General features: G+C 56.3%; 78 protein-coding genes (1 of these 78 only partly in view). 40 read left to right on the top strand and 38 right to left on the bottom strand.

Features of this window, described 5'->3' with window-relative positions:
• From ASD8599_RS19230 to ASD8599_RS19220, 3 genes are all read right to left on the bottom strand, one after another.
• Positions 1–810, bottom strand: an 810-nt coding sequence (locus tag ASD8599_RS19230) for a M20/M25/M40 family metallo-hydrolase (RefSeq protein WP_219928877.1), incomplete at its 3' end; no start/stop codon positions are given.
• A 36-nt stretch (positions 811–846) separates the two neighbouring features.
• Positions 847–3,270, bottom strand: coding sequence for a GcvT family protein (locus tag ASD8599_RS19225; RefSeq protein ID WP_108830393.1), 2,424 nt, complete (start codon positions 3,268–3,270; stop codon positions 847–849).
• The gene (locus ASD8599_RS19220; RefSeq protein WP_108830392.1) at positions 3,267–4,052 is read right to left on the bottom strand and encodes a maleate cis-trans isomerase family protein; all 786 of its coding nucleotides are present in this window, start codon (positions 4,050–4,052) and stop codon (positions 3,267–3,269) included. Before ASD8599_RS19220 ends, ASD8599_RS19225 begins: the two co-directional genes overlap by 4 nt.
• A 173-nt stretch (positions 4,053–4,225) precedes the next feature.
• On the opposite strand from ASD8599_RS19220, the gene ASD8599_RS19215 reads away from it, so the two are divergent.
• The 5 genes from ASD8599_RS19215 to ASD8599_RS19195 all read left to right on the top strand — a co-directional run bounded on the left by ASD8599_RS19215 (position 4,226) and on the right by ASD8599_RS19195 (position 9,493).
• On the top strand, positions 4,226–5,017 hold the full coding sequence (locus tag ASD8599_RS19215; protein WP_108830391.1) for a GntR family transcriptional regulator: 792 nt from the start codon (positions 4,226–4,228) through the stop codon (positions 5,015–5,017).
• Positions 5,014–6,186 carry a M24 family metallopeptidase gene (locus ASD8599_RS19210; RefSeq protein WP_108830390.1) on the top strand — a complete coding sequence of 391 codons (1,173 nt, stop codon included), beginning with the start codon at positions 5,014–5,016 and terminating at the stop codon, positions 6,184–6,186. Before ASD8599_RS19215 ends, ASD8599_RS19210 begins: the two co-directional genes overlap by 4 nt.
• Before the next feature lie 147 nt (positions 6,187–6,333).
• On the top strand, positions 6,334–7,305 hold the full coding sequence (locus ASD8599_RS19205; RefSeq protein ID WP_108830389.1) for a glycine betaine ABC transporter substrate-binding protein: 972 nt from the start codon (positions 6,334–6,336) through the stop codon (positions 7,303–7,305).
• Positions 7,306–7,393: 88 nt separating this feature from the next.
• Positions 7,394–8,422, top strand: a complete 1,029-nt coding sequence (locus tag ASD8599_RS19200; RefSeq protein ID WP_108830388.1) for an ABC transporter permease — start codon at positions 7,394–7,396, stop codon at positions 8,420–8,422.
• 12 nt (positions 8,423–8,434) lie between these two features.
• Positions 8,435–9,493 carry a quaternary amine ABC transporter ATP-binding protein gene (locus ASD8599_RS19195; protein WP_108830387.1) on the top strand — a complete coding sequence of 353 codons (1,059 nt, stop codon included), beginning with the start codon at positions 8,435–8,437 and terminating at the stop codon, positions 9,491–9,493.
• A 59-nt stretch (positions 9,494–9,552) separates the two neighbouring features.
• On the opposite strand, the gene ASD8599_RS19190 is transcribed toward ASD8599_RS19195, so the two are convergent.
• The 3 genes from ASD8599_RS19190 to ASD8599_RS19180 all read right to left on the bottom strand — a co-directional run bounded on the left by ASD8599_RS19190 (position 9,553) and on the right by ASD8599_RS19180 (position 11,950).
• Complete coding sequence (locus ASD8599_RS19190) at positions 9,553–10,434, bottom strand: sulfotransferase domain-containing protein (protein ID WP_108830386.1); 882 nt, start codon at positions 10,432–10,434, stop codon at positions 9,553–9,555.
• A gap of 1 nt (position 10,435) precedes the next feature.
• Positions 10,436–11,272 carry a 3-oxoadipate:acetyl-CoA acetyltransferase gene (locus ASD8599_RS19185; protein WP_108830385.1) on the bottom strand — a complete coding sequence of 279 codons (837 nt, stop codon included), beginning with the start codon at positions 11,270–11,272 and terminating at the stop codon, positions 10,436–10,438.
• 63 nt (positions 11,273–11,335) lie between these two features.
• Positions 11,336–11,950: a trimeric intracellular cation channel family protein gene (locus ASD8599_RS19180; protein WP_108830384.1), complete on the bottom strand. Its 615-nt coding sequence runs from the start codon at positions 11,948–11,950 to the stop codon at positions 11,336–11,338.
• Positions 11,951–12,180: 230 nt separating this feature from the next.
• Between ASD8599_RS19180 and pcaF the strand changes: the two genes are divergently transcribed.
• The 6 genes from pcaF to ASD8599_RS19150 are packed head-to-tail and all read left to right on the top strand — an operon-like array spanning position 12,181 to position 17,013.
• Complete coding sequence (pcaF, locus tag ASD8599_RS19175; RefSeq protein WP_108830383.1) at positions 12,181–13,383, top strand: 3-oxoadipyl-CoA thiolase; 1,203 nt, start codon at positions 12,181–12,183, stop codon at positions 13,381–13,383.
• Positions 13,384–13,405: 22 nt separating this feature from the next.
• On the top strand, positions 13,406–14,383 hold the full coding sequence (paaA, locus tag ASD8599_RS19170) for a 1,2-phenylacetyl-CoA epoxidase subunit PaaA (protein WP_108830382.1): 978 nt from the start codon (positions 13,406–13,408) through the stop codon (positions 14,381–14,383).
• Positions 14,380–14,709, top strand: coding sequence for a 1,2-phenylacetyl-CoA epoxidase subunit PaaB (gene paaB / locus ASD8599_RS19165; RefSeq protein WP_108830381.1), 330 nt, complete (start codon positions 14,380–14,382; stop codon positions 14,707–14,709). The genes paaA and paaB overlap by 4 nt, the downstream gene beginning before the upstream one ends.
• Positions 14,709–15,470, top strand: coding sequence for a 1,2-phenylacetyl-CoA epoxidase subunit PaaC (gene paaC, locus ASD8599_RS19160; RefSeq protein WP_108830380.1), 762 nt, complete (start codon positions 14,709–14,711; stop codon positions 15,468–15,470). Before paaB ends, paaC begins: the two co-directional genes overlap by 1 nt.
• A 1-nt stretch (position 15,471) precedes the next feature.
• Positions 15,472–15,930: a 1,2-phenylacetyl-CoA epoxidase subunit PaaD gene (gene paaD / locus ASD8599_RS19155; protein ID WP_108830379.1), complete on the top strand. Its 459-nt coding sequence runs from the start codon at positions 15,472–15,474 to the stop codon at positions 15,928–15,930.
• Positions 15,931–15,942: 12 nt separating this feature from the next.
• Positions 15,943–17,013, top strand: coding sequence for a 2Fe-2S iron-sulfur cluster-binding protein (locus ASD8599_RS19150; RefSeq protein WP_108830378.1), 1,071 nt, complete (start codon positions 15,943–15,945; stop codon positions 17,011–17,013).
• A gap of 22 nt (positions 17,014–17,035) precedes the next feature.
• Here the strand turns inward: ASD8599_RS19150 and ASD8599_RS19145 are convergent, their stop codons facing one another.
• The 3 genes from ASD8599_RS19145 to paaI are packed head-to-tail and all read right to left on the bottom strand — an operon-like array spanning position 17,036 to position 19,407.
• Positions 17,036–17,632, bottom strand: coding sequence for a TetR/AcrR family transcriptional regulator (locus ASD8599_RS19145; protein WP_108830377.1), 597 nt, complete (start codon positions 17,630–17,632; stop codon positions 17,036–17,038).
• A 3-nt stretch (positions 17,633–17,635) separates the two neighbouring features.
• Positions 17,636–18,946: a phenylacetate--CoA ligase PaaK gene (paaK, locus tag ASD8599_RS19140; RefSeq protein WP_108830376.1), complete on the bottom strand. Its 1,311-nt coding sequence runs from the start codon at positions 18,944–18,946 to the stop codon at positions 17,636–17,638.
• Between the two features lie 35 nt (positions 18,947–18,981).
• Positions 18,982–19,407, bottom strand: coding sequence for a hydroxyphenylacetyl-CoA thioesterase PaaI (paaI, locus tag ASD8599_RS19135; protein WP_108830375.1), 426 nt, complete (start codon positions 19,405–19,407; stop codon positions 18,982–18,984).
• Between the two features lie 132 nt (positions 19,408–19,539).
• Here paaI and paaZ point away from each other — a divergent pair, with 132 nt between their 5' ends.
• Together paaZ and ASD8599_RS19125 are read left to right on the top strand one after the other, a co-directional pair.
• A complete protein-coding gene (gene paaZ, locus ASD8599_RS19130) occupies positions 19,540–21,576 on the top strand; it encodes a phenylacetic acid degradation bifunctional protein PaaZ (protein ID WP_108830374.1) in 2,037 nt (678 codons plus the stop codon).
• Positions 21,577–21,650: 74 nt separating this feature from the next.
• The gene (locus ASD8599_RS19125) at positions 21,651–22,403 is read left to right on the top strand and encodes a PaaX family transcriptional regulator C-terminal domain-containing protein (protein ID WP_146188241.1); all 753 of its coding nucleotides are present in this window, start codon (positions 21,651–21,653) and stop codon (positions 22,401–22,403) included.
• A gap of 30 nt (positions 22,404–22,433) precedes the next feature.
• Here the strand turns inward: ASD8599_RS19125 and pcaC are convergent, their stop codons facing one another.
• Positions 22,434–22,814, bottom strand: coding sequence for a 4-carboxymuconolactone decarboxylase (gene pcaC, locus ASD8599_RS19120; protein ID WP_108830372.1), 381 nt, complete (start codon positions 22,812–22,814; stop codon positions 22,434–22,436).
• Between the two features lie 24 nt (positions 22,815–22,838).
• On the bottom strand, positions 22,839–24,008 hold the full coding sequence (pobA, locus tag ASD8599_RS19115; RefSeq protein WP_108830403.1) for a 4-hydroxybenzoate 3-monooxygenase: 1,170 nt from the start codon (positions 24,006–24,008) through the stop codon (positions 22,839–22,841).
• A gap of 92 nt (positions 24,009–24,100) precedes the next feature.
• Here pobA and pcaQ point away from each other — a divergent pair, with 92 nt between their 5' ends.
• The 3 genes from pcaQ to ASD8599_RS19100 all read left to right on the top strand — a co-directional run bounded on the left by pcaQ (position 24,101) and on the right by ASD8599_RS19100 (position 28,563).
• The gene (gene pcaQ, locus ASD8599_RS19110) at positions 24,101–25,015 is read left to right on the top strand and encodes a pca operon transcription factor PcaQ (RefSeq protein WP_108830371.1); all 915 of its coding nucleotides are present in this window, start codon (positions 24,101–24,103) and stop codon (positions 25,013–25,015) included.
• A gap of 111 nt (positions 25,016–25,126) precedes the next feature.
• A complete protein-coding gene (locus ASD8599_RS19105; RefSeq protein ID WP_108830370.1) occupies positions 25,127–27,292 on the top strand; it encodes a malate synthase G in 2,166 nt (721 codons plus the stop codon).
• Between the two features lie 227 nt (positions 27,293–27,519).
• On the top strand, positions 27,520–28,563 hold the full coding sequence (locus ASD8599_RS19100) for a GlxA family transcriptional regulator (RefSeq protein WP_245926165.1): 1,044 nt from the start codon (positions 27,520–27,522) through the stop codon (positions 28,561–28,563).
• 23 nt (positions 28,564–28,586) lie between these two features.
• Here the strand turns inward: ASD8599_RS19100 and ASD8599_RS19095 are convergent, their stop codons facing one another.
• From ASD8599_RS19095 to ASD8599_RS19070, 6 genes are all read right to left on the bottom strand, one after another.
• Positions 28,587–29,927, bottom strand: a complete 1,341-nt coding sequence (locus ASD8599_RS19095; RefSeq protein ID WP_181364568.1) for an NAD(P)/FAD-dependent oxidoreductase — start codon at positions 29,925–29,927, stop codon at positions 28,587–28,589.
• 1 nt (position 29,928) lies between these two features.
• Complete coding sequence (locus ASD8599_RS19090; protein WP_108830369.1) at positions 29,929–31,479, bottom strand: trimethylamine methyltransferase family protein; 1,551 nt, start codon at positions 31,477–31,479, stop codon at positions 29,929–29,931.
• A complete protein-coding gene (locus ASD8599_RS19085) occupies positions 31,476–32,954 on the bottom strand; it encodes an aldehyde dehydrogenase (protein WP_108830368.1) in 1,479 nt (492 codons plus the stop codon). The genes ASD8599_RS19090 and ASD8599_RS19085 overlap by 4 nt, the downstream gene beginning before the upstream one ends.
• Positions 32,951–33,859, bottom strand: coding sequence for a dihydrodipicolinate synthase family protein (locus ASD8599_RS19080; protein WP_108830367.1), 909 nt, complete (start codon positions 33,857–33,859; stop codon positions 32,951–32,953). The genes ASD8599_RS19085 and ASD8599_RS19080 overlap by 4 nt, the downstream gene beginning before the upstream one ends.
• Positions 33,849–34,553 (bottom strand): GntR family transcriptional regulator, encoded by a 705-nt coding sequence (locus ASD8599_RS19075; protein ID WP_108830366.1) that lies wholly within the window; start codon positions 34,551–34,553, stop codon positions 33,849–33,851. Before ASD8599_RS19075 ends, ASD8599_RS19080 begins: the two co-directional genes overlap by 11 nt.
• Before the next feature lie 93 nt (positions 34,554–34,646).
• Positions 34,647–35,228: a VOC family protein gene (locus tag ASD8599_RS19070; RefSeq protein ID WP_108830365.1), complete on the bottom strand. Its 582-nt coding sequence runs from the start codon at positions 35,226–35,228 to the stop codon at positions 34,647–34,649.
• A 192-nt stretch (positions 35,229–35,420) separates the two neighbouring features.
• Between ASD8599_RS19070 and ASD8599_RS19065 the strand changes: the two genes are divergently transcribed.
• From ASD8599_RS19065 to ASD8599_RS19040, 6 genes are all read left to right on the top strand, one after another.
• The gene (locus tag ASD8599_RS19065; RefSeq protein WP_108830364.1) at positions 35,421–36,467 is read left to right on the top strand and encodes a rod shape-determining protein; all 1,047 of its coding nucleotides are present in this window, start codon (positions 35,421–35,423) and stop codon (positions 36,465–36,467) included.
• A 61-nt stretch (positions 36,468–36,528) separates the two neighbouring features.
• On the top strand, positions 36,529–37,425 hold the full coding sequence (mreC, locus tag ASD8599_RS19060) for a rod shape-determining protein MreC (protein ID WP_108830363.1): 897 nt from the start codon (positions 36,529–36,531) through the stop codon (positions 37,423–37,425).
• Positions 37,418–37,957 (top strand): rod shape-determining protein MreD, encoded by a 540-nt coding sequence (locus ASD8599_RS19055; RefSeq protein WP_108830362.1) that lies wholly within the window; start codon positions 37,418–37,420, stop codon positions 37,955–37,957. The genes mreC and ASD8599_RS19055 overlap by 8 nt, the downstream gene beginning before the upstream one ends.
• A complete protein-coding gene (gene mrdA / locus ASD8599_RS19050) occupies positions 37,954–39,897 on the top strand; it encodes a penicillin-binding protein 2 (RefSeq protein WP_108830361.1) in 1,944 nt (647 codons plus the stop codon). The genes ASD8599_RS19055 and mrdA overlap by 4 nt, the downstream gene beginning before the upstream one ends.
• On the top strand, positions 39,894–41,045 hold the full coding sequence (rodA, locus tag ASD8599_RS19045; RefSeq protein WP_108830360.1) for a rod shape-determining protein RodA: 1,152 nt from the start codon (positions 39,894–39,896) through the stop codon (positions 41,043–41,045). Before mrdA ends, rodA begins: the two co-directional genes overlap by 4 nt.
• Positions 41,042–41,971 (top strand): 2-hydroxyacid dehydrogenase, encoded by a 930-nt coding sequence (locus tag ASD8599_RS19040; RefSeq protein ID WP_108830359.1) that lies wholly within the window; start codon positions 41,042–41,044, stop codon positions 41,969–41,971. The genes rodA and ASD8599_RS19040 overlap by 4 nt, the downstream gene beginning before the upstream one ends.
• A 51-nt stretch (positions 41,972–42,022) precedes the next feature.
• Here the strand turns inward: ASD8599_RS19040 and ASD8599_RS19035 are convergent, their stop codons facing one another.
• Positions 42,023–44,035 (bottom strand): M3 family metallopeptidase, encoded by a 2,013-nt coding sequence (locus tag ASD8599_RS19035; RefSeq protein WP_108830358.1) that lies wholly within the window; start codon positions 44,033–44,035, stop codon positions 42,023–42,025.
• Positions 44,036–44,089: 54 nt separating this feature from the next.
• Here ASD8599_RS19035 and ASD8599_RS19030 point away from each other — a divergent pair, with 54 nt between their 5' ends.
• The gene (locus tag ASD8599_RS19030) at positions 44,090–44,833 is read left to right on the top strand and encodes an SGNH/GDSL hydrolase family protein (RefSeq protein WP_108830357.1); all 744 of its coding nucleotides are present in this window, start codon (positions 44,090–44,092) and stop codon (positions 44,831–44,833) included.
• Here the strand turns inward: ASD8599_RS19030 and ASD8599_RS19025 are convergent.
• From ASD8599_RS19025 to ASD8599_RS19005, 5 genes are all read right to left on the bottom strand, one after another.
• Positions 44,784–45,839 (bottom strand): HesA/MoeB/ThiF family protein, encoded by a 1,056-nt coding sequence (locus ASD8599_RS19025; protein ID WP_108830356.1) that lies wholly within the window; start codon positions 45,837–45,839, stop codon positions 44,784–44,786. The genes ASD8599_RS19030 and ASD8599_RS19025 overlap by 50 nt on opposite strands.
• Positions 45,839–46,276, bottom strand: coding sequence for a dUTP diphosphatase (gene dut, locus ASD8599_RS19020; protein WP_108830400.1), 438 nt, complete (start codon positions 46,274–46,276; stop codon positions 45,839–45,841). Before dut ends, ASD8599_RS19025 begins: the two co-directional genes overlap by 1 nt.
• Positions 46,277–46,293: 17 nt before the next feature.
• Positions 46,294–47,490 carry a bifunctional phosphopantothenoylcysteine decarboxylase/phosphopantothenate--cysteine ligase CoaBC gene (gene coaBC, locus ASD8599_RS19015; protein ID WP_108830355.1) on the bottom strand — a complete coding sequence of 399 codons (1,197 nt, stop codon included), beginning with the start codon at positions 47,488–47,490 and terminating at the stop codon, positions 46,294–46,296.
• Between the two features lie 121 nt (positions 47,491–47,611).
• Positions 47,612–48,388 (bottom strand): ChaN family lipoprotein, encoded by a 777-nt coding sequence (locus ASD8599_RS19010; RefSeq protein ID WP_181364567.1) that lies wholly within the window; start codon positions 48,386–48,388, stop codon positions 47,612–47,614.
• Between the two features lie 8 nt (positions 48,389–48,396).
• Entirely contained in the window at positions 48,397–49,275 is an 879-nt protein-coding gene (locus ASD8599_RS19005; RefSeq protein WP_108830353.1) for an RNA polymerase factor sigma-32, read from the bottom strand.
• 91 nt (positions 49,276–49,366) lie between these two features.
• Between ASD8599_RS19005 and cobU the strand changes: the two genes are divergently transcribed.
• From cobU to ASD8599_RS18985, 4 genes are all read left to right on the top strand, one after another.
• A complete protein-coding gene (gene cobU, locus ASD8599_RS19000) occupies positions 49,367–49,888 on the top strand; it encodes a bifunctional adenosylcobinamide kinase/adenosylcobinamide-phosphate guanylyltransferase (RefSeq protein ID WP_108830352.1) in 522 nt (173 codons plus the stop codon).
• Positions 49,885–50,478 (top strand): histidine phosphatase family protein, encoded by a 594-nt coding sequence (locus ASD8599_RS18995; RefSeq protein WP_108830351.1) that lies wholly within the window; start codon positions 49,885–49,887, stop codon positions 50,476–50,478. Before cobU ends, ASD8599_RS18995 begins: the two co-directional genes overlap by 4 nt.
• A gap of 60 nt (positions 50,479–50,538) precedes the next feature.
• Positions 50,539–51,216 carry a glutathione S-transferase gene (locus ASD8599_RS18990; protein ID WP_108830350.1) on the top strand — a complete coding sequence of 226 codons (678 nt, stop codon included), beginning with the start codon at positions 50,539–50,541 and terminating at the stop codon, positions 51,214–51,216.
• Between the two features lie 92 nt (positions 51,217–51,308).
• A complete protein-coding gene (locus tag ASD8599_RS18985) occupies positions 51,309–52,823 on the top strand; it encodes a YifB family Mg chelatase-like AAA ATPase (RefSeq protein ID WP_108830349.1) in 1,515 nt (504 codons plus the stop codon).
• On the opposite strand, the gene ASD8599_RS18980 is transcribed toward ASD8599_RS18985, so the two are convergent.
• The 4 genes from ASD8599_RS18980 to rsmI are packed head-to-tail and all read right to left on the bottom strand — an operon-like array spanning position 52,789 to position 55,920.
• A complete protein-coding gene (locus ASD8599_RS18980) occupies positions 52,789–53,703 on the bottom strand; it encodes an alpha/beta hydrolase (protein ID WP_108830348.1) in 915 nt (304 codons plus the stop codon). The genes ASD8599_RS18985 and ASD8599_RS18980 overlap by 35 nt on opposite strands.
• Positions 53,700–54,635: a glutathione synthase gene (gene gshB / locus ASD8599_RS18975; RefSeq protein WP_108830347.1), complete on the bottom strand. Its 936-nt coding sequence runs from the start codon at positions 54,633–54,635 to the stop codon at positions 53,700–53,702. Before gshB ends, ASD8599_RS18980 begins: the two co-directional genes overlap by 4 nt.
• A gap of 59 nt (positions 54,636–54,694) precedes the next feature.
• The gene (locus tag ASD8599_RS18970) at positions 54,695–55,063 is read right to left on the bottom strand and encodes a YraN family protein (RefSeq protein WP_108830346.1); all 369 of its coding nucleotides are present in this window, start codon (positions 55,061–55,063) and stop codon (positions 54,695–54,697) included.
• The gene (gene rsmI / locus ASD8599_RS18965) at positions 55,060–55,920 is read right to left on the bottom strand and encodes a 16S rRNA (cytidine(1402)-2'-O)-methyltransferase (protein ID WP_108830345.1); all 861 of its coding nucleotides are present in this window, start codon (positions 55,918–55,920) and stop codon (positions 55,060–55,062) included. The genes ASD8599_RS18970 and rsmI overlap by 4 nt, the downstream gene beginning before the upstream one ends.
• Before the next feature lie 86 nt (positions 55,921–56,006).
• Here rsmI and ASD8599_RS18960 point away from each other — a divergent pair, with 86 nt between their 5' ends.
• The 5 genes from ASD8599_RS18960 to ASD8599_RS20510 all read left to right on the top strand — a co-directional run bounded on the left by ASD8599_RS18960 (position 56,007) and on the right by ASD8599_RS20510 (position 61,979).
• Complete coding sequence (locus tag ASD8599_RS18960; protein ID WP_108830344.1) at positions 56,007–57,203, top strand: penicillin-binding protein activator; 1,197 nt, start codon at positions 56,007–56,009, stop codon at positions 57,201–57,203.
• Positions 57,204–57,233: 30 nt separating this feature from the next.
• Complete coding sequence (locus tag ASD8599_RS18955; protein WP_108830343.1) at positions 57,234–59,972, top strand: [protein-PII] uridylyltransferase; 2,739 nt, start codon at positions 57,234–57,236, stop codon at positions 59,970–59,972.
• A gap of 77 nt (positions 59,973–60,049) precedes the next feature.
• Positions 60,050–60,439, top strand: a complete 390-nt coding sequence (locus ASD8599_RS18950) for a hypothetical protein (protein ID WP_108830342.1) — start codon at positions 60,050–60,052, stop codon at positions 60,437–60,439.
• Positions 60,402–61,673 carry an iron-containing alcohol dehydrogenase gene (locus ASD8599_RS18945; protein ID WP_245926164.1) on the top strand — a complete coding sequence of 424 codons (1,272 nt, stop codon included), beginning with the start codon at positions 60,402–60,404 and terminating at the stop codon, positions 61,671–61,673. The genes ASD8599_RS18950 and ASD8599_RS18945 overlap by 38 nt, the downstream gene beginning before the upstream one ends.
• A gap of 171 nt (positions 61,674–61,844) precedes the next feature.
• Positions 61,845–61,979, top strand: a complete 135-nt coding sequence (locus ASD8599_RS20510; RefSeq protein ID WP_281261567.1) for a macro domain-containing protein — start codon at positions 61,845–61,847, stop codon at positions 61,977–61,979.
• Positions 61,980–61,982: 3 nt separating this feature from the next.
• Here ASD8599_RS20510 and comE read toward each other — a convergent pair whose 3' ends face one another.
• From comE to ASD8599_RS18915, 5 genes are all read right to left on the bottom strand, one after another.
• Positions 61,983–62,537, bottom strand: a complete 555-nt coding sequence (gene comE / locus ASD8599_RS18935) for a sulfopyruvate decarboxylase subunit beta (RefSeq protein WP_108830341.1) — start codon at positions 62,535–62,537, stop codon at positions 61,983–61,985.
• Positions 62,534–63,040 (bottom strand): sulfopyruvate decarboxylase subunit alpha, encoded by a 507-nt coding sequence (gene comD / locus ASD8599_RS18930; RefSeq protein WP_108830340.1) that lies wholly within the window; start codon positions 63,038–63,040, stop codon positions 62,534–62,536. The genes comE and comD overlap by 4 nt, the downstream gene beginning before the upstream one ends.
• A gap of 50 nt (positions 63,041–63,090) precedes the next feature.
• The gene (gene hisD / locus ASD8599_RS18925) at positions 63,091–64,398 is read right to left on the bottom strand and encodes a histidinol dehydrogenase (RefSeq protein ID WP_108830339.1); all 1,308 of its coding nucleotides are present in this window, start codon (positions 64,396–64,398) and stop codon (positions 63,091–63,093) included.
• Between the two features lie 298 nt (positions 64,399–64,696).
• The gene (locus tag ASD8599_RS20330) at positions 64,697–65,086 is read right to left on the bottom strand and encodes a chemotaxis protein CheD (RefSeq protein ID WP_281261568.1); all 390 of its coding nucleotides are present in this window, start codon (positions 65,084–65,086) and stop codon (positions 64,697–64,699) included.
• A gap of 237 nt (positions 65,087–65,323) precedes the next feature.
• Entirely contained in the window at positions 65,324–66,181 is an 858-nt protein-coding gene (locus ASD8599_RS18915; RefSeq protein WP_245926163.1) for a CheR family methyltransferase, read from the bottom strand.
• 192 nt (positions 66,182–66,373) lie between these two features.
• Between ASD8599_RS18915 and ASD8599_RS18910 the strand changes: the two genes are divergently transcribed.
• Positions 66,374–67,060: a fumarylacetoacetate hydrolase family protein gene (locus ASD8599_RS18910; protein WP_108830336.1), complete on the top strand. Its 687-nt coding sequence runs from the start codon at positions 66,374–66,376 to the stop codon at positions 67,058–67,060.
• On the opposite strand, the gene idi is transcribed toward ASD8599_RS18910, so the two are convergent.
• From idi to ASD8599_RS18880, 6 genes are all read right to left on the bottom strand, one after another.
• Positions 67,057–67,584, bottom strand: a complete 528-nt coding sequence (idi, locus tag ASD8599_RS18905) for an isopentenyl-diphosphate Delta-isomerase (protein ID WP_108830335.1) — start codon at positions 67,582–67,584, stop codon at positions 67,057–67,059. The genes ASD8599_RS18910 and idi overlap by 4 nt on opposite strands.
• Entirely contained in the window at positions 67,581–68,759 is a 1,179-nt protein-coding gene (locus ASD8599_RS18900; protein ID WP_108830334.1) for a geranylgeranyl diphosphate reductase, read from the bottom strand. The genes idi and ASD8599_RS18900 overlap by 4 nt, the downstream gene beginning before the upstream one ends.
• A gap of 3 nt (positions 68,760–68,762) precedes the next feature.
• A complete protein-coding gene (locus ASD8599_RS18895; protein WP_108830333.1) occupies positions 68,763–70,019 on the bottom strand; it encodes a BCD family MFS transporter in 1,257 nt (418 codons plus the stop codon).
• Complete coding sequence (gene chlG, locus ASD8599_RS18890) at positions 70,016–70,915, bottom strand: chlorophyll synthase ChlG (protein WP_108830332.1); 900 nt, start codon at positions 70,913–70,915, stop codon at positions 70,016–70,018. The genes ASD8599_RS18895 and chlG overlap by 4 nt, the downstream gene beginning before the upstream one ends.
• Before the next feature lie 122 nt (positions 70,916–71,037).
• Entirely contained in the window at positions 71,038–72,447 is a 1,410-nt protein-coding gene (gene ppsR / locus ASD8599_RS18885) for a transcriptional regulator PpsR (RefSeq protein ID WP_108830331.1), read from the bottom strand.
• Complete coding sequence (locus tag ASD8599_RS18880) at positions 72,444–73,271, bottom strand: hypothetical protein (RefSeq protein WP_108830330.1); 828 nt, start codon at positions 73,269–73,271, stop codon at positions 72,444–72,446. Before ASD8599_RS18880 ends, ppsR begins: the two co-directional genes overlap by 4 nt.
• 305 nt (positions 73,272–73,576) lie before the next feature.
• Here ASD8599_RS18880 and bchF point away from each other — a divergent pair, with 305 nt between their 5' ends.
• The 7 genes from bchF to ASD8599_RS18845 all read left to right on the top strand — a co-directional run.
• Entirely contained in the window at positions 73,577–74,107 is a 531-nt protein-coding gene (gene bchF, locus ASD8599_RS18875) for a 2-vinyl bacteriochlorophyllide hydratase (protein WP_108830329.1), read from the top strand.
• Positions 74,104–75,444, top strand: a complete 1,341-nt coding sequence (locus tag ASD8599_RS18870; protein WP_108830328.1) for a ferredoxin:protochlorophyllide reductase (ATP-dependent) subunit N — start codon at positions 74,104–74,106, stop codon at positions 75,442–75,444. The genes bchF and ASD8599_RS18870 overlap by 4 nt, the downstream gene beginning before the upstream one ends.
• The gene (gene bchB / locus ASD8599_RS18865; protein WP_108830327.1) at positions 75,441–77,072 is read left to right on the top strand and encodes a ferredoxin:protochlorophyllide reductase (ATP-dependent) subunit B; all 1,632 of its coding nucleotides are present in this window, start codon (positions 75,441–75,443) and stop codon (positions 77,070–77,072) included. Before ASD8599_RS18870 ends, bchB begins: the two co-directional genes overlap by 4 nt.
• Positions 77,062–80,634, top strand: coding sequence for a magnesium chelatase subunit H (locus tag ASD8599_RS18860; protein WP_108830326.1), 3,573 nt, complete (start codon positions 77,062–77,064; stop codon positions 80,632–80,634). The genes bchB and ASD8599_RS18860 overlap by 11 nt, the downstream gene beginning before the upstream one ends.
• Positions 80,635–80,722: 88 nt before the next feature.
• Entirely contained in the window at positions 80,723–81,622 is a 900-nt protein-coding gene (gene bchL, locus ASD8599_RS18855; RefSeq protein ID WP_108830325.1) for a ferredoxin:protochlorophyllide reductase (ATP-dependent) iron-sulfur ATP-binding protein, read from the top strand.
• The gene (gene bchM, locus ASD8599_RS18850) at positions 81,623–82,303 is read left to right on the top strand and encodes a magnesium protoporphyrin IX methyltransferase (RefSeq protein WP_108830324.1); all 681 of its coding nucleotides are present in this window, start codon (positions 81,623–81,625) and stop codon (positions 82,301–82,303) included.
• Positions 82,300–82,811, top strand: partial view of a PucC family protein gene (locus ASD8599_RS18845; RefSeq protein WP_108830323.1) — the beginning only. It continues 916 nt past the right edge of the window; the window shows 512 of its 1,428 coding nt (coding positions 1–512); its start codon is at positions 82,300–82,302; its stop codon lies beyond the right edge, outside the window. Before bchM ends, ASD8599_RS18845 begins: the two co-directional genes overlap by 4 nt.

Genomic DNA, 82,811 nt, shown 5'->3' with positions numbered 1-82,811 from the left:
GTCCTGAGCCAGATTGCGGATTTCAAACAGGAATTCTGCATGATCCGGTACAATGTTCAGGGCGGTGCCGCCCACAACTGTTCCCACATGAACCGTGCTATATGGCACATCATAGTCGTCATCTCGTGTGCCGGACTGGCTGAGGTCTGCCTGCATGTCACGCAGGAAGCCAATCATATCACAGGCCATGTGGATCGCGTTCAAACCCGTTGGTGCAAGCGCTGAATGGGCCGCGACGCCGGTGGCTTGGACCTTGGCTGCTGTCTTGCCTTTGTGACCGGTCGCAACCCGCATTGATGTGGGTTCGCCAACAATACAAAGCTGCGGCACAAACGGTGCTGCGGCCAGCATATCAATCAAGGACCGCACACCAACACAGCCGATTTCTTCATCGTAGGACAGGGCAAGGTGCAAGGGCGTGCGCAGATCAAGCGTTGCCGCCTTAAGCGCACAAACCAAGCTTGAGGCAACAAACCCTTTCATGTCGCAGGTCCCGCGCCCGAACAATTTGCCGTCCCGTTCCGTCATTTCAAAAGGCGGTACGGTCCAGTTCTGGCCAGTAACGGGGACGACATCCGTGTGCCCCGACAATAAAACACCGGGGCGATCTTGCGGGCCGATGGTTGCGTAAAGATTGGCTTTTTTACCGGTCGCGTCCCGCAAGATGGTGGTTTTTGCACCAACCGTTTGCAACAGATCGGCGCAGAACGTGATCAGGTCGATGTTGGGGTCCGCGCTGACGGTTGGGTAAGCAATCAACTTACCCAGCAGCGTTTGCGTGTTCCAGTTCCCGGTCTCCATGTCGTTCATCTTTATACCATCCGCCTTTGGTTTCGCGGCTTACGCTTAGGACAGTGGTTTGGAAAAGGGTTTCAGCTGCACTGTAGCGGCAATCGCTTTCCCTTCGACAACAACTTCGTAAGCGCCGCTCGCGACTGAAGCACGATCCGCCGCATCAATAAAGCAGGTTCCGATTGCGGCGCCCTGCGCATAGGCATAGGCGCCGCTTGCTAAGTACCCGACGACAGCGCCGTCTTTCAAAACCGGCTCGTTGTGATGAAGAAGGGGTGTAGGGTCGTGCAACTTCACATGGCATAAAAACGGGCCCTTACCGTCGGCCTTGCGGCGCACAAACGCATCGCATCCGACAAACGGCACCGCCTTGTTTGGCTTGCAGATGAACCCCAAACCAACTTGATGCGGGGCTTCGGTGTAAGACATGTCATGACCCCAATGCAAAAACCCTTTTTCGACCCGCAGCGCATTTAGGGCTTCACCACCCACCAGCCGCAGCCCAAGCGGGACGCCGGCCTCCCACAAGACCTCAAACACATGTTCGGCAAAATCGGGGGTGATGAAAATCTCCCAGCCCATTTCGCCGGTGTAGGACAGCCGCTGTGCGAAGACAGGGGCGTGGCCGATGTGGAACTTTTGAAGGCTGTTGAAAGGGAAACTGTCGTTTGACAGGTCGACGTCGCAGACAGCGGCCAGCACGTCGCGGGCTTTGGGCCCTGCAACCGACAGCACCGCATGGTCTGTGGTGGCATCACGCAGCCGCACATCTTCATCCGCGGCAACATGGGCGCGCAAATGGTCTGCATCACGGCGGGTGTGCGAGATCGAGGACATCACCATAAAGCTGTCTGCCCCATGGCGCGCCACGGTCACGTCGCTTTCGATGCCGCCACGTTCGTTCAACATCAGTGTGTAGACCACGCGACCAACAGGCACGTCGATGTCGTTGGTGCAAACGCGTTGCAGGAAGGTCAGCGCATCCGCCCCCTCGACCATCAGTTTGCCCAGCATGGAATAGTCAATCATCGCCACATCTTCGCGGGCGGCCTTTTGTTCGGCTTGGGCGTGGTCGAACCAGCTTGGGCGATGGAAGGAGTAATCGTATTCCGACGCGACACCCTCGGGTGCAAACCAGCCGGGACGTTCCCAGCCCTGGGCCTCGGCATAGACAGCGCCTTTGGTTTTCATCGGGTGGTAGAATGGCGTGCGCCGCAAGCCACGGGCCGTGGTCCTTTGGCGACCGGGCCAATGCATCGCATAGGTCAGTACCAGCGTCTCGGGGCAGCGTTCTTGTAGGTAAGGATCACGGGCTTGCCAGTCTTCGATGCGGGCGGGGTCCATTTCGGCCAGATCCAGTGTCGGGTGACCCGCCATGATCCAGTCGGCCAGCGCTTTGCCCGCGCCGGGGCCGGATTGAATGCCCGTTGAATTCACACCTGCCAAGACGTAATAGCCTTTTAGATCAGGGGCTTCCCCCAAGGTGAACCGCCCATCGTGGGAGTAGCTTTCGGGCCCGTTAAAAAACGTTCGGATGCCCGTTTCCTGAAGGATTGGCACGCGGTTCATGCTCAGGTCCAATACCTCCATCACGTCGTCTTCGATGAAAGGCAGGCTGTCAAATTCAAAGCTTTCGGGGATGCCGCTTTTGGCCCAGGCTTTGGCATGGAAATGTGCGAAACCGAACAGCAATTTGCCCGCATCTTCCTTCCAGTAGGTGCCATCGCAATAGGATCGCAGGACTGGTAGATCGCTGGGCAAATCAGGGATCGGTTCTGTCACAAGATAGTAGTGTTCGCAGGCATGAAGCGGCACCCCTACCCCATTTTTCTGGCCCAATTCACGCGCCCACATGCCGCCGCAGTTCACCACAACATCGGCTGTGATCGTGCCTTCGTTTGTGCGCACGCCGGTGACTTTGCCCGCGTCTGTCAGCACCTCTTCGACCTTGATGCGTTCGCGGATCGTGGCGCCGTGCATGCGTGCACCTTTGGCCAAGGCTTGGGTCAGGTCAATCGGGTTTGCGGACCCGTCCGAGGGCATGTGAATGCCGCCCAATACACCATCGGCATTCATCAAAGGCCAGCGTTCGGCGATGGCGTCGGTTGGCATATAATGCGCTTCTATCCCAAAGAGCGACGCGAAATCCGCTTTGCGTTTCAATTCGGCCAAGCGTTCTTCGTTCACTGCAATCGAAATGGATCCTGATTGCCGAAAGCCGGGGTTCTGGCCTGTTTCGGCTTCGATTTCTTGCAACAATTCAACACCGTAGCTGGCAAACGCCGTTGTTGCGTGACTGCCTTGCAATTGACCAACGAGCCCTGCCGCGTGCCATGTTGTGCCGCTGGTCAGGGCTTTGCGTTCCAACAAAATGACGTCTTTCCAACCGGCTTTCGCCAGATGATACGCCACAGAACAGCCATGTATACCGCCGCCGATGATGACAACTTGTGCGTGACTGGGAAGGGATTGGGTCATGGGGCGTCCTGTTCGGAAAGAGGTCGGGAAAATAGGCGGCCTGCCTGTGGGACGGGATCGGTCAATCCCGCAAGGCGTATCATGTGCCAAGCCAAGGCCTGATTGCTTGAAATGACCGGTTTGCCGATGGTCTTTTCGGCCTGTTCAATGACCTGCAAGGCGCGCAGGCTTGTGCAAGACACAAAGACACCGTCGCATTCGTCACGCGCCCCGATGTGTGTGACTGCTTGCAGGATGCTGTCAGGACTGATCCTTGCCACGGTGAAATCGTCGGATTCCTGAAAAGTTGCAACAGCGGTTGTTTCAAACCCTGCAGCCTGCAGGTTGGCTTGCATTTCGACGGTCACATCAACCGGATAGGGCGTCACCAAACCTATTTTCTTCAACCCCAATGCTGCAAGCGCTGCTTTACACGCGGTGATAGGATTGGTGGTTGTCACATCCGGATGCACGTCCCTGATCATGGCCGCGACACGGTCTTCGCCGATCATCGTGGCCCCTGACGTACAGGCATACCCCATTACATCAAACCCGAACCGGGGCGGCAACAGACCCGCTGTTTGCGGCAGATCAATCGCCATTTGGCGCAGCGTATCCGGGGACACGTCCATCGCATTCGGGATGCGGGCGGCATACAGGGCAACATCCTGAAGTGTGCTAAAAAGCCGGGCAAATTCATGTTCGATGGTTTGATCTGTTTGCAACACGATCAATCCCAGACGTGCGCGCGCCCCAAGCCCCTGATCGGTTTCGAACATCAGCGTTTCGATTTGGTTGCTCATAGTCCGCTGCCACCCTTCATCATCATTTGGTATATACCAGTTTCCAGCGCCAATTTAACTGCACTGAAGTTGCTTGTGTCAATCGCAAAAAAGGCGCAAAAAAGGGGGTTGATTGATTTGGTATATACCAAATAACTTTGGTCGAAGTGAGCGATTCGAGGACAGACGATTTGATGGATGGACAAGGCAACACAGGCCGTAAAGGTGATCCATCACCGCGTCCTCGCTTTCTCCAGATCGCTGATGACATCCGTGTCCAGATCGCGGATGGCGCGTTGAAAGAACACAATATTCTTCCATCCGAACGCAGCGTGTCCCAAACGTATGGCGTAAGCCGCATGACAGGGCGCCGTGCACTGGAAGCGCTTGAAAGCGAAGGCCTTGTTTACAGTTCGGACCGGCGCGGGCGTTTCGTATCGCCCAAGAGACTGACATACAATGTCAGCAACATGGTCAGCTTTGTCGGCACTGCCCAGACCAACGACGTTGATCTGAAAATCGAAGTCACCGACACCGCCAAGACGACTGCCGACACCCAGTTAGCTGCTGCGTTGGAGCAACCGGTCGGCACCGAGATTTTACAGTATGTGCGCCTGTTTCGCACATGCGCACATCCGATATTTGTCGAAACGGAATATTTGCTGGCGGACAGGTTCCCCGATTTTCTGGATCACGATCTGGCGCAGTCCACGACCCAAATTCTGGCCAATCGCTACGGCACCTCGGCCAGCACTGGTGATATCGTGATCCGGATGCGCGGTGCAGGTGCGTCCGAGGCAGAATTGCTGAACATTGCGGCAAGTCATGCCGTTATAGAACTGGAACAAGTGATCCGAGACGGCGCGGGTGTACCCTTCTGCTTCGGACGTCAGGTGTGGCGCGGTGAGATGGCAGAATTTTCAGCCCATGCCATTGTGAATGGCCGGAATGACCGGACGCCTTCGCGCCAGGGGTACACCACATGAATGGCGCGGTGTCCGAACGGGGTTTTGCCCATTCTGAGTTTCGTGCACGTACCGAAAACGCGCAAGCGTTGATGGCCGCCGCCGGCATTGATGGTCTGCTGCTGATGAGCGAACAGGACGTGCGTTACTTCACGGGGTTCCACACGCTATTTTGGCAAAGCCCGACGCGGCCTTGGTTTGTGTTTGTCCCCGCCAACGGTCAGCCGGTTGCGGTTATCCCTGAAATTGGTGCTGAATTGATGGGGCGTTCGTGGCTTAAGGATATTCGGACATGGAGTGCGCCTGCGCCGGAGGACGACGGCATAAGCCTGCTGCACGACGTGCTTGCGCCTTTGTCGCAAACGGGTGCCAAACTTGGCGTTATGATGGGGCACGAGACCAAGCTGCAGATGCCTCTTGGGGATTGGCAAAACTTGATGGCCGGTCTGCCGGGGCTGAACATCGTTGATGTGACAGGGCTGGTTCAGGGGCTGCGCATGGTGAAGTCCGGCGCCGAGATTGAAAAACTGCGCCATATCTGCGGCATCGGGTCCGCGGCGTTTGCCCGTGTTCCCGAGATCATGTCGCTTGGTCAACCGCTTGAAGATGTGTTTCGCACCTTTCGGATTGCAGCGCTGCAGGCAGGGGCAGATGACGCCCCTTATGTTGTGGGTGCGGCCGCCCAGGGGGGCTATGCCGACGTGATTTCGCCACCAACGCAGCGCCCTTTGCAACATGGCGATGTGCTGATGCTGGACACAGGCTGCACATGGGATGGATATTTTTGCGATTTTGACCGCAACTGGGCCATCGGCACGGCAGATGATGCCGCAAAACGCGCTTATGATGTGCTGTGGCGTGCCACCCAGGCGGGCATAGATGCTGCCAAACCCGGCAACACATGCCGCGATTTGTTCATGGCGATGTCAAAGGTGATTGCAGAACTTGATGGCTCGGGCGGGGATATCGGACGGCTGGGCCACGGACTTGGCATGCAACTGACAGAACAGCCGTCTCATGCGGCTTTCGACAACACAGAATTGAAAGAAAACATGGTTCTGACGATTGAGCCGTCCTTGTCTTACGGTGACGGTTTGATGATGGTACATGAAGAAAATATTGTGGTGCGTGGTGGCGGGGCTGACCTGTTGAGCACACGTGCTGCACCCGAATTGCCGGTGATTGGATGATCTGCACCGCACCGCATACCCGGCTGGCACCGCGCCTGATCGGGAATTACCGTCCCTTGCGCATGTTGCGTGTGGGGCATCAACCATGCCGGACGCCCACCGCATGGCCTTAAATCAACAAGGGCAAACGATCTCAGGGAGATTAAAATGAAAAAAACCACACTTTTGAAAGGCGCAGCAGTTGCAGCGTTGATGACATCCGGTTCTGCCGCATATGCGGATTGCGGTGATGTTACGATCACTGAAATGAACTGGGCATCTTCTGCTGTTGTTACAGCCGTATCCGCGTTCCTGATGGAACAGGGTTTGGGCTGCAACGTGCAAAAAGTGCCGTCTTCCACCGTGACAGCCATCACATCCATCACCGAAACAGGTGAGCCTGACATTCTGACTGAAGTCTGGGCGAACTCCACTCCGGCATACCCGGGCCTGTTGGAAGAAGGTAAATTGGTTGAGCTTGCGGATGTTCTGTCCGATGGCGGCGTCGAAGCTTGGTGGATCCCTGCCTATCTTGCGGAATCCAACCCAGAGCTGACAACATGGGAAGGCATCATGGCCAACCCAGAGAAAGTCGGCGGCAAGTTCCACGATTGTCCGTCAGGCTGGGCGTGCGACATCATCAACAACAACAACCTGATCGCTTTGGACGCGGCCGGTGGCGGGCTTGAGCGCTTCCAGCACGGTTCCGGTGAAACACTGCAGACGTCGATCGCTGCGGCGTTTGAAGAAAAGGCACCATGGTTCGGCTACTACTGGGCGCCAACAGCCGTTTTGGGCAAATACCCGATGGTTGCCGTTAAAGTGGGCGATTTCGACGCCGACGCACACACGTGCAACGGCGACGTTGACTGCGCCAACCCATCTTTCTCGGCCTACCCTGCGTCCAAAGTTGTGACAGCAGTGGCAGGCGGTTTTTCAGAGCGTGAACCACAAGCAGCAGCTTTGATGGCAAACGTCAGCTTCACCAACGACCAGATGGGTGAAATTCTGGCATGGCGTTTGGACAACAACGCGTCCTATGACGAAGCGGCCGTGTACTTCCTGACAAACTACAAAGACGTTTGGGCGGCATGGTTGGACGAAGAAGCCACAGAAAACCTTTCTGCGCTTCTTAAGTAATCCAACGCTTTGATATCTGCCCCTCGTCTGACTGGACGGGGGGCATTTTGCCGGCCCGCATTTTGCCGGTCAGGGGACAAGGAACAACATGGCCTTTTATGATAAGATATTCAGCGCCTTAGGGCTCAGCGATTGGTGTGGCGAGGCCGGAGACGGTGCGCCCCTTTCGATGGCAGACCTTATGGCACAAGCGGGCGGAAAAGAGGCTTCCGGCCCTGTCTTCCCGTTTCCCTCACTTGATAACCTAAATGAGAGTTGCAGCAGCGTTATCCAGTCACGTGATGTGACAAAAGGCATCGAAGAAGGGTTTTTGGCGGCAAAGCCAGCGCTGAAAACCGTCCTTGACCCGATCACACAACCCCTCAGCTGGATGCTGGATGGCGCGCTTTGGTTGTTTGAGGCAACGCCGTGGTATGTGATGATTCCGATCCTTGTTGCCATCGCATGGTATGCAAGCCGGTCCAAACCGGTGACGATATTTGTATTTGTTTCGATCATGTTGCTTGGTCTGGTGGACCACTACGATGTTGCGATGCAGACGCTCTCTATCATCTTCGTCTGTACGACGATTTCGGTTTTGCTTGGCGTGCCCATCGGCATTGCCATGTCCAAATCTGACAGGTTGCAAAAAGGCACAGTGCCCATTCTGGATTTGCTGCAAACCTTGCCGACCTTTGTGTATCTCATTCCGCTGATTTTTCTGTTCTCGGTGACAGAATCCAAGCTTTACGGGATTGCGATCATTTTATACGCGATTGTGCCGGTGATCCGTTTGACCGATCTGGGTATTCGTCTGGTGGACCAGGATGTGATTGAAGCTGCGAACGCCTTCGGGATGAATTCCAGACAGAAACTGTTGCGTGTGCAATTGCCACTGGCGCTGCCCAACATCATGGCTGGCATCAACCAGACCATCATGATGAGCCTTGCCATGGTTGTGATTGCGTCCTTGGTATCGGCGCCGGGCCTTGGCGTGAACGTGCTACGGGGGATCCGCAACCTTGAACTGGGTGTCGGCATCGTCGCTGGTATTGGTATCGTTCTTTTGGCCGTGATCCTTGACCGTGTGTCCAAAGCCGCTCTCACGCGGGTCGATATGACCCACGTCAAACACTAAGGAACCGGTACGATGACAGAACCAATGGTTAGCCTTCGCGGGCTCTACAAAATATTCGGAGCCCGCGACAAGGATGTTTTGCATCATGTCGAGAACGGCATGGGCAAAGAAGAGCTTTTGGCCCAGCACAAACACGTGCTGGGGCTTAACAACATCAACGTCGACATGCAGGCAGGCGAAATCACCGTCGTGATGGGCTTGTCGGGGTCGGGCAAGTCAACGCTGATCCGCCACCTCAATCGGTTGATCGAACCCACTGCCGGCGAGATCATCGTGCAGGGTGAAGATGTGATGAAACTGTCCGAGGACGGTTTGCGCACAGCACGGCAGGAAAAGATGTCGATGGTGTTTCAGAAGTTTGCGCTTCTGCCTCACAAAACCGTGCTGAAAAATGCAGGGATGCCGTTGTCCGTGCGCGGTCACACCGAAGACGCTTGCGACAAGGAAGCGACAAAATGGCTGGAACGTGTTGGTCTTAAAGGCTTTGAAAACCACTATCCCGCACAATTGTCAGGTGGCATGCAACAACGTGTGGGCATCGCCCGCGCTTTGACCGCCAACACCGATATCATGCTAATGGACGAAGCTTTTTCAGCGCTTGATCCTTTGATCCGGACCGACATGCAAGACCTGCTGCTGGAGCTGCAAAAAGAGCTGCATAAAACCATCGTCTTTATCACACATGATTTGGACGAAGCGCTTAAGCTGGCTGATCATCTTGTGATCCTGAAAGACGGATACGTCGTTCAGCAGGGCGAACCCCAGCACATCCTGCTTGCGCCCAACGACCCCTACATCGAAGACTTTGTCAGCGACATTAACCGCGCGCGTGTGTTGCGCGTCCGGTCCATTATGAAACCGCTGGTAGGGGGCGAAGTGCCAGAAAACGCGCATGGTGATGTGGATGCCAATGACACGCTCGAAAGCATGATTGCGCGGTCTGGCGGGGACACCTCGCATGCGTATCTTGTCAAAGAAGACGGTGAAACTGTCGGTACATTGGACATGACAGAACTGGTGCGCGCACTGGTGCCGCGTGTTGCGTCCCATGATGGTGAACGGCAGTACTAAACCAAAAGTGCGCCGCATCTTTCGTTTGGAAGATGCGGCGCACACCCAAACCCAAACTCTTAACTACGACCTGTTTCAAGGTAAGTGACATCATTCGGGGCCAATAGGGTTTCGATCCGTTGCGTATAACGCGCCATTTGATGCGCATCCAAAACCCCGTCCCATTTACGGCCTTGGCCACTGTTGAAAAAGGCGTTGGGGTCTTTGTAAAGCCCGCCCTTGGCGCCGGGCGCCGTCTTTAGCGCATTGGCTTTCATGCTTTTGAATGTCGCCTTTTCCACCAATGCACTGAAAAGGGTTTCGGGCTGCACAATGTCCAGTGCTTTCGCAATTTGTCGCATCTGCCCCGACAGATCCTGTGACAGCGAAGCGTAATGAAAGAGGTGCACATTTGGCAGCTTTGCCCGCGCACGCGCCGTTTCACAGTGATGTGTGATCAGTTCAAGGCTAGGCTGATCCAACCCTTCGTTTTCGATGCTGTTGGCGAGAAAAGCGTCAAAGTTGGCGGCTCTGTCATGCGTGTGCAGGTGGTTGATATGGTCAATTTTCATGTTTTGCACATGATGCCACATCGAAAAATGCACATCCAGCGGGTGGCGGTGACACGCCAGATAGGTGCAATCCTCAAAGTACGGGATACCGTCCAGCGGAGTGTGGGATTTGATAAAGCGCCGATGTGTTTGGGTGGCCAGCATTTCAAGGCGGGCATCTACAGTTTTTGAGCTCAGCGAAAACTCGATCCATGGTGAAATCTCGGGGTATGAAACGTCTGCGTCAGGATCGCCAAAGATCAGCAACCCACAGATATTTTGCATCCATGTCGTCCCACTTTTGGGGGGCACACAGATAAAGACATCTCCGGGGCGGTGTTCAAACCGGTCCCAGTTGCTGGTATCGGTAAAAACACCTTTGTAGGGGCGCGTGCCTGTGGGCTTTGACATTTTAGGCCGTGACTTTCCGCAACCCCAGAATATCGCGGGCTTGTTGCCATGTGGCGACGGGGCGTTCGTATTTTTCACACAAGTCCACGGCACGTGTCACCAATGCCGCATTTGACGGGGCCAGCATGTCGCGGTCCAAGCGTATGTTGTCTTCCAGTCCGGCACGTGTGTGCCCGCCTTTGGAAATAGACCATTCATTGACAGTAAGCTGGGCCTGTCCGATGCCTGCGGCGCACCATTGGGCATCGGGTGCAAGACGCTTTAGGGTTTCGATGTAGAAGTCGAAAATAGGCTCATCTGCTGGCATTGCGTTCTTCACGCCCATCACGAATTGCACATAAAGCGGGCCTTTCAATCGCCCATCAGCAGCCATGCGTGTGGCTTGAACGATATGGCTTAGATCAAAGGCTTCGATTTCGGGTTTTACGTCGTGGGTGATCATTTCGGATGCCAGCCAATCGACCAGATCAGGGCTGTTCTCATAGACGCGTGTTGGAAAATTGTTTGATCCCACCGACAAAGACGCCATGTCCGGCGACAATGGCAACATGCCCCCACGGTCGCGTCCCGTGCCGGACCGCCCACCCGTCGAAAGCTGGACGATCATGCCGGGACAATGGGCTTCGATCCCTTCCTTCAATGCCGCAAAGCGGTCGGGATCAGATGTGGGTGTGCCGTTGTCGTCCCGCACATGGCAGTGGGCAATACTTGCCCCTGCCTCGAATGCCTCATGTGTGCTTTCGATTTGTTCTGCGACCGTGATCGGCACCGCCGGGTTGTCGGCTTTTGAGGGCACGGATCCGGTGATTGCGACGCAAATAATGCAGGGATTGGACATGCTTGGCTTCCTTTCGCGGTCAGGGTGTAGTGTAGCGAACGCACTGCCGTCTGCCCAGACCTGTCACTTCGGAGGATGCGGCAAATGCCATCCAAAGCGCACGCTTGCCAGTCGTAACCCAACTGCAAAAATGACAGCGCCCACGGCCGCGATGCTGTCTTGCACCCCAAACCACAGACATCCTGCATAAGCGGCTGCCCCCGCAAGAGCTGCAAGTGCATAGATATCTTCGTGAAGAACACGCGGCACTTCTGTCGCCATAATGTCCCTTAGCACGCCCCCGCCGACAGCCGAAATCACGCCCAAAAGAACGGCCCCAGGTGCATCAAGCCCATAAAGCAGGGCTTTGCGGCAGCCAGCGACGGCAAAGATGCCAAGCCCGATGGCATCCAAAAGCATAACGGGGCGGTTCAACCGTTCGATCAGTGGTTTGAAGAAAAACACGCACACCCCCGCAAGGCTTGCGATGGCCAAAGGCCAGACAGTGCGCAGGGCATCGGGTGGCGTGGACCCCAATAACAGGTCGCGCACCATGCCGCCGGCGACCCCTGTTGCGACAGCCAGAACCAGTATGCCGAAAATATCGAAACGTCGTCTCATGGCGACCATTGCGCCGCTTAGGCCAAACACGAAAGTGCCCACTGCATCAAGTAGGATAAAAAGCAGTGCAACTGTCATATGTCGGGTCTCTGGTTGGGACGGATGTGCGGTGGCTGCAGCATCCACTGCCGCTTGGTACCATCAAAAGTATTGCTGTGTGAACGGTTTCAATAGGGAATTCTGATGGCTCCGCCAAAAGCGTTACTCAAAAGTCTACCATTTAACTTTTCAGTAACTTTTAGTTGATCGAATCCATCCGTCTGATTATAGATAAAAGGGGAATGACCAATCTAAGGGTGGAATGACGCATGGAAGCTTTGATTTGTGACGGTGTCAGAACACCGATCGGCCGCTACGGCGGGGCACTTTCGTCTGTGCGCACCGATGATCTGGCGTCCCTTCCGATCGCAGCTTTGATGGAACGCAACGCCGATGTGGACTGGGCGCGCGTGGATGATGTGATTTTCGGCTCTGCCAATCAGGCTGGCGAGGACAACCGGAATGTGGCCCGTATGGCCGCTTTGCTTGCCGGTCTGCCCGAAGACGTGCCCGGGACGACGATTAACCGCCTGTGTGCCAGTGGCATGGATGCCGTGGGCTTTGCTGCGCGCGGGATCAAGGCCGGCGACTATGACCTGACCATCGCAGGCGGCGTCGAAAGCATGAGCCGCGCGCCTTTTGTAATGCCCAAAGCCACCAGCGCTTTTACCCGCGCCAACACCGTTTATGACACGACCATCGGCTGGCGTTTCATCAATCCCAAGATGCAAGCGCAGTACGGTGTCGATTCCATGCCCCAAACAGCGGATAATGTTGCCGCCGATTACGGCGTGAACCGCGCGGATCAGGACGCGATGGCCGCACGGTCCCAAGCCAACTGGGCTGCAGCCCACAAAGCGGGCTGTTTCGCGGATGAAATCTGCACGGTGAACATCCCGCAGCGCAAAGGTGATGCGGTTGTCTTCGACACGGATGAGCACCCCCGCCCAGGAACAGATGCTGCAAAACTGGCAAAACTGAAGGGTGTGAATGGCCCTGATCTTAGCGTTACAGCTGGCAATGCAAGCGGTGTGAACGACGGGGCCGCGGCCTTGTTGATTGCGTCAGAAGCGGCAGCAACGCAGCACGGGTTGACCCCGATGGCGCGCATCGTCGGCATGTCCTCTGCCGGGGTGGCACCGCGGGTGATGGGGATCGGTCCGGTCCCTGCCAGCCAAAAGGTGCTGGACCGTGCCGGTCTGTCTATCGACCAGATGGACATCATCGAACTGAACGAAGCTTTTGCGGCCCAGGGTCTCGCCACGTTGCGTGAACTTGGTGTGGCTGACGACGACCCGCGGGTGAACCCGCAAGGGGGCGCCATTGCAATCGGTCATCCGCTTGGCATGTCGGGCGCACGTCTGGTTCTGACGGCGGCGCACCAGTTGAAACGCAGCGGTGGCCGCTATGCCCTATGCACGATGTGCGTGGGTGTAGGCCAAGGCGCCGCCATGATTATCGAACGAATTTAAGGTCCTGACAGGAGACGCTCAAATGTATGCACAGATGGTAAAATCCGAAGCGACGCTTGAAGATCCCGAAAAGCTGGCGGCCTTTCAGGCGCGCATTGATGCGGGGGAAAAGATCGAACCCAAAGACTGGATGCCCGCAGGCTACCGCAAAACGCTGATCCGTCAGATGGGGCAGCACGCGCATTCCGAGATCGTGGGCCAGCTGCCCGAAGGCAACTGGATCACCCGTGCGCCGACACTGGAACGCAAAGCCATCCTGTTGGCCAAGGTGCAGGACGAAGCGGGCCACGGTTTGTATTTGTACTGTGGCGCAGAAACACTTGGCGTGACACGCGACGAGATGACGGAAATGCTGCTGGACGGGCGCATGAAATATTCGTCCATTTTTAACTACCCCACGCTGACATGGGCCGACATGGGCGCTGTGGGTTGGCTTGTGGACGGGGCCGCCATCATGAACCAGGTGCCGCTGCAACGCACGTCTTACGGCCCCTATGCCCGTGCGATGGTGCGCATCTGCAAAGAGGAATCGTTTCACCAGCGCCAAGGCTACGACATCATGATGAAGATGGCCAAAGGCACGCCTGCACAAAAGAAAATGGCGCAGGATGCGTTGAACCGCTTGTGGTTTCCATCGCTGATGATGTTTGGCCCGTCAGATGCTGAAAGCACCCATTCCGAACAGTCGATGGCGTGGAAAATCAAGATGAACACCAACGACGAGCTGCGCCAAAAATTCGTCGACCAGACTGTGCCACAGGCGGAATATCTTGGGCTGACGGTGCCGGATGAAACGCTTGCGTGGAACGAAGACAAAGGCGGTTATGATTTCGCCGAACCCGACTGGAACGAATTTTTTGATGTGCTGCGTGGCAACGGCCCGTGCAACACAGAACGCTTGGCTGCACGCAACAAGGCGTGGGACGACGGCAAATGGGTGCGGGACGGTATGCTGGCCCATGCCGAAAAACGCCGTATCGGAAAGGTGGCTGCGGAATGACAACCTCAAATTCCGAAACTTCTGTATCACAAGATACACCCAAGCGGGCCGAATGGCCTTTGTGGGAAGTGTTCATTCGCGGCCAACACGGCATGAGCCACAGGCATGTGGGCAGCTTGCACGCGCCCGACGAAGAAATGGCGATGAAAAACGCCCGCGACGTTTACACCCGCCGCAATGAAGGCGTCAGCATTTGGGTTGTCGAGGCCCGCCATATTGCCGCGTCTTCGCCGTCGGACAAAGGCCCGATGTACGAACCCTCGGAAGCGAAAGTGTACCGTCATCCGACGTTTTTCGACATTCCCGACGAAGTGGGGGCGATGTAATGACGGACCGTGCCGCCTATTTTGAATTTTTGTGCCGGATGGGGGACAACACATTGGTGTTGGGTCACCGCGTCAGCGAATGGTGCGGGCACGCGCCCATTCTGGAAGAAGACATTGCGCTGGCGAACACGGCCCTTGATCTGATCGGTCAAACACAAATGTGGCTTGGCCTGGCCGGCGAAGTGGAAGGCGAAAACCGCAGTGCCGACGATCTGGCAATGCTGCGCGATGCGTGGGATTTTCGCAATTGTTTGCTGACGGAACAACCCAACGGTGATTTCGGCCAGACGATGATGCGCCAGTTCCTGTTTGATGTATGGCACTTGGCAATACTGCGTGGGCTGGAACAGTCCTCAGAGCCGCGTGTGGCCGAAATTGCGGCCAAAGCTGTCAAAGAAGTGCAATACCATGTGGAACGCTCTGGTGATACGGTGATCAGCTTGGGCGATGGCACTTTGGAAAGCCACCGACGCATGCAGGATGCTCTAAATCTGCTTTGGCCCTATGTGGGCGAGATGTTTGTGCCCGATGCTGTTGATGCGGCTATGGCTGAGGCTGGTATCGCCCCTGAGCTGACCAGTTTGAGGGCTGCGTTTGACGCGCATATGGGGGATGTGATGGCGCAGGCGACGCTGACCATTCCCGACAGCGATTTTGCGCACAAAGGTGGCAAATCAGGGCGTCAGCACAGTGAGCATCTGGGGCATATTCTGACGCAGATGCAATGGCTGCAACGCGCCTATCCCGGAGCCAACTGGTAACATGCAACCCAGCGTCGACACGATCTGGGGGTGGTTGGCGGATGTGCCTGATCCTGAAATTCCGGTAATTTCAGTGGTTGAACTGGGCATCGTGCGCGGTGTCGCATGGGACGGCGACACTGTGGAAGTGGCCGTAACGCCGACTTATTCGGGCTGCCCTGCGACCACTGTGATCTCGCTTGATATTGAAACGGCCTTGCGCGATCGCGGTGTGGACAACATTCGTATCAAGACACAGCTTAGCCCGCCATGGACCACTGACTGGTTAACCGATGGTGCACGCGCAAAGCTGACGGATTACGGCATCGCCCCGCCGCGTGCCGCCGGTGGGCCTGAAAACTGCCCGCGTTGCAAATCCACCCATGTCGTGCGGATCAGTCAATTCGGGTCAACCCCGTGTAAGGCCCAGTGGCAGTGTAAAGACTGCCTTGAACCCTTCGACTATTTCAAATGTATCTAAAAGGACCAGCAGATGGCGCGCTTTCATCAATTGACTGTCACTGATGTTCATAAAACGATCCGCGATGCGGTGGTTGTTAGCTTGCAACCCGCAGGCGGCGGCGATTTCGACTTTATCCAAGGCCAGTATCTGACCTTTCGCCAGGATTTCGACGGCACCGAAGTGCGCCGATCTTATTCCATTTGCGCGGGCAAAGATGATGGCATCTTGCAAGTGGGCATCAAGAAAGTCGACGGCGGTGCATTTTCCACATGGGCCAATGACAACTTGAAACCGGGTATGACGCTGGACGCCATGGAACCTGCCGGTAACTTTCATACACCCCTCGACGCCGACGTGGGCAAAAACTATCTTGGGTTTGCAGGCGGGTCCGGGGTGACGCCTGTGTTGTCGATTATGAAGACTGTGTTGCACCGCGAACCCCACAGCACCTTCACGCTGGTCTATGCCAACCGCGGTGTGAACACGATCATGTTCCGCGAAGAGCTGGAAGATCTGAAAAACCGTTACATGCAACGGTTGACGGTGATCCATATACTGGAAAGTGACGCGCAAGACATCGACCTGTTCACGGGCCGCGTTGACGCGGACAAGTGCAAAGCCCTGTTTGCCAACTGGATCGACATCAAAAGCGTCGATACGTCGTTCATTTGTGGCCCGGAGCCGATGATGCTGGGCATTGCGGCAGCCCTGCGCGATCATGGGCTAACCGACGACCAGATCAAATTTGAGCTGTTCGCCAGTGCCCAGCCGGGCCGGTTAAAACGCAAAACATCCAGTGCGGATGCCGACGCCACAGCCAAGGCAACAGATGCCACCATAACCATGGACGGCGCATCGCGCAGCTTTACCATGGACAAGGACCAGACCATTCTGGACGCCGCCTTGGACAACGCGCTGGACGCGCCATATGCGTGTAAGGCAGGTGTATGTTCGACATGTAAATGCAAGGTTCTGGAAGGCGAAGTTGAGATGATCGCCAACCATGCGCTTGAAGACTATGAGGTTGAACAGGGGTTTATCCTATCGTGCCAATCGTTCCCCGTCAGTGACCGCATTGTTGTGGACTACGATCACCACTAAGGCGTCACGCTCTGGCAGTGCTTCAAAGGCCCTGAACGCCTGAAAGGGTCAATCGGGTGACAAGCTGTGCATATTCTGTGCGCTCGGCATCCCCCGCCCCGCTGTTCCACATGTAGAACCAGTTCAACATGCCAAAGATCGACATCACGGTGGCGCGAAGTTTTGTTTTGTCGTCTCCAAAGACTTGTGGCGCAATCGCTTTGACAACGTCGCTGAGTTGGCGAACCATATCGCGCTGATAGCCTTTCAGGATCGCTTGCTGGTTTGACGTCAGCAAAGGGATGCCTTCGGTCTGGATTTTATGTTCCTCGTCCATTCCATTATAGGCATGCAAGGTTTCACAGATGATGGCCTGAAGCTGCGCCTCGGGACTTAAGCCCGTCAGAGAAAGCGTCAGAACGCGGTCGCGCAACGCCAGAAGATATGTGTCGAGAATATCAAACAACAGCGCATCTTTGCTGTCGTAATAGTGGTAGATGTTCGCCTTGGAAATTCCACAGTCTTTCGCCACCTGCGACATTGATGCCCGCGCAAAACCGGTATCGGCAAACACGCGGGCCGCGGTTTTCAAAATATGGGCGCGTTTCGCGTCGTGGTCTTTGGCGATGGGACGTGCCAAGGGCTATCCCTTGTCCCGGTTGTCGACGACGCGCACGGCCTTGCCTTGGGATCTGGGGGCTGTTCCGGGATCGCCTACGATAACTTCTGTCGTAACGCCCACCATATCCTTGATACGCTTTGTCAAAGCCGTTGCTGCTGCAGATTTTGACGCCCCGTCTGCGGCAACGGGCGTGGCTTCTGTGATCACGCGCATCGCATCCATATGGCCGGATTTGAACAGCTCGATCTGGAAATAGGGGGCAAGCCCTTCGGTGCCCAAAAGCTGCTCTTCTATTTGCGTCGGAAAGACGTTGACGCCGCGCAAAATGATCATGTCATCGGAACGTCCGGTTATTTTCTCCATCCGTCGCATGCTACGCGCGGTGCCCGGCAACAACCGTGTCAGATCGCGCGTGCGGTAGCGGATCATAGGCATGCCTTCTTTGGTCAGTGTGGTGAACACCAGTTCGCCTTCGTCGCCATCTTCAACGACGTCGCCTGTGACAGGATTGATGATTTCGGGATAATAGTGGTCTTCCCAGACGTGCAAACCGTCTTTCGTTTCAACACATTCGTTGGCCACACCCGGCCCCATTATTTCGCTAAGCCCGTAGATGTCGACGGCATGCATGTCGAACGCGTCTTCGACTTCTTTGCGCATGGCGTTTGTCCACGGCTCGGCGCCGAAAATCCCCACATCCAAAGAAGACGATCGCGGATCAATGCCCGCTTTATGAAAGCCTTCAAGAATATTCAGCATGTACGACGGCGTCACCATAATTCCATTGGGTTGGAAGTCCGTGATCAGGCCAATTTGCTTTTCGGTCTGGCCGCCGCCCATAGGCACCACGGTGGCGCCCAGCTTTTCAATGCCGTAATGGGCGCCCAAACCGCCAGTGAACAGCCCATAACCATAGGCGTTGTGCACCATGTCACCAGCCCGAAGCCCGGAGGCGCGCAGGCTGCGGGCCAAAGTATCCGCCCACACGTCGATGTCGTGCTTTGTGTAAACCACCACTGTCGCTTTACCTGTTGTGCCAGAGGACGCATGAACCCGCGCCATTTGGGCACGCGGCACCGCGGACATTCCAAAGGGGTAATTGTCCCGTAGGTCGTTTTTGTGGGTGAAAGGGAACTTTGCCAGATCTTTAAGCTCTTTCAGATCGTCAGGATGCACACCCGCATCGTCAAAGCGCTTTTTGTACATCGCCACGTTGTCATAGGCATGGCGCACAGACCATTGCATGCGCTGCAGCTGCAAGGCAGATATTTCGTCGCGGCTGGCGATTTCGATAGGATCGAGATCTGATTTTTTTGGGCTTAGGTCTTTCATGATCTGGTCTGTGTCCCCGTAGATTTCCCGTAGAATTACTCTGTAAACAACTGGCCTTTGATGGCCCGTGACATGCCCCGCATTTCAGCAATTGTCTTGCCGTCCTGATTTGTGACGCGGATGTCATAGATGCCGCTGCGTCCTGTCAACGACACTTCGCGCGCCGTGGCGGTCAGCGTGTCGCCGACGTGGCCGGGGGCAACAAAGGTGATGGCGTTGTGTTGGGCAACGGTTGCCTGATTGCGACTGTTGCAGGCAAAAGCAAAGGCACTGTCGGCCAGTGAAAAGGTGATGCCGCCGTGGCAAATGCCGTGGCCGTTGCAATGGTGTGATTGCACTGTCAGCGATAGAACCGAACGACCTTCGCGGACCTCCTCAATCGTGATCCCCAACCACTTTGACGCAGTGTCGCCTTCCCAAAGGACTTGGGATGATTTCTGAGCGCGGTCTTCGGGCGTCATGATCGTGTCCTTTCTAAATCTCAGTTAACTCTTGCATAAACCGACCGGTTGGTCAATTAATATCCAAACAGGATTTTCATTGAAAGACGCCGGACAGTACGGGTGTGGCGCGGGTTGAAAAAGGTAGAGAACATGAGCATTCTTGACGTCAAAAGCTTTGTTGCCGGACAGTGGGTCGCCCCCGACGAAGATGCACGCAGCATTGAAAACGCCGTCACGGGTGCAGTTCTGGGACGTGCAGGCAACGGGTCTTTGGATGTGCAAGCGATGCTGGATCATGCCCGCGATGTGGGCGGACCGGCATTACGAAACCTGACGTTTCATGACCGCGCCCGTATGCTCAAAGCCTTGGCCACGGAACTGAACGCCCACAAACAGGCGCTGTATGATCTGTCTTTTGCAACTGGTGCCACGCAAGCGGACCATATGATCGACATCGATGGCGGTGTGGGCACATTATTTGTCTTTGCATCCAAGGGCCGCCGCGAAATGCCGGATTCAAACGTCTATCTGGATGGCGACATCGAACAGCTGTCGCGCCACGGTACGTTTCTGGGCCAGCACATTGCAACATCGCTGCACGGTGTGGCGGTGCACATCAACGCCTTCAACTTTCCGGTCTGGGGCATGTTGGAAAAACTGGCCCCTACGCTTTTGGCGGGCGTCCCTGCGATTGTGAAACCTGCAACGGCCACTTGTTATGTGACGGAACTGGCCGTGCGCATTATGCTGGACAGTGGCATTCTGCCGACCGGCGCTTTGCAGCTGGTGGCGGGGGGCTTGGGCGATATGCTGGACCGCCTGACCTGTCAGGACGTGGTCAGTTTCACAGGGTCCGCCGACACAGCGTTCAAGCTGCGGTCGTCGGACCATATCATGCGCAATTCCATCCGTTTTGTTGCGGAGCAAGACAGCTTGAATGCGTCCATCCTTGGGCCGGATGCTGTGCCGGGCACGCCGGAATTCGGCCTTTTTGTCAAAGAAGTACACCGTGAAATGACCACCAAGGCAGGGCAAAAATGCACTGCAATCCGCCGTATCATAGCGCCACAATCCCATGTGGATGCAGTGATTGAGGCGCTTGGCGCACGACTGTCCAAGACGATCATCGGTGATCCAAAAGCCGACACAACCCGCATGGGGGCGCTGGTGTCCAACAGTCAGAAACGCGATGTTCTGGAAAAGGCCGCAATCATCGGCGCGCACGCGGAACGGGTGATCGGGGACCCTGACAATTTTGACGTCCAAGGGGCGGACAGCACCAAAGGCGCGTTCCTGCCCCCTATGGTTTTCCACTGCGCCGACCCTGACACCGCGATCCGCGTGCATGACACAGAAGCCTTCGGTCCGGTGTCCACGATCATGGGATACACCGATCTGGATCACGCCATAGCACTGGCCAATAAAGGCCAAGGGTCGCTTGTGGCGTCCGTGATCACCCATGATACGGATGTTGCCCGCGCCGTTGCGGTGGGGGCTGGCGCCTTTCACGGGCGGCTCTATTTCAACAACCGCGACAGCATGAAGGAATCTACCGGGCACGGGTCCCCCCTGCCCCATATGGTGCATGGTGGGCCGGGACGTGCGGGTGGCGGCGAAGAACTTGGCGGTATCCGCGGCGTCATGCACTATATGCAGCGAACGGCGGTTCAAGGCAGCCCTGATATTCTGACGGCTATTTCGAAAACATGGGTCCCCGGGGCGCGGGAAATTCCGGCACCGGCGCACCCTTTCACGCGCCACTTCGATGATCTGGACATCGGCGAGACCATTCACACTGATCCGCGCACCATTTCACTGGAAGACATCGAACATTTCGCCACCTTCACAGGTGACACATTCTACGCCCACATGGACGATGCGGCCGCCAAGCGAAACCCGTTCTTTCCGGGTCGTGTCGCACATGGCTATTTGTTGCTAAGCTTTGCGGCGGGACTTTTTGTGGAACCCAATGAAGGCCCTGTTCTGGCCAATACCGGTCTGGATGCTTTGCGCTTTATGAAACCTGTTCAGGCAGGCGACAGCATCAAGGTGCGATTGACGGTCAAACACAAAACGCCGCGCAACGATGAATACGGCGAAGTGCGATGGCACGCGACCCTGACCAATCAGGATGAGGACAAGGTGGCGGAATATGAATTGCTGACCATGAATGCCTTCAAACCCTGAGACTTGGAAAAGATGTGGGGGCGCAGTATGACATATCTGTGGACAGCGCATCATTTCATAGGATTGTCAGCCGATTGACAGAAGACCAGACCCCGCGCGTCTGGTCACTGTTGGTTACGGTTTTTGGCGAACTGGCCCAAGACAAAGGGGCGCAGATCAGTGGGCTGATGTTGCGTCACATGCGCGAACATATCGGAATAAAACCGGAAGCGATGCGGGTGGCGTTGCACCGGTTGCGCAAAGACGGCTGGATTGAAAATGAACGCACGGGTCGCACCAGTGCGCATCATCTGACAGACTGGGGCCGCACACAAAGTGCTGCTGCGTCGCCGCGCATTTATTCGCGCGATGCCACTGCCACACGGGCATGGTTGATTGTAAGTGATCCGTCGCAATCACAACCGCAGGGGCGTGCTTGCGGTGTCTGGGTGTCGTCGAACCTGCGCATTGCGACAACGCCACCCAAGGACACCGCCAGCTTTGTTGCCGTTCTGGACGACGCAGCGCAGATTCCGGCCTGGATGAAAAACAAGGTCTGTGCTTTGCAGACCCGCGCGGCGTCAAAATCGTTTTTCGAAACCTTGAAACAGGTACGGGAAGAATTGGCCGGCGCTGACGCCCTCAGCACGATAGAGCATGCCGTGTTGCGCGTCTTGTTGGTGCATGCGTGGCGGCGCATCATTTTGAAAGCCCCTGAATTGCCCGATTGCGTGTTTCCCCAAGATTGGTACGGGCCCCAATGCCGCGCACTTATGGCCGATCTGTTTGATCAATTCCCAAAGCTACACCTGTCGGATTTGCAAGACGCCGTTGAAAACGCATCTTAGGGTCCTGACCTTAGGCAAAAGACACAGCCGCTAAACTGTGATGCCCATTTCTGCATAGGTTTGTTTGGCCAGTTTGATCGCATGATTGGCCTTTGGCACGCCCGCATAAACCGCCACATGCATGAAGGCTTGCAACACGTCTTGCGGGCTGGCGCCGGTGTGTGCAGTGGCGCGGATGTGCATCGGGATTTCTTCAAAGTTGCCCATGGCGGCAAGCAGCGACAGGGTCAGCATGGACCGTTCCCGCGTGGATATCGTGTCGTCAGCCCAAAGCGTGCCCCATGCCCCTTCGGTGATCATGGTCTGAAAGGGGGCATCAAAGTCGGACGTTTGTGTTTCAGCGCGGTCTACATGCGCATCGCCCAAAACAGCGCGGCGGGTTTGCATACCTTTTGTGTAGCGATCAGTCACCTGTCGTCTCCTTTTGAAGCACCATCAATACGGCAGTCCGACATAGTTTTCGGCCATAGACTGTTGGGCCGCTGTGTTGGACCGCAAAAACTCTATTTCAGCAAACTGCATTTTTAGATCGAATTCGGACTGGTCAGGATACCGGTGCATCAATGATGAGAACCACCAACTGAAACGCTCTGCCTTCCAGACACGGGACAGGGCTTTTTCGGAATAGGTGTCGATGCCTTGGGTGCTGTCGTTTTCGTAAAAGTCACGCAATCCGTTATACAGATAGTGGACGTCTGAGGCGGCAGTGTTCAGACCTTTTGCCCCGGTTGGAGGGACAATATGGGCGGCATCCCCACACAGAAACAAGCGCCCCCAACGCATGGGTTCTGTCACAAAAGATCGCAGCGGGGCGATGGACTTTTCGATGCTTGGCCCCGTCACCAGCTTGTCAGCTTGATCTGACGGAATACGGCGCTTGAGTTCTTGCCAAAAGGCGTCGTCTGTCCAGTCTTCGGGTCGGTCGCTGAGAGAGCACTGGATATAATAGCGGCTTAGATTTTCGTTGCGCATTGAACACAACGCAAATCCGCGTGGGGAATTGGCGTAGATCAGTTCGTGATTGACCGGTGGCGTTTCTGACAAGATGCCCAACCAGCCAAAGGGATAGACTTTTTCATATTCGCGGCGCACGTCCAGTGGGATCGTTTGCCGGCTTACACCATGGAAACCGTCACATCCCGCGATGAAATCGCACGTAAGGCTGCGGGCTTCGCCAGCAACGGTATAGGTGATGTGGGGTGTGTCAGTGTCGGCGCCATGGATCACCACATCATCGACATTGAATTCGATCGTGCCCCCGCTGCGTTCCCGTGCGTCATAAAGGTCCCGTGTGACTTCGGTTTGGCCATAAACCACGACGGGTGTTCCGGTATGTTCGGTGAAATCGACACGGAACATTTCATCGCCATAAGACACCAAAGTGCCATCGTGCGTGATCCCTTCCGCGTGTAGCCTATCCGCGCATCCGGCTTCTTCCATCAGCTTGACAAGGCCTTGTTCCAACACACCCGCACGAATGCGGCCCAGCACATAGTCTTTGGTTTTGCGTTCCAGCACCACGCTGTCGATCCCGCGTGTATGCAAAAGCTGCGCCAACAAAAGCCCGGACGGCCCCCCCCCAATAATCGCCACCTGAGTTTTCACGCCGTTCTCCTGCCTGCCCCGCGCTGTACTTTTCATATATTTGAACGGATATTGAAAATGACACTTCTTGCCATTTGATTGCCCAAAAAGGAATGAATGTGGACAGACGCATCAAATTTCGCCATCTCGACGCCTTCAGCGCCATCGCGCGTGCCAGCAGTTTCAAGATAGCCGCCCAAGACTTAAACCTGACGCAACCTGCTATCTCAAAAACCTTAAAAGACCTTGAAACGATCCTTGGCGTTGTGTTGCTCGAACGCAGCCGCTCTGGCGTGGCTTTGACGCCTCAAGGCGAAGTGTTTTTGCAATTTGCCGAACAAAGTACGGCCGCCCTGCGCCACGGATTGCGCAGCATGCATGCGCACAGCACCGCGGCGGGGCAGCTTAAAGTGGGCGCTTTGCCAAGTGTTGCATCGCGGCTTTTGCCCCGTGCTGTTCTGGCGTTTCAAAAGCTGAACCCAAACACCACGCTTGAAATGTACGAAGGGTCTCACCGCGATCTGACGACGCGTTTGCGCAGCGGTGGGCTTGATCTGGTGGTTGGGCGGTTGGGCAATCCCGACACAATGGTCGGGCTTGGCTTCCAGCAACTCTATTCAGAAAATGTGGTTGTTGTTGCGCGACCAGATAGCGCCGCTTTGGATGTGCAATCCGCAGCCGACCTTGATGGCTTTCGCGTTCTTTATCCCCCAAAGGATTCAGCAATCCGCCCTTTGGTCGCGAGGCACCTTATTTCCCAAGGGGTCCCTTTGTTTCAAAACCGCATTGAAACTGCGTCGCCGACATTCGGGCGGGCCGTTGTGTTAAGCGATCCGGACACGGTTTGGGTTATCAGTCGCGGGGTTGTGGCAAACGACCTTGACCAAAACACGCTGGTCACAGTGCCAGTAGAAATGGCCGCAACCCACGGTGCTGTCGGCATTATGAGCCGCGCAGAAGACATACCCGCTGTGTCCATGCGCACCTTTTCAAAGCTGATTGCAAACCTGTGTAACGCACCTGAGTAAGACATACGCCCATTTTGGATCACAACCGTGGATTGGCCTGCCGTGACTACGGATTGAAGATCACCCGTCAAACACCTACCAAGGCGCAGGCAAAACACTTTGTGAGGAATCATGGCAGACCAAGTTGCACCTAACTACCTGACGAAAAGCGAAATCCAGGTTGACGAGATTTTGGCAAATTTCATCGAAAGCCAAGCTTTGGAAGGTACTGGCATCAGTTCAGAGACATTCTGGAACGGGTTGTCGGATTTGGCGAATACATTCGGGCCAAAGAACCGTGCCCTTCTGGCCAAACGCGAGGCGCTGCAAGCCCAGATCGATATGTGGCACCGTTGCCATAAAGACAGCCCGCATGATGCGGCGTCTTACAAAGCGTTTTTACAAGAAATCGGGTATTTGCTGCCCGAGGGTGGTGATTTCTCCATCGAAACATCCAACGTCGACCCTGAAATTGCATCCGTCGCAGGCGCACAACTTGTTGTGCCAGTGACGAATGCGCGGTTTGTTCTGAACGCGGCGAACGCGCGCTGGGGCAGCTTGTATGACGGGTTTTACGGAACGGATGCGATGGGCACATCACCTGCGCCTGGTCCCTTCGATGACGGGCGCGGGGCGCGTGTTGTGGCCCGTGCAGCCGTCTTTTTGGATGATGCATTCACAGTAAAAGACACAAGCCACGGCCAAGCCTCCAGCTACACGGTTGTGGATGGCGCTTTGATGGTGGATGGTGGTCCTTTGGTGGCTCCTGAAAAATTTGTGGGCTTTGAAGGCCCTGCAGACGCCCCCACGGCTGTGGTTTTGCGCAACAACAATTTGCATGTGGTGCTGGTGTTTGATCGTGACCACCCGATTGGAAAAACCTCTGCCTCCGGTCTGGCCGACGTGGTGATGGAATCCGCTGTGTCTGCCATCATCGACTGTGAAGATTCAGTCGCTTGCGTTGATGCCGAAGACAAGGTTCTGGCCTACAGCAACTGGATGGGCCTGATGCGTGGCGACCTCTCCGACACCTTCGAGAAAGGCGGCAAATCCGTCACCCGCAGCCTAAACGCAGACCGCGTTTACAATGCGCCGGACGGGTCCGACCTGACGTTGAAAGGCCGCGCTTTGCTGCTGGTACGCAACGTGGGTCACTTGATGACAAACCCGGCCGTTCTGGACAAAGACGGCAACGAAATCTTCGAAGGTCTGATGGATGCGCTGATCACCACCACGCTGGCGATGCACGACCTGAAGAAGACAGACGGGATGCGCAACACGCAAACCGGATCGGTCTACGTGGTTAAACCCAAGATGCACGGCCCCGAAGAAGTGGCTTTCGCAGACGAGATCTTCACCCGCGTCGAAAGCATCCTTGGCCTGCCACAAAACACCGTCAAGCTGGGCATCATGGACGAAGAACGCCGCACGTCTGTGAACCTCAAGGAATGTATCCGCGCCGCCAAACATCGCGTGTGTTTCATCAACACCGGTTTCCTTGACCGGACCGGCGACGAAATCCACACCTCTATGGAAGCCGGCCCTTTCAGCCGCAAGGATTTCATCAAGCGCAAAGGATGGATCGGTGCATATGAAAACCAGAACGTCGACATCGGTCTGGAATGTGGTCTGTCTGGCAAAGCGCAGATTGGCAAAGGCATGTGGGCGGTTCCCGACCATATGGCCGCCATGTTGGAAGCCAAGATTGATCATCCAAAATCCGGCGCAAACTGTGCTTGGGTGCCAAGCCCCACGGCCGCGACGTTGCACGCCCTGCATTATCACCGTGTGGCTGTTTTTGCGGTTCAGGCCGGTTTGGCCAAAGGCGGACGCCGCGCCTATGTGGACGCGCTTCTGGACATTCCAACAGCGACGTATCGCAAATGGTCCAAAGACCAGATCGCCCGCGAGGTGGAAAACAACGCGCAAGGCATTCTTGGCTACGTGGTGCGCTGGATTGATCAGGGCGTCGGCTGTTCCAAAGTGCCGGACGCCAATGACGTTGGTCTTATGGAAGACCGCGCAACGTGCCGGATTTCCGCCCAACACATCGCCAACTGGTTGCACCATGACGTGATCTCGAAGGCCGATGTGAATGCCATCATGCAAAAAATGGCCGCCATTGTGGACCGCCAAAACAGTGGCGACGCCAGCTACACCAACATGGCGCCTTCGTTTGATGGTATTGCCTATCAGGCGGCCTGTGATCTGGTGTTTGGCGGAACAAAAGATCCGTCAGGCTATACAGAACCAACATTGCACAAGCGCCGGTTGGAACTGAAAGCACACCAAGCGTAAAACACGCAAACAACATCAAGACAGAAACAAAGCGCCTGCTTCCTCTACAAGCGGGCGCTTTTTGCGTCGCGCCGTGCGGCTGAGGTGCTGTACGTCGCGTTTTGCATTGTTCGACCTTTCGCCGCAACGGATCAAGCCAAAGACAATGCGCTGACGGCTGTAGACAAAGGGCGCATATGCGATCAAATTCGGGTATGAAGACCCCAAGGTTTTAAGGACGCAAACTGGTGAACACCGGCGTATTCAGCCCCTCAAATCGCCCCGATCTCGTGCCAGCGGGCGCGTTCAGCTATCCCGTCAAAGCCCCCCGCGACACGCGGTGGTTCGGGTTCTTGTTGCTTCCGCAATTTACTTTATTGGCGTTTAGTGCCGCTTTGGATCCGTTGCGCATTGCCAATCAACTGGCACAAAAGCCGCTATACGGCTGGCTTGTTTTGTCTGAAGACGGCGCACCTGTGTCGTCGTCCTCCGGTATCGACATCAGCGTACACGCGGCGCTGCGTGATCTTCCCCCAGAGGCATATCTTTTCGCGTGTTCTGGCAACAATGGCACCAAAGTTGCGTCGGCTTCTGTGCTGTCGCACCTGCGCCACCATGTGCGGTTTGGTGGTCACGCAGGCGGCATTTGCACGGGGGCTGCCACATTGGCGCGTGCAGGCTTGTTGGATGGCAAACAGTTTACTTTGCACTGGGAAAACCAGCCCGGTTTCATTGAAACCTTTCCACAGCTTGTCCCCTCCAGTCACAGGTTCGAGCGTGACGGGACCCTTTTGACCTGTGGCGGGGGGGCAGCTGCCACCGAAATGATGATTTCGGTCATCGCAGAGGACTACGGCGAAGACTTTGCCATCGCCGTGTCGGACATGTGCCTGAACGGGCCGGACATTTCCAAACGCAGTGAACAGCGGTCTTCCATTGCCAAAGCCATCAGTTCCAGAAACCCCCGCGTGCTGGCGGCATTGCGGGCGATGTATGAAAACATCGAAAACCCTTTGCATCTTGAGGATCTGGCCCGCAGCGCCGGCATTTCGCGCCGTCAAATGGAACGCCAGTTCAAACAACTGCTGGACGAAGCCCCTGCCCAGACCTACCGCAACATTCGCTTGGAAAGGGCGCGAACACTGTTGATGGAAACGGATCTCAGTGTCATGGAAGTCGCCATGGCCGCAGGGTTCAATTCCGACAGCGTCTTTTCGCGCCATTTCAAGTCGCGCTACGGTGAAACCCCTTACGGGCATCGCGGGCGCACCAAGGACAAGACCCGCCCTTAACCGTGCGCTTTTACGCTTCCGTTCTAAAGCTCAAGCCCAGCTTTTCGTTCTTGCCATTTCAAAACGGCTTTGGCGCCGATTTTGGTCAAAAACGGTGGTGGCAGAACTGATGGCGGATCTGCATCCAAAGCGCGGCTTAACCGGTCCGAAGGCGTGTTTGTGGCAAGCTCTGCCGCAAGTATCCCCGACAAAGTCCCGCGTGTTGTGCCCAGCCCGTTCTGGCAGCACGCAGCGTATAGGCCAGTGTCCACTTCGCGCACAACGCTGACATTGTTGCGGCTGAGGCACAGCCGCCCGCCCCAGCGATATTCCATCTCCACACCATCCAGCATCCCGAAGCGCGCCTTGAACGCTGCATCGTGATCACGGCCAACAGACCGGATACGCTGCTCGCCCACCTCCATAGTCGGGTCATAGGTAAAGCGGTTGCGCACAACGATGCGCGGACCTTGGGCCGTTTGGATGCGCCGCACCGTGCTTCCCATCGGGTCCGCAGGTGTGACACCCCAAATAGCGTGACCGCCCAAAGTCGCCGCTTCTTGTGCGGTGAGCACCCGCGTCATCGACGCATAGGTAAACACATGCATCAGTTGGTTTTCCATAAACCCGAAGCTGTTGAGATGCCCGTTCACGGCCAGAATAACTTTGGGCGCGGTCACGGACCCTGATGGCGTTGTGGCCGTCCAATTGCCGTTCCGTTCAAGCGTTGTCACCGGACTGTTTTCGAAAATCTGCACTCTGTTGGACACAAGCCCCCGCGCCACGCCACGCACAAACGCCGCAGGCTGGATGATCGCGGTGCCCGCTGTGTAAAGCCCACTTTGATAGTAACGCGTGCCTGTCATATCGGCCATCGCATCGGCATCCAGCATCTCGTGGGCTTCACCCATCGCGGAAAGATGCCCTGCGTATTCACGATTGTGTCTGCAGCCTTTCTCCGTTGCCGCGGCATTGATTTTGCCGCTGCGGACAAAAGCATCCGGACCCAAACCAAAGTCGCGCGCCATTTCGGACGCAAAATCGATAGCGTGCCGGTTGTCAGCGGTCAGCGAGATATCATGATCCAAGGCCCCGCCATAATCTGCTGACGACAAATCATGTGGCAGGTCTATCATGAAGCCTGAATTCCGGCCCGCCGGTCCCTCGGCCACACGCTTTGCCTCAAGCACCACAATGCGGTCTGTAGGACACAGCTGTGATAGCCGTCGCGCGGCAGCCAGCCCTGCAAATCCGGCACCGATTATGATCCAATCTGCCGTTTCGTTGCCATCGACGCTTTGCGCGGGTGCCGCATCGGGCAGCAACGCGTTCCATGCGGCGGGGCCCGGATCGATGGGCAATCTGCTGACGTTGATGCGGCTCATGTCACAGATCTTGGTTCAGGGAGTCGGCGGCTGGGATCTCGCGTTCACGGCGTGCGATGTAGTCCAGCAGTTCTTCGTTGACGCCTTCATCAAGCTTGGGTTCTTCGTATTCGCCCAACAAGTCGTGAACACGTTTCAACGCACGTTCATTGATCTCGACTGCCCCATCCGCTTGCCATTGCTCAATGGAATTGTTGTCAAACATTTCTGGCATGAAAAACGCGTCTTGGAATTTCTCAAGCGTGTGGGGGTGGCCCAGATAATGCCCGCCCGGCCCAACATCAGCCACGGCTGCAAGCGCCTGATCAAAATCATCCCATTTGATGCCGGATGCCATGCGATGGCCCATGGCGCATTGCTCTGCATCCACGACAAACTTGGCCATCGAACAGTGCATCCCTGCCTCGTTCCAGCCTGCGGAATGCCAAATGTAGTTGGCCCCGGACATAAGAACAGCCATCAACGTGGTTGCACTTTCATAGCCGGCTTGTGCATCAAAGGTCTTGGCACCCCCAAGCGTGTTAGAGGTCCGCCATGGCACATCATAGTGGCGTGCCATCTGACCGATCATCATATTCATCAGGCTGATTTCCGGCGTGCCAGCCATAGGCGCACCCGACTTCATCGACACAGTGGCAAGGTAGTGGCCATAAATTGCAGGCGTCCCTTTTCGAACGACCTGCGTATAGGCCAGCGCGGATAATGCTTCGGCATTAAGTTGCGCGACCGTGGCTGCGGTGGACGCTGGCGTGTTGGCCCCGCCCAATACAAAGGGCGAACACAGGATAGGTTGGTTATATTTCGCAAACGCCCGCAAGGCCCCAAGCATGGTTTCGTCCCAAACCAGAGGTGAATTGCCGTTACAATTGCCTGTCACGACCGGATGGGTCATCATGAAATCGCGACCAAACAAAATGGCACACATGTCCATCACATCCTCGGCGTTTTTGGGACTTGTTGTCATGCCCATGAACGTCTTGTCGCTGTGTTTCATCGAACTGTAAGTGATACGCAAATGCCGCTGGCTGATCGGATGATCGTAAGGTTCGACAATATGGTGCGCAGACGAATGGATCGCGGGCAGCATATGGCTAAGCTTATGGAAATTCGCCAAATCATCCAGCGTCGGATTGCGTCGCTTGTCTTCGAGATCGCGCAGGAACGGCGCGCCTGTCATTGGCACAAAAATCGAATGGTCGTTGCCAAACGGCAGGTTCTTTTCGGGATTGCGGGCGTGATAGGTGAACGATGACGGGATCGAGCTGATCAATTCACGCACGAGGCCCCGATCAAGGTGCACGCGTTCACCGCGCACATCCGCACCCGCCCTTTTCCAATCCGCCAGCGCAATATCATCGCGAAACACCACGCCCACGTTTTCCAGAATATCCATTGAGGCATTGTCGATCCGCACCACCTGTTCAGGCGACATCGGTTCTGTCAGGGGGATACCGCGTTTGAGGGCCGGTAGCATATTGATGTCACGCTTTTGGCGCACTGCTTTGCGTGCACCGCGTCCGCGACGTGTGGTTCCGACAGCTTCGACGCTCATCCGACGTTATCTCCGCTTTGCGGATCGGTGAGGTCGATCCAGATCGTTTTAAGTTCCGTAAACTGGTCATGGGCGTGCACACCGTTGTCGCGCCCACCAAACCCCGATTGCTTGTAACCGCCGAACGGGGTCGCAATATCGCCTTCGCCGTAGCAGTTGACGGTCACTGTGCCTGCGCGAATATCGCGGGCCGCACGAATGGCACGGCGTGTGTTTGCCGTGAAGACAGACGCGGCAAGACCGTAGTCTGTGTCATTGGCCACGGCGATGGCTTCGTCGTTGCTGGCCACTTCGATAACGGACAGGACCGGGCCAAAAATTTCGTCGCTGGCTTTGGCGTCGCCTGTCTTCACATGGTAAATCACGGGGGCCACGAACGGGCCCTCGCCCTGATCGTTCTTGTCAAGGAAACTGCGCACCTTTTTGCAGTGTTCTGCATCAATCAACGCGCCGATATGCGTGTTCGGATCAAGCGGATCGCCTACTTTCCAATCACGCAGACGCGCTTTGATCTTTTCCATCAGGGGCGCTTTGACTGCCGTATGCACGATCAGCCGCGAGGTCGCAGAACAGTTCTGGCCCGCATTCCAGAACGCCGCATTGACCACATGGCCCGCCACATGATCGAGGTTTTCGGCATCATCAAACACCACGGCAGGGTTCTTGCCGCCACATTCCAGCACGATCTTTTTGAGATTGCTGTCCGCCGCATAACGCAAGAACCGCTTTCCGGTTTCGGTCGAACCGGTAAAGCTGACCATATCAACATCCATGTGCAAACCCAGCGGTTCGCCCACAGACGGGCCGTCACCGGGCAAGACCTGCAACACACCGCGCGGAATGCCTGCCTCATGGGCAAGTTCGGCGACGCGCAGCGCGGTCAGCGATGTCTGTTCCGCAGGTTTGACGATCACGGAACAACCCGCCGCCAGTGCGGGGCCAATCTTCCAAGCCAGCATCATCAAAGGGAAATTCCACGGCAAAACGGCCCCCACCACACCAATCGGTTCACGTACAATCATAGAAATTGCATCGTCGCCCGTCGGGCTGGTCTGGTCGTAAATCTTATCCACGGCCTCCGCGTGCCATTTGATACAATGGATGGTTTCAGGCACATCAATGGTTTCGCAGTCAAGGATCGGCTTGCCGCTATCGAGGCTTTCCATCACCGCCAGTTCGCGGCGGTTGCGGGTGATCAATTTGCACAGTTTGATCAACACATCCTTGCGGTCCGATGGGTGCATCTTGGACCAGTGGCCCTGTTCGAACGCGTCGCGGGCTTTGCTGACGGCAAAGTCAACGTCGTCTGCATTGCACCCCGAAATCTCGGCCAGTGGATCGCCTGTCACGGGGTTCACGGTGGCGAATACACTGCCCGATCCGGCGCGGTATTTGCCGTCGATGAATGCGGTACGGGGAAAATCCAGATCAGCTGCGATGGCTTGGTATTCGGCCTGTGTTAAAAGGTCGCTCATATAACTTCTCCCGTGATGGCAGACACTGCCGTGTTCATGGTGCGGATGACATCTGCCAACTGGCGTTTGTCGTCCTTGTTCAGGGGTTGCAATGGCCGACGGGGTGGACCGGCATCTATGCCGCGCAATGTGAGGCCGTACTTGATACACTGCACAAACTTACCGCCTTGTTCGAGAACCCCCATCAGCGGCAGCATGGCCGACATAATGGCGCGTCCTTTGGTAAAATCCCCCTCAACGGCGCAGGCTTGATAAAGTGCGATATGTGCCTCGGGGGCAAAGTTTGATCCCGCACAGACCCACGACCGCGCGCCCCATGCAAAAAACTCGAGCGCCTGATCGTCCATCCCGCAAGACAGTGCGATATGGGGGTAATCGCGCGCCAGCATGTGAACACGGTTGATGTCGCCGCTGCTTTCCTTGATGGCGCAAAAGTTTGGCGAACGGCCAAGGCGGTCCAGCGTTTCTTCGTCCATGTTCACAGACATACGGCCTGGATAATTATAAAGCATCGCGGGCAGATTAGCGGCACGATCAATCGCCAACGCGTGCAATGCAATCTCGCGGCCCGTGGGATAGGCATAGGGTGGTGTCGCAATCAAAAGCGCATCTGCACCGGCTTTCTTGGCCTCTTGGGCATAGAGGATACTGTCCTCTGTGCGAATGGCACCGGTGCCCACAATCATTGGAACACGTCCACCGATCAACTTTGCGCAGTGGTTCATCATCCAGACGCGTTCTTCTTCGGTCTGGGCGTAGTATTCGCCAGTAGACCCCGCGACAATGATCCCGTGGACACCCGCGGCAATCAGATGTTCTACGGTCTGGGCGAGCGCCTTTTCGTTAAGCGAAAAGTCGTCGTGATAGGGGGTCACCAGTGGCGTATAAATACCTTCAAATTGCATTGCGGCGGTCTTTCATTGAAATCACATCAAGGGGAAGCGGGTCGGGCCGGACATATTTTTCAAGCTGGTCGCGTGACAGATCCCAATGCTGCAGTGTCAGGTCGATGGCGACGTCGGCTTGTCCGGCTTCAATGGCTGCAATCATTGCATCGTGTTGGGCGATAGCCTTGTCCACGCGGGCCGCATCCGAGGACGACTGCGGGTTGAAAAATGTCTGGCTCAGGCGCGTGTGGTCGATCAACATCCGCTTGAGACCGGCAAAAAGATACGGATTTTGCGCCATTTCGCCAATCTGCTCATGAAACTGATGATTCAAAAGCGCTGACTGCGACACGTCGCGGGCTCTGGTGGCTGCTGCAAACGCGACCTGAATGTCCTTTAGTGCCGCAATCTGGCGGCTTGTTCGATTTTCCGCCGCCTGACGCGCAATCGCGCAATAGATCAACGGGGCCGTTTGGAAAAACACCCGCAGCGTTGCAAGGTCCATGGATTCAACTTTGGCGCCGCGATTTTCTTCCAGACGCACAAAACCGCCCCCCGCCAAACGGTGTAGAATTTCGCGCAACGGGGTGCGTGAAATGCCATATTCTTCCGCAAGGCGCGCTTCATCAAGGTCCGTGCCCGGCGCAATATCCTGGGTCAGAATACGCGCTTTGAGGTCTTCGCCGCAGTGTATTTTCTTATTTTTGGTCATTCGGGATTCTCCAATACAATTTGTATAATCAAAAAATACAAAATCCGTCAAACGAAAAAAGCACCCCGTAAAAAGCCGCGCACTTAGACCGGATCAGTATGGATGCTTGGCAGTTCTGTCAGCACTTAACGAGGTTTGCGAGCGTTCTACGATCAACTCAACCGCATCTGCCAAATGGACTTCGCCAATGGCGGCATCCCCTGCCGCTACGCGCAGTTTATGCGCCTCCAGCATCACTTCAGCATGGCTTGATCCACGCGGCGGAATGAATTTGTAACAGGCAAGTTCAATCAAAAGCCCAAGCGGGTCCTTGAAATAGATGGAATCCATAAACCCACGATCTTTCACACCGGAATGGCCAATACCCCGCGCGTCTAGGCGTCCAGGCACCTGGCTGAACATCGCCCTGTCCACTTCAAACGCCAGATGATGCACACATCCGGCATCCGTCGGGGTGCGCCCCCGATCTGCAGTGCGATCTTCATTGGTGAAAATGGTGATCAACCGACCGTCACCGGGATCAAAATACAAGTGGCCTTCATCGGGATCGTCCAGATTGGGTTGGTCGAAAATAAAAGGCATTCCCAACAGACCTTCCCAAAAATCAATCGAAGTCTGCCTGTCCGCCCCCATGATCGTTATGTGGTGAACACCCAACACCTGAATTTTGCGCATAACGCCCCCTATCATTTGCCGTATTGATCAACCCTAACATGGCAACTGCAGCGATCTAGCGGAAATGCGCCGAATATCGGGACAATTCCCCGCGCCACCCCCCTTTCGTCTAAAGCCGTCACGGCCTATAAGTCGCTCGGCTTGCTGGTCCCGACTCGCAGGCGGAATGGGTTTTTGGCAAGGCAGGCGCGGATGGCGATCTTTGATAAATTGGGTGGGCTCTTTTCGTCGGATATGGCGATTGACCTCGGCACCGCAAACACACTTGTCTATGTCAAAGGCAAAGGCGTGGTTTTATCCGAACCTTCTGTGGTGGCCTACCACATCAAAGACGGTGTGAAAAAAGTTCTGGCTGTCGGCGAAGACGCCAAGTTGATGCTGGGCCGCACACCCGGATCAATCGAAGCCATCCGGCCCATGCGCGAAGGCGTGATTGCGGATTTTGACACCGCCGAGGAAATGATCAAGCACTTCATCCGCAAAGTGCACAAACGATCTACCTTTTCCAAGCCCAAGATTATCGTGTGCGTACCGCACGGCGCCACACCGGTAGAAAAACGCGCCATTCGCCAGTCAGTTTTGTCAGCAGGTGCGCGCCGCGCTGGCCTGATTGCGGAACCCATTGCCGCGGCCATCGGTGCGGGCATGCCCATCACTGACCCCACAGGCAACATGGTTGTGGACATCGGCGGCGGGACCACCGAAGTTGCGGTGCTGTCGCTGGGCGACATCGTTTATGCGCGCTCTGTGCGTGTGGGTGGCGACCGTATGGACGAAGCCATCATCAGCTATTTGCGCCGCCAGCAGAACCTGCTTGTGGGCGAGACCACAGCCGAGCGCATCAAAACCAGCATCGGCACGGCGCGCATGCCGGACGACGGGCGCGGCACCTCTATGCAAATTCGCGGACGCGACCTGCTAAATGGCGTGCCCAAGGAAATCGAAGTCACTCAGGCGCAAATCGCCGAAGCGCTGGCTGAACCCGTGCAGCAAATTTGCGAAGCGGTGATGACCGCTCTGGAAACCACGCCCCCCGATTTGGCCGCAGACATCGTGGACCGTGGCGTGATGCTGACCGGTGGTGGGGCATTGCTGGGTGATCTGGATTTGGCGCTGCGCGAACAAACCGGATTGGCCGTGTCGATTGCGGACGAATCCCTGAACTGCGTGGCTTTGGGCACCGGCAAAGCGCTGGAGTATGAAAAACAACTGCGCCACGCCATCGACTATGATAGTTGAGGGAACAGGCCTAGTTTTCTAAGCCTTCCCAAGCCCCTACCCCAAGCAGGACACCCCCGCATTGGCCAAGGATAGATCAAACAACTACGACTATGCAGGTCCGTTGCGGCGGTTGCTTTTTGTCGTCTTATCGCTTGTTCTGATTGCTATATTTTTGGTTTGGCGTATCGACAGCCCGCGTGTGGAACGGTTTCGTTTGCATGTCACGGACCGTATCGTGCCGAACTTTGACTGGGCGATGGCCCCCGTCACAGGCACCGTCAACTTGCTGCGCGATTTCCAAAGCTACCAACGCATTGCAGAACAGAATCAGGAATTGCGCCGCGAATTGCGTAAAATGCAGTCGTGGAAAGAAGCGGCTTTGCAGCTGGAACAGGAAAACGCGCGCCTGCTGGATCTGAACAACGTCCGTCTTGATCCAAGACTGACGTTTGTGACGGGTGTCGTATTGGCGGATTCAGGATCGCCGTTCCGACAGTCTGTGTTGCTGAATGTGGGCGTGCGTGACGGTTTGGTTGATGGGTGGGCCACCATGGACGGGATCGGTTTGGTGGGGCGCATTTCAGGTGTCGCCCAGAACACCAGCCGCGTCATTTTGCTAACGGATGCCTCAAGCCGTATTCCCGCCATCGTGCAGCCCTCTGGCCAGCGCGTCATTGTGGCCGGCGACAACACCGCCGCCCCCCCGATCGACTTCCTTGAGAACCCCGACTTGATCCGCCCCGGCGACCGCGTTGTCAGTTCTGGAGATGGTGGGGTTTTCCCCGCCGGATTGCTGATAGGTCAAGTCGCTGCCGATCCGGGCGGGCGCTTGCGTGTCAGACTGGCTGCTGATTATGAGCGGCTTGAATTTTTGCGCGTGCTGCGCAGCTACGGCAGCGAACCGGTGCGCGACAGTGCGGGGGTCGTGGCACCCCTGACCTTAACCGAACAGGTAGAGGGCACAGCCAGTGAATGAACTGTCCGTATCGCGTCGGTGGGTTATGGGATTGTATTTTACAGTCCTGTCCTTTGGCATAATTTTTCTTCATCTTCTGCCTTTGGACACGCTGCCTGCACGATGGGTCATGCCGGACTTGCTGATGGGGTTTGCCTTTGCGTGGACCGTGCGACGCCCTGAATATGTGCCCGTGCTGCTGTTGGCTGTTGTCTTTTTGATGGCCGATCTGCTTCTACAACGTCCCCCCGGTCTTTGGGCTTTTTTGATGCTTTTGGCGTGTGAAAGCCTCAAAGCCCAAATTGGCAGTCTGCGCGTCACCGGCTTTCCCGTTGAATGGCTGACTGTGGCGGGCATGATTCTGGGCGTGACATTGGCCTATCGGCTGATCCTCTCGATATTGTTGGTTGAAATGCCGGGCTTTGGGCTGGCATTGATGCAGATGGGCTTTACCATTCTGATCTATCCGGTGATTGCTGGGGTGACGCATGCGTTTATGGGAGTGCGCAAATCCAATCCCGGTGATCTGGACACATTGGGGGACAGGGCATGAAGCGCACGCGCGCCGACATAGAGGCAAACCACCGCCTGATTTCCCGCCGCGCTGCCATTTTGGGGGGCGTTCAGCTGGTGTTTATGGGCGGTTTGGCCGCGCGTATGCGTCACTTGCAAGTCAATCAAGCCGACCAGTTCCGCCTGTTGGCTGAAGAAAACCGCATCAAATTCAAACTGATCCCCCCCGCGCGTGGCGAAGTCTTTGACCGCAACGGCGTGCAGTTGGCACAAAACATCCCGACCTACCAAATCAAGATCGTGCGCGAGGATGCGGGGGATGTGGAAAAAGTCCTGACCAAGCTGGCCACAGTGATGGAGCTGGACGCAGAGGTGCTGGAACGCGCACTGACCGAAATAAAACGCAGCGCACCATTCCACCCGGTCACGGTCGCTGACGATGTGGATTGGGACGACCTAAGCCGCGTGTCGGTGAACGCACCTGCCCTGCCCGGTGTCGCCCCTGAAATCGGACTTAGCCGTGTTTATCCTTTGGGCTCTGATTTTGCACATGTTCTGGGGTATGTTGGCCCCGTCAGCGACTACGATCTAAGCCGCCTTGATGATCCGGATGAATTGTTGCGCATTCCGCGCTTTCAAATCGGAAAAGTAGGCGTCGAGGCCAAGGTTGAAACGGCACTTCGCGGTGCCGCAGGCACACGGCAGGTCGAAGTGAACGCCGCCGGTCGTGAAATGCGCGAACTGGGCCGCCGCGAAGGCCGCCCCGGATCAGACATTCAGCTTAGCGTCGATGCAGAATTGCAAAATTACGTGCAAGCCAGACTTTCGGAAGAAAGCGCTAGCGCCGTGGTGATTGACTGTGAAACCGGTGATCTGGTCGCCATTGCATCTGCGCCCACCTATGATCCGAACCTGTTTGTGCGCGGCATCTCGGTGGCCGACTACAGTGCATTGACCGAAAACAAATACCGCCCGCTGGCATCCAAAACAGTGCAAGGCACCTATCCCCCGGGATCGACCTTTAAAATGATGACGGCAATGGCCGCACTGGAAGAAGGGTTGATCGAGCCCGAAGACACAGTGCGCTGCCCCGGCCACCTTGAGGTTGCGGATCGCAAGTTTCACTGCTGGAAACGCGCAGGCCACGGAAGTGTGAATTTGGAAAATTCGCTTAAGCAATCCTGCGACGTCTACTACTACGATCTGGCGCTGAAAGTCGGGATTGAAAAGATTTCAGCCATGGCCAACATCTTCGGGCTTGGCGTGCGCCATGATGTGCCTATGTCTGCGGTCGCGCGCGGGTTGACGCCCACCAAAGCATGGAAAGCCACAACGCACGGCAAAGACTGGGTGATCGGGGACACAGTCAACGCATCCATCGGGCAGGGATACATGCTGTCGTCGCCCTTGCAGTTGGCCGTCATGACCGCCCGACTGGCCACCGGGCGCAGTGTCGAACCGCGGCTTGTGAAATCCATCGACGGGGTGGAACAACCCTCAGGCGCAGGCCGCCCTTTGCCTTTGGACGATGACAACTTGCGCAAGATGCGCCGCGCCATGTTTGCAGTGGTCAATGACCGGCGCGGCACGGCCTACGGCAGTCGCATTATCGCCGATGGTATGCGGATGGCTGGCAAAACCGGCACCAGCCAAGTGCGCAACATCTCGGCCGCCGAACGTGCACGCGGTGTCATCCGCAACTCGGACTTGCCATGGGAACGGCGTGACCACGCGTTGTTTGTGGATTTCGCACCAGCCGACAACCCCAAATACGCTGTAGCCGTTGTAGTGGAGCACGGCGGCGGCGGATCAAAAGCCGCGGCACCGATTGCGCGCGACATCACGTTACAAGCATTATATGGCGGTCCCCCGCCTTTGTCGGCCTACCCGTCCAAAGACCGTGGACGCATCGGCGCACAGCAAAAGAAACTGCGTAAAATGCGCCCGACGGCTGCCTTTGATGGAAGCGACCAAGCATGAGTTATCTTGAGTATTCCGTTAAATCAGTCCCCACGGGACCGCGCAAAATACTGTTCCTGAACTGGCCTTTGACAATCTTGCTGGTGGCCGTCGCAGGCGTCGGGTTCCTGATGCTCTACTCTGTCGCGGGCGGCAGCTACAGCCCATGGGCAGAGCCACAGATGAAGCGTTTTGCCATGGGTCTTGTCCTGATGGTGCTGATCGGCATGGTGCCAATCTGGTTTTGGCGCAGCGTCGCAGGATTTGCTTACGGCGTGTCGGTAATGCTGCTGCTTGGGGTCGAATTTTTCGGCTCTGTCGGCATGGGGGCGCAGCGTTGGATCGACTTGGGGTTCATGCGCTTGCAACCTTCGGAATTGATGAAGATCACTTTGGTGATGTTTTTGGCGGCCTACTACGACTGGCTTCCAGCCAAGAAAAAGTCGAAACCGCTGTGGGTTTTGGTGCCGATTGTGATCATCTTGTTGCCGACAGCCCTTGTTATCCAGCAACCTGATCTTGGCACATCCATTCTGCTGCTGGCAGCCGGTGGCGGGTTGATGTTTCTGGCCGGTGTGCATTGGGCTTATTTCGCGGCCGTTATTGCCGCAGGCATCGGGTTGATTGCTGCAGTTTTTCAGTCGCGTGGACAGTCTTGGCAACTGCTGAACAACTACCAGTACCGCCGCATCGACACGTTTCTGGATCCCAGCCAAGACCCCCTTGGCGCGGGCTACCATATCACCCAGTCCAAGATCGCGCTTGGGTCGGGGGGCATTTCAGGGCGGGGTTTTATGCAAGGCACACAATCGCGGCTGAACTTCCTGCCTGAAAAACACACCGATTTCATCTTTACGACGTTGGCCGAAGAATTCGGGTTTATCGGGGCAATTTCGCTTCTGAGCCTCTATTTCCTCATCATCGTTTTCTGCATCTCGTCCGCCATCGCCAACCGCGACCGCTTTTCTTCGTTGCTGATCCTGGGCATCGCTTTGAACTTCTTTTTGTTCTTTGCCGTCAACATGTCGATGGTGATGGGCATGGCACCCGTCGTTGGCGTGCCGCTGCCCTTGGTCAGCTATGGCGGTTCCGCCATGTTGGTTCTTATGGTGGCATTCGGGTTGGTCCAAAGCGCACATATCCACCGTCCAAGGTCTTCAAATCTATGATAAACATCCTGTTCGCCGCACGCCCTGAACGCTGGCCCGCTTACGAAGCACCCTTAAAAACGGCCTTAGCGGATGCAGGCGTGTCAGCACATATCAGCCCCGACATAGCGCCCCAAGACGTAGATTATATTGTCTATGCGCCGAACTCGGATCTCAAAGACTTCACGCCCTTCACCCGCGCCAAAGCAGTGATGAACCTTTGGGCAGGCGTCGAAGGCATCGTGGGCAACGAAACACTCAAGATTCCGCTCACGCGCATGGTTGATCCCGGATTGACGCAAGGTATGGTCGAATGGGTGTTGGGGCATGCGATGCGGTTTCACCTTGGAATGGACGCCCATATTCACGCAAGCCCCGGCACGTGGGATCCTGTGCCGCCGCCCCTCACCTGGGACCGACGCGTTACCGTATTGGGGCTTGGTGAATTGGGGGCTGCCTGCGCCACGCAACTTGCGCAGGTCGGTTTCAACGTTACCGGCTGGTCACGTAGCCAGAAAGACATCGACGGCATCACGTGCCTGTCTGGGGCCAACGGTCTGACACAAGCACTTGAACGTGCCGATATCTGTGTGCTTTTGCTGCCCGATACCGCCGCGACGACCAACACGCTAAATGCGCAAACCTTGGCCATAATGCCAAAAAACGCGTGTATCATAAATCCTGGCCGTGGACCTTTGATCGACGACGACGCGCTGTTACAGGCGCTGGATTCCGGCCACATTGGGCATGCCGTTTTGGATGTCTTCCGACAAGAACCGCTGCCCAAAGATCATCCGTACTGGACACAACGCAACGTGTTGGTCACGCCGCATATCGCATCTGAAACGCGCCCCAAATACTCGGCGCTGACAATTGCAGAAAACATCAGCCGCTGCGAACGCGGTGATCCACTGCTGCATGTTGTGGACCGTTCACTGGGGTATTGAACCCCAATGTCCTTTTCCTGAAAAAGCGCGGGGGCAAAGCCCCCCACCCCTTTACGCCGCTAAGCCACGGCCTTTCAAAAGCGCCTCAACCCCCGGCAGACGCCCACGAAATGCGACGTAAAGTTCGGCGGCATCGAGGCTGCCGCCCTTGGATAAAATGTGCTCTTCCAGGGCTTTTGCGCGCTCTGTATCAAACGCGCCGCCGGCTTCCTCGAAAGATGCAAACGCATCCGCGTCCATAACTTCTGACCACATGTAGCTGTAATAGCCCGATGAATATCCATCACCCGAAAACACATGCGCAAACTGTGGTGTCGCGTGTCGCATGGCAATGGCATGGGGCATACCCATTTGCGTCAGTATCTCGGCTTGGCGGGCCATTGGATCGGCGGGCGCCGACCCATCGTGGAATTCCAGATCAACCATCGCCGACGCCACATATTCAACAGTCGAAAAGCCCATGTCATATGTCGCGGCCCCCAATACCTTCTCCAACAGGGTGCGGGGCATGGGTTGGCCAGTTTTGGCGTGGGTTGCAAATTCAGCCAAAACTTCGGGAACCTCCAACCAGTGTTCATAAAGCTGGCTGGGCAATTCAACAAAGTCACGCGCCACAGATGTGCCTGACACACTTTCATACGTCACATCCGACAACATCTGATGCAGCGCATGGCCAAATTCGTGAAACAACGTGCGTGCATCGTCATAAGACAACAGGGCCGGATCACCTTTGGCGAAGTTGCACACGTTGATAACAACGGGCGTTTGCGCCTGCGGGTACTTCGCCTGTGCACGCATCGCAGAACACCACGCGCCCGACCGTTTCGATCCACGTGCGAAATAGTCGCCAATAAACACAGCCACATGTTCGCCGTCACGCGTCACGTCCCAAGCGCGGCAATCGTCGTGGTACAAAGGCACATCCAATGGCTTGAACGACAGTCCAAACAACTTCGACGCACAATCAAATGACGCCTCGATCATGCGATCCAATTGGAAATATGGCTTCACTTCCGCCTCATCCAGATCATGCAAATCTTTGCGGCGGCGTTCTGCATAAAAGCGCCAGTCCCATGGCTCCAGATCGCCATTCACGCCATCGTCCCGCATCATTTGTCCCAAAACCCACGCGTCTGCATTGGCTTGGGCTTTGGCAGGTTCCCAAACGTCACTCAGCAATTTGCGCACCGCATCTGGTGTCTTGGCCATTTCGGTTTCCAACTTGTACTGCGCGAAGTTGGAATAGCCCAAAAGTTGTGCACGTTCTTCACGCAACGACAGCGTTTCTGCGGCGATGGCACGGTTGTCCGTGTCACCCCCATTTGCCCCACGCGCAACCCACGCTTTGTAGGCTTGTTCGCGCAAATCACGACGTGTCGAAAACTGCAGGAACGGCACGATGACGGATCGCGACAATGTCACAATCGGGCCATCCACTCCCTTTTCCTGCCCCGCGGCGTGTGCAGCGGCCACGGCAAAGTCCGGCAGACCCGCCATGTCACCCTCACCCAGTTCCAGATACCAGTCGCGTTCATCCGCCAAAAGGTTCTGCGTGAACTGTGTGCCAAGCACTGCCAGCCGCGCCTTGATCTCTTTCATGCGCTGCTCGTCCGCCCCAGTCAGTGCCGCACCCGACCGCACAAAACCGCGATGCGTCAACATAAGAACGCGCTGTTGTTCATCTGTCAGGTCAAGGCTGTCACGGGCGTCCCAAACGGCTGCAACACGCGAAAACAAAGCAGAATTTGCGGAAATCTCGGAAAAATGCGCCGCAAGTTTGGGCGAAAAGTCACGCTGCAAGGCCTCGCGTTGGGGGTTGCTGTCAGCACCAGCCATCGCGAAAAATGGACCCAACACACACTCAAGCTGGGCCCCCGCCGCCTCCAATGCCTCGACCGTGTTAGAGAATGACGGCGCGTCAACGGTACTGGTAATCGCGTCGATCTCACCCATATGAGACGCCAAGGCCGTGTCCAGTGCGGGCGCGAAATCGTCATCGGAAATCAGGTTGAATGGGGCAATGCCAAAGGGCGTGTCCCATGTGGAAAGCAATGGATTGGTCATGCAGGTCTCCTTTGATATGCAACCTAGGTCTGTGTGTATGAAAGAACAACGCCAATGCCCTTCGTATTCGAGATAATCGCCCGCGCCGTTTTGTTGCCTGTTCTGGTGGCGCAGGGGCTGTTTTTGCAAGCGCGTACGTTGCGGTTGCCCGAACCTGAGGGACCGCGCAGCGGCACTATGGGGCAAGGTCCAGCCCTGTCCGTTCTGATCATCGGCGACAGTTCAGCCGCAGGCGTCGGCGTGGACCATCAGGACGCGGCATTGGCGGGCCATCTGACCCAGACACTGGCCCAAACACACAGCGTGACGTGGCACTTGCACGCCAAAACCGGTGTGACCACGTCAGGGGTTTTGCAAAGTCTGGACGATCTTCCGGACATTCAGTTCGATGTGGCCGTGCAGGCCTTGGGCGTCAACGACATTACGTCGGGAACGTCCCTGCGGCGCTGGCTGCGGGATCAGCACAAGCTGGCGCAAGCGCTGCGGGACCGGCACGACATCGAACATTTCTGGATAACGGGCGTACCACCCATGTCCGATTTTCCGCTGCTGCCAAATCCATTGCGGTGGGTGCTGGGACGTCAGGCCATGCGGTTCGATCTGGCCCAACGTGCACGATGTGACACCGACGCGACCCTGCATTATGTGCCCGTCCAGTCGGTACTGGATGCGACAACCATGGCGTCAGACGGATTTCACCCAGGTCCCGCAATTTATGCCGATTGGGGGCAAGGCACCGCCGACTTGATCACATCGACTCTGAGGACCCGCAAACCGGACAATCAGACCGTGGTTTGATCCCGATCTTGCGGCTTTCGCCGTAAAGCGCGTCGTAGATCAACAGCTCACCCCGCAAAACGGCCCCAGCCCCTGCGATCAGTTTCACAGCTTCTATTGCCATCATTGATCCCACCACACCGGGCAGTGGGCCTACAACCCCCGCAACAGAACAATTGGGGGCAAGATCCGCAGAGGGGGCTTGCGGGAAGACACATTGGTAACAGGGCGCATCATTGGCCGGATCGAAGACGCTGATCTGGCCTTCCCATTGCGTCAAAGCCCCAGACACCAGTGGTACTTTGGCCGCAACACAAACAGCGTTCACCAGATACCGTGTCTCGAAATTGTCGCACCCATCAATCACCAGATCATATTCCGCAATCAATTCCGGCGCGAGATCCTGCGTAAGGCGGCGATTATAGGGTTTGACCACAACATAGGGATTTTGGGCAATCATCGCAGCTTCGGCCGAAAAGACCTTTGGTTTGCCAATATCCTCATCGCGGTGAATGACCTGACGTTGCAGGTTGGCGTTGTCGACAACATCGTCGTCAATCACACCGATTGTGCCCACACCAGCCGCCGCCAAATATTGCAGAACAGGCGCGCCCAACCCGCCGGCACCGACCACCAGAACCTTGGCTTGCTTCAGTGCCTTTTGGCCCGGACCACCCAATTCGCGCAAAACAATATGGCGGGCGTACCGGTTCAATTCTGTCTCGGTAAAGGTGCCGGGTTTCGGCGCTGGCGTATTTTGCGCCTCTTTCTGTTGCGCCCGTCCGCGCAGGTTTTTCAAAACCCACCGATACGCATAGACCAGCAGGCCCGCACCCCCCAAAATCAGCCAGAAGGCCCCACTTTCGCCTGTTGCCATGCGCAGCGGATGGCCATCATCCAAAACCACATGCAATGACAGCACGGCAATATAGAGCAGACCAATCATGGCCCACCGCGCGGTGTTCGGCGCACCCATAATGCGGCCCATGCCCCACAGCAAAGCCGCCAATCCAAATACCAGAACCATCAGCCGCGCCCCGTCGATCCAAAACCGCCCGCCCCGCGATCCGTATCGTCCAAAGCATCGACCACATCGAAGATAGCCTGAACGACGGGGGCCACAACAATTTGCGCAATGCGGTCGCCGTGGGCCACATGGAAGGGTTCCGATCCGGTGTTCAGTAAAATGATACCAACAGGGCCCCGGTAATCCGCGTCGATTGTGCCGGGGCTGTTGACCAAAGCAATGCCATGTTTCAGCGCAAGACCGGACCGCGGACGCACCTGCACTTCGAACCCTTGCGGGATCGCCATACTTAGGCCTGTAGGCACCAAAGCACGGGTGCCAGCAGCCAGTGTGATGCCAACACCATCCGGAAAATTGGCGCGGATGTCTGCGCCTGCGGCCCCTGCGGTTTCATAGCTTGGCAGGGCAACATCCGTATCCGCGCCCGCCACGCGCATAATTTCTATGGCAACCGTCACGATGCAAGTGCCTGCGCGATGCGGGCGGCCAATTTGGTCGCGACATCTGCCTTGGACATTCGAGGCCAGTCTTCGATGCCTGCGTCGTCAATCACATGCACCGCATTTTCAGCCCCCCCCATAATGCCCGTTTCAGGTGACACATCATTGGCCACAATCCAGTCGCATGCTTTGCGTTTGCGCTTTGCGGTGGCATTGGCTTGCACGTCATTGGTTTCGGCGGCAAAGCCCACAACCAGCTGCGGACGTCCTGTCTTCATCTGAGCAACCGTGGCCAGAATATCGGGGTTTTCGGCAAAGCTGAGTGTTGGCAGACCATCTTTGGATTTCTTCAGCTTGCGATCGCTGGCCCCCTGCACATGCCAGTCTGCGACAGCAGCTGCGAATATTGCAGCATCAGCCGGCAATGCAGTTTGCACAGCCTCAAGCATCTGTTGTGCCGTTTGAACAGGCACCACTTTGACATTTTCGGGTGGCGCAACATCTGCGGGGCCCGTCACAAACGTGACCTCGGCCCCAAGCGCCGTTAACGCCTGCGCCAATGCCGTGCCCTGTGCGCCCGACGATCGGTTGGCAATATAGCGCACAGGATCAATGGGTTCGTGGGTCGGCCCAGATGTCACCAGAATATGTTTGCCCGTCAAAGGCCCATCGCCAAGCTGTGCCTCTAGGGCCGCGACAATTTCCAATGGCTCTGCCATACGGCCCGGTCCAAATTCACCGCAGGCCATATCGCCATCGTTTGGACCAACAAAACTGACGCCATCGCCTTTAAGCGTTTCAATATTGCGTTGTGTTGCAGGGTGCTGCCACATCCGCACATTCATGGCGGGGGCAATCGTCACAGGCGTGTCTGTGGCCAGCAAAAGGGTCGATGCCAGATCGTTCGCAATGCCATGCGCCATCTTCGCCATCAAATCCGCAGTCGCGGGAGCCACAAGCACAATGTCTGCGCTGCGTGACAGTTGGATATGACCCATTTCAGCTTCTTCCGTCAGATCAAAAAGATCGCGGTACAGCTTTGATCCGCTTAAAGCAGAAACCGACAACGGCGTCACAAATTCTTCGGCAGATTTGGTCATGACAGGTGTCACAACCGCCCCGCGTTCGGACAAGCGACGTATCAGATCAAGGCTTTTATACGCCGCGATGCCGCCGCTGATGATAAGCAGGATTTTTTTGTCACGTAGCATAGGCTGGCTTTCCTGAGGGTATTGAACCGTTCCGATCAAACATATGCTGTGTGTTTGGTTTGTGCCAGTGCCAGCTGGGGCGCTGCCCCAGACCCCGGGATTTTTTAGGACAATGACAGGGTTATTGAAAGGCCGCGCAAGGGTCTGCGTCACGGACAGCCTGAGGGCTGAAGACCACTTGACTGAACACCCCTTGCGGCGCGCTGTCGTCTTCGCCTTGGCCAATGCTGTGAACCCTCAACTTCGGGTCAGCCTTTTCAAGGTAGACCGGCACCCCCCAATCCATTCGCGCGTGTCCGTTCCCTGTGATCAAAACCACCGGGCTTCCGTGTGTTTCCAACGCTTTGACCACCACCCGCGCAAACACAGCGTCTTTCAGTCGCTGTGCCTCGACCATGCCACCCATCATGTCCATCGGCATCGCGTCGCAATGTGCTTTGAACTGGAGTGTCATGCGGGTTTGCAATTCTGTTTCATTCAATTGGCTTGTCAGGCCGTATTTATCAGCATCGGGTCCAAAAACTGCCGCAGCCCCCTCTGAAAACGATTGCATAATAGCGTCGCGTTCGACGGCCGCCCCTATGATGACATCGCTGTTTGCCAGAACACTGGCATAGTCCGCAATGTTGGACCAATGAAAATCCAGTGTCGCGGCCTTCATCGCAGTTTCGTCTCGGGCCACATCGCGCAAAGCCTCACCTTCGCTTGGCGTCAGCATCTCGAACACAACTGCTTTGGGGGCCAAATCCCTGATCGCAGCCTCTTGCCGCTGGTGGTGATCGTGATTGTCATGCAATTCGCCAATAATCAGCACATCCTGCTGAATGCCCCATGCAAGGCGTTCTTCAGACGCAAAAGCCGCCCCTGTCAGGACGGCCAGTGCAAATGCGATTTTCAATACTAGGCTCATAGTAGGAAGTGATGCACTTCCTTGCTTTGACTTTCCAGCGCTTTACGCATTTTTCCAAAAGCGGCGGCTTCCAACTGGCGGACCCGTTCTTTGGACAGGGACAGCTCTGTTCCCAGACTTTCCAACGTACGCGGCGTGTCCCGCAGCTTGCGTTCGCGCACGATAAAACGTTCGCGTTCGTTCAATCCGTTCATGGCGTCCAACAACCAAGCCCGCAATTGTTCCGTGTCGTGTTCGTGTTCAACGACCTCGGCGGCTTGGGCGCTGTCGTCTTCCAACGCATCAATCCATTCGCGCCCCTCGTCTTCAACGGACTGGGTGGCATTCAACGAATAGTCAGAGCCGGACAAACGCCCTTCCATCATTTCAACATCGTGCAACGGCACACCAATTTCCGTAGAGATCATCTGGCGCAGCTGATGTTTGTCCAAAGGTGCACCGGCTGAAGCACTTTCCCTTTCCAGCCGCGCTTGAACACGGCGCATGTTAAAGAACAGGGACTTTTGCGACGATGTCGATCCTGTGCGCACCATAGACCAGTTCCGCATCACATAGTCTTGAATGGACGCTTTGATCCACCACACTGCATAGGTTGAAAACCGCACGCCCCGGTCGGGGTCGAATTTTTCGGCCGCTTTCATAAGACCAAGGCCCGCTTCCTGAATCAGATCGTTCATGGGGGCGCCGTAGCGTTTGAACTTGGAGGCCATCGAAATCGCCAGCCGCATGTAGGCCGTGATCAGGCGGTGCAGTGACTTTTCGCATCGCTCGTCGCGCCACGCATATGCCAGCCGTAGTTCCGTGTCTGCATCCAACAGTTCGGCCTTCATGGCCACCCGCGACAAGGTCATGTCTCTTGCTGTATCTAAAGCCATCGTGGCATCCCCCTAATCAGTGCGCTTGTTCTGCGCAGTTGATAGAGATACGCAGTCATCCACGGTTTGGTTCACCACAAAGTTGGAAAAAATGTTGCCTCCATTGTCTTTCATCCTAGGCGGCGCTGCCTCGGGCAAGTCGGTCTTCGCGGAAAACCTTATCCTAAACAGTCGGTTATCCCCTGTTTATGTGGCCACTTCACGCATCTGGGACGATGAGACGAAAAAACGTGTTGATGTTCATCAAGCGCGGCGGGATGAGAGGTGGCGTAGCATTGATGCCCCCTTCGATATTGCGCCTGCATTGCAGGACGTCACCGCGAACGATTGTGTTTTGATCGATTGTGCCACCATGTGGCTGACCAACCACTTGCTGGAAGAACATGATCTGGCCGACGCGGAGCACAGCCTGCGAACAGCACTGGCCGCATGTACCGCCCCATGTGTGATTGTGTCTAACGAAGTGGGTCAGGGCATTGTGCCCGACAACGCGTTGTCGCGCCGCTTTCGAGAAGCACAGGGGCGTTTGAACATCGCTTTGGCCTCTCAAGCTTCATTGGTGGTGCAAGTGGTCGCTGGACTGCCCAATGTCCTGAAAGGAACCCTGCCATGAGCTTACTTCACACAACAACGTGGCACTGGGTCCGGCATGGGCCAACGCATCAAAAGACGTTTGTCGGATGGCGGGACGTTCCAGCGGATTTGTCTGACGCAGATCAATTAAAGCGGGTGTGCGATGCGCTGCCAGAAGACGCATTGGTCATCAGTTCCGATTTGATGCGTTGCATCGATACCGCAGACGCAGTGGCCGCAAATCGTCAGCGGCTGCCACATGCGGCCGGATTGCGTGAATTGCATTTCGGGTCATGGGACGGGGTACATTTTTCAGATATTTCAGATCGGCATCCGACACTCAGCCGCACGTATTGGGAAACACCGGGTGATGCGACCCCACCGGGCGGCGAAAGCTGGAACGACGCAGCCCATAGGGTGCATACCGCTGTGCAGCACATCGCACAGCAAAATCCGGGCAGGCACATCATCGCCGTGGCGCATTTCGGAGCGATCCTGACACAAGTGCAACAGGCGATGGGCATTTCGGCCCAACAGGTGCTGGGGCATAAAATCGACAACCTGTCTGTGACCACCATTGATTGGACACGCCCCCAAGACCGGGTGACGCGGATCAATCACCTCTTGTGATGAAGCTGCGCACAAAACGCTGTTTGCGCGATGTGTCGAGACCGGATTACGCTTTGGCCCATGACTTATGATTTGTATATCGGTGATCGCACCTTTTCGTCCTGGTCGCTGCGCGGCTGGCTGATGCTCGAAAAATTCGGGCTGGATTTTAACACACATTTGGTGGGGCTGTATGCTGGCACGATGGCCGATGAAATGGCCCACCTTGCCCCTGCAAAACTGGTGCCAACTTTGCGACTGGCAGATGGAACAGTGGTTGGTGAAAGCCTTGCTATGGCGGAAACCTTGGCTGAACAAAACCCTGATGCACATATGTGGCCAAAGGATGCAGCAGCACGGGCCACAGCCCGTTGGATCAGCGCCGAAATGGCGTCCAGTTTCGGGGCAATTCGCGGCCAATGCCCGATGCAGTTGCAACATGTGAATGTGGGCTTTGCGGTGGACGCCGCGTTGCAATCGGATCTGGACCGGATCGAGGTTCTATGGGCCCATGCAAGCCGTTTCAAAAGCGACGGGCCTTGGCTGTTTGGGGCTTATTCCATTGCGGATGCCATGTTCGCGCCTGTGGCCGCGCGTATTGTAGGCTACGATTTGCCCGTGTCGGACGCGGCGCGCAACTATTGCATGACCGTTTTGAATGACAGCGCCTTTAAGGCATGGCGGGCATTGGGGCAAGAGGTCACATATGACCCGTTCCCCTACGACATGGGCGTGCCCACAAAAGACTGGCCGGTATAGCACACAGAATGTTCGCCGCATGCGGCACGCGTTAACCAATCTTAAACCCCCCTTCGCTAGCCGTTAACCATACGTTGCAACCGGAGGGGGCCATGGTCTCTCGCGCCTACACTGTGGCATTCCAAGGGGTCGAAGCCCGCCAAGTCGAAGTGCAATGCGCTGTGACACCCGGCATGCCTGCTTTTTCGATCGTGGGCTTGCCTGACAAGGCTGTATCCGAAGCCCGTGACAGGGTCCGCACCGCCCTTGGGGCAATGTCCATCGCGTTGCCTTCCAAACGGATCACCATAAATCTGTCGCCTGCCGATCTGCCCAAAGAAGGATCGCATTTTGATCTGCCAATTGCGATGGCGCTGCTGGCGGCCTTGGAGATCATTCCGCATGACATCACCGAAAGCTTTGTTGCCTTGGGCGAGTTGTCGTTGGATGGCACTCTTGTGCCTGTGGTCGGCGCATTGCCTGCTGCCATGGCCGCAGCCGAACAAAACCGTGGTCTGCTTTGCCCCAAAGCCTCCGGTCCCGAAGCCGCATGGGTGGGCAACACGCAAGTCATCGCCGCCGCGTCCCTGGGCGATGTCACACGACATTTCACCGGACAGGCCCCCATCAGCCCCGCGCAACCGGGCGAAGTAACACAAGCCGGTTCTTTGCGTGATCTGCGCGACGTGAAAGGGCAAGAACGCGCCAAACGGGCATTGGAAATTGCCGCCGCCGGACGGCACCACATCATGTTTGTCGGCACACCCGGGTCTGGCAAATCGATGCTCGCTGCGCGATTGCCCGGCATATTGCCACCTCTTTCACCGGTGGAGGCGTTGGAAACATCCATGATTCATTCGCTGTCCGGCTTGCTGGACGCAGGGGGTATCTCAAAAGCACGACCCTTCCGCGAACCTCACCATACGGCCTCTATGGCGGCCATCATAGGCGGCGGGCGCGGGGCGAAACCCGGCGAGGTGTCTTTGGCGCACAATGGTGTGTTGTTCATGGACGAGTTTCCCGAATTCCCCCGAACCGTGCTGGAAACACTACGACAACCGATTGAAACAGGCGAAGTGATGATCGCGCGGGCCAATGCCCATGTGAAATATCCTTGTAAGTTCATGTTGGTGGCTGCGGCCAATCCGTGCAAATGTGGCTACCTGACAGATCCCGACAGGGCATGCGCCAAGGTGCCTATGTGTGGTCAGGATTATCTGGGGCGCATTTCGGGACCGCTGATGGACCGGTTTGACATGCGGGTCGACGTGCCGCCCGTGGCCTTCACCGATCTGGATTTACCCAGCAGCGGTGACAGCTCCAAAGACGTCCGCGATCGGGTGGCCACGGCACGTGCGGTGCAACAGGACAGGTTTAAAGATACGCCCGACATGCGCTCGAATGCCGATGCCGCAGGCGAGGCCTTGTCAGACATCGCAACACTCGACACAGAGGGCCGCGACCTGCTGACAAAAGCCGCCGAAAGGTTCAAGCTGTCGGCGCGCGGGTATCACAGGGTTTTGCGCGTCGCACGCACCATCGCCGACCTTGACGGGTCGGAAACCGTACGCGCCAACCACCTTGCCGAAGCCGTTAGCTTCCGCCTTGCAAGCGCAGCAGAGGCTTGATCCACCCCGCCAACTGATCCAGCGTCGCCCGCCCTTCAGGCAAGATGTTGTGAAACAGCGGCCAAACATGGGGCAAATCACGTTCAATGTGCATCTGAACATCAACACCCTGGCGCTGCATGGCGGACACAATCCGTCGTGTGTCGTCCAGTAAAATTTCGGTATCTCCAACACACATCCAAACAGGGCATGCACCCGTGAAATCGGCATGAACAGGGCTGATCAAAGGATCAGACGGATCTTGAGCGTTCAAAAACATCTGCATCATATCCAACGCCCGCTCTGCCGGCAGAACCACGTCGCGGGCTGCGTTGACAGAAAAACTGGCCCCGGAATACGCCAAATCGGTCAGCGGCGAAAAAGCAAACACACCGGCTGGCAGATCGGCACCCTCTTGCACAAGCTGCGCAAGCAAAGCCAACACCAGATTGCCGCCAGCACTGTCCCCGCCCATGACAATCTGATCGGTCCGATAGCCCTGTTCCAAAAGACCCGAATAGGCTGCATGCGCCGCATTCAACGCAGCGGGAAAGGGATGTTCCGGAGACAACGGATACTGCGGCAAGACGGCTTCAACACCCACACGCGCAGCCAGTTGTGCCAGCATCGCGGCATGTGTGTGCGGGCTGCCAAACACATAGCCTCCGCCGTGAAAATACAACAACACACTGCCATCATTGACCCATGGGCCAGACAGGTGCAGCGATTTTACGCCCCCACAATCCATCCAGTCTTTAGTGGTTCCACGCGGTCCATGAAAAAACAATCGCGCTTTGTTTTCAAAGGATCGACGCAGTTTTTCTGGGTCCTGAACCCGCGCCATATGGGGACGTTCGGTCCAGCGCAGCCACGGGTTCAAAAGTGACTTTTGCCAACTCATGGTCGCTTGGCCTCGATGGCCTCCCAAATCTTGGCGGCGATGTTTACACCATCGAAACGCTCCAGCTCCTGAATACCGGTGGGCGAGGTCACGTTGATCTCTGTCAGGTAATCTCCGATGACGTCGATACCGACAAACACCTGACCCTTTTCCTTCAAAAGCGAGCCAATGCGGGCACAAATTTCCAGATCACGGTCTGTCAGGCCAATTTTTTCAGGCCGGCCACCGACGTGCATATTCGACCTTGTTTCACCGGCAGCTGGCACGCGGTTGATGGCACCGACCGGTTCACCGTCTACCAAGATTACACGTTTGTCGCCATTGGACACATCGGGCAAAAATTTCTGCACAATCAAAGGCTCGCGGCTGAACCCAGTAAATAGCTCATGCAGGGAACTCAGATTGCGATCGTCTGGCGTCAGGCGAAATACACCCGCGCCGCCATTGCCATAAAGCGGTTTCAGGATGACATCGCCGTGCTTGGCTTTAAACGCCTTGATGGTGTCCAGATCCCGCGCAATGGTGGTGGGCGGTGTCAGGTCGGGGAAATCCAGAACAAGAAGCTTTTCGGGATAGTTGCGCACCCAGAAAGGGTCATTCACAACCAGAACATCAGGGGCCAAACGATCCAGAAGATGCGTTGTCGTGATGTAATGCATATCGAATGGCGGGTCTTGGCGCAGCCAGACGACGTCAAAATCGGTCAAATCCACTTCGCGCAGCGGACCAAGATGGGCATGGTCACCCTGCACACGTTGGACTGTAAAATCATGACCGTGCGCTGTCATGCGCCCTTCTTGATAGGCCAGCTGATCAGGCGCATAAAAGAACAACGTGTGACCACGGGCTTGCGCCTCTTCGGCCAAGCGAAAGCTGCTGTCGGCGTCAATATTGACGTCGGCAATTGGATCCATCTGGAAAGCGATTTTCATGCGGCACCTTTATATTGCTAACACCTTAAATGGCGCAGCAATGGCAGCGGTGCAATGGGTCAGCCATGTCCAAAGGCATTTTCAATGATCCGCACCTCGCCTTGGCCATTCACAAGTGCGACATCAAAGCGGACATTCGTCAAAGCGCCACGCGGCTCACCCGCCAAAAATTCTTCGGCGGCCGCATAAATGCGCTGCATCTGGCGGGGGCTGACACGTTGCACCGCCCGATCAAAAGACCGGCTTTGTTTGACTTCGATAAAGATCAGGCCATCCCCGTCACGGGCAATCAGATCGATTTCACCGGCGGCACCCCGCCAGCGACGACGCGCGACGGGACACCCGCGGCGTTCATAGTCAGTGGAAATACGATCTTCCGCGGACAAACCCGCATGATAGGCCGTTTTTCCCCTGAAATGTCTGTTCAACTGTCTTTCCCCATATCCAACGCCAACTGGTACACCTTGCGGCGTGGCGTATCATGTGCGGCCGACACCGCATCGACGGCATCGCGCATGGACATCTGCCCCAAAGCAACGCCCAAGGCTGTTTCTAGGTCTGTTTCGCTAACAATCTGTAAATCACCCCGATCGACCAACAAAACGATTTCGCCCTTAACCGACCGCCCCGAGAAATCTTGGGCCAGTTCGCCCAGCGTGCCACGCGTCACCTCTTCGAACTTTTTTGTAAGCTCGCGGCACACGACGGCTTTGCGCCCGTCCCCCAGGACGCGCGCCGCATCTTTTAGTGTGGCCCCTAAGCGTTTGGGCGATTCGTAAAATGCCAGTGTTCCGCGAATGGCTTTCAGACCTTCCAAGGCGGAACACCGCGCACCTTTTGCATTCGGCAAAAACCCTGCAAAGAAAAAAGCATCCGTTGGCAAACCAGCCAGAGCCAAAGCCGTCAAGACTGCGGACGGGCCCGGCGCACAGGTTTGCATCACACCTGCATCCGCCGCAGCCCGGCTTAATTCAAACCCGGGATCCGCGATCAATGGCATGCCTGCTTCAGACGCATAGGCCACCGATTGCCCTTGTTTCACGGCATCAAGCAGCCCGTTCACCACCTTTTCCCCCGTGTGATCATGCAATGCTATGATGCGGCGTCCGTTCAAGGGCACACCGTGAATATCCATCAGTTTTCGCATGCTGCGCGTGTCTTCCGCCGCCAGCACATCCGCCGACGCCAACACATCCAAAGCCCGCAACGTGATATCGCGGGCTGAGCCAATCGGCACACCCACGAAATACAACCCCGGTGCAAGGGGAACCTTTTGAAAATTCAAAGCTGGACCCGCCTTTCATGACGTCTATTATCGACCAAAATCGCTGCGCCACAAAAGGCGCACACCTTAAGGGAGTTACTGCACCAATGTTCGCGCTTTTCCAATCCGCCCGCAAGTCAATGCTACGGGTATCTCGCGTCATCACTTTGCCAATCTTCGCTTTGGGACTGGCCGCTTGTGACGACCTGTCTCTTGGCTCTATCGGCAATTCGGGCCCCAGCGTCAAAAAAGGCGAACCTGTCGCCGTTGCGCTGTTGGTGCCACGCGGGGGCGGCTCTGCAAGCGATGATCTTTTGGCACAAAGCCTTGAAAATGCGGCCCGTTTGGCGATCCGTGATCTGGAAGGTGTGGACATCAATCTGCGTGTTTACGGCACAGCAGGCAATGCAGGCACAGCAGCGACACAAGCCAAACAAGCCGTCAGCGATGGCGCCCAGATCATTCTTGGCCCCCTTTATGCCGAGGCCGCAAACGCCGTGGGCGTCGCGGTGGCAGGCAGCAACGTCAACGTATTGGCCTTTTCCAACAACCCGACCATCGCAGGCGGCAACGTCTTTGTGCTTGGGCCAACCTTCGACAACACGGCAAACCGCCTTGTCAGCTACGCAAAATCCCAAGGAAAAGACCGCATCGTGGTGGTTAGTGCGCAGGATGTTGCCGGACAGTTGGGACGTAACGCCATCCAGAATGCGATCAGCCGATCCGGAGCCACTTTGGCTGCCAGCGTTGACTATCCTTTAAGTCAGGAAGGCGTTGTCGCGGCCATTCCACGCATCAAAGCAGCCGTGGACAATGGCGGGGCCAACGCGGTTTTCATGACCTCTAACACAGCATCCGCATTGCCTTTGATCACGCAGCTTTTGCCCGAAGCCGGTGTGCGCCCGGCCACAACACAATACATCGGTCTGACGCGATGGGACATTCCCGCCCAGACGCTGGCGTTGCCTGGTGTGCAAGGCGGCTGGTTCGCTTTGCCTGATCCAGCCCGTGCCAACGCCTTCCGCGCAAAATACGAAGGCGCTTACGGCAAAGCCCCTCACCCAATTGCGGGCCTTTCCTTTGACGGAATCGCGGCAGTGGGCGCTTTGGTCAGCGGGTCGCGGTCCAACCCGTTGGGTGCCGGTGCGTTGACCCAAGGCGCAGGGTTCCAGGGGGCCACGGGTATTTTCCGTCTGCGGTCCGATGGCACAAATGAACGCGGTTTGGCTGTGGCCAGCATTCGCGAAAACAAAGTGGTCATCCTAGACCAAGCGCCGCGCGGCTTTTCCGGCGGCGGTTCCTAAGTCGGTACATTTCTTCAGGGCAGATCATTTATGAACCCATCTACGGATTTGATCTGCCCTGCAGACACGATATTCAATCAGGCAGCGTTTCAGGCAACGCTAAGCGCGGCCCTGCAAACCAAAGACCTGCGGGCCACAATGCTGGCTTGGCTGCAAGACACCCAAAAGCAGGCCCGCGCTGCCATCAAGGCCGCGTTCCAAAACAAACCCTTTGCGGCCCGCCCCCTGACCCGCAGCTACACATACCTGACGGATCAGCTTGTGGCGGCGGCTTTTGACATTGCAGGCCACATGAACCCCAACCCGAACCCGACATCGGGGGAACGCTTGTCCGTGATTGCCGTGGGCGGGTATGGGCGCGGTGAAATGGCCCCGTTTTCCGACGTCGATTTGTTGTTTCTTACGCCCTACAAAATGACCGCCTGGGCAGAGACAACCATCGAAAACATGTTGTATCTGCTGTGGGACCTGAAGCTTAAAGTTGGCCATTCAAGCCGCACGATCACCGATTGCATCCGCTTGGGATCAGAAGATGCAACCATTTGCACCGCCATGCTGGAACATCGTTTTGTGATTGGGGACGCGGGTCTGGCAGACGATCTGGAAAGTAAGCTGTGGGCCGATCTGTTTACGGCGGCCGCTGGCCCAAAGTTCATCGAAGCCAAATTGGCCGAGCGCGACAAACGGCATGAAAAGCAAGGGCAGCGCTATGTGGTTGAGCCCAATGTAAAAGAAGGCAAAGGCGGTTTGCGCGATTTGCAGTCTTTGTTCTGGATCGCCAAACACATCCACGGGGTTCAGGACGCGGCCGATCTGGTGTCCAAAAACGTATTTACGCAAGACGAATTCAAAGGCTTTGTGGCCGCAGAAGATTTTCTTTGGGCGGTCCGCAGCCATCTGCATTTGCTGACCAACCGCGCCACCGAACAACTGACATTCGATATGCAGGTGATGGTCGCCGAAGCCATGGGGTACAAAGACACCGGCGGGCGGCGTGGCGTCGAAGTCTTTATGCAAGCCTTCTTTATTCATGCCACCGAAGTAGGCGATCTGACCCGCATTTTCCTGACCAAACTCGAAGCCATGCACGTCAAAGCCGAACCTCTGCTTGAACGTATTTTCAAACGTAAACCCAAGGTCAAAACCGGGTACGAGGTTATTCACAACCGCTTGGCCATCGCCCGCGAAGATGAATTCTTGTCGAACAAGATCAACCTGTTGCGCATTTTTGAAGAAGCCCTGCGCACAGGTATGCTGATCCATCCTGATGCGATGCGGTTGGTCAAATCCAATCTGGACCTGATCGATGACGACATGCGCAACACGCCTGAAGCACGGCGTATTTTCCTTGATCTGATGCTTAAGCACGGCAACCCCGAACGCGCATTGCGGCGCATGAACGAATTGGGCGTACTTGCCGCTTTCATCCCGGAATTCGAACACATCGTGGCGATGATGCAATTCAACATGTACCACAGCTACACAGTGGACGAACACACAATCCAATGCATCGCCAACCTTGCGATGATCGAACGCGGAGAGCTGGAAGAAGAGCTGCCTGTGGCCTCGTCCATCCTTGAGCAGGGCGTGAACCGCAAAGTGCTTTATGTGGCAATGCTGCTGCATGATATCGGCAAAGGACGCCCCGAAGATCATTCTATCCTGGGCGCCCAAATCGTGCGCAAGGTAGCCCCCCGCCTTGGCCTGAAACAAGAAGACGTGGACACTGTCGAATGGCTGGTGCGCTACCATTTGCTCATGTCCGATATGGCCCAAAAGCGCGACATCGCTGACCCGCGCACCGTACGCGACTTTGCCAAAGCAGTAAAAACAGTAGAACGGCTTGGGCTGCTTTGCGTGCTGACAGTCTGTGACATTCGCGGCGTTGGGCCCGACACCTGGAACAACTGGAAGGCGGTTCTGATCCGGGCGCTTTACCGCCAGACCGAAAACGCGCTTGAAAACGGGATGGAGGCCCTAAACCGCGAGAACCGCGGCGCCGAGGCCAAAAAAGCATTGCGATCGGCGCTACACGACTGGCCCCGCAAAGATTTACAAGCCGAAACAGCACGACATTACGACCCATACTGGCAAGGATTGCACCTGACAGCGCATGTGGTGTTTGCAGGGCTACTGCGCAACATGACAAACGACGAGATCTTGATGGATCTGCATCCCGACGAAGACCGCGACGCAACGCGGGCTTGTTTTGTCATGCACGACCACCCCGGCATCTTTGCACGTCTGACCGGTGCTTTGGCGCTTGTGGGGGCCAATGTTGTCGATGCACGCAGCTACACAACCAAAGACGGATTTGTGACAGATGCGTTCTGGATTCAGGATGCAGAGGGTCAACCCTATGACGCGGCCCGCCTGCCCCGCTTGCGTAAAATGATTGAACGCACTTTGGCTGGCGAAGTGGTGACACGCGACGCCATCGTGGACCGCGACAAAGTGAAAAAGCGCGAAAAGGCATTTCGCGTGCCCACGCACATCAGCTTCGACAACGAAGGGTCAGAGATTTATACAATCATCGAAGTCGACACCCGCGACCGCCCCGGATTGTTGCATGACCTGACCCGCAGTCTGGCGGCGTCAAACGTCTATATCGCCAACGCTGTGATCGCGACTTATGGCGAACAGGCGGTCGATACGTTTTACGTGAAGGATATGTTCGGGCTGAAATACCATTCCGAAAACAAACAACGCACGTTAGAAAAGCGTTTGCGCACAGCGATTGCCGAAGGGGTGGAACGCGCGGCAGAGTGATCCACGCCGCAAACTGCTTTTTTCCTGTTCAATTTGGAAGGCGCAGGTACTGTTCTGCCTTATAGGAGAACAATTTTATGAAATTTATGATTCGCACTGTGCCGGCATTATCCGGCACTGCATTTCTTGCCCTGTCACTGCTTTCAGGTGCGGCCTTTGCCGACTGCACCCGCCACATTTACAATAAGTCAGCGAATGTCTGGTCCTACGGCTTCACGGCCTCAAAAGACGAAGAACTGGGCGACAAAGCATTGGTGATCGTCAACGGCGAGACCGCCAAAATCGAATATGTGACCGGGGATTCAGCCCCCAAATGGCTACGGCTGGAAAAGGTGACATATACGGACGGCAAACCGCACTACAAAGAATCCTTTGCTGTCAACGGATGCTATCTTGTTCACGATGGTGTCACAGGACGCGCCGTGTTGAATGATCCTGCTGACGGCGACGTCATCTTCATCGACTGATCCAAACTGCATCAAAGGGGCGGCACAATCGTCCCTTTGGGCATCAAACCAGACCCAAGCCAAAGCGACACTTACCATGCAAACCTTCGTCCGTATCCAATCCCCCCGCATCATCCGCATCGGCGGTGGGGTCGTGCAGGAACTGCCAGAGGTGATGATGCAAATGGCTGTGTCACGCCCTTTGATCATCACGGACAAAGGGTTGGTTTCACTTGGCCATGTGCAAAGGCTCTGTGACATACTTGATGCCGCAAATCTGCCGTACGGGCTGTTTGACGGGGTGATCGAGGATCCGACCGACACCTGCGTTGACGCGGGGATCGCGGCCCTGAACGCGGGCGATTACGATTGTATCATCGGGTTTGGCGGCGGCAGTCCAATGGACACAGCCAAGGCGATTTCCTTTATGTCGGTCAACCCGGGCCATGTGCGCGACTACAAAGCGCCAAGGCAAATTGACCGTTGCGGTTTGCCCGTGATCTGCGTGCCAACCACTGGCGGCACCGGATCAGAACTGACGCGGTGGTGTGTAATCACGGACACTGGCGCCCCTGAAAAGTACAACCTGTCGGGACTGGCGTGCGTGGGCACAGCGGCATTAATCGACTGGCAATTTACCACCACCAAACCCGCACGCATCACCGCAGACACAGGCATCGACAGCCTCACCCATGCACTTGAAGCCTATGTCAGCAAACGCGCCCATGCCTACACCGACGCCTTCGCCCTGTCCGCGATGCCGCTGATCGCAACCCAACTACGCACCGCGTGCAATGACCCGACAAACGCCACTGCGCGCGAGGCGTTGATGCTGGCAGCATCACAGGCGGGCATGGCGTTTTCAAATGCCTCTGTTGCACTGGTTCATGGCATGAGCCGTCCTATCGGTGCGCATTTTCATGTGGCCCATGGGCTCAGCAACGCCATGCTTTTGCCTGTGGTGACTGCGTTTTCGGTACAGGCCGCCCCGGCCCGCTACGCCGAAGCCGCACGCGTTATGGGGTTCGCCGAAGCGTCAGATTCAGACGCCACCGCATGCGACAAACTGGTGCGTTCCTTAAAAGCGCTGAACGCGGATTTGAAAGTGCCTTCACCCAGCCAGTTGGGCCATGAGGCAGACGATGACATGTTGCATTTGATGGCACGCCAAGCGTTGGCGTCAGGTTCACCACAGAACAACCCGCGTGTGCCCAGCGAAGACGAAATTGTGGCCCTCTATAAAAAAATGTGGTGATGTTATTGTGCATGGCTGCAATTGCTTTCACACGATGGGAGCGGGTATTGCAAAAGGTATCGCAGCAACGTTCCCCGAAGCATTCGCGGGCGCAAAGCAGATAACGATGCGATCAAATCCTGCTTTGAAGACATTGCCACCCGTTTTCCAAACAGTCGCATAGGTTACCCGATGATCGGGGCCGGACTTGCGGGCGGGGATTGGGTGCTTATCGCCGAGTTGATCGAAACGGCCCTGATCGGCTGCGACCATACTCTGGTCGAGTTCGCGGGGTCAGGTGCGCGAAGGTTTCCCCGCGCACCCTAAACCTTAGCTTGCGACGGCTTTCATAAAACGGTCGCGGATCACAACCGGGTCCATGGTGATCACGGGCAGCTTGATGTTGCCGCTGTCGCATTTCACCACGATGATCGTCATTTTCTTGCTGTGGATGGCTGCTTGCAACGCTTTGCCAGCGTCCACGTCTTGCACGGTCACGACGTTTTCGCAGCCACAGGCGGCGGCGACATTTTCCAGCTTGGTTTTCTTGCCAGCATAGGTCGGCTGATCGCCCGTAGACCCATATGATCCGTTGTCGATGATCATCAGAATGTAGTTGTCGGCCACGTTGTTGGCGATGGTTGGCAACGTGCCAAGGTTGGTCAGGACCGATCCGTCGCCGTCGATGGAGATAACGGTTTTGTCTTGCGCCAAAGCCAGTCCAAGGCCGATGGAGGACGACAACCCCATGGTCCCAAGCATGTAGAAGTTTTTCGCATTGTCGTCGATCATATGCAGCTCTTGGCTGGGCAGACCGATGTTGCAAACGACCAGTTGGTCACGAAGGATAGGCGCGATCTCGCGCAGGATTTCAGAACGGATCATTGGTCGCCGTAGCCTCCCCAAAAGGACGCATCCGTCAGGATCGCCACAGGTTTGTTGCACATGAAGGTGTATTTCAGGATCGCATCCAATTCGTCCGCGTCACTTTCCTTGTGGAAGTGGTACGTGGGGATGTTCATCTGGTTTAGCAGCGCCTTGGTATGGACTGCCATTTCAACTTGGCAGGCCACAGGTTCGCGCAATTCACCGCGATAGGAAATCAGCATCGGCAAAGGCATGCGATAATACTGTGTCAGCGTCGCCAGCGTGTTGATCGTGACACCAATCGCCGTGTTCTGCATGATGATGGCAGGGCGTTTGCCGCCCATGAAGGCACCTGCGCACAACCCCATGCCCTCGTCTTCTTTGTTGGAGGGGATGTGGAAAATCTCGGGGCGCGCGTCGACTTCGTCGATAACGCCAGCCAGCTGTTTGCAAGGCACGGTCGTGACAAATTCGACGCCATTGGCGACGAAATCATCCACGATTTTGGAACTGATAGACACGTGAGTTACTCCTCGTGTGCGGGGTGAAAATGGAAGTTGGCAGACAGAGTTTACTCTGCCGCCGTCAGGTCGAAGTTTTCGCCGGGGAAGTATTTGGCCAGACGCACATCCGCGGCGCGGGCGTGGCCTTCCATCCCCTCAAGGCGCGAAATTCGGGCCGTTGCGATGGCCACATCCTTGGTGCCTTCTTGGGTGCCGCGCTGCCATGTGACGATCTTCATGTATTTGTGCACGCTTAGCCCGCCGGTGTATTTGGCAGAGCTTGAGGTCGGCAAAACGTGGTTCGTGCCAGAGGCCTTGTCGCCATAAGACACAGTGGTTTCTTCGCCCAAGAACAGCGATCCGTAGCATTGTAGGCGATCCAACCACCAATCGAGATCTTCGGCCTGAACGGTCAGGTGCTCTGGCGCGTAGTCATCGGAACAGGCGGCCATTTCTTCACGGTCTGCGCACAGGATAACTTCGGCATAGTCGCGCCAAGCCGCTTCTGCGTTCATGCGGTTCAACTCTGGCAAATCGGCGATCATGTCCGGGACCATGCCCATCACTTTTTCGGCCAACGCGCGGTCATCCGTCACCAACCAAACTGGCGAATTGTATCCGTGTTCCGCCTGAGACACCAAATCCGTTGCCACGATATGCGCGTCAGCTGTGGCATCTGCCAAAATCAGGCTATCGGTTGGACCCGCAACCATATCAATGCCCACACGTCCAAAAAGAAAACGCTTGGCTTCGGCCACGAATTGGTTGCCCGGGCCCACAAGGATGTCCGCTTTGGGCAGGCCAAACAATCCAAAGGTCATGGCCGCGATGCCTTGCACGCCCCCCATCGACAAAATTTGCGTGGCGCCCGCCAAATGGGCTGCGTAGATAATCGCGGGTGCGATGCCTTCATTGGGGCGGGGTGGGGAACACGCAACGATGTTTTCGCAACCCGCGACTTTGGCCGTGGTCACCGTCATAATTGCGGAGGCGATGTGGCTGTAACGCCCGCCCGGCACATAGCAGCCCGCCGCGCGCACCGGGATCGCCTTTTGTCCGGCAATCAAACCGGGGACGATTTCGGTTTCCACATCTGTCATGGTGGATTTTTGCAATTCCGCAAACCGTTGCACATTGCTATGCGCAAACGCGATGTCGTCTTTTAGCTTTTGTGGCACTTTGGCAGAGGCCGCGGCAATTTCATCAGCACTTAACAGGACCGGGCCTTCGTAATTGTCGAACTTAGCTGCATATTTCAATGCGGCCTCATCGCCGCCTGCCTCAATATCCGCAAGAATATTCATGACGGTTTCGCGCACTTCGTCAGACCCCGATTGGGCCGTCATGGTGGCTTTCTTCAAATAGTCGCGGGCCATAGTCTGCTCCATGCGTTGTCTGGGTTAGGCTGGTCTTGTCACATCGGGGGGACAGGCCACAAACCATATTCCTCAAACACAGGAACTCGAAAACGCATTTTGCGTTTTCTGAAATGTAGGATCTCAACAACTCAAATTAATTGTCGATTTATGGGACAGATAGGATTTTCCAAACGCGACTGGTTTTCAAATCTAGAAAAGAATGCGCCATGCCACACGGGGCTGAACATAGCGGTGTTCGACACAACAGCTGAGTGCAAAACAGCTTTCAGCGCCCCCCTATCAAGCCTTCCTTTTCTTAAAATAGCTCAACCGAGGAAATTCCGCCCTGCGTGATGGGTTTGACCGCTTCGTCTTTGGGGGATTCGTTGGCCGGGATCAGCAAGTGGCGCACCTTTCCGGTGGTTGGAATAAACTGCAATTTCCGCGCGTAAGGCCCCCCAAGATTTTCGGCAATGCAAGGGATTCCTTCCCGGCACAGGAATTCTTTAGTGAATATCTGGTTTTTTAGCCCAATCTGATGTGAGGAAGCACTGATATGGCTTCCTCCAAAAATCTTGGCTTCAAGTTTGAAACGATCAGCACCAAGTTTTAGCAACCCGTTGATCAACAACTCCATTGAATACACGCCGTATTTCATGTCCCCTGTCGCGTCTTCCAAACTGCCAGGCAGCAAGAAATGGTTCATGCCACCCACCATAGCGTCGGGTTCGTACAAGCATACGGCAATGCACGACCCAAGAACCGTTGCATATTGAACAAACGGATCGTTTGTGACGTAACATTCGCCCTGGATTACGCTTTGGCGCTTCATTTCATGCGAAGACATGTTCTTCACTCATTCTATTGTTTAAGTCGCTAAGGCAAAGTTTATCAGCGCACCGTTCCAGATGAGCGACATGCCGATGCAATCCCCAACGCCCCTTCATTCTTTGCGCAGGGTTGTGAACCCTTCCTTCTTCATGCTCCTGGTCGCCGGTCCTGAAATGCGTTCCGAATGACCAATGAAAAGATAAGCACCGCTGCGCATGACCTTGCATATCTGATCCCAGACGTTGGCTTGTGTCGCTTTGTCGAAATAGATCGTTACATTCCGGCAAAACACCGCATCAAACGGACCATGCATGGGTAAGGGTTCGATCAGGTTCAAGATACGGAAGGTCACCAGATCCTGCACGTTTTGTGTAACGCGCAACCCTTTTTTCAGACCCGGTTCTTGCTTCATAAACTTGTCGCGTAATTCTTTGGGCAATCCATCCAATTCGGACTTAGAATAGGTCGCACGCATGCCCGACTGAACAACGACCGGGTCAATATCTGTTGCCAGAATTTTGAAGTCATATTTTGCGACGTCAGGAAACATATTCAAAACAACCATTGCCATCGAAAAGGGTTCTTGCCCCGAAGAACACCCCGCTGACCACAAACGCACGCGCCCCCCCGCACGGGCCGCTTCGATCAGCTGTGGTAGCACTTTGGTTTCCAAAGTGTGAAAATGATGTTCTTCACGAAAGAAATGCGTGATGTTTGTTGTCAGAACAGACAGCAATTCGCCCATCTCGATCTTTGCGTCAGGGCCGTTCAATCGCGTCAAATACTGTGAAAACTCTGTGTATTCCAACGCCTTCATACGTTTGGCCAACCGGGAATAAATCAATGACCGCTTGGCATCTGACAAATCCAGCCCGAATTTTGCCCGTGCCAAATCCGAAACATATTCAAAGTCGCTTTGGCTTAGCTCCCATTCAGGTCCCTGCCATTCCATCGCTTTAACCGAGCCCAAAACGCACCCCCAAAAACCGCGCATTCGTGCCGGAGCCAGCAGAAATATCTTCCAAAACAACCATATTTTTTTCCGCAAACTCCGATACCGTTGCCACAAGACCTAAAGAGCGAAACTTAACATTAGATTTCCTCTGCACAGATTTGCCGTGTTATGACGAGGCAACAGACAAACACAAATAAAGAAGTGCCCATGACCTTTGTCCTAACCCCGCCTGTCCAAGCCAGTGTCGCCGTCGACAACACCACCAATAGGTTCCCTGTGCGCCGCATATTTTGTGTGGGGCGCAACTATGAAGCGCACGCCCGCGAGATGGGCAATGATCCCGATCGTGAGCCGCCGTTTTTCTTCACCAAACCGGCCGATGCCGTGGTCGATTGCCCCTGCGCTTTGCCCTATCCGGTGCAAACCCAAGACCTGCACCACGAAATCGAACTGGTTGTGGCGCTTGGAACAGGTGGTGTTAACATCGCCCCTCAGGACGTGCCCGCCCACATTTGGGGCGCGGCTGTCGGCATCGATTTTACCCGCCGCGATTTGCAACAATTGGCCAAGGACACGCGCCGCCCATGGGACATGTCCAAAGGCTTTGACCAGTCCGCACCTATGTCGGCGATCCGCCCCATGGCGGACATTGCAAGCCTAACGCAAGGGCGTATCTGGTTGAATGTAAATGATGAACCACGGCAGGATGCTGATATTGCCGACATGATTTGGTCCGTGAATGACCACGTGGCTTACCTGTCGCGCTACGTGACGCTGGCCCCCGGAGACCTGATCATGACAGGTACCCCTGCGGGTGTAGGTGCTGTACAAAAGGGTGATGTTTTAACGGGCGGTGTGGATGGGGTCGGCACGCTGGAAGTCCAGATTACCTAAGCCAGTTCGTTCCCAAAAATCGCATCTGCATGTTGATCCATGTAGATGCGCATCCATGGGGTGAACGAATCGGGATTGGCATCGATGCGGCGGCGGACCTCGTGGTGGTCGACCCATTCAGCCTCCATCACCTCTTCGGGGTTCAGCGCCATAGTGAAATCATCGCCCGCATGGGCCACAAACACATCCACAACTTCGTGTTCAATCAAGTCCCCGCCCACGTCAGCGCGATATTCAAGGTTCTGGCGGAATTCAGGCGTCACGCAGGTGATCCCCAGTTCTTCGTCGAGACGACGCAGTGCGCAGACCTCTGGCGCTTCGTCCCAATCGGGATGCGTACAACAGGTGTTCGCCCACAGCCCCGGCGTGTGGTATTTGCCCAAGGCGCGGCGCTGCAACAACATCTCGGAACCGCGCAACACAAACACCGACACCGCCTTGTGGCGCAGCCCCTTCTTGTGGGCTTCCAGCTTTTCGACAGGCACAAGCGTGCCGTCGACCCATGCGGGGATCATAATGCTCATACGTGGTTCGCTTTCACCAATCCGGTCAGATGCGCCATGTTCTTAATGCCAATTTTCAGATGCGCCAAGGGGTTCGCGCGCACCAGCTTCTTGTTCATATAGGCCTCAAATGTCAGGCGCTGCACGTCCACATCGTGGCACAAGGACACAAAGCGTTCGCGCCGGTCATCGTTGCGGTAATAGGCGTTCTGCATGGAAGCCAGCACGCGGAACACCATCTTATGTTCCTTCATGAACAGCTTGCGCGCCAGTTTCAGGTCTTTCACACGGCCCGACGCCAAGGTCGCAGCACAGGCTGTTGCAGCCACGCGGCCCCCGACCATCGCATAGTAAATCCCCTCACCCGAGGACGGCGCCACGACCCCAGCCGCATCGCCCGCCAGCAAAACGTCCTTGCCATTGTCCCAACGGTCCATCGGTTTCAATGGAATAGGCGCGCCTTCTTTGCGCAGGGTCTCGCAGTGCTCAAGGCCCGACGCCTTGCGCAATGCCGCCGTCGCATCCTTAAGATTCACAGACGACAATTCCGACCCCATCCCAACGCTGGCACTGTCGCCATGGGGAAAGACCCAGCCATAAAAGTCAGGGGAAATCGCCCCGTCATAGATCACATCACAGCGCACCGGATCATAAACTTCGGTCTTTTCGGGGGCCTTGATAATCTCGTGATAGGCAAAGACCAAAGGCACCTTGTCTGCGTCTTTGACTTCGGCCAGACCAACGCGAGACTTCGCCCCATCGGCCCCGATCACCAGCTTGCAGGGAAGTTCGCGTTCCTCTTGCGTTTCCTTGTCGCGGAAAATGACCACAGGCGTGCCTTCGGGACGCTCAATGCGCACAAAAGTGCCTGTGTAATAATCTGCCCCCGCCTCAACCGCGCGTTTGCGCAGGAAGGGGTCAAAATCCTTGCGATCCACCATGCCGACAAAGCCGTTCTCAATCGGGATATCCACATGGCGACCCGTGGGCGAGATCATGCGCGCGGTGTTCACCTTGGCCACCAGTTGGGCGTCCTCGATAAAGAAATCCTGCATCAGGCGCGGTGGAATCGCCCCGCCACAGGGTTTGATGCGGCCCTCGCGGTCCAGCAGCGCGACCTTATGGCCGGAACGGACCAGATCCTCAGCCGCAGTGGCACCGGACGGCCCACCACCTACAACGACGACATCAAACATATCTCATTCTCCCGGAACCATTGTTGCATCTTTCAAATCGTCAGGCCGCGCCATGATCCGCGCCGCCATAACGGCGGCAGCCAGAAACAAGATAGCCTCAAGCGCAAAGACAGACGCATAGGCCTGGGCGTCACTGGCTACAAAACGCGCCAGATCCAACATGCCTGTGGCAATCAAACCCGCCAAACCTGCGGCAACGGCTTGAGCCGCGCCAAAGACACCCATGCGTGTGCCGGTGGCGTCTTGATGCGCCGCCGCCAGCTGCATCATTGATCCGATAGCGCCGACCACAAACAACCCGTTGCCAAGACCCAAAACCACAGTCGCAGGGACCAAAGGCAGCCCTGCTGCCAAGGCCAGCAATCCTGTCGCCGAAATCAAACACCCTGCAATGGCCCAGGTGCGCAAGGATCCAAACCGGAAATGCGACAGCACGCCAGCCCCGATCATGCCAAGCAATGCGGCACCATCCTTGCCACCCGACAGTTTGGTGCTGTCTTCGGGTGATAGTCCGTGGATGTGGCCCGCGAACGGTTCAAGGATCAGTTCGGACAAATAGAACGCAAGGATCGACAGAAACACAAATCCGGTGAATTGGCGGGCAGCAGGATCTGCCCATGTCTGGCGCAAAGCGTCGCGCAAAGGCGTGGCGGGGTCCATCGTTGTGGGGGGAACATGCTGTTCAACACCCAATGTCGCCAGCAAGGCCACGACACAAGCGATCGCGCAGACGACAGAGACAATCACCAACAAGCGTTCTGCGCTGTACGGCTCCAACGCGATGCCAGTTCCAATGGATGCCGCAATCGCGCCCGCGATCAAAAACAGCCACGCCAAAGTTGCGGCAGCCCCTTTGCGCGATCCTGACGCTGCAGCCAACAAGGCCAAAAACGAGGTGCCAGCCGCCCCGATCCCCATCCCGATTGCGGTGTAAGACACAACCCAGACCGCCAAAGCCATCATTGGCGTGCCACTGGCGACCAGAATACCATAGGCAGTGCCGATCACGCCAAGACTGACCAACACCAAACCGCCCAAAATAAACACCGTACGGCCACCCTTTACATCAGACCGATGCCCCCAAGCAGGCCGTGTCAGTTGCACACCATAGTGCAAGGCGACCAGCAAACCGGGCAGCAACGCGGGCCAAGACAACTCGACCGTCATCAAACGGTTGAACAGGTTCACAGGCAGTGCCGCCAAACCGCCAATCGCCGCGTTGACCAGACACAGGCGGGTCAATGTGCCCCAGCCGATCATGCCATGCCCCGCAACGCAAAGGCCGCGATCATCATGCCGCTGACATACAGCAAAACGCCTGTGCCATTGTACCAAGGGGCCTTGGCCTTGGGGTCTTTGAACATCACGGTCATGGCCCAAAACTGGACCAACAAAACGCCAGCCACGCCCAAGGCGTGCAAGGGACGATCCCACATCGCCAGCAAGGCAATCACAACAATTTGCGGCACAGCCATCACAAAACAGGCAACCTTGGCAGCCTTCTCAGGGCCAAGCGTCACAGGCAAGGAATTGACACCCGTTTGGCGGTCCCCTTCCAAGGCCTTGAAATCATTCAGAGTCATAATGCCATGCGCACCAATGCCATAAAGCAATGCGATGACAACAACGGCAAAAGACGGCGCGCCCGCGCTTAAAACGGCTGCGCCCGTAAACCACGGCAGGCTTTCATAGCTTAGGCCCACCAGACCCGGCCCCCACCATCCCGACCGCTTTAACCGGACGGGTTCAGCCGAATAGGCCCATGCCGCCAAAACACCAACGACGGTGGCACCAAAGCCCCAAATTCCCAACTGCCAGCCAACAACCAGCGACAAAACAGACATGGCCAAAGCGATATACAAGCCCCACCGACCCGGGATAAGGCCCGATGGAATAGGGCGGTCCGGTTCATTGATGGCGTCAACATGGCGATCACACCAGTCGTTGGCGGCTTGCGACATGCCGCAGACTATGGGACCCGCCAATAGAACACCAAGGATCACCAGATGCCATTGCCCAACAGGCGAGGCGCCGGATGAGATCAAACCGCAGACATAGGCCCACATCGGTGGAAACCATGTGATAGGTTTGATCAGGCGCAGGGATGCAGCAGGCTCTGGAAAGCGGCGCATCTGTATCACATCAGTTACAGTCATGTGTAAACTATGGCTGACACTTTGAGTCGAAGCAAGAGGCAGGGCACCAGACGACATGCACAACAGGGGCTGTTATTGGGTAAGGTGCACCTTGGTGCACCCCGCCGCCGGTCAATTTGCGATCAGTCTTTGCTCAGAAGGTCGTATTTACGCAGCTTGACGTACAGGCTTTGGCGGGACAAGCCCAACATTTCGGCGGCAGCAACACGGTTGTTCTTGGTCAATGCAACTGCAGCTTCAATGCACATCTTCTCGACAACATCTGTGGTTTCCGCGACGATATCTTTCAAAGACGCAGAGCCAACAAGATCCACAACATTGCGGTCCGCCGCCCCCACACCCGTGCCTGCGCCACCGCGGACGGTATCCGCACGCGTGGCGTCACGCAAAATCATACCAAAGCCAACCACGTCTTCGTCTTCCAACCGCGTGGCCGAAATCTCGACGGGGGTCGTACCGCCCAATTCGTTGCGCAGCTTTGTGGCATACATGCGCATCGGGCTGGCGCGTTCTGATGCATCTTTCAAAACGCCCAGATCAATCTGACCGCGGGCAAAGAAATCTGCCATAGACTTTCCGACAACGTCAGCCAAGTGGGCCGCGCCAATCAGGTCCAGAAATCCTTCATTGACCGATGCAATCACACCCTTTGCATCTGTAAACACAATGGCGTCGCTGCTTTTGCGGAACAACGCAGCGGCCTGAAGGGCCGCAGTATCCTGGGTTGGTGCGGCCGCATCAACATCCGACACCTGACACATCAACATCCGCTGACCACCGGATCTAAAAATAGTAGGACGCAAACGCAACTGGGACTGGACCCGTTTGGAACGCACAGCCACATCGCTTTGGTCATCGCCCAAAGTGGCCGTCATCAAGGCTTCCAAAGTTGCACCTGAGGACGGCTCTGTCACCAAAGACGACAAGCCAGACCCAACCAATGCGTCAAGCTTTACACCGAACAGTGCGGCCGCGCCCGCGTTTGCATCTTCTACACGCCCCGACTGGGCCGCCACAAATATAATCGCATCAGACGTTTGCCCCATGACAACACGGTAGCGGGCATCAAATTCACGGCGCGCCTCATACCCTTGCTCAAGCGCGATCTGTGCTTGCACCAACTGCTGCTGAGTCTCGGCAATCGGGCGTAAATCGCGACCCAAAAGCAAAACGGCATTTTCCTGGCCAAAGCGATGAAATGTATACCGGACGGGATATTGCCAGGCGGCGGCATCGATATGGTTCAATTCCAAAGACTTCTGCGGCACGTCACCGGCCAGATAAGACGTATGGGCGGCCCCGAACTTGGTGACGCTTTCTTCGGTCAGGAAATCCAGAACCGAACGCCCTTCCCAATGACTAAGATCGCCAAAACTGGCTTCGCTGGAATTCAGGACAACAGACAGAACCATGCCTTCGGCCGAAACAACAAGGGCAATATCAGAAGCAGCACCTATAATGCTGCCGAGAAATTCGGGCTCGATCAGCGGCACGGCGCCACTGGTCCAAAAGCTGCTGCCGTTTGTGGTCATCTGCCGGACTGCGCATTTCGTTTGCTGGCGCAAACCTTGACCACATCTGTAATTTCGCAGGTCACAATATCTACGCCTGTTGTTTCTTTCAGACCGTCTTTTTGCGAAACAATCGGCCCGCCCAATGCAAGCACTGGCGGCATCGCGACAGTTCTAAGGATGTTTTGGACAGTTTCTGTGATGGATGCAAGCGCTGCAGCACCCGAGCAGGTAAATAGAACAACCTCTGGCCGATCGTGCAAAATGCGACTTACCACTTTAGATTGCGACTCGCACATGGACATTTCAACGGACAGACCCAAGCGCTCCAACTGGGACATCAAAACAGAGCCCCCCAAAAAATGTTGCTCGCTTTCAGGCAAAACGATCAGTGCAGACATGGCATCCACACCCGCAAAGGGCGCCCATGACATGGATCGCACCATGGCCTGCAAGCGCAATGCGGCAATCGTCACATCGGCAAATGACAGATCATCCTCCAGCCAGCGCACCCCCAGAACCTCGGCGGCGTGCGGGATGTAGACATCAACCGCCTCTACTTCTGCGACACGGTGGGCCGCCAGATCTGCAAACATTTGGCGCGGATCAAAACCGGCAGACGCCACAACAGCTTCAACCAGACGATCCAGAACATGTTGGCGCGGACCACCGGCGACAATCGGCTTTCTGTCCCGCAACGCGGCAATAACCTGCGCCACAAGATCAACCGACGGCACATCCGCCAAATGGCAGGCATCAATACCCATCTCGAGGCCCGCATCACTGAGGCCTACATCACTGAGACCAGTGTCGAATTGAAAATGTGAATCCTCTTGGGTCATCATACAACTCGCTTGTTCGCGTGGAATTTGCAGCATCGGCCAAAGCCGCACACAATACAGCAGCCAATGGCAGGAACTGTCAGGCTTAGACACCTTAATGTCAATTAGTTTTGACACTTTTGGCATCATACCCCGCCAATCCTCCACCCAAAGGGTTCGTTTTAGCCATGTTTCGCTGAATATATGCGCTTTTCCAAAGAAATCTGCGTATTTTCATTTACATCATTTGTGTAACTTTTAATTGACACTTTTTACTTCACGCCAGTACCATCACGGAAGAACCCTGCAATCCGAGGTGCTGACACGAAATGGCCAAATCTGATGAAAATCGCGTTCCGGCGGGGCTTTACACAGCCCAGCAACGCATGCGCCGCGACGCAAGCGTCTGGACGTTGGTGCAAGGTGTTCTGGCGCCTGTGCAATTCATCATATTCCTGATCTCTGTGGTCCTTGTGGTGCGCTACCTTTTGACCGGCGAAGGCTATGGGGTCGCGACATGGTCCATTCTAATCAAAACAGCTGCTTTGGCCTTGATCATGGTGACAGGGGCAATCTGGGAAAAAGTCGTTTTTGGTCAATACCTTTTCGCGCCTGCGTTCTTCTGGGAAGACGTCTTTTCCTTTGCGGTGATTGCGTTGCATGCGGCCTATGTCTGGGCGCTTTGGACGGGATATATGACACCGGTCGAGCTGATGTTTTTGGCCCTTGCCGCGTACACCGCCTACGTCATCAATGCGGTGCAATTCATTCTGAAACTACGGGCAGCCCGCCTTCAAGCTGCCGCAGAAACCTCCCCTCAATCACATGGGCTTGATGCCCGCCAAGAGGCCCCCGCATGAATGATCTGTCGCCGCCTTCTTTGTCGCGCGGTTGTCGCGACGAACCGATTCTCAAGCAGCGTGGCCAACACGAGGTTTTCTGTGGCCTGACGGGTATCATTTGGTTGCACCGCAAAATGCAGGATGCATTTTTCCTTGTGATCGGCAGCCGCACATGTGCGCACCTGCTGCAATCGGCCGCTGGCGTGATGATTTTTGCAGAACCCCGATTCGGCACGGCAATTCTTGAAGAAACCGATTTGGCGGGACTGGCAGATGCCCAAACTGAATTGGACCGCGTCGCCACCGAACTGTTGGCGCGACGCCCAGACATCAAACAGCTGTTTCTGGTGGGCTCCTGCCCGTCCGAGGTGATCAAACTTGATCTCGCGCGCGCGGCAGAGCGTTTGACAGAAAAACACGCCCCTTCTGTGCGGGTTCTTAATTTCTCCGGTTCCGGGATCGAAACAACGTTCACGCAAGGCGAAGATGCATGTCTTGCCTCTATGGTTCCGGTGCTGGCCAAAACCGATGCGCGCCAGCTGATGTTGGTGGGCGCACTGCCTGATGTGGTCGAAGAACAAGCGGTGTCCTTGCTCAACCAAATGGGCATCGACGGCGTAAAGGTCCTGCCTGCCCCACGCGCCGATGAGGATCTGGGGGTCGGGTCAGGCACTGTGTTTGCTTTGACGCAACCCTTTCTGGGGGACACGCATGCAGCCCTTGAACGGCGCGGCGCACGCCACCTGTCCGCACCCTTTCCTTTCGGTGAAGAAGGGACAACGGCCTGGTTGCGGGCGATTGCCGATGAATTCGGAATAGACGCGGAAACCTTTGACCGTGTCACCGCAGCGCCACGTGCACGCGCACGCAAAGCAATCGCGCAGGCATCAGAAGCACTGCGTGACAAATCTGTTTTCTTCTTCCCCGACAGCCAGTTGGAAATACCATTGGCGCGGTTCCTGACACGCGAATGTGGAATGAACGCCATCGAGGTCGCGGCCCCCTTCATCCACAAAGGCATCGTGGGGCCGGATCTGGATATGCTGGCACAAGGCCCGACACTTGCCGAAGGGCAAGACGTAGACCTTCAACTGGAACGCTGTCGGGATGCGCGACCCGATCTGACGGTCTGCGGGCTTGGGCTTGCCAATCCGCTGGAAGCGGAAGGTCTGGCGACAAAATGGGCCATCGAGCTGGTCTTTACACCCGTGCATTTCTACGAACAGGCCGGTGATCTCGCAGGGCTTTTTTCACGGCCGATGCGCCGCGCCGAAATGCTAAAACTCGATCCTGCTTCATCTCGCGAAATAAACCTCGGGGGTGCGGGGGCTGGCCCCCGCGGGTTGCCCGCATGAAACTGACTGTCTGGACATATGAAGGCCCGCCCCACGTCGGCGCCATGCGCGTGGCCACTGGTATGACGGGGCTGCATTACGTGTTGCATGCCCCCCAAGGTGACACATACGCCGACCTTTTGTTCACTATGATCGAACGGCGCAATCATCGCCCGCCCGTCACCTACACAACATTTCAAGCCCGTGACTTGGGCAGTGACACGGCCAATTTGTTCAAAACGACGCTGCAAAACACCTATGACCGCTTCAAACCCGAAGCGATCATCGTGGGGGCGTCTTGCACCGCGGAATTGATCCAGGACGATCCGGGCGGCATGTCCGAACTGATGGGATTGCCCGTGCCCACAATCGCGCTGGAATTACCAAGCTATCAACGCAAAGAAAACTACGGCGCAGACGAGACATTTTACCAGATTGTAAAATCTCTTGCCAAACCGATGGACCGCACGAAACAAATCACAGCCAACCTTATCGGCCCCACAGCACTCGGATTTCGCCACCGCGACGACATTCAAGAAGTCACAGCGTTGCTCAGCGACATGGGAATTTCTGTCAACGTCGTCGCCCCGATGACATCGTCACCGACCGACATCAAGCGTATGGGGGCCGCACATTTCAATGTTCTGATGTACCCCGAAACGGCGGAAACCGCTGCACGTTGGATGGAAAAGAACTTTGACCAACCATACACAAAAGTCGTCCCTATCGGTGTCGGCGCGACCCGTGACTTTGTTGAAGAAGTGTCCAAGATAACCGGAAAAGCCCCCTACCTAGACGACAGCCGTTTGCGCCTGCCGTGGTATTCGGCATCTGTGGACAGCACGTATTTGACCGGCAAGCGTGTGTTCATCTTTGGCGATGGCACACATGTACGTACGGCCGCCCGCATCGCCCGCGACGAAATGGGCTTCGAGGTCGTAGGGTTAGGGTGCTACAACCGTGAAATGGCCCGCGACATTCGCAGCCTTGCCAAAGTCTATGGCGTAGATCCGTTGATCACCGATGACTATCTCGAAGTCGAACGCACCATCGAAGCGTTGCAGCCCGAAATGATCTTAGGCACCCAAATGGAACGCCATATCGGCAAGCGTTTGGGCATCCCCTGCGCCGTCATTTCTGCCCCCGTTCACGTGCAGGATTTTCCCGCCCGTTATTCACCCCAAATGGGCATTGAAGGGGCAAACGTGATTTTCGACACATGGGTTCATCCCCTTGTGATGGGGCTGGAAGAGCATTTGCTTCACATGTTCCGCGATGACTTCGAATTCAACGATGCGGCTGGCGCTTCGCACCATGGTGGACACTCTGCGCCTGCGGCGCGCATTGAAAGGGGGGAGCTGTCAGCGCAGCATGCCTCGCATGACGCGCGTCACCCGGCAAGTGCTCCCGAAGGAAGCACTGAGAGGGCCCCCCGTCCTTCGGACTCCCCCCGGGATATTTCAGGCGAAAAGAAGATCGTGTCCGGTGATGTGATCTGGCTGATGGATGCTGAAAAAGAGCTGAAGAAGATCCCGTTTTTTGTGCGCGGCAAAGCCCGTCGCAACACAGAAGCCTTCGCAGCCGATCGCGGCATGTCCGAAATCAGTATCGATACCCTATATGAGGCCAAGGCCCATTATGCGCGATGATGCAGGCATACATGGCCGGTTGCCCGGTTATCGGTTTGTGATCCTGACACTGGACAGCCATACGGCCGGTCCTGCCAATCGTGCCATTGAAACTTTGACCCGCGACTATCCCGGCCTGTCTGTTTCTGTCCATGCCGCTGCCGAATGGGGTGAAAATCCCAACGCATTCGAGGCCGCCCGCCAAGCCGTGGAAACAGGCGACATCATCGTGTCCAACCTGTTGTTTCTGGAAGAACACGTCGCCCGTATTTTGCCCACCCTGGAAGCCCGCCGCGATCACTGTGATGCGATGGTGGGCGTCATTGCCGACGCCTCTATCGTCAAGCTGACCCGCATGGGCAGTCTGGATATGATGGCGCCCCAATCCGGTGCCATGAAGCTGATGAAGCGTTTGCGCGGGTCCTCTAAGCCTTCTGCAAACGACGGTCAAAAGAAGATGGCGTTGCTGCGCCGTCTGCCAAAAATTCTGAAATTCATCCCCGGAAAATCCCAGGATCTGCGCGCCTGGTTCATGACCATGCAATACTGGCTGGGCGGTTCTGACGACAATGTGGATGCGATGATCCGCAACCTGTTGAACCGCTATGCCACCAACACGGGCTGGGTCACGCAACCGCAGGCCGCGGCCCCCATCGACTACCCCGATTGCGGCTTGTATCACCCTGACCTGCCCCACCGCATCACAACCGACATCGCCGACCTGCCTGCCCCTGCAGCTCCCCTTGCCACCGTTGGCTTGCTGATGATGCGGTCCTATGTCCTGAGCTCGGACACCGCGCATTACGATGCTGTCATTCGCCAATTCGAGGCCAAAGGCATCCGCGTCATTCCAAGTTTCGCAGGCGGGCTGGATGGCCGACCTGCCGTGGACACCTATTTCCTGAACGATCAGGGTTTGCATATTGATGCTATGGTGTCGCTGACCGGTTTCAGCCTTGTGGGTGGTCCCGCCTACAACGACAACGCCGCCGCAATCGACGTTCTGAAACGCCTCGATATTCCCTATGTGGCGGCCCATCCCCTTGAGTTTCAAACCTTGGGTCAATGGTCTGACGCCGCACAGGGTCTGGGTCCGATTGAAACCACGATGCTGGTCGCTTTGCCTGAACTTGACGGGGCCACCAACCCCACCGTCTTTGGAGGGCGTCATGGCCCTGACGGCTGCGCGGGCTGCATTCACAAATGCCAAACTCAGGACGAGACCAAAGCCATGGCCCCCTGCCATGAACGCATCACCAGCCTTGTTGAAAAAACCGTACGCTTGGCGAAACTGCGCAAAGCCCGCAATGCCGACAAAAAGATAGGCATCGTGTTGTTCGGCTTTCCACCCAATGCAGGGGCTGTGGGCACAGCCGCTTATCTGAGTGTTTTTGAAAGCCTGTTCAACACGCTGACGGCAATGAAAACCCAAGGCTATTCCGTTGAAGTTCCGGCAGATGTGGACGCACTTCGTGCCGCCGTTTTGCAAGGGAATGCCACCCAATACGGGCAAGAAGCCAATGTTGCGGCCCACGTCAGCGCCGATGCAATCGTCGGCAGCAGCCCGCATCTGGCCGAGGTTGAAGCCGTTTGGGGCCCCGCCCCGGGCCGCGTGCAATCCGACGGTCGTGGTGTCTTTGTGCTGGGGGCCCACTTTGGCAATATCTTTGTGGGTGTGCAGCCGGCTTTCGGCTACGAAGGCGATCCCATGCGCCTGTTGTTTGAACGCGGCTTTGCCCCGACACACGCCTTTGTCACCTTTTATCAATGGCTGCGCGACACCTACAACGCCGACGCGATCCTGCATTTCGGGATGCACGGTGCGTTGGAATTCATGCCCGGCAAACAGGCAGGTCTTGGCGGGCAGGATTGGCCGGATCGTTTGATCGGCGAGATGCCCAACATCTATCTTTATGCCTCCAACAACCCGTCCGAGGCGTCTTTGGCCAAGCGCCGGTCTGGTGCAGTCACCATCACACACCTGACACCGCCTTTGGCGACGGCGGGTTTGTACAAGGGACTGGTTGAACTGAAAGACAGCCTGACGCGCTGGCGCGCACTTGCCCCTAATGCAGGCGAACGCAGCGAACTTGAAACCCTGATCGCAGAGCAAGCCGATGCGGTGGACATGGGTAACATCGCGCCTGCCGATTTGTGGCTGACGTTGCTTGAAACCGAAGATGCGCTGATCCCCGACGGGCTGCATGTTGTCGGCCAAACCCTGACCGACGCGGCGCGGGCGGAATATCTGGACTTGATGGATTTGCCTGACGCAGACGCACGGGCGCGCATTGATGCACTGTTGCAAGACGAAACCGAATTGGCCGGAATTTTGCGGGCCTTGGACGCGCGCTACACCCCGCCTGTGGCGGGCGGTGATCTGATCCGGTCGGCGGATATTCTGCCTACGGGGCGCAACATCCACGCCTTTGATCCTTTCCGCATGCCCACAGAATTTGCCTGCCGCGATGGCGCAAAACAGGCACAGCTTTTGCTGGATACCCACCCGAGCACGCCGCGCACGGTGGCTTTGGTGCTGTGGGGCAGCGACAACATCAAGTCTGATGGCGGGCCGATTGCGCAAGCCTTGGCGTTGATGGGATGCGCGCCCCGCTTTGACAGCTTTGGTCGTTTGGCGGGCGCTGATTTAATCCCGCTTGAGGATTTGGGCCGCCCGCGCATTGACGTGATCATGACCCTTTCGGGAATTTTCCGCGATCTGCTGCCCTTGCAAACCCGCATGTTGGCGGAAGCCGCGTTAAAATGCGCTTTGGCAGACGAGCCGTTGGACCAGAATTTCATCCGTGCCCACGCTTTGGACTACGCCGACAAAATGGGCGTTGACATGGACACCGCCGCGTTGCGCGTCTTTTCCAATGCCGAAGGGGCGTACGGGTCCAATGTTAATGCGCTGGTCGACAGTTCGGCCTTCGGGGACGAAGACGAATTGGCTGACGCCTATGAGGCGCGCAAAAGCTTTGCCTATGGCACCGATGGCAAGGCCGCATCGAACCCTGCGCTGTTGCAAAAGGCATTGGCGGATGTGGATCTGGCCTATCAGAACCTTGAATCCGTGGAATTGGGCGTCACAACGGTGGACCACTATTTCGACACGCTTGGTGGCATCGCCCGCGCGGTCAAACGCGCCAAGGGCACAGATGCGGCCGTGTACATCGGCGACCAGACCCGTGGCAATGGCAAGGTCCGCACCCTGAAAGATCAGGTGGCGCTTGAGACCCGCAGCCGCGCCATTAATCCTAAGTTTTTTGAAGGGCTTTTGAAACACGGGGCCGAAGGTGTGCGCCAGATCGAGGCGCATGTGACCAACACCATGGGCTGGTCCGCGACCACCGGACAGGTGGACGATTGGGTGTATCAGCGCATCTCTGAAACTTTCGTTCTGGACGAAGACATGCGCAAGCGGCTGGCCGATCTAAACCCCACTGCGTCTTCGCGTATGGCCAATCGCCTGCTGGAAGCCAACGACCGCAACTATTGGTCGCCCGATCCTGACACTTTGGCCGCTTTGCAGGATGCCGCGGATGCTTTGGAAGACAAGCTTGAAGGGATCGCTGCAGAATGACCCGGTCCTTTGAAAATTTGAAATTGAAAGAAACAGGGGCTGTGCGCCCCCTAGCGGGGGCCAAGTGCCCCTTGGAAAGGAGGGCGATATGAGCCCACTCGATCGCAACCCCCCGAGCTTGCGTGGTCAGGACGGCGAAGGCTCCGTTCAGGTCCATCAGGATGAAGATGCCAAAATCGAAGGCGCGAAGGTCTTTTCCGTCTACGGCAAAGGTGGCATCGGCAAATCGACGACATCGTCCAATCTGTCAGCGGCCTTTTCCAAACTGGGCAAGCGCGTCTTGCAAATCGGATGTGACCCAAAACACGACAGCACATTCACCCTGACCGGCACCCTTGTGCCCACGGTCATCGACATTCTGAAAGAGGTGGATTTTCACCCCGAAGAACTGCGCCCCGAAGATTTTGTCTTCGAAGGCTACAATGGCGTCAAATGCGTCGAGGCCGGTGGCCCCCCTGCTGGTACGGGCTGTGGCGGTTATGTGGTTGGTCAAACCGTTAAGTTGTTGAAACAACATCACCTTTTGGAAGACACCGATGTTGTGATCTTTGACGTGTTGGGCGACGTTGTGTGCGGTGGATTTGCAGCACCCCTGCAACACGCCGACCGCGCTTTGATCGTTACAGCCAATGATTTCGACAGCATCTACGCGATGAACCGCATTATTGCGGCCGTACAAGCCAAGTCCGCCAACTACAAAGTGCGCTTGGCCGGATGCGTCGCCAACCGGTCCCGCGAGACCGACGAAGTGGACCGGTACTGCAAGACTGTGGGCTTCAACCGCATCGCCCATATGCCTGATCTGGACGCCATTCGGCGGTCTCGCCTGAAGAAAAAGACGTTGTTTGAAATGCCCGACGACGAAGATGTTGTGCAGGTGCGCAAAGAATACATCCGTTTGGCCGAAACGCTTTGGGCTGGCACCGATCCGTTGGCCCCTGCCCCGTTGCCCGACCGTGAAATCTTTGAATTGCTGGGATTTGATTGATTGGCCTATGACCAAACCCTGTCACGGGTAGAGACGTATTTCGACAAGACTGCCACCAAGACCTGGGAGGCACTGACCTCTGACGCGCCTGTGTCAAGAATACGTGAAACAGTGCGCGCAGGCCGTGACAAGATGCGTGCGCTGATGTTGTCGCGCTTGCCGGTCGATCTGACAGGTCAACGGGTGCTTGATGCAGGGTGCGGGGCCGGACAAATGACGGCAGAACTGGCCGCACGCGGCGCCACAGTTGTGGCCGTTGATATTTCGCCGTCGCTGGTTGAAATCGCGCAAAAACGCTTGCCCGAGCACCACCAAGCCCAAGTCACGTTTACGTCCGGCGACATGTTGTCCGACACATTGGGGCTATTTGATCACGTCGTCGCAATGGACAGCCTGATCTACTACACCGCCGAGGAAATTGGCGCGGCCTTGGCCACTTTGGACAAGCGCACAGGCCGCACCATTGTCTTTACCGTTGCCCCGCGCACCCGTGCGTTGATGGCAATGTGGTACGCAGGCAAGCTGTTTCCACGGTCCGATCGCAGCCCGACTATGGTGCCGCATGCCACCGCCCCCTTGATCGCCGCCACCAAACGCTGCGGCGTGATGCGTCCTTTGCGTCCCGTTGATCGCGTCAAATCCGGCTTCTATTTTTCCCAAGCGATGGAGCTGCGCGGATGAGTGGACTGAAGCGCCTTACCCTACGGGCATTGCCCTTTGCGGACGCCGCCAGCGAAGGCCTTCCTTTGGCGCAATTGCTGCGCCTTTCGCTGTTTCAGGTGTCCGTGGGCATGGCGTCTGTGATGCTTTTGGGCACATTGAACCGTGTGATGATTGTGGAACTCAGCGTGCCGGCCATGATCGTGGCCATCATGATCGCGCTGCCTGTCCTGATCGCCCCGTTTCGGGCGCTGCTTGGGTTCCGCTCTGACACGCACAAGTCCGCGATTGGCTGGAAGCGCGTGCCCTACATCTGGTTTGGCTCACTTTGGCAATTTGGCGGGCTGGCTGTTATGCCCTTTGCGCTGCTGGTTCTAAGCGGCGATGTGGTCCACACCATTCCCTTCGCGGGCGAAGTGTTGGCGGCATTGGCGTTTCTGATGACGGGCCTTGGATTGCACATGACCCAAACGGCAGGACTGGCACTGGCCTCGGACCGCGCCACAGACGAAACACGGCCCCGCGTTGT

It is taken from the genome of Ascidiaceihabitans donghaensis, from assembly GCF_900302465.1.
GTDB classification, from domain to species: domain Bacteria; phylum Pseudomonadota; class Alphaproteobacteria; order Rhodobacterales; family Rhodobacteraceae; genus Ascidiaceihabitans; species Ascidiaceihabitans donghaensis.
Note: the sequence above shows the minus strand (reverse complement) of the source record. Positions and strands in the feature narration are given on the sequence as shown.

Bases quoted from the DNA above. Each gene is read 5' to 3' on its own strand.
- ASD8599_RS19225 (WP_108830393.1), bottom strand. From the start codon at position 3,270: ATGACCCAATCCCTTCCCAGTCACGCACAAGTTGTCATCATCGGCGGC.
- ASD8599_RS19220 (WP_108830392.1), bottom strand. From the start codon at position 4,052: ATGAGCAACCAAATCGAAACGCTGATGTTCGAAACCGATCAGGGGCTT.
- ASD8599_RS19215 (WP_108830391.1), top strand. From the start codon at position 4,226: ATGGATGGACAAGGCAACACAGGCCGTAAAGGTGATCCATCACCGCGT.
- ASD8599_RS19210 (WP_108830390.1), top strand. From the start codon at position 5,014: ATGAATGGCGCGGTGTCCGAACGGGGTTTTGCCCATTCTGAGTTTCGT.
- ASD8599_RS19205 (WP_108830389.1), top strand. From the start codon at position 6,334: ATGAAAAAAACCACACTTTTGAAAGGCGCAGCAGTTGCAGCGTTGATG.
- ASD8599_RS19200 (WP_108830388.1), top strand. From the start codon at position 7,394: ATGGCCTTTTATGATAAGATATTCAGCGCCTTAGGGCTCAGCGATTGG.
- ASD8599_RS19195 (WP_108830387.1), top strand. From the start codon at position 8,435: ATGACAGAACCAATGGTTAGCCTTCGCGGGCTCTACAAAATATTCGGA.
- ASD8599_RS19190 (WP_108830386.1), bottom strand. From the start codon at position 10,434: ATGTCAAAGCCCACAGGCACGCGCCCCTACAAAGGTGTTTTTACCGAT.
- ASD8599_RS19185 (WP_108830385.1), bottom strand. From the start codon at position 11,272: ATGTCCAATCCCTGCATTATTTGCGTCGCAATCACCGGATCCGTGCCC.
- ASD8599_RS19180 (WP_108830384.1), bottom strand. From the start codon at position 11,950: ATGACAGTTGCACTGCTTTTTATCCTACTTGATGCAGTGGGCACTTTC.
- pcaF (WP_108830383.1), top strand. From the start codon at position 12,181: ATGGAAGCTTTGATTTGTGACGGTGTCAGAACACCGATCGGCCGCTAC.
- paaA (WP_108830382.1), top strand. From the start codon at position 13,406: ATGTATGCACAGATGGTAAAATCCGAAGCGACGCTTGAAGATCCCGAA.
- paaB (WP_108830381.1), top strand. From the start codon at position 14,380: ATGACAACCTCAAATTCCGAAACTTCTGTATCACAAGATACACCCAAG.
- paaC (WP_108830380.1), top strand. From the start codon at position 14,709: ATGACGGACCGTGCCGCCTATTTTGAATTTTTGTGCCGGATGGGGGAC.
- paaD (WP_108830379.1), top strand. From the start codon at position 15,472: ATGCAACCCAGCGTCGACACGATCTGGGGGTGGTTGGCGGATGTGCCT.
- ASD8599_RS19150 (WP_108830378.1), top strand. From the start codon at position 15,943: ATGGCGCGCTTTCATCAATTGACTGTCACTGATGTTCATAAAACGATC.
- paaK (WP_108830376.1), bottom strand. From the start codon at position 18,946: ATGAAAGACCTAAGCCCAAAAAAATCAGATCTCGATCCTATCGAAATC.
- paaI (WP_108830375.1), bottom strand. From the start codon at position 19,407: ATGACGCCCGAAGACCGCGCTCAGAAATCATCCCAAGTCCTTTGGGAA.
- paaZ (WP_108830374.1), top strand. From the start codon at position 19,540: ATGAGCATTCTTGACGTCAAAAGCTTTGTTGCCGGACAGTGGGTCGCC.
- pcaQ (WP_108830371.1), top strand. From the start codon at position 24,101: ATGAATGTGGACAGACGCATCAAATTTCGCCATCTCGACGCCTTCAGC.
- ASD8599_RS19105 (WP_108830370.1), top strand. From the start codon at position 25,127: ATGGCAGACCAAGTTGCACCTAACTACCTGACGAAAAGCGAAATCCAG.
- ASD8599_RS19095 (WP_181364568.1), bottom strand. From the start codon at position 29,927: ATGAGCCGCATCAACGTCAGCAGATTGCCCATCGATCCGGGCCCCGCC.
- ASD8599_RS19090 (WP_108830369.1), bottom strand. From the start codon at position 31,479: ATGAGCGTCGAAGCTGTCGGAACCACACGTCGCGGACGCGGTGCACGC.
- ASD8599_RS19085 (WP_108830368.1), bottom strand. From the start codon at position 32,954: ATGAGCGACCTTTTAACACAGGCCGAATACCAAGCCATCGCAGCTGAT.
- ASD8599_RS19080 (WP_108830367.1), bottom strand. From the start codon at position 33,859: ATGCAATTTGAAGGTATTTATACGCCACTGGTGACCCCCTATCACGAC.
- ASD8599_RS19075 (WP_108830366.1), bottom strand. From the start codon at position 34,553: ATGACCAAAAATAAGAAAATACACTGCGGCGAAGACCTCAAAGCGCGT.
- ASD8599_RS19070 (WP_108830365.1), bottom strand. From the start codon at position 35,228: ATGCGCAAAATTCAGGTGTTGGGTGTTCACCACATAACGATCATGGGG.
- ASD8599_RS19065 (WP_108830364.1), top strand. From the start codon at position 35,421: ATGGCGATCTTTGATAAATTGGGTGGGCTCTTTTCGTCGGATATGGCG.
- mrdA (WP_108830361.1), top strand. From the start codon at position 37,954: ATGAAGCGCACGCGCGCCGACATAGAGGCAAACCACCGCCTGATTTCC.
- rodA (WP_108830360.1), top strand. From the start codon at position 39,894: ATGAGTTATCTTGAGTATTCCGTTAAATCAGTCCCCACGGGACCGCGC.
- ASD8599_RS19040 (WP_108830359.1), top strand. From the start codon at position 41,042: ATGATAAACATCCTGTTCGCCGCACGCCCTGAACGCTGGCCCGCTTAC.
- ASD8599_RS19035 (WP_108830358.1), bottom strand. From the start codon at position 44,035: ATGACCAATCCATTGCTTTCCACATGGGACACGCCCTTTGGCATTGCC.
- ASD8599_RS19030 (WP_108830357.1), top strand. From the start codon at position 44,090: ATGCCCTTCGTATTCGAGATAATCGCCCGCGCCGTTTTGTTGCCTGTT.
- ASD8599_RS19025 (WP_108830356.1), bottom strand. From the start codon at position 45,839: ATGGTTCTGGTATTTGGATTGGCGGCTTTGCTGTGGGGCATGGGCCGC.
- dut (WP_108830400.1), bottom strand. From the start codon at position 46,276: ATGCGCGTGGCGGGCGCGGATACGGATGTTGCCCTGCCAAGCTATGAA.
- coaBC (WP_108830355.1), bottom strand. From the start codon at position 47,490: ATGCTACGTGACAAAAAAATCCTGCTTATCATCAGCGGCGGCATCGCG.
- ASD8599_RS19005 (WP_108830353.1), bottom strand. From the start codon at position 49,275: ATGGCTTTAGATACAGCAAGAGACATGACCTTGTCGCGGGTGGCCATG.
- cobU (WP_108830352.1), top strand. From the start codon at position 49,367: ATGTTGCCTCCATTGTCTTTCATCCTAGGCGGCGCTGCCTCGGGCAAG.
- ASD8599_RS18995 (WP_108830351.1), top strand. From the start codon at position 49,885: ATGAGCTTACTTCACACAACAACGTGGCACTGGGTCCGGCATGGGCCA.
- ASD8599_RS18990 (WP_108830350.1), top strand. From the start codon at position 50,539: ATGACTTATGATTTGTATATCGGTGATCGCACCTTTTCGTCCTGGTCG.
- ASD8599_RS18985 (WP_108830349.1), top strand. From the start codon at position 51,309: ATGGTCTCTCGCGCCTACACTGTGGCATTCCAAGGGGTCGAAGCCCGC.
- ASD8599_RS18980 (WP_108830348.1), bottom strand. From the start codon at position 53,703: ATGAGTTGGCAAAAGTCACTTTTGAACCCGTGGCTGCGCTGGACCGAA.
- gshB (WP_108830347.1), bottom strand. From the start codon at position 54,635: ATGAAAATCGCTTTCCAGATGGATCCAATTGCCGACGTCAATATTGAC.
- ASD8599_RS18960 (WP_108830344.1), top strand. From the start codon at position 56,007: ATGTTCGCGCTTTTCCAATCCGCCCGCAAGTCAATGCTACGGGTATCT.
- ASD8599_RS18955 (WP_108830343.1), top strand. From the start codon at position 57,234: ATGAACCCATCTACGGATTTGATCTGCCCTGCAGACACGATATTCAAT.
- ASD8599_RS18950 (WP_108830342.1), top strand. From the start codon at position 60,050: ATGAAATTTATGATTCGCACTGTGCCGGCATTATCCGGCACTGCATTT.
- ASD8599_RS18945 (WP_245926164.1), top strand. From the start codon at position 60,402: ATGATCCTGCTGACGGCGACGTCATCTTCATCGACTGATCCAAACTGC.
- ASD8599_RS20510 (WP_281261567.1), top strand. From the start codon at position 61,845: ATGATCGGGGCCGGACTTGCGGGCGGGGATTGGGTGCTTATCGCCGAG.
- comE (WP_108830341.1), bottom strand. From the start codon at position 62,537: ATGATCCGTTCTGAAATCCTGCGCGAGATCGCGCCTATCCTTCGTGAC.
- hisD (WP_108830339.1), bottom strand. From the start codon at position 64,398: ATGGCCCGCGACTATTTGAAGAAAGCCACCATGACGGCCCAATCGGGG.
- ASD8599_RS20330 (WP_281261568.1), bottom strand. From the start codon at position 65,086: ATGAACCATTTCTTGCTGCCTGGCAGTTTGGAAGACGCGACAGGGGAC.
- ASD8599_RS18910 (WP_108830336.1), top strand. From the start codon at position 66,374: ATGACCTTTGTCCTAACCCCGCCTGTCCAAGCCAGTGTCGCCGTCGAC.
- idi (WP_108830335.1), bottom strand. From the start codon at position 67,584: ATGAGCATTATGATCCCCGCATGGGTCGACGGCACGCTTGTGCCTGTC.
- ASD8599_RS18900 (WP_108830334.1), bottom strand. From the start codon at position 68,759: ATGTTTGATGTCGTCGTTGTAGGTGGTGGGCCGTCCGGTGCCACTGCG.
- ASD8599_RS18895 (WP_108830333.1), bottom strand. From the start codon at position 70,019: ATGATCGGCTGGGGCACATTGACCCGCCTGTGTCTGGTCAACGCGGCG.
- chlG (WP_108830332.1), bottom strand. From the start codon at position 70,915: ATGACTGTAACTGATGTGATACAGATGCGCCGCTTTCCAGAGCCTGCT.
- ppsR (WP_108830331.1), bottom strand. From the start codon at position 72,447: ATGACCACAAACGGCAGCAGCTTTTGGACCAGTGGCGCCGTGCCGCTG.
- ASD8599_RS18880 (WP_108830330.1), bottom strand. From the start codon at position 73,271: ATGATGACCCAAGAGGATTCACATTTTCAATTCGACACTGGTCTCAGT.
- bchF (WP_108830329.1), top strand. From the start codon at position 73,577: ATGGCCAAATCTGATGAAAATCGCGTTCCGGCGGGGCTTTACACAGCC.
- ASD8599_RS18870 (WP_108830328.1), top strand. From the start codon at position 74,104: ATGAATGATCTGTCGCCGCCTTCTTTGTCGCGCGGTTGTCGCGACGAA.
- bchB (WP_108830327.1), top strand. From the start codon at position 75,441: ATGAAACTGACTGTCTGGACATATGAAGGCCCGCCCCACGTCGGCGCC.
- ASD8599_RS18860 (WP_108830326.1), top strand. From the start codon at position 77,062: ATGCGCGATGATGCAGGCATACATGGCCGGTTGCCCGGTTATCGGTTT.
- bchL (WP_108830325.1), top strand. From the start codon at position 80,723: ATGAGCCCACTCGATCGCAACCCCCCGAGCTTGCGTGGTCAGGACGGC.